Here is a 106,116-nt window from a genome sequence, read left to right on the forward strand (position 1 = left end):
GACAACAATCACAATCAAAAAATCATGATCAAAGTAGTACAGTACACACTCTTGAGTTCTCAAACCACCACCACACACCCAAACCCGAACCAGAGAAGAAACCCCAGCGGCCTGAGCGGCAGCAAGAAAGAAATTTACACTACATTGCGAATGAATGCAACCGACCTCCACAGAATCCCTACAATTCCAGTACCTCTACGGCGTGTCGAAATCCACTATTTGGGAATCTACTTGCGCGAAAATTGCTCATGATTTAACGAAAATTCGTGTTTTTGGGCGTGTCAACAGGGTTTTTGGAGCGAAATGCATGATTCCAGGACTATGCAAACGCGATTTCATGCATGAAAAACGATATTTCGAGCAAGATTCTTCAGAAACTTGCACTCAAAACCATATTTCGTGACTTATTACATGAGCCCAGCAGTAAAGAGATGGCTCAGAACGGTAGAGCTCTCTATGTAGCGATACTGAGAAATCAAAAACAAGAAAACAGAAGTACAGCAAGCGTGAAGTAACGAATACCGAGAAGCTCCACTTATACAAAAGGCTTCAACTATGCAAAAAGCTTCAACAGCCTTCTTTCGAAGACCATTGAAGCTTTTGTTATGCAACTATTGCGCGCATCACTTCTTCAGCAATGGGGCAACCTGCTCCTCGAATGCGGTCAGTGCCGTATCGATGACGTTGTGCATGTCGTAGTACTTGTACGTACCCAGGCGACCACCGAACACAGTCTTTGGTTCAGCTGCTGCCTTTTCGGCGTACTTTGCGTACAGAGCCTTGTCCTCTTCCGTGTTGATTGGGTAGTAAGGCTCATCGTCACGCGTTGCGAAGCGCGAGTACTCTTCCCAAACCACAGTGCGGTTAGGGTTCTGCTGCTCACGACGCTCAGGGTTGAAGTTCTTGAACTCGATTGCACGCGTGTAAGGAACCTCTGCATCAGAGAAGTTCATCACTGGGCAGCCGAAGTGATCGCCCTCGTCGTAACGCACTTCCTTGAAGTCGACCGTACGCCACTTCAGATCGCCAAGATCGTAATCGAAGTAACGATCGATTGGGCCCGTGTACACCACAGGAACGCCTGCAGCCTGCAGAGCCTTCTTGTTGAATGGCTGGGACTCATCGAAGAAGTCGGTGTTCAGGCTCACGGAAATACGTGGGTCATCAATCATGCGCTCGAACCAAGCCGTGTAACCATCAACAGGCAGACCTTCCCAGGTGTCCTTGAAGTAACGGTTGTCGTAGTTGAAGCGCACTGGCAGACGCTTAATAATCGAAGCAGGCAGCTCGCTTGGATCGGTCTGCCACTGCTTTGCCGTGTAGTTCTTAATGAATGCCTCGTACAGAGGGCGGCCAATCAGCGAAATGCCCTTGTCGTTGAGGTTCTGAGGATCCTTGCCTGCGAGCTCGCCTGCCTGCTCCTCAATCAGAGCCTTTGCCTCAGCTGGCGTGTAGTGAGCACGGAAGAACTGGTTAATCGTGCCAAGGTTCGTAGGCAGTGGGTAAACCTCACCGTCGTGCGTTGCGTAGACGCGGTGCACGTAATCGGTGAACTTCGTGAAGCGGTTCACGTAATCCCACACGCGCTTGTTCGACGTATGGAACAGGTGTGCACCATACTTATGAATTTCTGCGCCAGTCTCCTCATCCATATAGGAGTAAGCGTTACCACCAATGTGGTCACGAATATCAATAATCTGCACATTCACGCCATAGTGTTCAACAGCCTGCTGTGCAACGGTTAATCCGAACAGACCGGCGCCCACGATCACGAGATCTGGGTACTGCGTCTCCTGCGCCATTGTTCGTTTCCTTTCTGGTGCGGTTCTCGTGCGGTTTAGCTGCAAAATTCCTCGAGCATTTACCGCTACTGGTTTTCAGTGTAGACCTGTGCCACGTCGCTTACAGCGGACCAGTGAAAGAACCACAGAAATCAATACAACAAATAATTCCTTCGTAAAGGTACGAAATCGGCTCAACAGAACGCAAGGAAAACTGTAAATCAACACAAAATAATCGCTCACCAGCGTGAGTAGTGGTACGGGCGGCGACAGCGAGACACTCAGCGCTTACAGAACATGCGCAAGTCTTGCTCGCGGCGCACACGGACCTTGTTCTACGATGGAATGCTGTGAATAAATCGTCTGTTTCTGTACGTCAAACCGCTTCAGCTGATCAAACTGCTCAGGCTGACCACGCACTTCCCCAGTTCTGCTTACTGATGTCTGTGTACGCGGGCAATTCTGTGACTGAGCTCAGGCGCGCTGTGGAGTCGGGCACGATTGAGCAGCAGCTGCCGCCTACGCAGGTTGTTATTGTGCGCGACGGTCCTGTTGGCGCTGATCTGCAGCAGTTCCTTGATTTACTGCCAGAAACACTGGAGCTCTGGTTCACTGGTTCGCGCGCTCCTGAACTGACGATTGTGCCGCTTGCTCAGAACGGCGGGCTCGCTCATGCTCTAAATCAGGGACTTCAGGCCTGCAAATATGACGTTGTGGCGCGTGCTGATGCCGACGATATTTCATTGCCAGATCGTTTTTCGACGATGATTCCTCACTTTGCGCCAGATCGACCACATATTGATGCGCTGGGTTCCGCTATTCAGGAGTTCACCAACGAAACGTTGGGTACCGACGCTGAGCGCGCGGGTCAGATCCGTCTGCTGCCGGCTGGCGGTAAGGAACTTGAGAAGTTTGCGCGTATGCAGTCGCCGCTGCATCATCCAAGCGTTGTGTTCCGCCGATCGAGTGTGCTGAAAGCTGGCGGGTATCCTGAGCATTCGGGCCGTTTCGAGGATTATTTGCTGTGGTCTCGCATGCTGCTGCAGCACTGTGTTATTGAGAATCTTCCGGACGTGCTCGTGCTGTATCAGGCCGACGAGAACGCTTATAAGCGCCGCGGTGGTCGCGATATGTTCCACGACGAGTGGCGTTTGCAGTGCACGTTCCGCAAGGAGCACTTCACAACGTTCGCTCAGTTCGTGCGCAATGTTGCGGTTCGTGTGGGCTACCGACTCGTGCCAACATCGTGGCGTGAGAAGGCGTATCATCTGCTCGTTCGTCTGCGCAACGGTTCCGTTGCCGACGCGAAGACCGCCGACAATTCAGGCGCAACGGCTGGTTCATCGTCGTCCGCTCAGTCGGTCGTGCGTTCCGCTTCGAGTTCTTCTGATTTCCGTGGTGCTTCGGATCAGGCACAGCAGCAAGCTGCTGCTACTCCATCGGCCAACGAAACTCGTACGGCAACTGCTCGCAAGGTAAATGAGGACGTGCAAACCTATACACAGCAAATTCCTGTGCTGCATTTGGATAAATCCATTGGTGTGGAACGCATTGATGACGATATTCCAAACTTGCCATCGCACGAACTCTGAAAAAGTACGAAATCAGTAAGTACGAACCCTGAAAAGTACGAACTCTACATAAGTACGAACTCTAAAGTAAGCACAAACTAAAAAGGCCACGACTTCTCAACAACAAGTGGTGTTCTAAAAACAATGTGGTGTGCTACATAGCAATGTTGCTTGTGGCACACCACATATCAAATACAGCAGTGAGGTCAGTCAAGTACTGACTTGACCGCAGCTTCAATCATTGGTTCATTGATGAAGATCTGCTCATTCGTTGCTGGCTTCGTATGCCAGCCTTCGTTCCAACCCTCGCGGAAGTACTTGAGCAGTGCAGCGCGGTTATCGCTGCGTGCAATCGTCAAAACCCAACGACGCACAGTCTTCAAAAGAAGCTCTACGTACTCTTCTACATAAAAATCGCGAGCGCGCAGGCGCAACATCCAGATCTTATTGCGCACTTCGTTAACGAATCGTGCACCTGGATCAGCATCGGACGAGCCGAATACCTTCGTACGATGCTCCACAACGCTATTTGGCACGTAGTAGCCAATACCACGCTTGAGCAGAGCCGAGGTGAATTCAAAGTCATCGTTCCACAAGAAGTATGCCGATTCTGGCAGCCTCTTCAAACCTGCAATGGCGCCCATATTGATCAGGCAAGAGACAAACGAGAGCGAGCGCACCTGATATGCGTTGGCAGAACCCTGCAGGAAGCGTACGCCCTTGCGCACAAACGTACGCAGACGTGGCTTATTCATCAGATGTTCGCGACCATCAATCCAAATTGCCTTGGAACCGAGCACAGTTGGCAGTACACCGTTTTCATCAACGTTGGTTTGAACTGTAGCCAGCAACTGTTCGAGTGCGGTACGCGTTGGAATGGTGTCATCATCCATAACCCAAACGTACTGAATCGTATTTGGCTTGTAATAGTGCTGCATGGCGAGCGCAATACCTGCGCAGAAACCACCGGCACCGCCATAGTTGTTGTGCAGCTGAATAACGTGTGCATGCAATGGATGTGTTTTTGCTACACGTACTGCGTGATCAGTACTGGCGTTATCGACTACGATGACGTGGTCTGGTCGCCTCGTCTGGCGTTGAATACCAGTTAAGCAATCGCGCAGCAAGCGCTCTCGGTTATAGGACACGACAATCGCAGTGACTTCAATGTGCATGACTCTGATTATGCCTTTGCGTGCAGATAGTTGGAATAACAATTACAGAATAGTTGCATGCTGTTATGCACTGCTTTAGTGCACAGCACATCCAGTGATGCGGTACAGCACTGCATCACCTTGACGATCTACTTCGTGCAAATATGGGCTCGACTTGGCATCGAATGAACTCATACCTTCGAACACTTGATGCTGCGGATCGTTTTGGACATATGGCTTACCCATATCGAGATACCAATACAGATCATGCTCATTCAACGTGGTGCACACCTGTGGATCGGTTGCAATGTTTTGCATATTCGAAGCAATATACGTATGTGGCTCATCCCACAACATATTGAGATGTGCATAATACGGTTCGCGATCACCTACTGCGAGCGCGAATCCACTACCGTTCCATGGATCGGAAACAATAACTTCGCCTTGTGGCACGTCCTGTGACAGACGCTTCAGCAGCAAATACTTATCTTCGGTCAGCATGGCATGGGTTTGATCGTTTGAAGCAAATGCTGCAGTCTGGCCAACGGCTTGTGCCATGGCATTGGCTTGTGGGCTGAACAGCACGCATACTGTAGTCACAATCAGCAGCATGGTGCGAGGTAAATGAGCCATGATCTGACGTGAACGTGGTGCTGTGTGCTCTGAAACTTGAGTCAGCATGCGGTTATGCCACCAGTTGCAGAAGGCCAGTGTGCCAATGCAGATCAGTGTGATGGCAACAATGCCCCAGGAAGCGAATGGGCGTCGCTGGTCCTTGTACCACAGTGCAGTAACGACCTTGGCCCAATCAGCATGGGTACCTGCACAAGCCATAACAATAAAGCTCAGTAATGCATAGGAGCCCAGCCACAACGTCATATTGCGACGCAGTACTGAATGCTTTCGTGGCAATGCATAGGCTGCAATAACTGCGAGCACAAGCAGCGCAACCATAATCCAGTCAACTGGCATGCGAACCGCTCGAGAATCAATAGGCGTTCCCGACAGTGCACGCCACAGTGCAGAACCTAAGGTATCGGTTGGCATTGCTTGACCACCGTTGAGGTGATCACTAATTGGCCTCGTGTTATTACGCAAGTACATATGGCAGAACACAGCAACGCCTGCTGCAAATACTGCAATAACCAGAGTGAAGAAAGCAGCTACTGCAATATGCAAGGCACGTGCACCACGGCGACGCTTGAGTTCAGCACCTGCCTTTACCAGCCACCAGATCAACAGTGGAATCATCAGCAAGATGTAGCTCATAATGACGCGGAAGTGACCTGCACTGACGGCGAGGATGCCAACGAGGATCCAAGCAATACCAGTAATGCATGGACCTGCTCCCCTATTCCAGTCACGCGTTGCCCATTGCCACGTAGCGGCAATTAGTACTGGCATCACTGTTTGTGCGGCAAACATGGAATAGAGTGTGCCCCAATCCAGCAGTAGGAATGGGAAGCCGCCGGCAACAGCAACAAGTGCTGGAGCCATAAAGTTCGTCACCATATGGTTACCGCAAATAGTGCGCACCATATAGAGCATCGAAATTGGGTACACAAGCGCTGCACAAATTAGCCAAGCACCCATTAATGCTGCAGGGGCGGTTATTGCTGGATCAATAAGTTTGCCTAATGCTGCAAATTGCTGGAATGCAATTGGATAGGTTTCGCGTACTGGTGGCAATGCATGTAACGCATCTGCATTACCTGTTTGTGCAATATATGCAACAAGGTTCGTATGGAAAATAGAGTCATAATTCTGCATGATCTGGTCAGGCGAAGGAACTGCATGAATTAATCGTCCTGAAATACTCGCGGCAGCGAGCAGCACGCCGAATACAGAAGCGGATGCAGCTAACGTGCGGCGCTGGCCTGATGGTTGAGCGCGGAAGCAAGCCCACGAGCGGTGTATGAGCAAACGAACCGCGGCAACAACAACGGCAACTACAAGCGAGCTCAAGCCATAAGCGAGCCATCCCCAACGCACGTGCAGGCGGGCGCACACCAAGCCGCTGGCCGTGGCAATAATAAACGAAATCAGTGGCGCCCAAGCGAATACCGCCAGTACATTGACGCGGCCGTGTGAGCGTTGGGTTGCACGTGCTGCTCCGGCAAGCCAAGCAATTAGAGCACCTGGCACATATAGAGCCGCCACCATAGCCACAATTGGCCACAGTACCGATTCCCACGAAGCGAGCTGCATGCGAAATCCTTTCCAACACTGCAAAAATATCTGGGTTGAACGAGCCCGTTCCCCTGCCACAACACTGTAAATGAAATACTCACAATGCGGTAGGAATTGCGGTCTTATGGCTCAACAGTCATTCATTTAGATTACATTTATTTGTTGATTCTCAGTGATGTACGTGGGTATATCTTGTGCAAATTCGTGCAGAGATCACGCCAGCGCATCGCGTAGGTGAGTACAACGAACAAGACGAGGAGCAATTCATCATGGTTGATACCGATAGGTTTCAGTTCCCACCAATAGACGATGATGCTCCGCAGACTCCGCAAAGTAATTCAGCGGGAACAGTAGATATGGTCAATAGCCAAACTGCTGATAACGCAAAGAGTGACTCGGTCAATATGTCAGCCGATACGTCGGTTGAAACTTCTACCAATACCTCAGATAACACTTCAACTACTGCTTCATCTAACCAAGCAGCTCATAAAATTGCAGAAGAGAAACACTCCGGACATCGCATGCAAAATAATCATGGAGCTCATCAGGGCAAGAAAAAATATTTCCACATTGCAACACCGGAATGGTGGACTAAGTTTAAAGAGTCGAAGTTCTACAGCATCTGGGAAAAGCGTATTAAATTCTCATATGGCGCTTATGCTGTGGTGTTCTTCCTTGTGCTGTCGCAGATGGATGCATTGCAGCAGTGGGGTACGGCGCTTGACCAATCTTACGATCCTCACTCGGATTTGTCGCTCTGGCAGCAAATTTTCGAATCAACCTATACTTATCTATCTTCAGTTGCAGGATGGCTGAATGGCTTTGCACTGGCACTGATTTATTTAGTGCTGCTGTTCATCATTAACCGATTCTGGATTGCAACTGGCGTTTTCGTTACGTTGATGACGGTATTTGGCATCGCCAATAAAATTAAAATCAGCCTTCGTAATGAGCCAATTATTCCGTCCGACTTTATGTTCCTCTCTGGTGGACAGGGCGAGAGCATTACTTCATTTATTTCTGGCGATCTTGAAGCACTTGTTCATGCTGCAGTAGCGTATGTTATCTGGTTCTTCATTATTTGCATTGCTCTGCAGTTCATTGATAAGCGCCGTGCATTTATTTACTGCTCATGGCGCCATCCATTGCGTAATGTCAAGAACATCGTAGGAACAGCTTCGCGCATTCTTGCCGCAATTCTGAGCGTTGTATTCTTGCTCAATTACTCTTTCGGCGTTGCCAATACTGAATCTGGTACATATGAGTTCCTGACTGAGAACTTTGGTTACGCGCCAAAGCCTTGGAATACGTACGAGGATGCTCAGGCCAATGGCACTATCACTACATTCTTGAGCCTGACCAAGATTCGTGCCATGGAAAAGCCTAACCAGTACAACAAGCAGGCGATGCAGGCCATAGCCAAGAAGTACCAGCAGCAGGCTGATCAAATTAATGCAGAACGTTCTACGAAGCTCACGGATAATACAGTTATCGCAGTGCTTTCGGAATCGTTCTCTGACCCAACGCGAGTGCCTGGCATCTCGTTCTCCGAAGATCCAATACCATTCATTCGTGATCTGAAGAACAACACCACGAGCGGTCTGATGCTCTCGAGCGGCTACGGTGGCGGTACCGCAAATCTCGAGTTCCAGGAGCTTTCTGGCTTGAGCATGGCTCTGTTCGATCCAAGCTTGCTTTCGCCTTATCAGCAGCTGATTCCTAAACTACCTGGACTGTATACGTTCAACCAGGCATGGAACCAAGCTTGCGGTAGCAAGGATTGCTCGGTGGCATTCCATCCATACCAGAAGAACTTCTATCTGCGTGATTCGAACTATAAGAAGTTTGGCTTCTCTAAGTTCGAAACGCTTGATACTGATCCTGCAGTAACGCATCAGGACAAGCTCGAGAAGAGCATCTATGTCAGTGATGCCGCTGCCTATGCCAATGTGCTTGATGAAGTGCGTTCGAACGATCGTAACCAGTTCGTCCAGCTCATTACGATGCAGAATCACACGCCTTATACCACGCAATATGATCCAGGTACCAATCAGTTCGTCGGTGCTAATACTTCACCAGATCTGGATGAGCATGAGCGTAAGGCCATTAGCGCCTATGCCAAGGGCCTGAACTATACCGATCAGGAAACGCAACAGTTCCTGTCACAACTTGATGCTGTTGATAAGCCAATTACGGTTATCTTCTATGGCGACCACCTGCCTGGCCTGTATAGCACAGCTCATAAGGATCCAAACAACGAGCTTGCACTGCATGAAACCGATTACTTCATTTGGTCGAATGCAAAGTCGCGCGAGCTCAATCCACATCTCAACGATCAAATGAATCAGTACTCTGCGTCGAACTACTTCCTGGCGCAGTCGGCTACGCATTTGAACGCTAAGGTTTCTCCATATTTGGCGCTGCTCACGCAAACGCATGAGGCAATTCCTGCAATGGCTCGAATCACGCCAACCAATGGCACTTGGGCTCCGGGTGACACCGTGACCGTTGTTGATCATGAAGGCAAGCTGATTCCAGAAAACCAGTTGAATGATCATGCTAAGGAGCTCTTGCACGACTACATGCTGATTCAATACGACATGACCGTTGGCGACCACTATCTTGACGATATGAAGTTCACGGCAATGCCACAGTAATCGCCAAATGAATTTGGTTTACTGATCAGTGGCCACAACAGCACGGCTGCTTCTTGAGAAGCTTCTCTGGAGCAACAAACCGTACTGTTGTGGCCACTTGCTTTTGTGCGCTAACCGTGCAGTTTGCTTTTCTGACATCATTGCTGCGACATATACTGCAACCATGCCGAAAGCAAAGCACTCAGCGCAGCATCAGGCTGTTGCTCATCAGAATGTTTCTTCACCAGACCCTTCATACGAGGTCGTTAACCGCGTAGTCTTCCCTATTCGCGACGAAGACTTGACGATGCCGCTGTATTGCATCGAATGGACGCGTCCGCATCTGACCGATGCTGTTATGGATGCTCGCATTAATATGCAGTCCGTTGATTTTGCCCATATGAACAGCACACAGCTGCAGCATCTCATTGATGAGAGCGTTTCCTCACGTGATGCTCGTTCATCGAGCGATGTGTTCCATGTCGACAGCCGTACGGCTCTGACCGTTCACGCTGGCAAGCACGTTTCGCTGTGCACGTTCTTTAACGCATTCCCTGCTGGTTACTGGCGTCGTTGGACGCGCATCAGCAGCGTTCGTTTCACGGCTCAAGTGCAAGGTCAGGGTGCGCTGACGCTGTTCCGTTCAACGGGTCGCGGCCTCTTCTCCCCTGTTGAGACCGTTCCAGTCGACAGCGCTACGCCAACTACAGTCACTGTTGATTTCGATATGCACGGTCTTATGGACGGCGGCTACTTCTGGTTCGACGCCAAGGCCAGCGACGACTCCTCGCTGCAGGTGCAGGACGCCGCTTGGAGCGTTCCACTCGCTGAACGTCGTGTGAAGGAGCAGACTACTCTTTCGATCGCTATCACTACGTTCAACCGTGCTCCTTACTGCATGAATCAGCTGAAGACTATTTCTGCTGAACCACCACTGCGAGCTCGTCTCGACACTATCTATTGCACGGACCAAGGCACGGACCTCGTTCAGAATCAGCCTGATTTTGATGCCGTAGCTAAGGAACTGGGTGATCAACTCACTTATATTCGTCAAGGCAATATGGGCGGCTCTGGCGGCTTCTCTCGTGGTATGTACGAGACGCTGAAGGCTGGCAAGAGCTCTTACACGCTGCTGCTTGATGATGATGCTATTAGTGAGCCAGAAGCAATTCTGCGTGCTGTGCAGTTTGCTGATTACTGCGTGAAGCCAACGATTGTGGGCGGCGGCATGCTGCACCTCGATAACCGTACGGTGCTGTATACGCAGGGTGAGCGTTTCACGCGTCATAACATTTGGATGGCACCTTCGGGCGGCTTGGCATATAACCACGATTTCGCAGTATTCCCATTGCGTGATTCACCAGAACGCCATCGTCGCATTGATTCCGACTTCAATGGTTGGTGGATGTGCCTGATTCCTACGGCTATTATGCAGGAAATTGGCTTGAGCCTGCCAATCTTCATTAAGTTCGACGATACCGAGTACTGCCTGCGCGCTTTGGAGCACGGTTATCACACCGTGTGCCTGCCAGGTGTGGCTGTATGGCATCAGGCATGGCACGATAAGGATCCTTCTCGTACGTGGGAAGAGTACTTCTTCCAGCGTAACCGTTGGATCTGCGCTTTGCTGCATTCGCCAAAGCCAAGCTTGCGCTTCATGTACGAGATGCTGTACGGCGATGTCAATGTTGGCCTGAAGTTCGTGTACTCAGCATTCAAGCTGCGCCACATGGGATTGCGCGATATTATGCGTGGCCCACAGTATATTGTCGATTCCATGCCGGGCAAGCTGGCCGAGGTTCGTAAGGCTCGTGAAGGCTTTGCTGATACGACGATGTACACCGATCGCAATGAGTTGCCAGCACCAAAGCGCGAATATGTTGCACAGCAGACGCCGCAGAGTCCTGCAGTGATTAAGAAGCAGGGTTTGAAGGCTATTGCCAAGGCATTAATTTCTCGCGGTGATGGCACGCACGATACTGAGCCGGATATTGCTATTGATGCTAAGGACGCTATTTGGCGTGCATTCACTGGCATTAACTCGGCTATTGTGACGTCACCTGATGGCTCGAGCATTGCTTGGTGCCGCCGCGATAGCAAGGAATTCCGTAAGCAAGTCAAGCGCGGTTTGCTGCTGTCGAGTGAGCTGCTCAAGCGTTGGGAACACCTGTCCGAGCAGTACCGCAGCTACAACATGGCTGGCGTAGATGTGTGGAAGCGCATTTTTGAAGGCCAGTGAGTACATTGATGCGCTGCGATTGGATCATCCCTCAGCAAGCACAACAGTATGTGTGCAGCTGATGTGATGTAGACCAACGAACAACAACGAAATAAGGCTGATGACAGTAATGTCATCAGCCTTATTTTTTGCGTGCTATGAGTTGGACGTTAGGTAATGCTGATCAGTACGCTATGTGGCACAGATACTGCAGCATGTAATCCACTCACATACCCATCAGACCAGTAGTACGGTTCAGGAATGCACCCATATCTTGACGATTCACCGTAGCCGTTGGCTGATAGGAGCCGTCCGAGAATCCGTGGGCAATACCCACCGATGCACACCACCAAATTTCCTTAGCGTGTGGTGTTGATTCGTTGACATCCTTGAAGCGCACCTTATCTTGTGCCGATGGTTCGTACTTTGGTGAACCAGCAAGGCGGTACAGGAAGGCTGCCATATCCTGACGAATAATTGCCGATGATGGCAGGAACTTGCCATCTGCATAGCCTGTGGTAATGCCCTTTGCGGCAAGCCACCAAATTTCATTGGCAAATGGCGTGCTGCCATTGACATCAGTGAAGCGATTACGCTGAGCATTCGTTGGCGTGAAGTTAGGCGAACGCAGCGATCGGTACATGAATGCAGCCATATCCTGACGAATCACATTGCTCGTTCCGCGATACGACTTGTCTGGGTAACCCTTCGTAATGCCCTTCTTCACGATCCATTCAATATCGTAGAAATGAGGCGTTGTACGCGAGTTCACATCGCTGAACAGTAAGCGATCAAATGCGCTTGCATCAACTGGGCCGTTAATACCCCACACCGTGCCGATATCGGTGTACTGCCATCCGCGAGCGCCGTTGTATGACGTTCTCGAGAAGTCGTAGTCGAAGTTCCTATTGTATTGTGCAACCCATCCGGCTTTGCTCCTAATCGTAGGATCATTGAGCGCGGTTTCCAGGTATGACTTGTAGCTATATACCTGCACATTCGTGTAGCCGCGGGCTGCCATCGTATCGAAGAACGTATCAACAATTGGCTTGTATTGACGCGGTGTTGATGGGCACGTGTGTCCCGTCCACTCCCAACGCTCTAAGTCGTAGAAAATTGGCAGCATGTTGTCGTTCACGCCATATCGCTGCAACATATTTGCTAATGAATTAGCTTCATTCCTTGCAAAGTTGGCATCGTATGCGTAGCTGTACAGATATACGCCGTATGGCATGCCAATGCTGCGAACGCCTTTAAGATTCTCAATAAATCGTTTATCGAGATTGTTGCTGCCATAACCAATACGCAGAATGGCGCCGTCTACACCAGAACGTGCAACATTGTTCCAATTGATGTAGCTCTGATGTTCAGAAACATCGATAACCTTCATGGCATCATTGGAGAACACGGTGCCATTAACCATGCGCACTACACGACGACCATTTTGGTCCTCCCAATTTGGACGATCTGTAAATGCACGTGATGTTGCATCCTCGCTTCGCGTCGATTCCGCATCATCCTCGGTAGGACCACTCCACATATGTGTTGGGTTAGGTGGCGTATCAGCATCAACTGGAACAGCAACCTGTGATTGATCACTGGTTTCTTCAGCAATTGCTTGAGGTACGTTCACCGCAGTCAGCATGGTCAAAGCCAATGCTGAGGCTAGCACCTTTCCTGCACGCAATGCCCATGCATGTGCAGAACTGTGCAAAGCACGTGTAGTGTTCGTCATTTGAGTCCCATCTTTTTGATGATTGTGCTATCTCACTCAACGAGTAAAGAGGGACTCATCGTATCAATATCCATTTCGTGCAGCTATGCTGCTACGAATTTCATTACGATATTTATACCAGTTGCCAAAGTAGACGAAGGTTAGTTCAGGCATTGGAAATAGTAAGCTGCCCATAAGTATTGGAGTCTCCAACGCTTATGGGCAGCTTCTGTATTATGCTCACCGCGGTACTGCTCTGGTGACACCATCCAGTATGATCTGCCCGCATTTGTACTCAATGCAAGCAAATAGCGATGATGACCAGATATTACTAGCGTTCAGCAGTACGATGCAGGAATGCAGCCATATCCTGACGAATAACCGTATTCATTGGACGGAACGTACCATCCCTAAACCCTGTAGTAATCCTGTTTGCTACAAGCCACCATATTTCCTTTGCATGTGGCGTCTGCTCATTAACATCACGGAATCGCTGCTTATCTGGTTCTGATGGAACATACTGAGGAGAACCAGCAGCACGGTAGAGGAATGCAGCCATATCCTGACGAATAACCGTATCCGTTGGACGGAACGTACCATCACCGAAGCCTGTGGTGATTTTGTTTGCTGCAAGCCACCATATTTCCTTTGCATGTGGCGTCTCTTCATTAACATCACTAAATCGCTGCTTATCTTCTTCAGTTGGAACATAATCCGGAGAACCAGCAACGCGATAGAGGAATGCAGCCATATCTTGGCGAACTATGCTCAATTCGCCGCCAAATGAGCCATCATCGAAACCGTTGATAATATGCTTCTTCTTAGCCCAATCGATGTCGTAGAAATGAGGCGTTGTACGTGAATTCACATCAGTGAAAATCATACGGTCGAATGCGCTTACATCTACTGAGCCGTTAATACCCCACACTGAGCCCGTCGAAGTGTACTGCCATCCATGAGCACCGTTATATTCTGTTGCTGAAAAATCGTATGCTAAAACCGAATCGTAATGAGCAATCCAACCAGCACGATTTTTAATCGAAGGATCATTTAACCGAGTATCAAAATAGTCGGTATAGCTATACACCTGCACATTCGGATACCCACGAGCCTCCATAGTTTCAGTAAAAGCATTAACAATAGCTACATACTCTTCTGTTGTAGTTGGAGCAGGGAAATCTGGCCATTTATACTCTTCTAAATCGTAATAAATTGGCAGCAAATTGTCAGTGACGCCATACTCCTGCAACATATTGGCTAATGACTCAGCCTCATTTTTGGCGAATTCTGCATCATATGCATAGCTGTAGTGATATATGCCATAAGGAAGGTTAACGCTACGCACGCCTTCCAAATTCAACACGAAGCAGTAATCAAGATTGTCAACGCCAAAGCCGATGCGCAGAATAGCGCCATCTACATCAGAGTTCTTGACTTTGTTCCAGTCGATTATTTGTTGATGCTCAGAAACATCAATAATCTTCATAGCATCATTCGAGAAGATTTCGCCATTGCCCATACGCACTGTGCGATAGCCATCTTCCCAGTCTGGTCGATTAGCAGATTCAGGTACTGCAGCATCGTCACTATTCGTAAGCTGTGCAGTTTCTTCGACAGCACCACGCTCCCACATATGCTTTGGATTTGGTGGGGCATTATCTCTGTCAACAGTCGCTGATCTTGGTTTTTTACATCTCTCAACGGGATCTAGCTCGCCATCCGCGGAGAATGCTTGTGGAATACATAAGGTTGCTAGCATAGCGAACGCTAGCAATGGAGTAAGCGTTAAAACGAATACCTTTGCTATACATGAACCCCCTCTATGAGCAAAGGCACGTATCCGCTCAAAGTTAACCATTCAAACCCCTCTTCATTTGTTGATAGTGCTCTACTATTTTCCAAACAAAGGGGGGTTTGTTATATCAAAATCCATATAGTGAGGAAACGTTATTACGGATCTCATCACGATACTTATATCGCATCTGAAGATCCGCAAAACCAGGGCCTGGTTCTGGCACGCTTTGAGCACCAATGGCAATTGGAGTCCATCGAGATCCCATGCGCAGCACAGCATTATGTTTCACGTCATAATAGCCAGGCTTTACCACAACATAGGAGCCGCTAGCGCCTGCTGCTGCGGCAAGAAGATGAGGATGATACCTCGTAGAGAACCAGCGCTGACCAGCTCGCGCAGGGAAACCATCTTCGAGGAGCAGCTGCATTGGGAACAGCACCGGCTGCCATCCGGCTTCTTGAACAGCTGCTAGGACTGGGCCCACCTCATATGGCACGCATTCCACAACACCAACGCGTGTATTTGGCTCCACTTGCCATGCACGCAGCGTGTGCACCATGGTTTCAATAACTTGCTGTGGATTTTCAGTCAGATCATGCTGCACGCAGACCATTACATCTGGCAAATCGGCCGACTGGTTATACACACCATCAAGACCATTCACGAAGCAATCATCCGGAGCCAGCTTGGCCTTAGTATGTTGTGGATCAAGTGCATCAAGGCTTGATGCATCTCGGCACGAGAATGCATGTACAGCATCAAGAACTTGACTCAAGAATGCTGAATCTTTCTCATGCACTGGCATAAGGCCCGTACCAGAAACAACTGCTGGAATACCGTGTTGTTCTGCCCATAAAGGAGCAGCCAAGCGAGCCAAATTTGCTGGCCACATGCTGTTGAGGAAGCCACCACCAATAACATGCATGCCACGAACTTGGCGCTGAATCAGACGAATACCCGCTGCAACGCGAGCTGCGTTACCCTCATTATCTAAAGAATCTAAAATGTGCTGCGCAATAGGGCCCACTGGTTCCTGTGGCAGATCAGGCGATTTATCAACATGCACATTTTCCACGCTTAAGCGCGCAACGGTATTCACCACAGTGACATGTGGATGCTCGTTATAGAGCAATGCAGCAGCAGATCCAGCATTCATGCAATCCATAATGACTGGCACTTCTGGATGCAATTGAGCGAGATATCGCAACCATTCTCGAGCAATAAGCTCGTCACCATAATTTGGGAATCCAGCCTCAGCAATTAAATAATAGGCTTTTGCATCACGCTGCTGTCGTTCAAGTGAATCAACAAGACGACGAGTACTGCGCAAATTTTCAACAAGTTCATTATTGCTGCGCTGCAACTCTTGCATGCGATTTCGTAAATCTGCAATCTGACCATATACTGCGCGCCTCGTTGCGGGCATACGATCACCGAGAACTTTGCGAACGTCCATCGCGTTTGTCCTTCCACTCACTCAGCACCATCTATCGTATCGAGTGACTCGATATTAGTACAAATTCGTAAGTAAACAAGCATCCCCGGTAGCAGACGCTGCCGAGGATGCACAACTCACCAATTGCTGTTTAGTTCTTCAGCTGGTTCTTACGATGCATGCGATAAATCAAGAACAGCGCCAGTGCGAAGCCCACGCAGGCAACACCCAAATCGATATACAGCGTGTGCTGGAAACCCTCTGCATATGCATCAGCCTTCGAAACACCAGCATGCATTAAACGCAACGAATCAGACGACAGCATACCGACGAACAATGCCGAAGCAATAGAAGTTACGACCTGCACGAACGTCGAATGAATCGATGCTGCATGCGAACCCAGCTTTGGTGGCACAATCTGCAGAATACGAGACTTCATTGGTGCAAACACAAAGCCAACGCCGAAGTAGGTAACAGCGCAGCAGATCAGGAACACTGGAACACTACGAATTGGTGCAGCAAATACCAAACCAATCAAGCCAGCAATAATGCACAGCAAGCCGCCAGGAACCAGTGGCCAAATACCAAACTTGTCTTCAATATGACCAGCCAAGAATGACGAACCTGCATACATCAGAATTGGCACAACCAAGCAGCAACCTGCAATAAATGGCGTGAATCCTGCTGTACCTTCCAGATACAGAGGAGCAAGCAGGCTCATGAACAGTGAGCTCATAAAGCCGATCAAAGAAACTGCTTCACCCATATCAAATTCTGCATGCTTCAATGGCTCAATATGCAGTAATGGATGTGCAATGTGCAGCTGACGATAGAAGAAGAAGGCTAATACAGCAGTACCAATGGCCATGAAAATAACGCCAGGCCACACAGTCTTCGTCACAATGTTAAGGCCATGCATGAAGGCAAACAGACCAAGGAAACCGCTGATCACACTCAGTGCATCAATAGGTCGGTTCGCACGTTGTTCGATGTCATACAGTGTGAATGGTCCAATAACAATCAGAAGAATAGATAAAACCAGTGGAACTAAGAACATACTGCGCAAGCTGACGTACGTAATCAGCACACCGGTAATAATTGGGGAAATGGCGAGACCCACGCCAATAATGCCGCTATTAATAGCGAGCAGCGTGGCCTTTTTGCCGGCAGGAGCGATGAGCAAGATTGCGGCCGAAACGACTGGGAAGAACAGACCAGTCGTGAGTGCCTGCAGAAAACGTGCGGCCAGCAGTAAGCCGAAATTGACGGCAAACAAACCGAGCAGCGAACCCACTGCCGAAATAATAAAGCCGGCCATCATAACGCGGCGCAAACCGAAACGGGCAAGAATTGCGGCGCCAGACATAATAACGGTGCCAGCAATAATGGAGAAGCCGAGCACAGTCCAGTTAGCATCAGCAAGTTCCACGTGGAACTGTTCAGCCGTAGCATCAAGTGCGATATTCATCATCGACTGATCAATACTGGCCAACGTATTGGCGAGCAGCAAGACAATTAATAAAACAGTTGATGAGCGACGAGTGCGCGAGCTTTTCGTCGCCACTGTACTTGATGTCTGTGCCATTCAGCCTCCCAGCATTCAAAATAACCTCGTTGCATCGTATAGTCCGAATGCTGGGGAAAAGCTGAATTCATGCGGTCAGCTATATCTGACAAGCTACCTAACTAGCAAGTTGTCTAACGCTTCCCTACTACTTCGATACTGTTGTGTTCCTACTGAGCAGGTGACGCACGCCATGCTCAGCCAAATTGGTCAGCGTGCTTAAACCGTATGCAGCTACTGGCAGCAGCAAAATAAAGAATGGCAAGGCGTACACGCTTTTTGCTTCCCACAGCACATAGCACAGGAATCCGCCAATAAAGCCGGCGCTCAACGTGGTCGTTATAAAAATATCGTTGACAATGAGCTGCGTTACTTGCTGCTGCATTGATTGCTGTTGCGTTACTTGCTGCTGCTCGTGGTCGAGCGAGTCGAATGAGTCAAGTGAGCTGAACGAACGATGTGATGAACGGCGCAGCAAGCGGTACACAAGTGCAATAACGCCAATAAAGGCAGCAACATATACCAAGCTTTGGAAGGCATTAAGATACGCAAACATCGGCGAACCAGCGCGAGTTTGTACTAAGCCCGCAACACTACCCGTTAAATCTGAGGCAGAATGGCCAAGCCCTGAATAATAGAACGACTCAAATGTTGGATCAGACCATTCACTCATTAATTTGAGATTAAAGAATTCCAAGGCCTCGTGCGGATTTGCTTTCATCTGGCCTACACGCGTTGTAAGCCACTGCTGAATCAACTCCTGCTGCTTGGCATAGTCACCATGCGCGGCATCAGAAGTGTGCAGCGCCAGACCAGTCCACCAGCCAGCACGGTCTGGATACTTTGGATTGACTTGCAGACCCAACATAATCCACGAGCTCATTGGCATACCCTTGCCATAGGTATAACCCGTAACTCGTTCTACATAGGCCAATGGCAGCAGCGACGAAAGCTTATATGCTACAGCACCAAAGCCAAGCGAAACCGGAATCTGCCAATAACGCGTGCTGACCAGAGCAGCCAAAATAATGGCAATGCATGCGGCGAACAGCACAATAACGTATGTGGACTTAAACATCAGGCCCATAGCGCAGATAATGAAGCCTACACACATCAGGCCAGCCGAGCCCCAAGCCTGATGGACGCTCAACGAGCGCAGAATAACGCAAATACCAGCCAGTACAAGTGCAAAGCCGACCATATTCGTATAGACGAATGCACTAATGCATACCAGTGGGAAGAATCCAACAATCAGCAGCGTCAGTGTGGCAGTTGCCTTGCTGCCTTGCACAAACTGGCTCGTCAAATACCACAGGCAAGCCACGAGCAGTACGCCAAATACAGCATTGGCAAATTGAATACCGAGTACATTATTGGCGCCAAAAATGCGGAATATCAACATGAACCACAGAGCTGGACCGCTTTGGAATGGGTAATGATGCAAATAACGATTTGAGCTTGGCACACCGTTACGGCAATAGGTCATCGGATCTTTACGCGTGCACGCATCAGGAGCGAACCACAAGGCTTGCTCGTGACTTGATGGGTTATCAACTACATGATTCAAACCATCAGCAACAGCCATCAGGCTACGCGAATCGTTATAGCCATAGTCAGTCGAGCTCAGCGACACAATCCAAATCATCTGAGCCACAAAAACGTAGATCAGCAAGGCCGCGCACACAATGCGTCTTGGAGCTCGGCGCAATAGCGGCGTCACTGCAATCGCAAGCAGTGCGAGTCCAAGCACGCCAAGAATAAAAGCAAAGGTTGGCACGGCTTGGTGAATCGTGAATCGTTCCGAAAAACCAATGAATTGCATCGTGCTACCAAAAGAAATCCACACCAGAAAACCAGTGAGTATAAATTGAATAGCTAATGCAATTATGAGCAAAACTCTCGGGAGCTTTGAATTCCACCAATGCAAAACAGTTGCTGTTTGCTTCGATGAAATTGCCATAGATGGTCCTTCTCTCAATGGATAGCTCCTGGTTGTAAGCACATTGCCCAATGCATATTGCTCAGTGCAAATTGCGCAATGTATATTGCTCAATGCAAATCGTGAATTGCTCATTGCTAATTACTGATTGCTAATTGTTCAAGTCTATGCAATCCCAGAGATGAGCCCATCTGGCTTTCACCCCGTAATGAATACGCGAAAAAATTGCATTTTTATTTTTGTTGTTCTGAATTTCTTTTAAGCTATGAAGCGGTAACACATAGGAGGAAAACCTCATGAGTAGACATGCCAGTGCCGCACATTCGCAGCAGACGCGTACCAAACGGAAATGGCCATGGATTGTTTTGGCCGTAGTAGCAGTTGTTCTTGCACTTGCTATTTGGCTCGGCGTACTTGCTATGCAAGTATTCCGTGAATCAAAGCAGGTACAGCAGCATGAGCAAAAGGCCATGTCGCTCGTTACGAGTTTTACCCACGCCGACAATATGTCTTCAATCGCGAAATTGTCGGACCAGCTGCCTCAGGTTCAGCAAGAAACTCAGGCTGCTGAGCAAATTGCACATGGTTCGAGCTGGAATACGCTTGCCCATGTGCCATGGATTGGCGGCGATATTCAGGCCGTTCAGGGTATGACTTCCACGCTGAACTCGTTAATGAGTCAGTCGGTACCTGATCTTGTTCATGCCGTTACTACGTTGAGCGATGCGCATCTTGCAAATAACGGCAATCAAATTAACCTGCAGCCAATTCTCGAAGCACAGCCAGCTATTGAAAAGGCGAATACCTCGTTCCAGGAGCAGGTGCAGCAGTATAACGAGCTGCCAACGCCTCATATTGAAAAAATTCGCAGTGTCTATGACGAAGGCCACGAGAAGATCAACACTATTGGCACCACAGTGAACCGTTTGGCCAGTACATTCAAGATTCTGCCAGATATGCTTGGCGCCGATGGCCCACAGACGTATGCCATTGTGGCTATGACGCAATCAGAAATGCGTTCAAGCGCTGGTCTGGTTGGCTCGGTTGGTCAACTCAATACCGATAACGGCACGATCAAAATTGATGATTTCCGTCCTAATGTGCAGCTTGGCCCGTATCACGCAGCGCAGCACACCGATGACGAATGGCGCATTTTCAATACGGAAAGCCCATTGCACATGTCATTAGATGTTCGCGATATTGGTGCGTTCCCAGATACGAAGCGCGTTGCTGAAAGCGTTGCCGATTTCTGGCATAACGACTGGCATGACCAGAACACGAAGCTCGACGGCGTTATTGTGGTCGATCCTGTGTTCCTGCAGATGATTATTAACGTTACGGGCCCTATTACGTTGCACGATGGAACGGTCCTCAACGGTTCTAATACTGCTGAGTTCCTGCTCAACAAGGCTTATATCAACTACCCACTCGATCAAACCGATGAGCTGTTCTCTCAGGTTGCCGAGCAAAGCATTGACCAAATGTTTGGCACGATTGACATGGCCAAGCTTATGCAAGTAGGTAATGTGCTGGGTCAGGCCGCTTCCGAACGTCACTTCTCGATGTACTCGTTCAACGCCGATGTTGAGAAGACAATTAAGGCCGCAGGCTTTACTGCTTCTACGCCAGACAGCGAGCAGAACCCTACGGTTGGCGTCTACTTCAACGAGCAGAACCCATCGAAGATCGGCTGGTATCTGGATCGTTCGTCGAAGATTACGAGCAAGCAGTGCAATGCCGACGGCTCCCAGAGTTACCACGTGGAATACACGATCCATAACACACTCACTGAGGATGAGCTCGCCCCGCTGCCCGCTTACGTCGCCGGTGTGACGCGTAGTTGGAAGAACCGCGGTCAAGGTCTTGAGCTCACGGCCATTTATCCGCCAAAGGGCGGCAGCATCAGCGATCTGACGATTACTGGTGGCAATCACACCGACATCAAGCAGGAAAAGATGAACGGTAAGCAGCTCTACACTTCTGTTATCAGTGTTATGCCTGGCGAAACGGCCACCATTTCGTTTGATGTACAGACGTCACCTCAGGCCAAGAGCCAGCTGAAAATTGATCAGACGCCACTCAATAAGCCGGGATCTGGCACGGACGTTGATATCTCATCCTGCAAGACAAAGTAAGTGCCAATCTCACGTTCTGTGAGTCTTCAGGGTGCCGCCGCTTTCGAGCGTGCGGCGCCCTTTTTTATTATTATTTCCGCGAAATTTCACGTACCACTACTACCCCACCATAGGCTTTTTCATTCGTATCGGGGGTATAGCAACACTAGAGGTTTCCCGATATATTACATAGAATGAACATAACTACGCCCTATTACATAGGGGGTAAGTCAAAGACGACTGTAAAGCAACAACATCAATCCCAAGAAGCACACGAGAAAAAGGAGATCTCATGCATGCCTCATGGAAAAAACGTCTGATTGGTGCGCTTACTGCACTCGCTGCTTCGGTTTTGATCGTAGCCAGCCCAATCACAGCTGCTCAGGCTGATGGCGTTGACTCGAATACCACTGAGGAAACGTACCCAGACGTTATGCTCGGCGTATTCACGAATAGCGAGCGAGACCACACTGATAATTTCTACGCTTCATATGACGGTGTGCGTTTCCATAAAATTAGTCACGCATTCCGTGATCTGTTCCCAAACGATGAAACAAGGAATTGGGCTGAAGGCTCGGGCTCTGAAGAACATCCGGTGCCAATGGAGAACGTCCCTTGGGAACGCAAATATAAGCTCTGGCCGTTTAACTGCCCTAGCATTATTTGGCACAACGGCTACTTCTGGATGCTGGCCAATGAATCGAATGGCGGCGATAACGGTAAGCTCAGGCTCGTCCTTTCCTTCTCCAAGGACTTGGTGCACTGGGCTGATCAGAAGCCAATTCATGTCAATGTGCCAAATCTGAAATATGGCAATGGCGAGAAAACCCGATTCGATGCTGTAGCAGCGGATTGGTCGGTTATGCCGAATGGCAAGATCGCCGTTGTTGTTTCTATGGGCAAGTACGGTGCATGGCACGGTCAGGCCGAAAAAGATACGATGGCACCATATCTCGTTACTTTCGATCAGCTCTCGAATAGTACCGATCCTGCTTGGAACCCAATGGAAAACGATAAAGTCTACTATGAGGTTTCTGACGCACAGCTCATTAATTTGCCTGGTGACTACAACTACACGCACAACAACCGTATTGACGGTTCGTGGTATTTCGAAGGTGACAACGCCTATCTATCGATTAAGCGTAAGGGCGTAACGAACGAAATCTTCTCAACCGATAAGAACCTCAGTGATGTCGGCAATGTGAAGGCATGGAAGACCGTGAACTCGAATGTGCTCACGGGTTACGAGGCACCATCGTTAACGAAGTTCAATGGCCGTTATTACATGTTCACCGATGAGTTGGCCACATGGACGCCAGATGATCATGTGCGCAAGCCATATATGCGCACTGGTACGCATGTACAAATTGGTACTTCGATGACGAGCTTCAGTGGTCCAAAGCGCGTTCAGGCAACGGATTCAAGTGGCAAGAGCTACACGGTTGCACAGATGAATAACGACAAGGGCGATGGTCCACGTCACGGCACCGTTATTACGGTCACCGATCCAGCAGCCAAGAAGATTATTTGGGAACAGTATCACGCAAGCGGTTGGAAGGATTCACAGAAGATGTTCCACTTCTGGGATCTGAAGTTCACGAATAATGAATCACACGAAGATGATGTGGAATGGCTCGGTGCAACGGGCATTACCACTGGCTTCCCTGATGGTTCCTTCGGCGGTCTGAGGACGATTATTCGTCAGGATATGGCAGCCTTCCTGTATCGTCTGGCAGGCAAGCCAGCCTTCGATGCACAGAACGCTCCTAACCCATTCTCTGATGTCGTTAAGGGAAAGACGCCTCATTGGGAATCTATTCTGTGGCTCGCTTCAACTGGTATTTCAACTGGTTGGGATATTACCGATGACGAAGGCAAGGTAATTCGTAAGGAATTCAGGCCAACTGTCAATGTGGTTCGCCAGGACATGGCCGCATTCCTGCATAGGCTCGCCGATTACGAGCAGGCGGATCCAGAACTCAGTGATCCAATTGATTTCCGCGATGTTATTACTGATGGCCCAGAAGAGCAGCGCACGCCTCATGCTGAGCATATTGTGTGGCTGTCTCGTACTGGCGTCACCAAGGGCTGGAAGGTCGGCGATCAATACGAATATCGTGGCTCATCGAATGTGATGCGTCAGGATATGGCGGCCTTCCTGCATCGCATGTCCGATAACGTGCTGTATCCAGCATCCGATGAATTGGCTCGATAACGAAACAATATAGTGCCAGATCATAAACGCTAATCTGGCTACACCGGAGGGGTAGTATTTGTGAATACTGCCCCTCTTTTTATTTACAAAATGCGTGGATTATCATATGTTTTTATTGATTTCATATTCCGAGGTAATGATGCCTCAACATCTACATATCACATAAATAACCCACGCATCAAAGGTATGGTTATGAAACAACATAAAGCAAGTAAGCTCATTGGTGCTACTACGCTTGTTATGAGCATGGTTGTTGCCCTATTCCCGCAACTAGCCAATGCCGCAACTCTGGAAGAAACTTCCGAAGTGTATAAAACACTTTCCTCATTACGCGTTGTTTCTGGTTCGGATCCAGCAGGATACACCTATAGCCGTGATGCCTTTAAATGGAATGCCATCGACTTAGATAGCAATGGCTGCAGAACTCGTGACGATATTCTGCATCGAGATCTCGATAATATCAATGTTGATGCAAAAGATGCCTGCATTGTAAAAAGTGGTACATTGGATGACCCTTATACAGGTAAAACAATTGCTTTTACTCGAGGTCAATCCACATCAGCAGCGGTACAAATTGACCATATTGTTGCACTCAAGGATGCGTGGCGTACTGGCGCTTATGCTTGGCCTGATTCGAAAAAACATGCCTATGCAAATGATCCATTTGTATTAGCTGCCGTAGATGGCCCAGCCAATCAGCAAAAGAGCGATCAAGCAGCAAGTACATGGATTCCTAGCAATTACATCGCACAATGCCCATATGTTGCCTCGCAAATTGCTATTAAGCAAAAATACGATCTGGGCGTCACGGCTAATGAAAAGCAGTCCATGCTCAACGTACTGAATTCATGCAATTTCAATGTGCAATTACCTGAGGATTCGCCAGAAACAAGTTTGGTTCGACTCGTGCAGGGCGATAGTGGCAATAAACCACTGACTGAAGATGAAATGTATGCGCAGCAATATCCAGGTTTTGCATTCGGAGCATATACCGCAGTTGCAAATAATGGAGAAAAGCGAGTATTCCGCGGCACCGAATCGGTCAAACGCCAAGACATGGCAGCATTCCTCTACCGTTGGGCAGGCTCCCCCACATTCACACTCACAGCAGCAGATAAGCAGATGTTCATCGATGTGAATGAGTCCACACCGCATGCAGAAGCAATTTGGTGGCTAGCCAAAAATGGTATCTCTGAAGGCTGGTATACAGATCGCGGACGAGTATTCCGCGGCACTGAATCAGTTAAACGCCAAGACATGGCTGCATTTATGCGTAGGCTTGCCAGTGTGCATGGCCCAGCTCGTACAAAATCATTGCAATTTGCTGATGTGCATGCGAATACGCCTCATGCATCAGATATTCGTTGGCTTGCCGAAACAGGAGTAAGCGAAGGATGGCTTGAACACGGCCAGCGCTATTTCAAGGGAATGGTTTCTGTTAAACGTCAGGACATGGCTGCTTTCCTGCAACGTCTGGCAACATATCGCGGACCAAATGTAAATACCAACGCATGGGTTCGTTCCATGTTCCAAGATGTTTCCAACACCACCGCACATGTTGATTCCATTTATTGGCTTGCACTCACTGGTATTAGCGTTGGTTGGCCATATGTTGCACCAGAACCTGAAGTGTATTACAAGAATTGCGCAGCGGTACGCGCTGCTGGTAAAGCGCCACTGTACCGTGGCCAGCCTGGATACGGCCCACATCTCGACCGTGATGGCGATGGCATAGCCTGCGAATGATGGTACGCACTGGTCACAGGCAACCCACCAAAAACTACGTATAACTCGTAGTCACGTAGTAATAAAGCCCAGATGAGTCAATACTCATCTGGGCTTTATTACTTGCCTAGTGTTTTTCAGGCCTGTGCTTCTTGCACTGCCTGCTGGAATGCTGCACGCTGCTCAGCAGCACCAGATTCAGCCTCTTCACGCGTGATTTCCGTGAACTTAATGGCGCGATCGCTCAGCAATGCATAGCTGTTTGGATTTGCCTTATCACGAATCGAGAACGTGCATGCGTTGTCGTCAAGAGCCACACCAACAGCATCGGTCATCTTTGGATTACCTGGCGTTGGCGTACGCAGCGACGTAATCAGGCGGAACTCACCATTGTTAAACACATTCAATGGGATCTCGAAGTACACGGTCTGATGACCATGCTTGTCCATCTTGAACTTACGAGGACCCGAATCGTAGGTAATACCGCCACGACGAATATCGTGCATTGCAATGGCCAAGTAGAAGTCACCTGGCTCATCGAACTGGTATTCCACAGCGAAGCGGAACGTATCGGAACTCTTCAAAATCAATGGAGAGACGCCATAGGTACGCAGAATTGGGCAACGTTTGTTCAGGCCATTCGGGAATGCCTCAGGGTTCGTAGCAAGTTCCTCACTACGCTCCGACTCTTCCTTACGAATAGCTTCCAAGTTAGCCAGCGAGTACTGCTCAGCAACCATCATTGGGTCACCAATCGAAGCAACTTCGCCTTCCTGAATGAACACAGCGCGCGTGCAGTAACGCTTTACTGCGCCCATATCGTGCGTCACCAAAATAACGGTCTTCGTAGGGTCCTTACGAATATTCGTAAAGAAGTCATCGCACTTACGCTGGAATGCCTCATCACCAACGGCCAGCACCTCATCGAGTACAAGGATGTCGCCCTGGGCCTTAATAGCCACCGAGAAGGCCAGACGAACCTGCATACCACTCGAGTAGTTCTTGAGCTTCTGGTCCATGAAGTCCTCGAGCTCTGCGAACTTGACAATATCGTCATACATATCGTCAACTTCTTCGCGCGAGAAGCCCAGCAGTGCACCGTTCAGGTACACGTTCTCACGGCCCGTCAGTTCAGGGTTGAAGCCCACGCCAAGCTCAATAAATGGCACGAGCTTACCCTTGACGTCAACCGATCCCGAGTTTGGATAGTAAATCTGCGAGATGATTTTCAGCAGCGTCGACTTACCGCCGCCGTTACGTCCAACGATGCCAAAGAACTCACCCTGGTGCACTTGGAACGAAACGTCCTTGAGCACAGTCTGCTCACGGTAGCCCTTAATTCCCTTGGTCCAGTTAATAAAGGCCTGCTTGAGTCCCGTAGCCTGCTCAGTTGGGAGCTTGAAGAACTTCTCAACGTGGTTCACGTCGAGGACTACTGGGCGCTCCATATAGTTATTAATGTTGACTACGTCAGTAGCCTGCGTAGCTTCGCTCATCGATGCCTCACTCATTACATCACCTCCGCGAACTTACGGCTGTTCCTACGGAACACATACACACCAAGCCATGCCAGAATAATGGTCAGGGCAACTGGAATGAGCTTGATCCACCAAGCACCGAAGCTATTCCAAATCGTTGGCTGTGTTTCTGGTGCGAGCAGATTATGACGAATATCCTGAATTGCCTGTGCAAATGGATTCAGCAGCTCGAACCTTGCCAGTTCGGCGTAAATGCCACCCTTGTTAATGACGTAGTTCAGTGGGTAAATAATTGGCATGCCGTAGAAGATAACCTGCTGCAGCACTTCCCAAATATGAGCAATATCGCGGAAGTACACATACATCGTGCTCAGTAGCAATGCCAGTGCCAGTGCCGTCACATAGAGCTGCAACACATTGAGTGGTACCCACAGAACTTCCCACGTGAAATGAACGTGGTTAAAGAATGCGAAAATCAGCACCACAATGAAGTTGATACCAAAGCTAATCATCGAGCCAATCGATGCCGAAACAACAACAATATAGTTCGGGAAATGCACCTTACGCAGCAAATCGCCGCGGTCCACAATAGCCCTCAAACCAATGCCGACAGTTTCGGTTACCATCTGCCAGCTCGTAATACCCATCAGCAGCACGACTGGGTACGTTGGCGTACCATCGGTCATGCGCAGGAACTTGCCGAACACCACATACATAACGGCGAACAGCATCAAAGGCTTCAGCACGGACCATGCCATGCCGAGGAACGAACCCTGGTATCGCAGCTTAAAGTCAGTTTTTACCAGTCCGCGCAGCACGGTCATACCGTACCCGTAACGAGCTCGGAGCTTAGATGACAACGTGGCCATGGGAACTCCCTACCTCTCTTCCAATTTGGATACGTCTTCTGCTTCTGTGGTTTCCACTCGAGTCGTGGTTGTTCCACCATGAATAAAAGGCGCAGCAACAATAAGTAATGAGCAGAAGGCCAGTGGCCAACTATAGCGGTACTGGTGCATAGGACCCACCAGCAGCGTTGCCATAGTAATAACGTACGGCAGCAAAATTAATAGATTACGATAGCGCTTCAACGCGAAGCACATCAGCACAGCAAGAACAGGCAGCCACAGCGAGTACAAGCCTTCAGTCATCAACAAACCAATAACTGGAAGACCAGCAAGCGACTGGTACAGCTGCACGCCATAACGCTGTGGAACAGACCGTTCATGATCCTGATACTGCGGCATGATCATCGTGCCGCCCTTATCGTCCCAGCCCCAGCGCACGAAGAAGCCTTCATCGTAGTAAGGCGACATCAGGAATGACTGGAACTGCGAAGGAGTCGAGGCCAAAGCAGTGTCAGGGTATTCCAAAGCGGCCTTAGCCCAAGCCAGCATGAAGTCCTTCGTCTGCTGCTTTGGAGCATTACGGTCGAAGCAATCCTTGGCACCATCACTTGTGCTTGTCGTAAATGCATGCTTCAGCTCTTCTGGCGAGCAAGAGTACGTGTTCTGCAAAGTATTGCGCGTTTGCTCATCAAGCGAGTTGCCATCGCGCAAAAGCACAGCAGCACCCTGCTGCAGTGGCACTGCAATCATCTCTTGAGGACCACCTGGGGCAATACGCAGTGCAGGATACGCCACCTTTGGAATAGCCATCGAGACGGCCAGAATAACGACCATCATGAGGCCCGTGATAATACGGCGACGCATAAAGATAAGCAGCACAAACAGCGTAGCCAGAATAACGTACATACCAATTTTCTTGGTAAGTCCGCACATAATTGCCAAAGCAACCAGACCAATGCACAGCCAAATACCAACTGGCTTACGCTTCGTGGCACGGCGTACGTACTCAACGAGCAGCACACACCACACCATGAAGAACGGCATGAACGTCATGTCCTTAACAATGACCATGGCATGACGGCCAAAAATAGGAGTAAGGCCAACAAACAGTGTGGCAATAACGCCGAACTTCCAGCTCATGCCGGCACGACCGCACAAATACGAAATAACAATGCCGAATGCAATGGCCAGCACAATCGACTGCAAGAAAGCCAGAGTCCACAGGCCCAGTCCTTCATTGCCAATCGAAACGCCCCAAGCATCAAATGCACCAAACAGCAAAGTGGTAAGCCATGGATGGTGATCACTTAATGCATACTGCGCTGGCAAATACTGGCGAGACGATGGATCCCAAGCATGGCCAGTGCGGTACCAAACCAGCTGAGCAACCGTATCAGGGCCAATATTGGCCGGGCTCAGCATAACAATCCATGGAATCCAGCAGACAAGAATAATGCCGGCAATAATCAGCACCGTGCCAAAGTGCATGCGCATAAACCATGGTTGTGCAAACTTCAGTGCACGCCACCAAGCAGCACCTAATGTTTTTGGCTTGGCCTCGTAGCGAGGCGTAGCATCAGTACGCTGTGCCAGCTTACGAATAGTAAACGCAAAAACCCAGCTCAGTACGCATGACATATACAGCGCCAAGGCAATCCAGCGCACGCCGTTATATACGAGGTACGAGAACCAATGGCCGACGTATCCTTCAGCGAACGTTGCACCATCAACAGGAGCGCCAGAGCCTGCGGCCATAATGGACCATGACAGTACGATGCCGCCAATTGCAGCAAGAATGCGCAAACGGCGCGAAGATTGCAGCCATGCCTGAGCGACTTTATAGAACGTATAGACGAGCAGTACGCCAAGCACTGTTACAGCAACAGCGCCAGAATTACGTACTGCAGCCCAGCCATCAGTAAAAGCTGTTAAGGCGCTTGGTGCAATACCAGCCACCGAATAATACGGCGATAACAGCGTAAAGACTGATCCAAAGCCAATAACAACGGCAAGAATTGACAACCAGAGCGGATGCTTCAATTCGCGAGGTCGATCAATTTCTTGGGCTAATTCTGCGGCCATTTCGGCATGCTTTATATGCTCCGTACCAGATTGACCGACAGGCGCGCAGGCCGCGTTCGTCATAGCAGAAATCAACTCCTTGTATACAACAAATCAGTGCTGAGCAGCACTCTCGGGAGCTGATTCACCTGACTTATTGAGGTCGGAAGCTCCTGTAACACCGTACGTAGAATCAACAGTCGAAAGGAAAATATTGGATTCGAATGCGAAACGTTCACGCGAATGGTGAGCTGTGACCTGCAGAATAAGGCCAGTAAACCAAGAAATAATGCCGAACAGCATCAGCATAGTGGCGCCGATCAGCGTTGGGAACCTCTGCACCTGGCCGGTCTGCCAGAACAGAATGCAGACCCACAGAGCCAGACCCAGACCAGCGAGACCCATAATCAAGCCGAGGCCGCCGAAGAATGGCACAGGACGGTTCTGGTAGTTGAGGCGGAATATCAAACGCAGCACCTTGAAACCATCCGAGAACGTGGACAGCTTCGATTCACTGCCGGCAGGGCGGTCGCGGTACTGTACAGGAACCTCAGTCACGCGCATCTTGTGATCAAGAGCGTGAATCGTCATCTCAGTTTCGATTTCGAAACCATCGGAAAGCACGGCATACGACTTAGCGAACAGGCGGTTGAATGCACGGTAGCCTGTCATAACGTCGCGAATGTCGGCGTGGAAAGCTTTGCTAATCGAGAAGCGCACCAAGCGGTTACCCGTGTTATGGAATGGGCGCTTATTCTCAGTGAAATACGTCGAAGACAGGCGGTCGCCAACGACCATATCCCAGCCTTCATCAAGCGTGCTCAGCAGCTTATGAACGTCCTCTGCAGGGTACGTATCATCGCCATCGACGAGCACATAACGGTCTACATCAATATCGCGCAGCATACGGCGCAACACATTACCCTTGCCACGTTCCGGGGAGAAACGAACAATGGCGCCTGCTGCTGCAGCCTCAGCAGACGTACGATCCGTACTGCGGTTGTCGTACACATAAATCTTTGCTTCTGGCAGCTCGCGGCGGAAATCCTCCACAACCTTGCGAATCGTGACTTCCTCATTCAAGCACGGAATCAACACGGCGGTCGTAGGACTCGTTGTCATTAGGGCATTCTCCTCGGAACTTAACGTAAGTGTTATAAATGCGTTGATGCCAATACAACGATTGGCATCAACGCAACTCATAGGGCTGAGCTAGGCTCAGTTCATCTTCAGATAGTGCTTCCAGTACTCAACGCTCGTCAGTTCTGCACGGGCATCGCGGTACTCAGCACGCAAGCGCTCAATGTTGTGCTTGTAGTACTTCAGATCGCGCTGGTAACGCTTCATAATGGCCTCGTAGCGCTGAACATCCTTCGTGCGGATTGCGCCCTTGCGGTTGTACCAATCAATAACCACGAGCTTGTTCTTGCCGCGGATGGCACCTGCAGGGTACACCCAGCCAAGCAGTGGAATAACTGCGTAGCCTTCGCCGCGCGTCTTCATGAAGCGCTGGCCGTTATCGGTCAGGTAATCGTTGACGCGCTGGGACAGCGAACGTGGCTTATCGCCATCAATGAGCTGACGATCGATCTGCTCAAGATCGAAGCCTGCGAGCTCTGGATCCTCAGCAGCCTGCTTCTGCAGCTCTTCGAAGCTCACAAGCTGTTCCTTGTTCTTATTTGCAGCCATGAAGCTCTTCTCAGCCTGACCCATAGCCATGATGAAGCGTGGGCCCTTGAGGAAGTCTTCGAATGCGTCGAGGCACAGCTCAGCGTTGTCGTAGCCGAACTTCTTGAGCTCGAGGCGCACGTTCCTGTGCAGCTCGCTCATGAAGTCGGACTCTGGTGCGAAGCCAGTCGTTGCCTGAGCAATCATCGTGTTACGAGTCGTCTGGTAACGCTCCACTGCAGCGTTGTAGCGCTCGTGGAAGCTCATGTGCCACACGCACAGGCTGTTCATCGTGATGAACTCGGTGTTGCAGCGCCAGCCGAACTCAGCGTCGTCGCAACGCACGAAGAATGGCAGAGGCAGACCGTTCTTTTCAATAACGGAAATTGGAATGCAGCAGTACCACCATGCTGCGTAACGCTGCTCCTGCATGAAGCTTGGCACACGGAACAGTTCGTTGAAGATAATGTCTTCGAACTTCGTCAGACGCAGACCTGGCTTGCAAGGAGCGAACGTGCCTTCCTTGGTCATGAAGCCGGTGTCTTCCCACTGATCCTCGCCGATCTCGTAGTTGAGCATTGCGCCCGAGATCATTGCCGAGCGGTGCTCTGGCTTGAGGATGCGCAGCAGGTTGTAGGTACGCTTAATCGACTCAGGAGACACAGCCACGTCATCATCCATAAGCAGGATGTGCGTTGCCTTTGGCTTCTGCTCCATTGCGGTGATCATTCCGCGCGTGAAGCCGCCTGCGCCACCAACGTTGTCATTAGGAACAACGGTGATGCGGTCGCTGCTCAGTGCCTCGACATCGAGCGTACGGCCGTTATCCATCACATACATGTGGAAGTGCTTAGCGATATCGTCGTTGGATTCAACGATGTGCGTGCGCACGAGGTCGATGTTGCGCTCAATGAAGCTTTCCTTCTTGAACGTCGTCGTCGACAGCACGAGCTCAACATCGGTTGGCTCTTCTGCAAGCTCAAGCTCGTAGTAGCTGTTGCGCAGCTCCATGCGGCCTTCAGCAGCAATCTGGAAGCCAACGAGCACCATGTCATCGTTAATCGTCAGTGGAAGATCAATCGTCTGCCACTCTTCGCTTGCCTCAAGGTGACGAGCCGTATCCGTCATTGGGATTGGCTTTGCAGCAAACGTATCACCCATCGTCTGCTGCACCATGCAAGCAGCGCCCTTGAGCTCAAGGTGCAGCTTGAATGCAGTTGCGCTCGTGTAATGGCGAAGCTTCATCACCGACAGGCTGTTGAAATACGTCGTGAAATCGTACAGGCCCTTGTCAAACAGAACCCAAGTGCCTTCAGTTTCTGCAGGGGTTACAGGCTGATCGGCCTTCACATACAGTGAAGGGTAGCTGACCGAGCGGGGATTTGTCTCGAGCAGCACATTGGCAAACTTCATCGAAGGCATAGTTTGGTTCCTTAATCCAATAGATATTGGTGTATTTGCTGCAAGTCATCATAGTCATACCAATAGAGAGCCAGCGCATAAAGCGTAAATCATCGTCGAATCTTCGCAAAATATGGTCAAATCACCCACAATTACGCAGTACCTGATATGGGAATCGAGGCAAGGTATTCTCACCCATTGAGGAGCCTGTTCGTTTTATTGCTACCCGAACAATTATCTCCTTATTCATAGTTATATTGGACTTGATTTATTCATCAAGCATTCTGGGTCAGGATAAGAAACTTGAATACGACCGAAGATGAGCAAACTGCACCAGCAGAGCTCAAAGCGCCACCTTTTTTAGTTATTGTTGTGCCTTGCTATAACGAGCAAGAAGTACTTCCCCAAAGCTCTGCAGTGCTGTGCAACAAAGTTGAATCGCTGATCGCAGCACATCAAATTGCCGATAAAAGCTGCATTATGTTCGTTGACGATGGTTCTAAGGATCGAACCTGGTCAATTATTACTGAGCTCCATCACCAGAATGCTGCTATTTTCCATGGCGTAAAACTCGCTCATAACAAGGGTCACCAGAACGCACTGCTGGCTGGTATGACGCATGCCTACGACGTTGGCGCTGATGCCATTGTGTCGCTTGATGCTGATTTACAAGACGATCCGAATGCAATTGACACGATGATCGAGGATTACCGTCAGGGTGCCGAAATCGTCTATGGCGTTCGCGATAACCGCGATAGCGATACTGCATTTAAGCGCGGTACGGCCGTGATGTTCTATAAAGTTATGACCGCATTGGGTACGGAAACTATTCCAAACCATGCGGATTATCGCTTAATGAGCCGCAAGGCCTTAACTGCCCTACTGCAGTATCGAGAAGAAAATCTGTTCTTGCGTGGCATTGTGCCATCGCTTGGTTTCCCTTCTGATAAAGCCTATTACAAGCGCGGAGTACGTCAGGCTGGTGAATCGAAGTATCCGCTACACAAGATGGTCTCGTTTGCTGTAGAAGGTATTACTTCGTTCTCTACGAAACCGCTGCAAATTATTACGGGTCTTGGCATCGGCTCAATCATTATTGGCATTGGCATGCTGATTTACACGATTATTTCTGTGCATCAAGGTAATGCCGTGGCTGGTTGGGGCTCGGTGATGTGTTCGCTGTGGTTCTTAGGCGGCGTTATTTTGCTCGCACTGGCGGTTATTGGCGAGTACATTGCCAAGATTTACACCGAAGTGAAGCATCGCCCGCGCTTCATTATTGAAACGACTATCTGAGCATCAGATACCGCACGAAGACAAAGAACAAACCAATATCAAAACAGCGAGGTTTGTGGCTTACGTTTGGTAGCCACAAACCTCGCTGCATTTTGTTTATCAGAGCACAGCAGAAATCAAATTACTGCTGCACAACTGGACGCTGCAATTTCGTAAGTTGAATAACGTGATCTGCAGCCTGGGCCACAGCCGGCGAATGCGTGACGAGAATAACGCAACGGTTCTGCTCGTGCGCAAGCTGACGGAAAATATTGACGATGTCGGCCTGCGTTGACGGGTCGAGATTACCCGTCGGCTCGTCGGCAAGAATAATGTGCGGATCGTAACTGAGCGCACGTGCGATGGCCACTCGCTGCTGCTCACCACCAGACAGATGTAGAATGCGCTGCTTGGCATACTCAACCGGCAGGTGCACCTGCTGCAGCAGCCGCGCAATAATGTCAGACTTTGGCTCGCTGAACTCGCGGCCCGAGGCATCCATCGACAGTTCAATATTCTCAGCCACGGTCAGCGACGGCAGCAAATTGAAACTCTGGAAAATAACGCCAATATCCTGGCTGCGGTAATCGTATCGATTGATTTCGGCAAGGCTTTTGCCTTCATACTCAACCGCACCCTGTGTTGGCGTCGTGAGACCACTAATCAGCGATAACAATGTTGTTTTACCTGCACCAGAAGGTCCTGTTATTGCGTACATTTTGCCTGGTTCAAACGCCATCGAAACGTCATTGAGCACGTTGCGCCCACCTTTGGTGTAGCTGTAGCTCACGTGATCGAGCGCCAGCACAGGCTGTTGGGTTTCCTGCTGCTGAGTTTCTTGAGTCATGTTGTACTCCTAAAAATCTGAAATGTCATCGGTTCGCAAGTTGTCATTGGTATTGGTAGCAACCGCTTTATGAGCGGTCTGCAAGAATCTGCAGCGGCTCGTAACGCATCACAAATACAGCGGCTACGAGCGCGGCAACAAGTGTGAGTGCAAGCCCGATCAGCATCATGATGCCGATAACCTTCAAATTCACAGTTGCATTCACGTCCGCAACGTAATTGGCCATGCGATTCATGCCACGCTTTTCATTTGGGACATCTGGAGCACTCGAATTTGCCGTTGGTGAATCCGACCCACGCTGCTCGTCATTCTGTTCTCCCGAAGCGCTGTCTGGGCCGCCGCCAGGACCGCCGCCTGGCTGCATCATGTCACGTCCGAATTGCTCACGCTGGCTCTGTGCTTGCGTTTGCTGCTGCGTGATCTGACTCGAGAGCATCTCATTCGACACTGGCTTGCACACTGCAGCTCCAATTCCCGTGCCCACAATCAGTCCCAGCATCGTTACGATGAGCAGCTCAGTCGTAAATTGAGCGGCCACCTTACCTTTGCGCACGCCAATTGCCGTCAGGACTCCGATTTCATACTTGCGTTCGCGAATGTTGAAGATAGTGAGAACAACGATGATTACTGCACCCACTGCCAATACGACAATCAGCAACGTTTTCGCGAACTTCGCTAAGTTGTTCAGCGGCACGAGGCTCTGCTCATACTGATCCACGTCGGCAGACTGCACCGTATAGCCTTCTGGCAGTTGGCTTGCGATGCTGTTGCAGAATTCGTCGTAAGCGGCTTTATCAGCAAAAACATAAGTGAATTGCAGTTGCGATGCTGCAGTTTTCACTTCGTTGCCCGAACTCGTTTCGGTCGTCACTGTATTGTCGCTTGCCAAACCGAGTGCGTTTACCGTTGCAGTAGATGTGTAAATGGCGTTATCTGGATCTGATGCGGTAGAACGCATTGGACCGCCAAAGCTCTGCGAATCGGTGGTGTTCTTGTAGATGCCAAGCACCTTGAACTTATAGGTCTTTGCAGAATCTGTTGCGTTGGCAACGGTGATGGTGTCACCCACTTTGACGTTATTGAACGTAGCGAGATTTTCGCTAATAATCACGTCATTATCGTCTGAACTCGTGTAGTTGAATGCTTTGCCATCAACCATGGTGAACGCACCATTTTGTGCGGCTGCCAGCGCCTGATCAGATGAGAAGCCAACAAGTGAAAAATCACCATTCACCATGTTGCCTAGGCCGCCATTACCACCACCAGGTATAGCGCCATCTGGTCCTCCGTTACGCTCAGCACCTGCTGTAGCGTCTGAATTCGAATTTGATGAGGCCTCTCCCATGGCATTCGAAGACGAAGTTTCGACTGGCTGGAAATTATCTGTTTTTTCTAAAGCAGCCGTTTCGGTGTAATAGCTTGACGATACTGCTGCATCGTTGGCATATTGCTCGTAATCTTCCAAAGTAATCTGGTTCGATTCGAGCGCATTGCGCATTGCATCAAAATCTGGCTTGGAATCACTACCCGATTCATTGGTACTCGGTGGTTCCATCTTCTTCATCATGGATCCACGATCCATAGCGATTTGAGCAGTAATGGTCGTATTAGCTAAACCATCTGCTCGTGCTCGCTGTGCAGCTTGCAGAATTGCTAAGCCCACGGTAGCTGCGATGGCAATAATGGCCACAATAATTATGATCAAAATATTGCGGCCCTTATTACGCGTTACATTACGTGCCGCGTTCTTCAAGACGAACATGGGGTATTTCCTCGCATTCGTGATGGCCCTTATAGGCGTTTTCGGATGATGGGTCACGAATGTACGGGGGTAAGCTCCAAAGCTCCGTGAGCTTTCAATGGCTATGGACTTTTAAATTGATGAAAATAAGCTGAATATCGTGTGATGCTCCTGTAAGTACCGCACAGCAGCATCACTAATATTCAGCATTCACATATTCAGTGCGCCGTTGCTAGTGCCCAGCGCTTGACGTCAATACCGTGAATAACTTTGGTTGATGCCTTCACTACAAGGCCTACGCACAGTGCTGCAGCAACCGTACCTTCACGTACACCAGCAGGAGCACCCAGGCACAGCAGTGAGCTAGCAAGAGCCAATGCCACGCATGTGGAATCAAAAACAATTTTGACATTGCCAAACTTATGGCCCATAACTTCAGCCAATGTAGCGACCATGCCCTCGCCTGCATTCAAAATCAAATCTGCACGTACTTCGAATGCAATACCAACACCACAGGCAATAATGCCAAGAATGCACAGCACCCAACGCATGAAATAGCTAGAAGGCGTTCCGAATGGAAGAATCCAATCGAAGAAATCGATAAAAACACCCATTGACGTAGCCATAATCAACTGCGCCCAATGATTCCAACGCGTATTACGACGAAGAATCAGCACCTGGATCAGCACATAACTGACATTCAAAATAATCGTCATTGTGCCAACAGAAGGGCCCAAAATGCAGCTCAATGCATAAGGCAGACTGGAAATTGGCGATGTACCCAAATCACCTTTAATTGACAACGAGACACCCAACGCCATGAGTGCCATGCCAAAGAACATAACAAACGTGCGAACAGGAATATGCGCATGCCAAGCACGTGCAGCAAGCTTCGTGATGGCGTGATGATGATGGTGCGTTGGAGAAATATGGGGCATATGTACGGTGCTCGTAATGAACTCCTTGAATTGCGATGAAGCTAAACAGAAATAAGAAAAATAAACAACACAAACTAGCGGACGCAGCTGAAAAGTCAGTCGAGTTCGTCTTGAGAAGCGTCATCAAGAGACGAACTGACGCGAGTGAGCAAATCAATAAGCTGCTCAATCTGACGTGAAGTCAAGGTCTTTCGGATCGGCTCAACAGCTTCAGTAAAAATTGGCGTAAGCTGAGACTCTTTGTCGCGTCCAGACGGCGTTAACGAAACCAAAATCGCGCGACTATCTTCAGGACTTCGGCGACGCTGAATCAAACCTTGAGATTCCATACGCTTAAGAATGCTGCCAATCGTGGCCTTCCGAATCAAACATGCGCGAGCAATACTCGTTTGATCAGATTCGCCATGCTCAGCAAGATAACTCAGGATTTTGGGCTGCCCAGGAGTCAAACCGAGATCGCTAATACGCTCATCAACTCGACGACGCACAATCAGATGCGTCTTCATCAGCAAATAATGAATGCGATCCATGAATCTTCTTCTCTCAATTAGTAAGCATGCTCACTATAAGGAATCTTACTATTTTGATAGGATAAAGTCACACGGCGCTTCGCATACAAGATGCGAAAAAGTGCTCTCAATACAGTGCTCTGCATACGGAATTTCTATTGGTTTTTCCGCCTCTAACGTCGAAATCTCGCATACTCCGACTGAGTAGAAATGTCCAACAATACACCAGAATCGTTGAAAAGAAGCCGTTTTCAGATAAACAAAAACCCTTTCTGAATTTCTCCAGAAAGGGTTACCGGCGGAGGATGCGAGATTCGAACTCGCGAGGCTGTTACACCAACACGCTTTCCAAGCGTGCGCCATAGGCCACTAGGCGAATCCTCCATTTGTTTTCACCCACATAATGGGCTCAACTCGAGTAAAACTACCACACATCAAATCATTAAGCAAATCGCAATACTTGGCGTGTCGCAGTAACCCGCTTTCACCACTTCCCTTGCAGGTTAGTGGCGACCGTGCTTTGCGAAGCGCTAGTTGGAACTGCATTAAGATCAGCCGATGCGCGCGTTTGCGATGGCTGATTATCGCTCTGAGGCGTGGCCGTATGTGCTCGAGCAGAGCCGCTATGGCCAGAAGCTCTACCGCTTCGAGCACCACCAGTTGCTGGCGCATTCGTCGATGTAATTTCTACAGTTGCCTCTCGCTTTGGGCAATCATTAAATACGCCACAGCTCAGTGACACGCAAATTGCGGCCACAATAAGCACAGCAAGTGCAACAACAACTTTTCCAATCCAAGGCTTGTGCTTGGCAACCTGTGCGCCCTGCGCGCGTCCAGACTTGTTAGACGTAGGCGCGCTCATATTCGGCGGAAAGTTATGTTCCGGCGAGTTCATGGCAAACGCTCCTTCAATACCTTTGGCTCGATCAACAAGCCAGACATTGATGGAATGCTGGCCTGTCCCCTATGATCGGGAATCCGTTTTTGTTTGTGTAACGTTTTTGATGAATCCGAAGGTACTGTTCAACCCTTGCCATTCCATGAGAATTAACCTAAGACTTTCCTGATAGTCAGCAAGCATTCGCTGAGCATCCTCACAATATTGTGTGAGTACTGCTCCATTCATCCCCTGAAATTTCGCCGTTTTATTGGTTTGAGCTGACTATCAGGAAACTCATTGCTTATGGGCGAAAATCTCTACAGTCGCTCACTCGGGCCTCCAGCGCATCCAAATGACTATCCAGATCATGCACCATCAGTGCGCGTGCAGCTTTTCGTGCTTGAGCAGGATCAGCAATGCGGGCCAGCAGTACTGCAGCCATATTGTCCGCCATTTGCATCATCCAGTAATCCCAAACTTCTCGCTGTTGCACACTTTCGCCAAGACTCTGCACTTCTTGCATTTCACACCGAACAACCATCGAAATTGGCAATGAGAAGAACCCTGCATGCTCAACGAGTTCGCAATGTTCAGTAATCCAGGCCACTGCATTTTCAAATCGCTCACGATCGCGATGTTCAAATGCCTCGCGCATCATTTCCGCATGGAACGAACCGACTAAGGAGCCCGCAAGATCATTGAGATACACGGGATTCTGCCATGCCGGCAGTTTCGGCGGCTCAAGTTCGTCTCGAATTAAGTTCAGTATGTGGTCCACTGTTGGCGTCTGCTGATTCCACAGCATTCGGTAGGCCTCAATTACGTGCCGTGCATCAAATAAATATCGTCGATCTGCGAGCCACATTTCTTTGAGCCACTGCTGTTTGCGCTCGTTAGTTTCTTCAAGTCGTTCTTGTATTTTGAATTTCTCATATAGCTGCTGATCCTCATCAAGCTGCATTTGCAAATCACATGCGTAATCAAGATCTGCTTCGGTACGTAGCACTTGCATATAGTCGAGCGCCTCACGATGATGAAGCTGCGGCGCTTCACCAAGGAACGCTTCAGAACGGGACGAGTCGCGCAACATTGGTCGACCAATATCGTGGTGTAGTAATAACGCTGATGCCATATCGACACTGCGCGCATCATTCACACCCCAGGTCAGGCAACAGTAGGCAGCTATACGATACGTTTCATCGGCATAGTCTTGCATCATGGTGTGCAACAGATCAGCTTTGCCATAGCGTTCTATACCTGTTCCATACAGCCATTGCACTACACGGCGTCCTGTTATTGGACCGAGAATTGGCATATCCTCAGTTGGCTGTTGCATCATTTTTGCAACTTCAGCATCGTTAATCAGTACATAGAGCCATGTGCATACGCCATACTGTGTGGTCCATCGCAAAATACGCTGCAAGAAGTTACGGCAGTATTCCAATAATCGAGGATCAGCACAGGCAGCTGCCCAATCGAGCATGCGCGTCCAGTGAGGGCTACCTAATGTATGGAATGCCAAACGATGCAGCTCTTCGTTGACATATTCATCATTGGCAACAAGTGTTTCAAAGGCTCGGGCCGTAAGCTTTTTAGGTTTCTTATGATCACTAGCCAACTGTTCAAAGCACTGGATTAAGTCCCCAAGTGCAGTAATAAATTCCGTATCGAGCATTTGATATGGCACAGGCGCGTGCGAAGGCTCTGCAATGGCATGCGTATTGAGTTGGGTCCACGATTGACTATTCATTGACGCGTTCATTGCGTCACCTCCTTGACGATTTCTGGCATTGGTTGTTCTGCGAGCGCTGCTGCTTCTTGCATAATGGCGGTATCGGCTTCTGGCAGCTGTTCGAGCATGGCGTCAAATGTTGGTACATCGCTGCGCATCAGTTGTTGTGCAAGTTCTCGAGTCCATTCGGTATCGGGTAAACGCATGAGGACTATGCAAGCTTGGTCGAAGAGGAGTTCTCGATATTGCTCACACATGGCATTGCGGAATTCCAGCCTGGTGCTGTCGTTAAATGTGAGCATGGTTTGGTAGCGGTGAATGAGCAGACTTGCTGTTCCTGCAAGACCAAGCTGGCTTACTGCATCGATACGCATTTGCAGCAGATGGATATATTCGTCGAATTCTCGCTGGTGATGGTTGTCGAATGCGCGAATAAGTCGGGCGCCAACGCTGGGACCAAGTAGCGCGCAGGCCATTTCTTCGAGATGCACAACGTTATGCCACAGTGGTTTATCTGGCCGTATATTGCGTTCTTCTAATGCCAGGAGCACGTCGCCAGCATCATCCATGAACGTATCCCAAAGTTCTTGTAGTGCTGTTATGAATTGACGCCCATCGTCCACATACCGTAATGAGGCATAGGCAATATGATCGGCAACATCTTGTGATGAGTTTTGCCTAGCTAAATCATTGGCAACGGCATCGTTATGCCGATGGGCATAGTCAAGATCTGCCTCAATATGCAACGATGCAATATATTGCACAATGCGTTGGTATCGCCCATCGGGATTGGCATATTTACCGACTCGCGTATCCTGACGCATCATCGCGAGGCCAATATTGGGATGCGTCATAAGCTCTATTGCTATATCGCGATGCAGTTTGTTGTATTCATGCGCACTATCAGGCTGTTCTATACCCCAAGTTGTGAATATATAGGTGCCTAAGCGATGACATTCATCGGCATATCGCCAAAGATCTTCTTGCAGTGCGTCGCTCTGGTCATAGCCTTGTTCCGTTTCATTGTGGAATCGACTCAATATGCGCTGCATGCTCATTGGTCGCATAATCGGCATATCCACACTCGGTTTCTTGAGCATGCAGGCAATATTGGCGTCATTAATAAGACCATATAGCCAGGAACACAGGCCTCTACTGCTCACAACCATTGATATTCTCGTTAGCCATCTACGTACAAGTGCAATAAGATTGCGATCTCGTGTCAACGTTGCTAACACAATAGTGTCAACCCAATGGGTGGAGCCAAATACGGTAAAACTCAGTGCAAGCAATTCATCATCTATGAGTCCTGTTGCTCGCAGTATTTGCATATCGAAGCCCCATGCTTCTTGATATCCAGTGACTGCAGCAACACCATCAAATGGTGCTACCGAGTTCACAGGGACCTGACCCATATGCATACGTTCAAGTTCTTGCAAGAGTCGCATGGCTTGGTATTGCACTGATGCACCACCTGCAGCTGCAGCGTCATCGTCTACTGATGTTTCATCAACATCCATAGCCATTTGCTCACGCAACACTATTTCAAATCGCTTTTGTAGCTCATCCACATGAGCCGTAAAAGCTTGCACTCCTGTGTGCTTCATAGCTTCCTCTTCTCTTCGTAACAGATCACACCGCTTATCTCGCGCCTCTCCTCTTCGCGAGTTGTTGCAATCTGCTCTCTAGCATCTGTTCAGATGTGAGGATCACTATGCCAAGCTCAATACGATTCGTCGAATGGATCCTTCGCTCATTCTGGATAAGTGCAAAACGTTATCCACATTCCTTGTGGATATATCAGGTTCATGTCCACATCATGCGAATTTTCGGCTAATTTTCAGTTTGCGTCGCAAGATTAAAACCAGTGACTCAGGTGGTGACTGTTTTCATTCGCAGCGCCACCCTGCAGATAGGACTACAGTTACGGGCAGAACAGGCCACCCGTAAACTCAAGGAAAGGCAACCATGTTCGCATTGAAGAATGCGTGGGCAGCATTAATGAGGCATAAGCTGCGCACGGTATTGATAATGCTCGTTAGCGCGCTGACGATGTTCGGCACTGTAGTATGCGCGGCAATCGTTCATCAGGCTGACTATATGAATGGCGAAGGTTATAACAGGCAGCAGCCATATGCTCAACTGCAAATGAAACCTTCACTGCTCAAGACACGCACTTCTGATAACAGCGATTGGACCAAGCATTACGTCAGCTGGGATCAGTACACGAAGTTGGCAACCGAGCTCAATAGCAAGAACATTCAGTTCAACTACACGGTGCTGGAATCAGTTCCTGTGCAGTCTACTAAGTCACTGAAGCCAATTACGTCTGATGCCACGAGTGATGTCAGCCAGGACAAAACTGGTGGCGACTTCACACTGCAGAGCCTGTTCACTGAAGAAGCCTTGTCGGTGAATCCTTGGGGTCACTACGAAATCGTTAAAGGCAAGAATATTGATCTGACGCAGAACGCTCAGCTCAGCTCCGCAATTATTTCGGAAGATCTTGCCAAGAAGAACAACCTGAAGGTTGGCGATAAGTTCTCCATTGGCACTGCAACTGATGCCAATAAGACGCATGAATACACGATCGCCGGTCTCTATAAGTACACTGGCGCTCCTCTTGATTCGACAATTCAGGCTGACGGTTCTAAGGCAAAGTTCGCTAAGGACGACCGTAACAACGTGATTTATATTTCGGCGTACACGTTGTCCGCCGATGGTTTTGATGTACCTGAAGGCAAGGGCTGGGCTAAGCCATACGTTGACATTGTCTTTATGTTCAACTCCCCTGCTGAGTATGACGAATTCAAGAAGATTGTGGCAAAGAGTGATCTTGGTAAGGATTACTCCGTCACGTCATACACATTGGATCGTTATGCCGAATCGCATAAGGGTCTCGATAATATCCGCCAGAACATGCTGATTGTCATGATTTGCACACTGAGCATCGGCGGCGCACTGTTGCTACTACTCGTGCTGCTGGGCTGCGTGCCACGTCGCGACGAAATTGGTAACGCCATGATTATGGGCGTGAACAAGATTCGCCTTGGCTTCCAGTTCATGATCGAGGTCTTCATTCCAATGATTGTGGGTGCCCTGATCGGCTGGCTCATTGGCATTAACACAGCTAACCCAATTGGCAACTCCGTAAGTGGCACGAATCTTATGGACATTAGCGGCACAGTTAAGGGCGATGCAGCTTGGATCGGCGCACTTGCAGTGCTGCTCTTCATGATTATTGCTGCAGTCCGCGTGGCACTGTTCCCGAAGATGTCACTTTTCGCCAACCCATACTCACCAAGCCCAAACAGCATTGAACGCGATGAACTGCCAGAATCGCATGACGGCAAGGAGCAAGCATGAGCGAGCGTACTGAAAACGAAGCAAAGCAGGCTGACCAGATGCAGGATCAGCAGGACCAGACCGTCGAAGCCACAGTCGAAAACGAGGATTTGCCAGAGAGCATTCCGTTTACTATCGATTTCGAAGACGACGGTGAAGTAGCTACTGACGAATCCACAGAAGTTCAATCTGTTGATGTTCCAGATGATGCTGCAGCAAACAATGCACGTCGTACGGAAGAAATGCTGGCACTGGGTAATACCGAGCCGGCGAACACCAACGAAACGGTGGAGCCAACCGAGCGTATTAGTGCGCGACTGAATCATGAGCTCGACGAGACGCGTGAAGTCGCTGAAAATGCAGTGTTCCGCGCCAACGTCACGTACGCGTTCAAGAACGTGACCGTGACGTCGCACAACCGTGATCTGCTGCATAATGTGTCGTTCGGCTGCGATGCTGGCACGAGCACGGCCATTTTGGTACATGCTGATGAGCCTGATCGTCGTATGGCGCTGCTCGCTACGATGGCGGGCCTGCTCTACCCGACTGAGGGTTCGGTTGTGGTGCGTAGTAAGAATCTGGCTGAGCTCGATAGCCAGGAGACGCGCGGTCATCGTCTGGGCTTGATGATGCAGCAGTTCATGCTGCGCATGGATTTTGATGCCGTGCAGAACTTGGTGTATGCCATGGATGCATCGTCTCGCACGTTCCTGAAGCCTAAGCCAGTGCTTGCTGCTGATCTGCTTAAGGAGCTTGGTTTGGACGAAGACAAGCTACACGTCAAGGTCAGTGAGCTCGACGTCGTTGAACAGCATCGTGTGGCTCTGGGTCGCGCAATTGCCTGCGATCCTGACGTAATTATTGCTGACGAACCTACGGCTACGCTCGACGACAGCGATGCCGAGGAATTCCTGCAGCTGCTCAAGGCACAGACGAAGTCTCAGAACAAGCAGCGCGCCATCATTGTGGTGACCAGCGATGCCAATGTTGCCGCTCAAATTGGCAACATTATTGAGCTCGACTAAGTTTTGAGCTCGACTCAGTTATCGCCTCACGCCTCTTGAGTTCAAAAAAGCGACCGTCGCGGAAATAACTCTGCGACGGTCGCTTTTCTATGCTCTGCAAATCTGTTGATCTGCAGTTTCGCACTACTCACAGTTACGTAGTGCTTGCAGTACCTCGTGTATGCAGGTGCGTTTCACGTGCGTTTGGAACGCCCGTTACTTAATTTGCATATGGTATTTCTCAGCTAACGCTGGGATGTCTGGCTCACCGTACTGGCGTACAAGTTCGAGCCAACGCTGCTCGTTCTGTTCGCCGAATCGTGCGGCCTTCTTGGCGTACGATTCTGCGGTCAGGAAGCGTGGCGGCACCGACTTGCTGTTGTATTTATCGGCCACCATCACGACTTCTTGTTCGAGGTTCATCGGCACGTAGTCGTCTACTGGAATCGGCAGGTGCTGCCTTTCCACGTCTTCTTTAGTCAGGCCCACTCCCGTATGGTTGCGCGCATATTCAGCGATTGATTCATCAAAACCAGCGTCAAGTAGCAGTTGATAGCCAATAATGCCGTGCCTCACGTAATTAGGGCCATCAAATGTCAATGGTTCACCATTGCTGCCATCGTTGAGTACGAGCTTATAGACGCCAATATCGTGTACAAGTGCGCCGAGCACTGGCATGCGCGTATCCAAATAGCGTGGTGGGATCATACCGCCCGTCACGCCATCGGTTGCTGGCACTTTGAATGCGTTGGGTTGTGCGTCATAGTCTCCAGTGCGTTCCACGGCATCCGAAGGCAATGTGCAGCGACGCATAAATAAAGCATTCTGACGATGCACCAGCTGACGCGTGATTTCGGCGATAATACGGCAGTGCGTATAAATCAAGTCGAACGCGGCTTGAGAAGGTGCCAAATCGCGGTGCAGCTGCTCAATTTCTTCTAACGTAGGAATCTTGCCTGTCATACGCACCATCCTAAGCCTCAGCACGCTTTAAGCGAGGAGGACGAACCGTTGACAAGAACAGCGGCTGCACTTCAATAAGTGGGTTGTACGGAGCCAAGCCGAACCACTTCACTGGCGAACCAGCAACGTGGCGGATGGCGTACTTCATCTCAAGCGACCAAGCGCCACGCGTCGAAACCTTCGACTCAGGCATCAAAGCCTTGTGAATCAGCACGTACTTAATTGGGCCAATATCAGGATCCGAATCCACCTTCGGGTACACCGACTTCTGCATTGGCAGATCACCCGACTTAATTAAGTCATGCATAATCTGGTGAATGTAGGCAGGAACCGACTGCTGTACCTTAAAGCCGAGCTTCAAACGCACGCGATACATGTAATCGGTGCCGAAGTTCTCAACCTGGTATTCACGCGTATACGGATCATCTGCAGTTTCCACTGAAACAGCCCACCATGCGCGGGCGCGCTTTGGATGGTCAGCGAAAATCGAGAAGAACACATCAGTATCAATGCGCTTCATATCCATATCGCTCGTCAAGTAGACGATGTTGTCGGCGAAATATGGAATCGAATCGTCGTCGTGCAAGCGCTGCAGCACTGGTAAGCAGTCTTCTGGACGCATATGACGACGCTGCGCACGTTCGAGCCTTGTACCCTCGTTCCACACGTACATAATGCCTAGGATGACGATCATGAGCACCATCGTGAACCAACCACCATGCAGGAACTTGGCCATCGACGAGATGAAGAACATGACCATAATCGATGGGAACAGAATGGCAAACAGCACAGCAGCAATATGCATGCGGATATGCCACAGATAGACGGTCACAAGGATGGACGTCATAATCATTGTGATCGTCAGTGCCAGACCATAGGCCGAAGCAATGTGCTCCGAATCCTTGAACAGCAGCATGACGCCAATGGTGGCGACGCACAGCACCGTGTTAATAACAGGAATATAAATCTGGCCACGCGTACGAGCTGGGTAGCGCACTTGCAGATGTGGCATCCAGTTAAGGCGCGTAGCTTCAGACACAATCGTGAATGCACCAGAAATCAGAGCCTGCGAAGCAATAATGCCGGCGGCCACTGCAAGGAACACGGCAATAAAGCGCATATTCGGGTGCATCATTTCGAAGAATGGATTTGGCACAGTCGTCACATACGAAGGGTTCTCTTCGTTGTGAATCATCCAAGCGCCTTGGCCGAAATAGCACAGCACGAGGCACAGGTTGACGAATGGCCACGTCGCATAAATATTGCCACGGCCCACATGGCCCATATCGGAATACAGTGCCTCAGCACCAGTAATAGCCAGGAACACCGTACCCATTAATGCAATACCAGCATGGTTTTGACCGCTGAACAGGAACTTGACGCCATAGACAGGGTTCAGTGCGCGCAGCACGCTCCAGTCATTAGCCAAGTTCAAAGCACCCTGAATACCAATAAACAGGAACCAAACGAGCACTACGGAGCCGAAGACTTTACCAATGCGTTCTACACCGCGCGACTGCACTGAGAACAGTACGAGCAGCACAATGATGGTGATCATTGGCGTCAGTTCTTTATTCTCGGCAAAGATTGTTTCAAACGCTGGAAGCGTGCGCAAACCTTCAACTGCTGAGGAAATTGACATTGCTGGCGTCAGCACCGAATCAGCAAGGAAGGCTGAGCCGCCAATCATAGCTGGAACAAGCAGCCAAGCGCCATATTTGCGCAGCAGCGAGTACAGAGCGAAAATACCGCCCTCACCCTTGTTATCGACGCGCATGCAGATCAGCACGTATTCGATTGTGGTGATCAGTGTGATCGTCCAGAAGATCAGCGACATCATGCCAATAACCGAGTCATGCGTAGCTTGGTGCAAGCCACCTTGGCCGGCTAAGAACGTTTGGCACACATAGAGTGGCGACGTACCAATATCGCCATAGACGACACCAAGCGCGATCAGAGCCATTGCGGCCGTAACCTTGGTGCGACCGTTCATACGTGGTTTCTGCGAACCATTGGAATCGGCACTGGTATCGGTACCAGCACCAGCAGCGGAGTTCGTGGTCGAACCAGCTGTTGCAGTGTTCTGTACCGAGTTCATACGCTTTGCGGAGTTACGCATTTCACGACGTTCTTCGCTGGTCATCGACCGATACGAGACGCGGGGTGCATTGGTGTAACGGACAGCCTGCGTAAGCAGTGCCTCACAACCTCCCGCCTGTGACGGTTGCGACATTATCTTCCTTTCAACAGCGAGATAAACCCACCGAATATAAAGCAGACGGAAACATTAGGACGTTTGGTAGACCTTTGCAAATCGCCTATGCTTCTAGCAACGTTGTCGAGTCCTTGGATCTCGGCAACGAATGGCATCATACTGCGCTTTGCAGGTCTGTCGAGCAAATATCGCACCTATTGGGCAATTTTGAACTTTATGCGTATTGCTCAATAGTGTTCGGTCTGCCATAGAAGGCGTTAAATGCCATATACCTCACGTGTTGTTGCACGTGTTCCACGTGCAACATCGGCTACTGGAATATCCAGATGCTGGGCAAGAGCCTGAAGCGTATATGGGATCATATATGGAGCATTAGTGCGTCCGCGATACGGCATAGGAGTCAAATATGGGGCATCGGTTTCTACCATGACGTGGTTCAGACCCACAATGCGAGCCGATTCACGAATAGCATCGTTGCCCTTATAGCTACTGGCACCGCTCATGCTCAGGTACCAGCCCTGTTCACGAGCAATTTGGGCCATTTCCGTATCGCCAGAATAGCTATGGAACACGGTGCGCTCTGGCGAACCATCAGCAAGCAACGTTTCAATAACTTCGCGATGTGCATCGCGATCATGGATCTGCAGAGCGATACCCAGCTCTTTTGCGAGCGCAATATGATCACGGAAGGCTTGGCGCTGTAGTTCTGCTGCTCCTTCGCCAGTACGGAACAGATCCATACCGGTTTCACCAATGGCCACCACTTGGTCTGGGAATGCACGCGCAATACGTTCTACTTCTGCCATAGCTTCATCAAATGGCACATCATGCCATGGCTTATAGCGCACTGGAAGGCCATCTGGGCCAGGAACGCCTCGATGACCGTGCAGTACTGATTCATTCGGGTGAATAGCAATTGCTGCATGCACTTGATCTGGATGATCAATAGCCATATTGACTGCGGTCATCAGATTTGGCAGCTCACAGCCACAATCAATCACGCCTTCAACACCAACAGCAGCAGCCTGAGCCAGAAGCTCATCCACGCTATACACGGGAACTTCTGGCTGACCCTTGCTGACGGCTTCGTGACTCATTGCGCGGCTAAATGGCACCACCGAAGCCACATGTGTGTGGTTGTCAATGACATGAGCATCAGCAGGCAAACTTTCTGGTGCCGGTGCCCAACTACGATCTCTATGCTTTTTAGCCAAGACCGTTCACCTTCATTCTGTTATGTTCAGTATTGTTTATTCGTCTGTGTCATACACCACTTTAAACACACGTGCACTCGGACGATCCCATGCTGCTGCAGTTATGCGCACCGTGGTACCGTCAACGCGTTCCACTTTCCATGGCTTGGCTTCAGGCGCATAGCGCTGATGATGCGCAGGATCTGGGAACACCTGTTCCAGATGTGCATTTTCGCGCACATCTAAATACATTGATTCCGCACCATACCTACGCCAGATAGTCACGTAATCGTAGGTATGTCCTGTTTCAATACGCTCTGCCAGTTCTGGATCTGTTGTTTTCGCAATATTGAGATCATGGTGCAAACCAGAAACAAGCCATGCACCATTGAAATCTGGTAATTCATAGGGGTACCAAGGCACCATATTGTGCTGATCTTCGAGCACGGTGCGATGCAAGCCAACGGCTTCACGTACGAGTTCCATATGCAGATCACCAAGCTGATCCAAGAAGCCCGTTAAATGCATACGTGACAGAATGCCAGTAGCCAGCACAAATACCGCTGCTTCGTCGTCCATATCTGGCTTGACGTTGATCCAGTGACCTTGCTGTTCTGGCAAGACCGTCAGTCCAGACGCGGCGGCAATGCTGGCATAAATCTCAGGGTCGCATTGATCAGAAGTCGACTGCATATCAAGACGCGACAGCATGGCGTAATCAGCGCGCATTGCTCCCGAACTGCTGCTCTCAATAATGACGTCAGGGTGACGGACACGAATTAAATCAATCCAGTCGAGCACAGCGCGGCAATGCTCGAGCAGAGCCTGGCCCACGGAATCGGAGCCCTCGTCGGGGCCTGAGCCCGGCATCGTGTTGTAGTCGAACTTGAAATAACGCACATCAAAGTCGTGAATCAAACGCTCAATAACAGCCGTAGCATGCGCACGCGCAACTGGCGAGCGGAAATCGAGATGGTAGCGGCTACGATCACCCACACGCTCCCCGTGGCGGCAAATGAACGCGGAATCAGGCAGCTCAACAGCGGCCGCCGAATGCACGCCCACAATTTCTGGCTCAATCCACAGGCCGACTTGCATACCGTTGGCCTGAATCAAATGCGTAACGCCAGCCATACGCAGCTCGCCGAAACGATTCGACGATGGCAGCCAATCGCCAACTGTGCTCCACCAGCCCAGATCATCGCTGTCATACCAGCCGGCGTCAATGCAGAACACATCAGCACCAGCGGCTGCAGCACCATCAATAAGCGGCACTTCTTTGTTCAATCGAGGATCGCCGTTAACCGTATCCAGATAATCGTTGTACACCACGAGCTGCTGCTCACGCTTGTAGTCATCCAAGCGGCCACAAAACTCAGCCTGAGCATGACGCAGTGCGCGGCGATGCATCGTCATTTCAGCAACCGCCGCACGCCAATCGCCTTTACAAATCGTGAAGCTTACGGGCACGGTGCGGAAAATATTGGATTCATCGAGCATCGTATACCACGCGTGATCGTGGCATTCTGGGCCGTACGCACTAACGCGCAAGCCCGGCGCATCTTCACCAATAGACCATTCCCAAGCGCCATTCGTTTCGATCTGCCACATAAAGGAGAACGGAATCTCATCCTGCGTTGGATCAAAAGCTTCAATAATGCCGGTTGGCAAATACTCGCCTGTTGACCACGTTGAGGTACTCGAGCGCGCAAAACGAGCCGAACCCATGCCAGGATTGGCGCGATAATTACGATCTTTGAGCGTTGTAGATCGCAGCGGCGTGCAGCGCCAATCATTTTCCAATGCCCACGAGCTGTCGCCGTAATAGACTTGCACGTCATCAACATTGACGCCTGTTGCGGCAAGCGGCAGCGTGATATTCATCGATGACAATGCCTCAAGCGGATACTTCGAGTTCGCATGAGCGAGCGTATACGTGCGCACCGCACTCAAGCCCTCAGCCATTTGGAATACAGAAACTACGATCGGAATATCTTCGAGTTCGTCTTTCTGCACAATAACTAATGTGGCTGGCTGATCTGGATGACGCTCGTCATCGTTGTCATGCCATTTGCAATCTTTACGGAACTGCCCCGGCGCGAACGCATAAGCGCCCGAGAAACGCAGCTTTCGACCTGCTGCCGATACTGCCAGCTTCAGACGGCTATCAGCGCCCGAATCGCGCGATGAACGCATAACCACAATCGGCTGAGGATCTGGCTCACCCATTGGCATATTGGGATCAATCGCATCTTCTGGCGACATGAGATCGAGACGTTCATCGTAATCAACGTCGCTCGTATGCGGCGAGCTATAAACCAAGCCGTCTGCAGAGCCATAGACTGCACCGTCGCCGTCATCGTCCTCATCATCGTCATACGAATCAGCAGTCGGTTCCATGCGACCAAACGTGCCGACCTCGCGACGATCTAAATCTTTACCAGATACGGCCGCATGGCTCACTACTCCGGACGGCGCCGATTCAGTAATAAGATCGGCCGCGTCAGCCATGCCTCGACCTGAAAGCCCCAGCAGGCGCACTGGACCATCGTCCGTCGTCTGGAACGTCATTGAAACAATGCCATTGCCCCACGTGAAACGTCCGTAGCAATCGGGCTCCAGCCTCGTGCAGCCATGCTCCACCGACGCGATAATCGCATCAATTTCGTTTCGCCCGTCCCAGCATGCTGCGCCCGGCACTGCCGTGTAATCGTCATGCAGCAAGCCCAAAGCCGGTGGATTATCCACAGGACCTTGCGAGTCGTGGCGATCCCTCTCACCGCTTGTTGGTTCGTTCTGTTGCATATGAATACGCCTCTTACGTTGCTCCGTCGCTTACCGCTACTCCGTCATTGACCGTTCTCCGCGCTTGCTTCCGCTCCATTGCTTGTGGAATCTCTTTAGCCATGTTGATAACCACTGTTATTGGCATTGTACGAGTTTCCGCGCGGCTTCTTGCTCGAGTTCACGAGTGAAACAGTTACATCTACTTTTTCATACCCCTTTGAGTACCCCCGTTTCAGTTTCGTAAGTCAATAGCAACAGTGATTATATGTATTTTTCAAAAATGTCCACTGTGTGGTCTCACCATGAACACCTAAACCGTGCGTACAACGCTGTACGGTTGCTTGGTTCAGTGCACTGCTATCGCTGGTTGTGAGGCTTAATTATGGCCTCTTGCATGACTTTTCACTGGACTTAATACTTATTGCTACAGCATCCGCTTTGATGCTCGTTCTCACACTCATCCTGACACTCGTTCTCACACTCATCACAGCATCCGCTATAGCAAAGGTGGCGGTAAGCACTAATGACTTACCACCACCTTGTCTTGATTGAGCCTCGTATTGGCTCATGCTGTTGAGTTATCTGCGCATATGTGTTGTTTCACGTGTATGCACAAACTCATTGCTGTGCTGCATCCGATGTTTGTTGAGCAGCACGAGCAGCCTTCTTAGCCTCGCGCTCCTTGGCAGCAAGAGCCTTCTCCTCAGCCTTGACGCTCTCAATGAAAGCGAAGTGCTGCTTTGCTGGCTGCCAACCCTTGTTGACGACCTTGACCTGCCAGATCCATGCAGCGGCGAACAGAATGATTGCGAAGATAATCGTGCCAATAGCGCCTGGCATGACGCCGATGTTGACGATGCGGCCAACAATCGAGCCGTACCAGCAGAAGTCACCGTCACCGAACGTCGAGTTGGAGACGCCGTAAGCACCCATAACGCCCATCAGCGAAGCTGGCAGGAACGTAATCAGCATGCCGTTGACGAAACCGCCAACCACAGCACCGCGGCGACCGCCCGTTGCGTTACCGAAGACGCCGGCACCGCCACCATCGAAGAAGTGAGGCACCATGCCTGGCAGAATCAGGGCAATACCCCAGATTGGGCCGAGCCACAGAGCGATAATGCCCAGTGCCACGAGGCCGCCAGCGAACGACGAGAGGAAGCCGATCAGCGATGCGTTTGGAGCGTATGGGAAGACGATTGGAATATCGAGAGCTGGCTTTGCACCTGGAACGACCTTCTGAGCAATGCCCTGGAATGCTGGCACGAGCTCACCGAGGATCAGACGCACACCGTAGAGAATGATGCTGACGCCGATGCCGAACTGCAGTGCCTGAGCGAATGCAGCCATCACATATGCGCCATAGTCAGTTGGCGCGCTAGCGAAAATAGCGAACAGCTCTTCTGCTGGGGTCACGAAAATAGCCCAGACAGCGAAGATCAGGTACAGCACAACCATGAGCAGCGTTGTGGAGACCATCGAGTCACGCAGGAAGCTCAGCGACTTAGGGAAGTTGATGTCTTCAGTGGACTTCGACTTCTTGCCGACTGCGCAACCAATAGCGCCCGAAGCAGCGTAACCAATGGAGTTGAAGTGGCCAACCGAGATCTTGTCGGAGCCCGTAACGCGGTTCGTGAATGGCTGCGTGAATGCAGGCATTGCCACCATAACCACAGCCATCAGCAGTGCGCCAACAATAATGACCAGCAGCTGGTTGCTTGCGCCGAAGCCGACCGAGAGCACAAGTGCGAGCATCATTGACATGAACACCATGTGGTGACCCGTCAGGAAGATGTACTTCAGTGGCGTGAACCTTGCGATGAGCAGCATGATGATGAAGCTCAGCACGATGATATAAGCACTCTGTGCACCGAACTGCTCAGCAGCCTGTGCCGTAATAACCTCGTTCGTTGGCACAACGCCCTGAGCACCGGTTGCCTTGTAGACGAGAGTGCCGAACGGATCAAGTGATGCCGTAACCACGTTTGCACCAGCACCCAGAATCAGGTAGCCCATAGCGGCTTTCAGTGCGCCGGACACAATTTGGCCGACAGGACGCTTCAATGCAATCAAGCCTACGGCCGCGATAATGCCAATCAGATATGCAGGAACATTAAGAATCTGTTGGCTTATGAAATTAAGAATTGCAACAAGAACATCCATCGTGTTCTTCTTTCTCCCTAAGGGCCAATGCGAGTATCCCCTTTGCCTCGCATTGGCGATTACCTATTTAATCGGCCAACTTCGTCATTGAAATGGCCTTACCCCTTATGCTTAGGCGTAGTCTTCCAGAGCGTCCTTGATTTCATCGATATCCATGAAATTCGTAATAGGAACAATTGGAGTGCTTGTGCCCTCGAGCTCTGAAACGAGCTCTTCACTTGTCAGCACGAGATCATTCATATTGGCTTGACCCTTAGCGCTACCTGCATCAGAAGTGGTGACGTTCACATCCATACCCAGATCGGCAGCAGCCTGTTCCACATTCATCTTGAGCAGTACCGAAGTGCCAATACCCATACCGCAGACGCAAAGAATATCCATGGTTTTCTCCTTTTTCTTTGTAGTTGTTTGTTGGTGTTGAAATCTCTGAATGCTCAGGATTCAAGAATTGATCGAATTTCGGCTGGTGTCTGTGCCGCTGCAAGCCGCGCCGTTTTTGCAGGATCCATCAGTGCTTTTGCAATTGCCGACATAATTTCAAGATGTTCATTCTCATCGCGGCCAGCAAGACCAATAACGAGTGACACTGGATCATTTGCTTTGCTACCAAATTCCACAGGAGTAGAGAGGCGAACCCAGCTCAAGCCAGTGTGTAAAACCGCGTCAGAAGGGCGTGCATGAGCCAAAGCGAGTCCTGGCGTAATAACCATATAAGGACCGAGCTTTTCAACAGTTTCAATCATCTGAGTGGTGTACTCATCTGTGGTAAAACCTGCATCTACCAACTCGTTACCAGCAAGTGTGATTGCTTCACGCCAATCTTGTGCTGCAACATCTAGCGCAAATGCAGTATCAGGTAAGAAATTACTGAAATCAGCCATGTCACCCCTTGATTAGGCGGCACCGTTACCGCGATGTGGTGTGCCGCACCATTGCGGCACGTATTGCACGCTACCGTAAGAGCGTTCGAATGCGCAAGATTATTTTGGTAAAACCTTTTACTAAAGAGTGAAAATTTTGTGAATGCCAGCGAGAACTACGAAGCCTCCCGAAATGTTGAAGCCGTAAATTCGGCATAAAAAATGGCGGTAAGTCTTAGAAACTTACCGCCACTTTTACAGCAATTGTTGCGTTAACGCACTAGTACTTATTCTTTTGCAGCCTTAGCAGCAGCACGTGCTGCCTTCTTAGCTTCACGCTCCTTAGCTGCAGCAGCCTTTTCTTCAGCCTTCACACTCTCAATGAATGCGAAATGCTCCTTAGCTGGCTGCCAGCCCTTATCAACAACCTTGACCTGCCAAATCCATGCAGCAATGAAGATGATAATGGCGAAAATAATCGAGCCAATTGCGCCTGGCGTTACGCCGAGGTTGACGATACGGCCGATAACCGAGCCGTACCAGCAGAAGTCACCATCGCCGAACGTCGAGTTGGAGACACCGTATTCGCCCATAACGCCCATCAGCGAAGCTGGCAGGAACGTAATCAGCATGCCGTTCACAAATGCACCGACTACAGCACCGCGACGGCCACCCGTTGCGTTACCGAAGACGCCAGCACCGCCACCATCGAAGAAGTGAGGCACCATACCAGGCAGAATCAGAGCCATACCCCAAACAGGGCCGAGCCACAGAGCAATAACACCAAGGGCGACCAGACCGCCGACGAACGACGAAAGGAAGCCAATCAGCGATGCGTTTGGACCATAAGGGAACACGATTGGAATATCGAGAGCTGGCTTAGCGCCTGGAACAACCTTCTGAGCAATACCCTGGAATGCAGGGACGAGCTCACCGAGGATCAAGCGAACGCCGTAAAGGATGATGCTGACGCCAATGCCGAACTGCAGTGCCTGAGCGAATGCAGCCATAATGTATGCGCCGTAATCAGTTGGAGCACTTGCAAAGACCTTGAACAGCTCCTGAGCTGGGGTAACGAAAATAGCCCAAATAGCGAAGATCAGGTACAGCACAACCATGAGCAGCGTCGTAGAAACCATGGAATCGCGCAGGAAGCTCAGCGACTTAGGGAAGTCAATATCCTCAGTCGACTTCGACTTCTTACCGACTGCGCAGCCAAGTGCACCAGAGACGGCATAGCCCAGCGAGTTGAAGTGGCCAACCGAGATCTTGTCAGAACCAGTAATGCGGTTCGTGAATGGCTGCGTAAATGCAGGCATAGCCACCATCATGACTGCCATCAGCAGTGCGCCGACGATAACAACCAGAACCTGATTCTTTGCGCCAAAGCCAACAGACAGTACGAGTGCGAGCATCATCGACATGAACACCATGTGGTGACCAGTCAAGAAGATGTACTTCAGTGGCGTGAACCTTGCGATGAGCAGCATAATAATGAAGCTCAGCACGATGATATAAGCGCTCTGCGCACCAAACTGTGCAGCAGCCTGTGCCGTAATAACCTCGTTCGTTGGCACAACACCCTGAGCACCGGTTGCCTTGTAAACCAAGGTACCGAATGGTGCAAGTGATGCCGTAACCACGTTTGCACCAGCACCCAGAATCAGGTAGCCCATTGCTGCCTTCAAAGCGCCAGAAATCACTTGGCCAGCCGAGCGCTTCAGCGCAATCAGACCGATTGCCGCAATAATGCCAATCAGATATGCAGGAACATTAAGAATCTGTTGGCTAATAAAGTTCAGGATTGTTACAAGAACATTCATTGTTCTTCTTCTCCCCCATTGTTCTGATGCAAGTGCCTCTCTGAGCTCACATCAGATTGAATTATGTTGTTGTACGGCCGGCTCGACAGTGAGCCGACCGTAATCGTGTGATCAGGCGTGCTCTTCGAGGGCTGCCTTAATCTCATCCATATCCATGAAGTTCGTGATGGCGACGACTGGCGTGCTCGTGCCCTCGAGCTCTGGAGCAAGTTCCTCACTCGTCAGCACCAGATCGTTCATGTTTGCCGTGCCCTTAGCGCTACCTGCATCCGAGGTCGTGACGTTTACATCCATACCCAGATCAGCAGCAGCCTGTTCCACGTTCATCTTCAGCAGCACAGAAGTACCAATGCCCATACCGCAAACGCAAAGAATATCCATAGTGATTTCCTCCTTTTTCAATTGCCTAAGGTTGTGAATCACCTCAGGTTGTGAATTACCTCAGGTTGTGAATTACCTCAGGTTGTGAATTACCCCAGGTTGTAAATTGCCCCAGGTTGTGAATTACCTCAGGACTCGAGAATGGCGCGAATTTCAGCTGGCGACTGCGCTGCCGCAAGCTGTGCCGTCTTCTTCTGGTCCATTAATGCCTTAGCAATTGCCGACATGACCTCAAGGTGCTCGTTCTCATCACGGCCAGCAAGACCAATAACGAGCGACACTGGATCATTAGCCTTGTTGCCGAACTCAACAGGCGTAGCAAGTCGAACCCAGCTGAGTCCCGTGTGCAGCACTGCATCCGAAGGACGCGAATGTGCGAGTGCAAGTCCTGGCGTAATAACCATGTAAGGGCCAAGCTTTTCAACGGTTTCAATCATTTGATTGGTGTAATCGTCGGTTGTGAATCCTGCATCCACAAGACCCTTACCTGCAAGCTTGATTGCTTCGCGCCAGTCCTTTGCCTCAACATCGAGTGCGAACGCACTATCAGGCAAGAATGTACTGAAATCGGCCATACTCTATACCCTCTCTAGCGGCAACTTCGCCGCAATGCATCATGCTGCATCATCACAGCATGTATCGGTCGTCAGTGTAACGCCGACAGTTACTGCAACCTTGTAAAACAGTGAAGGTTTTTACCACTAGCAGAATGCTAATCAGTACCAATTCCCTTACTTAAATACCGAATTATCGCCATATTGTTTAGCACTTAAAACAAGAGCTATGCCACTTTATTTATCCATTATTTCTGTATATATCGGTTAAATACAGCCCGTTATTTAAAAAATGCGTTAATTCGAAAACAGAATTTCCTAAATGAAATAAAATCCATCTAATTCAAGTATTCAGATTTTGAGTTTGTTGCAGTACTTTCCCTAAACCAGTACACGCTTCCACACCTCATCGAACTCTTAAAAAACTTGGTTCAGTCACATTTCATTGATTCCATGTCAAGCAATATCGAACATGTTCGATGTGATTTACGTCATCTTGTGGTTTGTATCAAGGTAAGGAAGACTTGTGTATAAGAAAAGAGAAAGCCGACGGTGAGAAGCCGTCGGCTGAGAGAGAAGAGAGAAGAAGGGTTCAGTTATGGGGTTCTTTCAAGAACCTCGCCAGCAGGTTTGATTGCTGACAGTTATTATGAAACCGCGAAACCCTGAAAAGAACAATATCCTCAACTGGGAAAACGCTGTATTTACTCAAAATAAACACATAATGCCAAAAATCTGGCAAATAAATTAGTCATCGAGGGGCTCAAATCCCCTATTTTCCAACGAAAAAGGGTGTCTAGCTCGAGACTAGACACCCTAACAATCTTCACCAGCTATGCTGCTGTGACTATGCGGCCAGCAAAATAATGCTTATTTTGCCTGCTCAGCAGCCAAACGCTCAGCCTCTGCCTTCTTACGAGCAGCCATCTGCTCAGCGAAAGCATCGAGCTCTTCTTGCACAACCTCAGGTGGGATCTTAGCGAAAATTGGCTTTGGCTTAGCAACTGCTGCGCCAACCTCAACAGTTTCGCGTGCCCATGGGTGCACATTCTCGCCCAGCACGTAGTCTCCAGTAATAATTGGATAACTGAAGGAAGGATCATCGAGATCGGTGACCTCTTCAATGTGCGGCATTGGGGAGAACGTACCCTTGCCACCCAAAGCTTCCCAAACCTTCTGAGAAGAGTGAGGCAGGAACGGAGCGAGCAAGTGGTTTGCATCCGAAACAGCCTGAGCGGCGACGTGCAGCACGGTACCGAGGCGAGCTGGGTTGTCCTTAATCTTCCAAGGCTCGGTAGCCGAGATGTACTTATTAATGTCGCCCACCAAACGCATAGCTTCGAGCAGAGCGTTCTTCTGGTGGTGACGGTCGAGCAGGTCACCAACCGTGTTGAACATCTCAAGAGCTTCGTCGAGCAGTGCATGATCCTGTTCAGTCATTTCCGACTCGTCAAGAGCTGGAATCTCACCAAAGTTCTTGTGAATCAAGTTAGCCACACGGTTCACAAGGTTGCCCCAAGACGAAGCAAGCTCCTCGTTGTTGTGACGCACGAACTCGCTCCACGTAAAGTCAGCATCGGAGTTCTCTGGGCCAGCCACCGAAATGTAGTAACGCACAGCGTCCACTGGGTAACGAGCCAGCAGATCCTTGACGTAAATCACGATGCCGCGAGAAGAGCTGAACTTCTTGCCTTCCATCGTCATGAACTCAGAAGCCACAACCTGCTCAGGCATGTTCAGCTCACCGAACTCACCTGGCTTGCCGCCCTTCGAGCCCTTGCCGTTATAAGCGAGGATTTCAGAAGGCCAGATCTGCGAGTGGAACGTGATGTTGTCCTTGCCAAGGAAGTAGTAGCCTGGCGTCTTTGGATCGTTCCACCAATCGCGCCACAGCTCAGGCTGACCCTTACGGCGAGCCCATTCGATCGAAGCCGACAGGTAGCCGATAACAGCGTCGAACCACACGTACAGACGCTTGTTAGGGTTGTCAATCCAGCCTGGCACTGGGATCGGGATGCCCCAGTCAATATCACGCGTAATGGCACGTGGCTTGACTTCCTTGAACAGACCGACCGAGAAGTTAATAACAGCCGTACGCCAATCCTTGCGCGTCTTCAGCCATGCCAAGTTAGCTTCAGCAAGTGCTGGAAGATCGAGGAAGTAGTGCTCGGACTCCTGGAAAATAGGAGTTTCGCCATTAATCTTCGAAACTGGGTTAATCAGCTCATCTGGATCGAGCTCGTTACCACAGTTATCACACTGATCACCGCGAGCGCCCTGAGCGTGGCAGATTGGGCATTCGCCCTCAATGTAGCGATCTGGCAGCGTACGACCCGTCGATGGCGAGATTGCAACCTTCTGCGTGCCCTTGTAGATGTAACCGTTTTCGAGGCACTGGCGGAACATTTCCTGCACCACGTGCTCGTGGTTCTTCGTCGTCGTGCGCGTGAACAGGTCGTAGCTCAGACCCAAATTGCACAAATCATTGACGATCACACGGTTGTAGCGGTTCGCAAGTTCTTGCGGTGTAATGCCTTCCTTGTCTGCTTCCACAAGGATTGGAGTGCCGTGCTCGTCCGTGCCCGAGACCATGAGCACGTCATTACCCTTCATACGTTCATAACGTGCGTATACGTCTGATGGCACGCCAAATCCAGCCACGTGACCAACGTGACGGGGACCGTTTGCATACGGCCATGCAACATTCACCATAATATGACTCATAAGCCCGATTATCAGAGTCAGCCGAGACACCGCAAGCGTTCACATGTCCTCTGAACAATTTCCTCTCATTCGATTAGTTCGTTGTGCAAACGTTGTTAGTTTTTTGATTAATTTATGTGGCTGTGCAGTTGCAGTTATGCACTGCCATAAGTGGTCCGTTTGTTTTACGTTGGTCGTCTTTTACGATTCCGAAGCTATGAATAGTTTGTACGACGAAAGATTGAAACTCAGCCGCGCCTCACATCCCGATCGCAATACCCGCACTGTTCGCGGTACTCATGCCGCTCATATCAAAGAAGAACTTGCCCAAACTGCTCTCAATAGCGCATCGCTTGCAGGGCTCAATGAGTATGACACTGCAGGACATGGCACTCCAGTAGCCATTGCAGAAGGAAGCAACACAAGAAGAGATGGCACAGAAGGAACAGGCACAGGAAGAGCTAGTACCGGGAAGGCAGGCACAGGAAAAGCTGGTGCCAAGCGTAAAACTCAGTCCAAGCAGACGCAGCAGCAACAAACGCAGAAACAGAAGTCCGCACCAAGCCGTCGCCGCAGTCACGCAGGTACTCGACCAATAGGTAGACCTGATCAAGCAGCGCAGCCGGCTGATAGTCGCAGTAGGTATCGCGGGCCGACGCTTGATAATCCATTAATTCACTGCGACGACTTGCCAGGTAGATTAAGTCATGAACACTTAGTTCGAGCTGGCGTACTGCAACCGATTGATGAGTATCACTCATTTTTAGTGGCCTCAACGAATTCACTCTATGGTCGTGCTCGACTGCTCAAAAGTATTATGCCAACAGAAACGATTGCTTGTGCAACTACTGCTGCATGGGTTTGGATTGGCGGCGACTTCCCTGATTCCTTTGATGTGGTTTCGTCAGCACATTATCGAAAAACAATTTATGACCGACCTGTCCGACCATTTGCGCGTGCAGTTAGACCAGAACATATTTCAGAAGTTGGTTCTATTGCAATTACGTCACCAGTACGCACTGCTTGTGATTTGGCTATGTTGCCTGCTGATGAGTTCTTTACTACCGGACTTGATGAAGTAACGCGCAAAATCATGACTATCTATGGCGTAACCAATGAAGAATGCCTAGCTGTTTTGCATGAATTGAAGTTCTTGCCTAATACCCAACAAGCCGAGCGAGTATTTGCGTTCTTTGGCGTTCCTGCGCAGTCCGATTTATGGGATGCAGGAGCATATGAAGACTTTATTCAAGATTATGAGGCGTAAATGCTGCTCTCTAGGAATGCTTCGCAGAACAACCGTAAGCATAAGCGCTTGTGTTGGCGCAGACACCGTGCATCGCGGCGATTGCATAGCCAACGCACTCTTGGCTTGGCGAAGCAGCAGCCATCTCAATCCCATTCGCCTCTGGATGGCGAGCGCAATACTCCTCCTCCAGCACCAATTCGATTAACACCTTTACTGGCTGTCGATGAATCCACTCCTGCTGAGTTGTTATGGCATATTGCTCGTACTGCACCAGAACTGAGGAAATGGCTTATTGCTAATCCTGCTGCTGATGCAGAACTATTGGAATATGTGTCACAGGCTGGAGGACCAGGGGTAAAGCAGGCTTTTGAGATTTTGTTCGCTTCTATGGATGACGCCGTTGCGCAACGAAAGCAACAACGGCGTCATAAGCCTCATACAGAGGACTCATTCCGATTCAGTTTTTGAGAGCAAGCACTGCTGAATACACCTGCTTACGGTTTACAAGCGAACCATCTGGCATTGGGTGTTCGGCAATAACCGTAGCAATGGCGTCTTTAATGCGTACACCATCGGCATCAGCACGCTGTTGTGCCAGCTCAGCCAGTTGTTCAATGCTCAGTGCTGCAGAAGGACCGTTAAGTTCGGCGGCAGCAACCTCTTCATCGCTAGCACCTGCAATAACGAGCACCATCTCGCCATGAGGTGGTTCGTCAATAACGCTTTGACGGACTTCAGCAATGGTGCCGCGACGGATCTGCTCATAATCCTTCGTTAATTCGCGGCACAGTGCCATCGGTCGATCTGGGCCGAGTACTTCAAGCAGATCATCCATAGAATCAGCAATACGGTGCAGCGTCTCGTAGAACACAATGGTGCGGCGCTCCACACGCAGTTCACGCAAATGCTGCAAACGCTCGGAATGCTTGCGAGGCAAGAAGCCTTCATAGCAGAAACGATCGGTTGGCAGACCAGACAGTGCAAGTGCATCAAGCACTGCAGAAGGGCCAGGAGCACAAGTCACTGGCAGTCCGCGTTCAATAGCGCGACGCACAATGGCCAAACCTGGATCATTAATCGTTGGCATACCTGCATCAGAGACCACAACAACCGTTGCGCCCTGCTCTACTTCATCAAGCAGACCATCAGCCTTGCCACGTTCATTGTGATCGTGATTGGCTACTACACGACCAGAAACATGAATGCCAAGACGGTTGGCGAGCGCATACAGACGTCGCGTATCTTCAGCTGCCACAATGTCAGCTTGTTCGAGCAGCGTTACCAACCTTCGTGATGCATCAGCGGTATTGCCGATTGGCGTCGCTGCAAGGACCACAGTGCCTTCTGGCACAATTGGTGCCGCATGCACATGCTTCGTTGGTTGTTCTTCTGCTTGCTCATTGCGCACTGTTTCCATAGTTTTAAACATACCAACGGCTCCATGCATTATTGCCGTCTTCCACTGCTCCGTAGTGTCAAAGCGGTATCCAGAATTTCTCACACATAGCTCAGTTGTAGGTATTGCGGTTGCAAGTAGCGCAGTTACGAGTAGCGTTATCCATATCCCTTTGAGTTACGCGTAACTCAGTGATGCCTACTGCAAATACGCTCATGCATAACGTTGCATGGCGATGCAAGCAGTATTGCATCATGCACAGGACTGTTATTTCAGGAGAGCTGAAGTACGTAGAGAGGACCATGCATGAACGCTGTTGAGCCAGATCAGACGAATACAGAATCACCGCAGCGTTCCCAAGAACCTCAAGAACCTCAAGAATCTCTAGAATCCCAAGAATCTCTGGAATCCCAGCCTGCAGCACCTCGTACTTCACCTGCTTCGGCACGTTATATTGCGCGCCATAGCAAGCGCCAGAATCGGTATCGCGCGTTGCACCAGAATCTTGAGCAGAGGACACATCCTTTTGGCTTGTCATCAAAGGCGTGGAATTGGGTATTGACGCTGCTTGTAGCAGTACTCGCAGGATTCTTACGATTCTTCCGTCTTGATCAGCCTCGTGCAGTGGTTTTTGACGAAACCTATTACGTTAAAGATGCTTGGACGATGCTCAACACTGGTGTTGAGCGCAATTGGCCTGATGAAGTAGTGAGCAATGGCCAAGTTATGCCAGTAAACGATGCCTTTGCTGCGGGAGACACCAATCATTGGCTTGCTACGGCCGAATACGTTGTGCACCCACCTATGGGTAAATGGTTCATTGCTTGGGGTTTGAAGCTGTTCGGTGGGGCGTCGAATCCGATGGCATGGAGGGCATCTGTTGCTATAGCAGGAATAATTGGCGTCATTTTGCTGACCAGAGCGACGTTGCGGCTGTTTCAGAACTCGAGCGTGGCTGTAATGGCCGGACTGCTCATGGCCATGGACGGCGTGGGCATTGTACTGAGCCGAACGGGACTGCTTGACAACTTTATTATGGTGCTCGCGCTCGGAGCGTTCCTGCTGTTACTAATTCACCGCGACCAAGCGCGCGCCAAACTTGAGCGAGCGTTCGAGCGTGACTCTCAACTGCATAACGCGAGCTGGACACCGGCTTGGCAGTCGCGTCGTGCGCAACAGCAAGGGAAACCGGCACGTATGCTACTCAACGCACGCGGGCCGATTGTTGCGTTTTCGTGGGCGCGCGTGGGCGATGTTGTGCTGCTCGGCCTTGCAACTGGCGTGAAGTGGTCGGGCACTTACTTATTCGCTGTATTCTGCGTGATTAGTGTGTGCTGGGATGCATGGAATCGTCGAGAAGTGGGATACCGGCCGTGGTTTAGGTTCGGCCTGCTGCGCGGCGGCATTCTGTCGGCCGTATATATGGTGCCACTGTACGGGCTCACGTATCTGCTCGACTGGATTACATGGTTTACGCACTCCGACTCGTATATGCACGACTGGGCGCTCAGCCATCCACATGAGGGCGCATTGTGGCTGCCCAATACATTGCGCTCGTTTGTGGCGTATCACCAGCAGATGTGGACGTTCCATACGACCTTGGATGCGCCGCATGATTACAAGGCCAATCCGCTGACATGGCCATTGCAGATTCGTCCAACAAGTTTCTATTGGGAGAAGCTTTCGGATCATCCAGGCATGTGCTCACTCTCACCGCAATCACAGTGTGTAGCTGCTGTGACTTCGCTTGGTAATCCGCTGATTTGGTGGACTGGCTCGTTGTGTGCTGTGATTGCTATTGGCATTGCTATTGCAAAGCACGGTGACTGGCGTATCTGGGCTGTTATGGCTGGCTTCTTAGGCGGTTGGCTGCCATGGGCGCAGTATCTGAATCGTACGACGTTTACGTTCTACTCGGTTGTGCTGCTGCCTTGGATGGTATTAGCAATTGCTTATGTTGCTAACGAGCTGCGTAAGGCCTGCTCGCGCGGTACATGGCTGGCGATTTGGTGGGCCGTTATTGGCGTTGCTTTTGCGATTTCGCTGTTCTTCTACCCTATTTGGACTGCAATGCCTGTGCCATATTGGTTCTGGCGTGCGCATATGTGGTTGGGTTCATGGATCTAAGAGCAGATCTAGGGATGATCTAAGGAAGTTCTATGGTTCTGCTAGGTCATCTGAATTCATGCGGTTGCTTTGTCTGACTATTCCATGTGACTGGTAGGCTTCCAGAAGGTAGCATTCTTGCCTACTCGCAGATTTACGCGTTGGCGGCTTCTGGTTCGCGGGAACGCCAAAAAGCGGATTATTCGGTTTAGAAGAGATAAGAAATTTAGAAGGACGTCATGCAGTTCATCAGTTTTATTGCCAATCTGCTCAAGGACCCGCGCGGTGCGATTGCGGGTTGGATCGCTATGGGCATGGGTCCTACGTTGGGCTTTATCTTCCTCATTATCTTTATTGAAACTGGCGTAGTGTTCTTCCCATTCCTGCCAGGCGACTCGCTGCTGTTTGCTGCTGGTTTCTTTGCGGCTCCTGATGCCGTAACTGGTGAATCAGCATTGCCATTGATGCTGCTATTGCCTGTGGTGTGGTGCGCTCCAATTATTGGTGATCAGTGCAATTACTTCATTGGTCACTTCTTCGGCCGCAAGATTATTGAATCGGGCAAGGTGAAAGCTATGACGCCTGAGCGTCTTGCGAAGACTGAGGGCATGATTGAGAAGTGGGGTCCTCTGGCTGTGTTCCTGGGCCGCTTCTTCCCATTCATTCGTACGTTTATGCCATTCATCTCGGGTATTTCCGGTATGCGCTGGGCTCGCTTCACACCATTCTCCATGCTGGGTGGCTTCATCTGGTCGTCGCTGTTCACGCTGCTTGGATACTTCTTCGGCGGTATTCCTGCTGTTCAGGAACATTTCGAATTGGTGATTGTGGCCATTCTGGTGCTCTCGCTGATTCCAACGATTGTGGGCCTTATTAAGGCAAAGTTCGGCGGTGAGAAGCCAGCTGCTGAAAACGATGAGATTTCAAGCAACTCCATTACCGAAGCTCTTGAAAATCAGCTCGATGAATCCGTTGATCTGATGAACGATGCTGAGAAGCTTTCGGAGGAACGCTAATTCGCTGTTTGTAGTGTGAAGCACCGAGTCGCAATATGTACTGCGGCTCGGTGCTTTTGCTTTATATTTGTACCTTTGTTGCGATGTGCTGCTTCCTCTGCTCATGCTCATGCACATGTTTTACCTTGCATCAGCAGTGTCTGAGAAGTTCGGCACACTGCTATCGCAGTTGGCACGGAGAAGCGTGTGTTTGGAAACTGCAGAATTGGCGGAATAGAGCGGATTACTGCTGCTGCAAGCACACGGTTACGGCATTGTTGCCCGTAACCGTGTGCATAGAAGAATCATTCTCGTGCTGATTTCACACTGATACGAGGCAAATCACAGTAAGCGTGTGTACTACATGTTTTAGATCGCTGTAATTCCAACGATTTTCTATGATTCTGGCACACGGTATGCAACACGAAACAGCATAGCAGTGTGATGAATTTTGGAGACTTCCTCTTATGCAGGTTTACGGTCTCAAACTCAACACACGGATGCCAGTTTTGTAATCAGCCTGTGCACGTTTTAATACTCCTCAAAAATGAGTTATTCACATAAGCTCTAGTCCATACTCCACAAGTTCTTAGCAAATGGATCGAGATCCGCAATACCCCATATGTTCTGCTTCCACATACTTACTCACATAAGTTCTTTGTGGATAAACGCATCTGCGATTTCATCACACCGTGGAAATGCAACATTTACATCGCTCTTGAAGACCATCGCTATTTCAATGGTTATGGATGATTTGAGGCATTGCCTAATGGTTCAACTTAAGTCACTATCCCCAAAGTTTTCCACAGCCAGAATTATTTCAATAGATTGCTTATTCGAACATGACGTAAAGGATCTTCATACACAATTAGGTTATCCACATACAAAGCAATGCTTGGCTGCATTCCAGTTTTGCAACCAAGCATTGCTGCATCGATGAGGATGAAAACCTTCAAAATAAAGGGATTTGAACACCTTCTTACTCAACGTATCTGCTGTATCGACTCAGCTATTCCATATCGACTCAGTTTGTCATATTGATTCAGTCATCTTTTATCGATATGGATAGCGTAAAAGCAGAATTTGAATCATCAGAACCGTCGTAGGTCCATGAGGCTTCAAACTCATCCCACTCCCCTGTTTGCACGCCGTTAAAGGCATTGGTTTGAAGAATCCGATGCTTTACCGAAGACGGCATATCCGTTGCAGAAGCAACGCAGTACATAGCATCCTGTGCTTTATACTTGCCCGCTTCGAGATATAGCGAGGATCCATCCTCACCAAGCCTCGTTTTCCATCCAAAACCGCCTTGGCATGATTCATGCGCATCTTTCAACACTTTTTCACTGCGAGAAGGCCCAAATGAGAACGACGATGGTCCAGCAACACGAGTGATAGCAAACATCGCAATTGCACCCAGTAAGAATGCGCCTATCAGTGACAGCACAAACACATACATATGCAAATGCACTACAGCATGCTGCTTCGGCGCAGCACTCGGACCCGCAACTGGTTGCATTATTGGTTGCTGCGTCATTGACTGCTGCGACATCGGCTGCTGAACCAATGGCTGCTGAGCCAGCGGTTGCGGCATCGTTGGTGGTTGTGACGCTACCTGTTGAGGAGCAGCACCTGTTGTAGGTGATTGCATTGGCTGCTGGAATAGTGCAGAAGCTGCACCAGTTGGAATCTGAGTTGTTTCAGGCGTTATGTCCGGTACAGAAGGCTGTTCTTCTGGTCCAGGAACCATATTGTTTTCCATCGTTGTTCTCCTTCAGTACTGCTCTGTAATGAAGAGGTTTCATGTAGATGCACAGACATTGGGCACACCGTCGAGTAGAGTGTTGCGAGTTGTCCCGCGCAGCGGAACAACAATCCAAGGGGCTGTAGCTCAGTTGGTAGAGCGCTTCGTTCGCATCGAAGAGGTCGTGGTTTCAATTACCATCAGCTCCACGGGGCCAGTGCATTCATTCCACCGCACTGGCCCTTTTTCTATTGCAGTTTCTTTAGCATTTGCAGCACGAAACTAGGAACTTTTTACTTTCTGAGCAGGTCATCAAGTCTGTGCATAAACGCTGCCATATCTTGACGAACAACATCGTTCATGCCACGGAACTCAGTCCTGCCGTTTTCCACCCAACCCGTTGAGATTCCTGAACCAGCGAGCCAAATAATCTCGTCATAATGCGGGGTGCTCTTATTCACATCATCGAAGATATTGCGCGCCGTTACGCCGCCCGACTTACCTGCTTTATCAGCAATTCTCTTTAGGAAAGCAGCCATATCTTGGCGCTTAATATTCGACATAGGTCTGAATTCGAATCCACCCTGTTTAGAAGGCCAACCGACAGAAATGCCTGAATGCGAAAGCCAAAGAATATCTTCGGCATGCGGCGTGGCAGGCGTTACATCATTGAAGGCTTTCCAATCTTCTTCAGATGGCTGCCATGTTGCAGCGTCGCCAATATTTTCATATACGGCAAGACGACGTAGGAATGCAGCCATATCCTGGCGGTATACCGGAGTCATTCCCTCATATCTATACGTTCCATCCCCATTCGAATAACCATTAGCCAGTCCTGCATCTGCCATCCATTGCACATGATCTGCGTGAGGCGTGCCCTCAGTATTTGCATCGCGTTGAACAACATCGGTGAAAACAAGTCGATCCCAGTGCGCATACAATGTCAGATTTCCTGCCACCGGCTTCGTGAAGTCGTACTTCTCGCCAGCAGTTTTCTGAGTAAACCAACCGGCAAAAATACGACCAATTCTTGTCGGATCCTTTGGTGCAGCAACGGTCTTGTTGTATTCGACGGATTGTGGCTTGACTAATGAACCACCATTGGAATCAAACGTTACCGTGTAGGTATTAATCGTCCAATGTGCATACAGCATCAGATCCGCAGTTACTGGTTGAGCAAAGTCATATTGTGCTCCACCAGACATTGCGGTAAACCAGCCAACAAACGTATATCCTGTACGAACTGGAGCCTTCGGAACAGCAACTGTCTTCTGATACTCAACTGTTTGAGCACTTACTGCAGAGCCACCATTGGAATCAAATGTCACTACATATTGATTTGGCGTCCAATGGGCAAACAGATTCAAGTCACTCGTAATTGGCTTCGAGAAGTCGTACTTCATGCCACCAGTACGTGCAGTAAACCAACCAGCAAACGTATAACCAGTACGCGTTGGAGACTTTGGAGCAGTAACAGTCTTGCCATGGTCAACAGTCTTCGAATTAACGGCCGAGCCGCCATTCGAATCAAACTTGACTGTATAGGTATTAATCGTCCAATGTGCATATAGCGTTAGATCACCTGTTATCGGAGTCGAGAAATCGAACTTGGTACCGCCATTTGCAGCGGTAAACCAACCAGCAAACGTATAGCCGAAATGCGTTGGACTTTGCGGAGCAGCTACTGTACTGCCGCTCGTAACAGTTTGGTTTGCAACAGTGGTTCCGCCATTGGAATCAAACGTCACTACAAATGTTTCAACGGACCATTGTGCATACAACGTCATATCCGTATACACCAGTTCCGAGAAATCATAGAGTTTATTACTATTCACAGCAGTTGACCAGCCAACAAATACATAGCCTTTTCGAGTTGGTTGCGTTGGTACTTTTACTTTTGCGCCATGTTGCACTGATTGCGTTTCAACAGCACTACCACCATTCGAGTCGAACGTTACTGTGTAGAACTTCGATTCCCAATGGGCATACAGCGTCAAATCACTGGTAACTGGCGTTGAGAAGAAATCAAACTTCTTGCCGCCAGCTTTGGCAGTGAACCAACCTTGGAAAATATAGCCATACCGCGTAGGCGTTGCCGGAGGTGTAGCCGTCTTGCCATGCGCAACAGTTTGCGATGCAACTGGTGATCCGTAGACGGAATCGAACGTTACCGTATAACTCTTTTGCGTCCACCGCGCATACAACGTGAGATTCTTTGTTACGGCTTGTGAGAAATCATATTGAGATCCACCCAACTTAGATGTGAACCAGCCGACGAATGTGTACCCTACTCGCTGCGGAGCCTTTGGCATTGTTGCTTTGCTGCCAGCAGCCACAACCTGAGCATCCACAGATGAACCACCATTCGAGTTGAATGTCACGGTGAACGTCTGACTATTCCACTGTGCATACAGCGTGACATCCTGCGAACCGAACGTGAACTGGTCTCCTGGCTGATATGTTTGGCCAGATCCGTCCGCACGAGTGTTCCAACCAATGAAGGCCTGTCCTGAATTCTCAAAACTATTTGATGGCAGCGTGATTTGCTGGCCAACCCCGCCTTGTATCGGCGCAATAGAGCCAGAATTTGCACCATTGCCGTCAAAGAACAACTGCACAGGAACGACCTGAATTTCCGTAGATACAGACTGATTTTGCGCGGTTACCGTGATAGTTGTTGTGCCTGCAGATTTGCCTGTGATTACGCCAGATTGATCGACCTCGGCCACTGCAGTATTTGATGATTTCCAATGTCCAGCAGCAAGCTGATAACGGCCATTCATATAGTTCAGCTTGACTGTTGGCTGTTGCGTGGTGCCTTGCAGTATTTGTGCATTCGGCACAGTCATAGTCAGACCTTCAGCAAGCTTGGTGTCATTAACTTTTACTGAAAAATCGAACGTTCCTCTGAGATTCGTAGGATTCTTAGAACTACCGCTGTCATAGAGCCTGCTTTCGCCAGACCAGGATGTGCCATAACGATATGCTGAGGCTCCAGCGAAACCGTAAAACTTATTTTCCGGATCTACCAGATTGGTGTAATGACCTGTTTGATCATGTGGCTCGTCAGCGAGCTCTTTCACGTAATCCTCTTTTTCGCTGGCCCAGCCATCTATTGCGGCTTCCATTGAGCGATATCCCCAAGCCAAAATCTCGCCCTGAGACTGTACACCATTGGCTCTTGCACTAAAGCAGAGTTCTCCGTTTGGGCGCGTGTGAGCAATTGAGTAATCATATGCTTCAATCGCACGTTGCAAAGCAATAAGTTCAAGATCATATGACCACTGAGGATTTAAATACACACTTTCTGGAATATTGCGTTCTACCAAATACTCGCGAATTGGTAATTGATCGCCCTTGTACTCGAACGTAATACGCGTATCATTCAGTGCATCTTGGCGCCATTTAACTACTGTTTGCAATGCGACTGCATATACCGCTTGCTGATCTATTGCTTGAGTTGTGGTTGCTACGGTGCCAGAGGATCCGAGTTCCACTCCCGTAGTAAGACCCAAATTGGTATCTACATCAGCGGATGCAACTTGCGGTGACACCTGTGATCTGTTCTGAGATCCGCTCTGTGATCCGCTCTGAGCCTGAGTTTGAGGTTCTGCAGGAGATTGAGTTTCGAGTGCAGGTTCAGTTTCGAATGCAGGTTCGGTTTTTAAATATGCATCTTGTGGATAAGATCCCGCAGCTTCCGAATAATTAGACACTTGATTTGCGGATGCTGATGGTATTCCTACAACAAACATCGAAAGTGCCACTACAAGAGCTGCCCAACATCTTAATTTCTTCATAGTCTCCCCTTTGCCAAACGTCAATGAGTGAGCGGAAGAAATAAGATATTGTCGCGTCATTGCGAATTGATGATTATTGAAATTGCTGTACCCATCACAACTTCCAGACTCAACCTCATTGTTTTCTGTCAGCGTAATCTATTATTACAGAATCATCACATTCACATGAGCCAGCATCAATAGATATCCACGATGAGATCTCACCAACAGAACTTTCTATTAATTATGGTTGTCATTTCAAAATCATAAGAAGGACAAAACCACTAGAGAATACTGCTCTTTACGCCAACGATTTGAATGATAAACACAAATATTTTGCTACTTACACACCTTAAATTCATCTCACCATTCAGACGCCTTTTACGAGCTTTATACATCGTTGGTAAAAGTGAATATACGAACAAGAACTTCTTTGTTCGTCGCGTTCAGATGGATCGCCACTGAAACGTTTTGAAAAATGAGAAGAAAAATAACATTAAGGGGTATCTAATGATTATTGCATGCATTGAATCGCTTGTGCGTATTGTAATGCCAATTGCATTCGCCACTATCGCAATTATCGGCACCGCAATTACTAGCCGTAAGTACAGCGTTCTGCTCGCAGAATCCTCGAAGAACACTATGGATCTGCATGATTATGAGTGGCAGTACTACTCCATGGAAAACTGAGATACAAAAACCGAAATAGCAAAATTAGCAAGAATAATTCATAACTGAATTACTGACATAGAACTGAATTCACAGTCTATAGCCACCCGATAAGGCCAAGGTCAAGGCCAAAGCCAGCGCTAACGCTAACGCCAACACCAGCGCGCTTAACGCTAATTCCAATTCATATTGAGGTCGTTATGTTTTCTGTTACCTTTATGGAACTCATTGAGATGCTTTCAGTAGTTGTTGTAACTTCTGTTGCAGTAACTGCTGCTGTTCTCATAGCACCGCTTTCTCGCGAAGCTCTGGCTTTGCTAAGAAAACTCAGTGCTTACACCCGTGCTCACGCCCCAATTCTTGAGACCGAGTAACACGAAGCCTTACAACAGGCCTTACAACAGCCTTACAACGTGCGCAGACGCTGTTGAACAAACTGTTCAAGCAGCTCAGGAGTCACGTCACTATAGCCGTTAATCGAAGCAAACTGCGGACCTTGTGACGTATCAAGCTGCATAGTAGCCGTCTGCGCAATCGTTGTGGCACCACTCTTCGAGGCGGACGTCAAACCACTCATCGAATCTTCAATTGCCACACACTGTGCCATCTGATTTTCAGCAACACCAAGCTTATGAGCAGCAAGCAAATATGGTGCAGGACTTGGCTTCTTTTCCACATCATCATCGCCACAAACATAGGTCACGAATGCACCTTGTGGTGCTTGTTTAATCAGATTTTCAGCCATATCTCGCGTAGAGGTAGTGACCAAAACATTTGGCACATTAGCGTCGCGCAGCTGTTCCAACGTCTGCTGAACGCCATCAATCCAAGGAATGCGCTTAATTTCTGCCTTATAGACGTAATCGATCATGCGTCGACCAATTTCATTGGCATCAAGTTTGCAACCAAGCTCAATCATGCGCGAAGCCACAACAGGAATTGGCGTACCCGAGCCTTCCCAGGCCAGCTTCTTATCCCAATATCCACCATGTTCACGTGCAATGGTGAGCTCAGAATCATGCCAATATGGTTCCGAATCAATCAGTGTGCCATCCATGTCCCAAAACACAGCATTGAGTAATTCCACGGATGAGCACCTCCAGCGATCAGCGGCTATGCGAAGCCAGGCAGAAATCAAAATAAATTAAGCAAAATCAAGCGTACAACGCAGTAAGGCCACGGTTCGGGACGGCCGAACCGCGGCCATATGATTTGATGAACCATGAACTGCCAAAACTCAAGCAGTGGAATCACTATATTCCAGAAGACTCTCAGAAAGCCACCAGCAATCGTTTGCAATCCATAACAACGTCTCATAGAAAGAGACGCAAGCGAACCTCAATATGGAAGAAGTGCCGGAGGGTAGAAAGCAGCACAGAACCGCAAAACAGGAAAGCACCCAAATATGGAAGTAGGGTCACGGTTAAGCACCCCAAACCATGACCCTACTTTGATGAACCTGTAACGATATAAGAGTTATCAATCTGTTTCTGCAATGGCCCGCAAAAACTTCAGAAAGCTTTGAAAAACCGCGCTCAGCTCTTCAGCACGAGATCTTCTTCAGCTTCAGCAGCTGCCTTCTGTGCAGCTTGCTTCCAGCGCGAAATGCAACGTTCCACGCGCTTGTAGCCGATAATCTTTGGGTCCAAACCTGCCTCGCGGAAAATCTCTGCTGGCGATTCACCCGCGTTATATCGACGCATGCAGTCGTCTCGGAAAGCCGACGAGTAAGAAATACGCGTTTGTGTAACCGAATCAACAGCCTTCAGCGACCACAAATACTTGCGAGTCTTCGCATTAAATGCTCCGCCTGCCATAATGAACCTTCTTGCTTGAAAAGAATAATTTCTGAACGGGGTCTCTCTCCACCCTTGTTGACGTCTTCTATCGTAAATCTTTCGGGGGTGTTGTTCCTACGGTAAAACTGTCGTTTTAGGCTTGCAAACTCAAGCTGACTGTTTTATACTATGCGCTTAATAATGTGCTATTTACATGTAACACTGCATGTTCCAAGCTATTTTGCCCAATAAAAACAGCAAAATTCCCCGTTTTCTGCTCGATTATCACGAGAGCTCAAACTAGACATCTTGCTTTATGAATACTACCTATACAAATAGGCATAAATTTCGGGGGCATGCGCGCGGCTTGCGTACACATACCCCCGTTAATTTACGGTATTTTTAAATTTTTATTACTGCTTCTACGGCGTACCTGCTCGAGCTCTACTCAGTGCTGTGCCGACCATAACACCATCGATTGCGAATGACTCACTTGAGTCTCCTCAATCTGGTCGTGCTGATCACGCTTCGACGGAGCACTGGTAATTTGTCGCGTCTCACGACGCAACACATTGCGCCAATCACGCAGACGGTGCGAACGCTTCACTTCAACAATGTCGCCATCCGCATTGGCCGTGAACACACTTGAGGTACCCATCTGCTGCAGGCGCTCAATCTGGCGGCGCAGCTGACGATTCTCTTCTTCCAGTTCAAGAATGCGCTGCACGCCAGTTAAGTTAATGCCTTCATCCTGACTCAAATGTTGCGACTGAATCAGTCGATCCACATGACGCAACGAATAGCGGCGTGCGCCACCTTGTGTGCGGTCTGGCACCACAATGCCGAGTCGATCGTACTGACGCAGCGTTTGCGGATGAATATCAGCAAGCTTGCCAACTGCACCCACAGTAAACACCGGCAGATCAACATCGAATCCAGCATTGGCAGCACCATCGAGCGATGCGCGGCCGCGCGTTAACGCCACCGCGCACATCTCATAGAGCTTGCGCATATGCCTTGGCATTTTTGCCATGGCACTCACCGCTTCTGCTGCTCAGCAAGTTCGTCAAGGAATTTCTCGCCACTTGCCTTATCGAATGCCTTAGCAGCATCCTTCATAGCACCGTTGACGCGGTCTGGCACATGAATAGCAATACGGGCAACCAGATCGCCCTTCTTGCGTGGGCTTTGCACACCCTTGCCATGCACACGTACTTCGTCGCCGCTCGAAGTTCCTGCAGGAACCTTAACCGTTGTTGGTTCACCGTCGAAGTCAAGCACTTCGATCTTGGCGCCCGTTACGGCCTGGCCAACCGAAATTGGCAGCGTCATAACAAGGTCGGAGCCTTCCATTGTGAACTTGTCATCTGGCGTGACCGTAATCTGCAGATACAGATCGCCGTTCTTGCCGCCGTTCTTACCTGCATGACCCTTGCCAGCCAAACGAATCTTCTGGCCGTTCTTCACACCAGCTGGCACACGAGTCTTGAACTTCTTGCCACCAGCGCTTAACGAAACCGTGGCACCCTTCACTGCCTGGCGGAACGTCAACGTGATCTTCGAGTTCAGATCCGTACCATCTTCAGGAACCTGCGTAGGACGACGGCCCTGGAATGCGCCGCCATCGTAGTCGTAATCGTCGTAGTAACCGTGCGATCCGCCGCGGCTGCCACCAAACATGCTGCCGAAAATGTCATTCAGATTCGAAGCATCGAAGCCGCCGCCGTTACCGCCGGTCTGGAAGCGAATATGCGAGCCTCCTGGGCCGCCTGCACCGCCACCGAACATACCGCCGAACATGTCTGCAAAGTCGTTTGCATTAAAGCCTGCGCCACCAGCGCCGCCAGTGAAGCGTGCGCCGCCTGCACCGAATTGGCGAATTGCGTCATAGCGCTGACGCGATTCCTTGTCCTTAAGCACGTCGTATGCCTCAGAGATGTCCTTGAACTTCTCTTCAGCTTCCTTCGTCTTATTGATATCAGGATGATACTTACGAGCGAGCTTGCGGTATGCCTTCGTGATGTCGCTGTCAGAGGCGTCCTTGGAGACACCGAGGATCTTATAGAAATCCTTGTTGAGCCACTCATTCTCAGCCATCCGTGCCCCCTTTCGTGGTTGATGGTGAAGTTATGTTTTGTTCTTTTCGTACAAAGTCTGAAATGAAAACCGGCTGCGAACCGTATTGTTCGCGGTCCGCAGCCGGTTTCTCCTGATCTGAGCTCAAGGCTCGTTATTCTGTCTCAAGCTCGGATCAACAGTTTGTTGTGTGCGCGTTCGTCAGGCTTCTGGCGATGCCACCACAACTCGTGCCGGGCGCACGACGCGATCGCCAATGCGGTATCCAGCTTCTACGACTGTGTCCACAGTCGGCTTTTCAGCACTTGGGTCTGGCTTGTGAAGAATGGCATCGTGACGCGTTGGATCGAAATCCTCGCCCTTAATACCGAACTTCTCAACGCCAAACTTTTCAAACGTGCGATCGATCTTCGCCGACACAGCCTGGAACGATTCGTCCATTTCGCTGTGCTCGCGAATGCGATCGACGTCATCGAGAGCCGGCAGCAGCGCCGTCAGGACATCGATGATGCCCTGCTGACGTGCGCGGTCCATGTCCTTGCGCGTACGGTTGCGGTAGTTAATAAACTCCGCGCGCTCACGCTGCAGCGCCTCAAGATACTCCGCGGCTTCCTTCTTGGCCTGGCCGAGCGGCGTTAACGTCGACTCCTCGCCATCCTTGCCAGCGTCAGCCGACTGATCAGCCTGTTCAGACTGCTCAGTTTCGGCTGGCTTGGCTTCGTCAGCCTTGGATGATTCCTGTGGTGCCTGCGTAGCGTCTGCGTCCGCAGCAGGCGTGGTGGAGGCGTCCTGTCCGTCCAGCTCGCTGGCATCAGGCAGGTCGTTCAGGTAATCGTCCTTGTTGAACTCGGACATCACTTGTTGTCCTTGTCGTCATCATCCACAACTTCGGCGTCGACCACGTCGTCGTCGGAGCCAGCAGCCGATGCATTAGCATCGCCCTGAGCACCGGCAGCAGCACCTGCAGCACCTTCCTGTGCGTACAGTGCCTGACCGATCTTCTGAGCCGAGGTCATGAGCTCTTCCTGAGCGGACTTGATCTTCTCAATATCCTCGCCCTTAAGAGCTTCCTTCAGAGCGTTCACCTTGTCGGTGACCTCAGTTGCGAGTTCGTCAGAGAGCTTGTCCTTGTTGTCGTTGACGAGCTTCTCGGTCTGGTATGCGAAGCTTTCGGCCTGGTTGCGGGTCTCAGCATCCTCACGGCGCTTCTTATCGTCAGCTTCGTGAGCCTCTGCATCGCGAACCATGCGGTCGATCTCGTCCTTAGGCAGAGCCGAGCCACCCGTGATCGTCATCGACTGCTCCTTGCCAGTGCCCTTATCCTTTGCGGACACGTGCACAATGCCGTTTGCGTCGATGTCGAACGTGACCTCGATCTGAGGAATACCACGTGGAGCTGGAGCAATGCCGGTCAGCTCGAACGTGCCCAGTGGCTTGTTGTCGCGAGCGAACTCACGCTCACCCTGGTAGACCTGGATCAGCACGGAGGACTGGTTGTCTTCTGCAGTCGAGAAGATCTCCGAACGCTTTGCAGGAATTGCAGTGTTGCGATCGATGAGCTTCGTCATGATGCCACCCTTGGTCTCAATACCGAGGGACAGTGGCGTCACGTCGATGAGCAGAACGTCCTTGCGGTCGCCCTTGATAACGCCGGACTGCACAGCAGCACCAACAGCCACAACCTCATCTGGGTTGACGGACTGGTTTGGCTCCTTGCCGCCGTCGAGTTCCTTCACGAGGTCCTTAACAGCTGGCATACGAGTCGAACCACCGACGAGCACGACGTGATCGATCTGGGAGACCGAAACGCCTGCATCAGCAAGCACGTTGTTGAATGGTGCGCGGCAACGGTTCAGCAGATCCGAAGTCATTTCCTCGAAGTGAGCACGCGTCAGCGTCTCGTCGAGGTGCACTGGCGTGCCGTCAGGGGTCATTGCCAGGTACTGCATCGAGATCGTCGTGCTCATGGAGGAGCTCAGCTCCTTCTTAGCCTGCTCAGCAGCTTCCTTCAGACGCTGCAGAGCGATCTTATCCTTAGCAAGATCAACGCCGTACTTGTTCTTGACCTCAGTCACGAGCCAATCGATGATCTTCTGATCCCAGTCATCGCCACCGAGGTGGTTATCACCGCTCGTTGCCTGAACCTGGATCGTCGAGAAGCCATCGTCATCCTTGCCGATCTCCAGCAGGGACACATCGAAGGTGCCACCACCAAGATCGAAGACGAGGATGCGCTCATCTTCCTTGCCCTTCTCAAGGCCGTAAGCCAGTGCAGCAGCAGTTGGCTCGTTGATGATACGCAGCACGTTGAGGCCTGCGATCGTACCAGCATCCTTCGTTGCCTGACGCTGTGCGTCGTTGAAGTATGCAGGAACCGTAATAACAGCGTCGGTCACTGGCTCACCGAGGTAAGCTTCAGCGTCGCGCTTGAGCTTCATAAGAATCTGAGCGGAAATCTCCTGTGGAGTCCACTTCTTGCCGTCGATGTCGACGGTCCAATCGGTGCCCATGTGGCGCTTAACCGAGCTGATCGTGCGATCCACGTTGGTCACAGCCTGGCGCTTTGCCACTTCGCCGACGAGAATTTCGCCGGACTTGCTGAATGCCACGACCGATGGCGTGGTGCGAGCACCTTCAGCGTTCACGATGACGGTTGGTTCGCCGCCTTCAAGCGTTGCGATGCAGGAGTTGGTAGTACCCAAATCAATACCGACTGCGCGTCCCATAATGTTCTCCTTCTGGTTGACGAATACTTGCGTAAGTTTTAGTCCATGAATCAGAAGGTCAATCAGTGAACTACCATCGCTGGCATCCAGAGGTCCTTCTCGGTCCATCCAAAACTTGAGCCTATATCACTCAACTTAGCGTTTCCTGAGTTTATTCCCAAAACTCGAAAAGAATTTTGGGGGCCTGTGAAATGTCCACGCCACCACTCCCCCTACATCGCAACTCATCCCTTCTGCCGTAATACATTTCGTCTCATTTCGAATGCTAACGTTCGCACCCAGTTGCAGAAGTCAGTACGATGGATGTGATTTATCGTGTTGATTTTTTCAAACTTGAGGAGGTGACTTCAATGGAAAAAAGAGCAGGAATTCGCGATGTTGCAAGGGCTGCGGGGGTTTCTATCTCCACTGTGTCTCGAGTCTTTTCGCATCCAGAAATTGTTTCTGAAACAACTCGAAAACGAGTACTTGAAATCGCTGATAAGTACGACTTTAAAATTACGCGTACTGGAACCATGCTGAAGTCAGGCCATACGTTCCGAGCAGCGTTGCTTATGAACGAATCGATTACCAGCTGGTTTAATACTCAGGTTTTTGCTGGCCTTGATTCAATTTTGCATGATAAAGGCTATGACATCTCACTGTTCCAGCACATCGACTCTGCAGAAAGCCGTGAACGCTTCTTTACAAATTTGCCAGTGCTGCGCAATGTAGATATGGTGTTCGTTGCCTCGTTCGCTGTTGAACCAGAAGAAGCCGAACAGCTACGCCGCACACACGTGCCAATTGTTGGCATTAATGTGCCACAATCCACATGCTTTGATGCCACCATTAGCATCGACGACGAAGGCGGCATGGAACGTGCTACCCAGCATCTGATTCGCCTTGGTCATCGTCATATTGTGTATACCTGCTCGCAGCCAGCACCAACTATTGATTCCTCAATTGATGCTCGCGAGCGCGGTTTTATTAAAGCTTGTAAGAATGCCGAAAAGTCGATTCCAGATCTGAAGTGGAATGTGCTGCGTGTGCCTCGTGGTCAGCAGTTTGCTGATTTTGCGTTAGCAGCAGTGCTTGCCGAAGAAGAGTTCCCAGATGCTATCTGCTGCCAGATGGATATGATGGCGCTGCCGCTCATGATGAAGCTGCAGCATTTTGGTCATCAAACACCACGCGATTACTCGATTATTGGCTTCGATGATGCACCATATGCCGATACGTTTGGTTTGACCACAATGCACCAGGACCCATATGAAATGGGTGCACAGGCCGCACGCTTCGCTTTGCAGCTCATTAATGAAGAACCAATTGAGGATCCATTCCGCACCGTTGAGCCATCGCTTATTCTGCGTTCTACTGATGAGCGCCAGCGCTTAGCAAAGAAGCAGCAATAAGACGCTCCCCTGCACATCAAGCGGCTTGACTGTTTCAAGAAGTCGGCTGTTTTTGGAACGTGGCTGTTGTTGGAACGTGGCTGTTCTGGAGACTGCCCTATTTCAGGAATCAAGTCTCTTCAGGAGTCTGAGCTTCAAAAAGAAAAAGACCGTATGAGTATTTCCACTCATACGGTCTTTTGCGTTCATACGGACTTTTCCGTGTATTACATCACGTAGTAGCTAGCTCACATGCTGGTGCCGCTCGCGAGGCAGCCAATTCCTAGCAGCGCTGGATACAGCAGGTAGAACACCCACTTCGTCCACTTGTGCTTCATGCCTTCTTTGCCGTTACGGTAGTGCAGCAGTGCAACACCAATTGCTGGCGTTACGAAGAATGTCGCACCGATTAGGCCTGCGGACAGCATCATCGTATTTTCGCGTCCATCGAGGTAGTAGAAGATGAGCACGAAGATCAGCGTCAGAATACCCAAGTTCAGATTGAGCTCTTCGCTCATAACGCCAACGCGCAGGAAGAACTCCCACAGACCACCGAACATCACAATCAGAATCGAAATTGGGATCTGGATGGAGCGGCTAAACAGTCGCAACCAATCCAGCATGCTCATAACGATTAATGCAATCAGCAAGCCCCAAACTGGGTTCTGTGAAGCGAACCAGAACGGATTGCCATCAGAAGCTATGTAGTTATACGGAATCTCGCAGATCACTGCCAACAAGAAGATGCGCAAGCCATAGAGCCATGCATTACGCGTGTGCTGGTATCCCGTGTACAGCAACCATGCGTAAATTGGCACGGCAATCCACGACACGATATTCGAAATAGCACAGACATTCAGGCTCACAACATTTTCAGCCGAAGGTGCACCAAAAATAACTTGGAACACGGTAAGGCTGCAAACATTCAGCGCCATGAAAATGCCGGCAATAACCTTCAGAGTAAAACGAGAGAACCCTCGTCTCGGTCGCTTTTTACGTTCTTGTCGCGAATACTCAAATTGGTTTGCCACGCTATTCCTCTCTACCTTTGCGCGTCAGAAGTCCTGCAGAACTGCCCGTTTACTAGGCTTATGTATTTCAACGTCGTGCAACTCGAATTCATTCCAGCACAACCGTTTTCATTACTGAATAACCGTTTTTCATGCCTGCACAGACTCATCTTTGCGTGTTCGCTTAGTCCATCCTCCACAGACGGAACGAGCGAGCCGGCAGCACGAATGTACGTCCCTGCCTGCCTTGTCCGGAAGTCTCACACGAAATTTCGTGCTGATTCTCCACAGTTGAGTCCAGCAAGCACGTCCACTCTGGTGCTTCTTCTCGCCTCGACAACTTACGAGAGCCGCTCATAATATCTTCATCATCAGCACCCAGCTGCACCATGTGTTCATAGTTATCTGGGTTCGCGAGCGCAAGGCAGTTTCCGAATCGGTAAGCCAAGTGATTGCCGTCCGTTTGCACGGCTTCGTGCGCCAAGCTGAACCATTCTGGCATGTCCTTGCGCAGTTCAATCAGTCGCTTGTAGTAGTCGGTTAGGTGCTGCATTCGTTGCGCTCGAGTCCAGTCCATTTGGTTGACCTTCTTACCCGAGTCAAATGAATTATGATTTCCGTATTTCGTCTTAGCTATTTCTTCGCCCGCAAGCATGAACGGTATGCCTGCCGCGGTCCAGATAAGGCCAGCGGCTATCTTATTAGCCTCGAGCACACGCTGCTGCGCTTCGCTTGGCTCAACCTCGTATAGCGCAGTCAGATCACTGATCTGCTCGCCATACATGCTGATGCACAGTTTGTCCCACAACGTGTAATCATCATGCGCCGAAACGTATTGAATAATTTGACCGGCATAGCCTTCCCAAGTGTCTGGCGTACGCCATGCATCAACAGCAAAAGCCACGGCCTCTTTATGCCCTGCTGCATCACCATTTACGAAGCCCTGATTCATTACTTCAAATACATGGCCCTTAATGGCATCACGTGTGGTATCGCAGAAGTGGCCAATGCGTGGATCGAGCTTATCGAGACCTTCTTTATCAGCAAGCAACGTACCTTCAAGCGTGGCCGTGTCATCTGCACGCCATGGTTCGCCATACATAATGATGTCTCTGCCGCCAGGGAGTACATCCAGAGCAGCACGAATATCGTTCATCGTATCGGTATCGATTAGACCCATTAAGTCAAAGCGGAAGCCGTCCACGTGGTATTCACGAGCCCAGTAGGCAACGGATTCAACCATAAAACGACGGAACATGCGATGCTCAGTGAACATATCGTTGCCACAGCCCGAACCATTAGCAATGTCACCGCCTGGAAGACGGCGAATAAAGTAGCCCGGCACCGTACGCTCGAACCAGTTATCTTTGACGAACATGTGGTTGTAGACCACATCCATAATGACTTTGATACCAGCTGCATGCAGTGCTTGAATCATTTGCTTGCATTCAGTAATGCGTACAGCACCGTCATATGGATTAGTCGCATACGAGCCTTCTGGCACGTTGTAATTCACTGGGTCATAACCCCAGTTAAATCCATCGGGATCGGACTCATCAACTGAGCCGTAATCATAAAATGGCAGCAACTGCACAGCAGTTACGCCAAGTTCACGCAAGTACGCCATACAAGTTGGGAATCCATTGTCTTGATTATCCAGCGTTGTGTTATTGAGCGTAAATGCCAAATATTTGCCGCGCAGCTGCTCTGGAACGCCGCTATGAGGATCATTGCTAAATGAGCCAACATGTGCCTCCCAAACCATGGTTTTTTGCGTTGTGGTTTGTGGCCTCGTGTCCTCATCCCAACCTTGAGGATTCGTTTGGCTCAGATCAACAATCATGCTGCGACGACCATTAACGCCAGCAGCTCGTGCCCATGGATCTGCAGAACGTTGAATATTGTTGTTGTCCATGCGCAGCAGGAAGTCATAATACGTGCCATGCAGATTGGCATCGCTATGCCAAGTCCATGAGCCATCCTCTTGCCGCGTCATAGCAATCGAGTCGATGTGCTGGTCATCTTGTTCTTCAGCAGATCCATGCGAGAACAGGCGTAATTCCACAGACTTTGCTGTAGGAGCCCACAGTGCAACATCAGTACCTTGCTCGGTAACAACTGCTCCAAGTGGGCGATCAAGGCATAACGTATACGGTTCTGGCGTTTGCTTCAGTGAGAAGTTCACTGGGGCCTTCTGAGTATCTGCCATTGGTTTGCTTGGTCCTTTGTATTCATGCACCATAACGTGCAAAATTCGGCTAGCCACCTCATACATCAGTGACTAGCCGAATTCTATAGAAATTGCATAGAACCGTTCAATACAGACTTGTGAATCTCTATTGAACGGTTCCAAATTGTGTTAATCAGCATCAGCCCTTAACAGCGCCCGACATCGATTCGGTGTAGAAGCGTTGCATCACAATAAACAGAATTGCGATTGGGATCGAAATCATCACAGCACCAGCCGCGAATCGAGCGAACCAGTTATTGATGTATTCCCTTTGCAGCATCTGCCACAGACCCAGCGATGCTGTGAAGTTCGTCTGCGTACGGCAAATAACCTTTGCCATAACGAAGTCGAGCCATGGGGTCAGGAAGCCGATAATTGCCTGATATACGATCATTGGCTTGCAGACTGGAATGATGATCTTCGTGAACACCTGCCAACGCGTGCAGCCATCGAGCATTGCAGCTTCATCGAGCGATGTTGGAATCGTATCCATGAAGCCCTTCATGACATAGAAACCAGCACCCGAGCCCGCGCTATAGACAAGGATCAGTGCAAATAGTGTTGTACTACTATCAGTCAGGTTCATCGCCTTCAGAATGAAGTAGATTGCAACCACAGCCATAATGCCTGGGAACATGCCCAGCACCAGCACGAAGTTCATGAAGAACCTACGTCCACGGAAACGTAGACGGCTGATGCAGTATGCAACCGACAGCACGAAGAAGACAGAAATCACACATACGAAGCACGCAATAATGAGCGTGTTCATGAACATACGTGGGAAATCGAGAATGTTACGCTCGGTGAACAACTTAATGTAGTTGTCGAACGTGTATTCCGTTGGGAAGAACGTGCTCTGATATGGACCAGTCTTCTTATTGAAGCTCTCAAGGAACACCCAAACGACTGGCAGCAGCCAAATAATAGACAGAACGCCTAGCAGAATGTAGACGAGTACATCGCCGAAAATACGGCGCTTACGCTGGTCCTGCAGGAAACTCTGCGACTCTGGAACAGCGACATCACTGTGCTTGCTCACCTGAAGCCCTCCTCATTCTTGTACGAACCACTGCTGCGGTAGGTAATCAGCGAGACGATAGCGAGGACGATGAACGTCAAAATACCGATAACTGCGCCGAGGTTGTAATCGTTCTTATCCACCGTGAGCTTGTACAGCCACGTAATCAACAGATCAGTCTTACCTGCCGAGGCATCCGTCGGCGTTGGGTCACCCTTAGTCAGCAGGAAGATAACGTTGAAGTTGTTGACGTTACCGGTGAACGTCGTGATCAGATATGGGGTAAGCACGAAGAAGATGTATGGCATCGTAATCTTCGTGAACGTCTGCCACCAATTCGCACCATCAATACGTGCAGCTTCGTAGAGATCCACAGGAATGTTCTGCAGAATACCAGTCACCTGCATAATCGTGTAAGGAATACCAACCCACAGGTTGACAATAATGACGGTGACACGAGCCCAAGTTGCATCTGTCAAGAATGGCAGCGAAGTCTCAATCAGACCCCAGTTCTTCAGCAGACGGTTAATTGCACCATCAGGCTGCAGCATCTGGCTCATAACCAGCAGCGACACGAACTGAGGAACTGCAATCGACATCGAGAAGATTGCACGCCACACATTCTTACCGCGCGTTGTACGGCGGTTCAGAATCATGGCCAAGAATAAGCCAAAGAAGAAGTTCAGGAAGGTTGCGAAGAACGCCCAAACCAGCGTCCAACTCAGAACCGACAGGAACAGCTTGCCATTAACAGTGCTACTTGAGTTGAAGAAGACTTCTTTGAAGGCAGCAAAGCCATCCCAGTCGAACAACACCAAGTGGTTGTGGTCGTAGTTCGTGAATGCCATCGAGATCATGAAGATCAGTGGCAGCACCGTGAAGGTCAGAATACCAAGAATTGGCAAGAACATCAGCGTTGCCGAAGCACGCTGGTTCAGTAATGCCTTCAGATCATCAACGAGCGTTGAGGCATGTCCCTCAGTCTTAGCTTCACACTGAGCCTTGTATGCCGAGCGAATCGACATAACCCACCAGGCAACGAAGACAAGGCAAATTGCAATCGTAGCCACACCGTAGAGCAGCAGAACAACCGAATTGTCACCAGCCTCAAAATGCAAGAAACCGTCGGCGTCTTTGACTTGTACTTGCTCACGATCGCCCAGCGAAGGCAACATACTCAGATTGTATGCGCCTGAGAAAATCATGAACAGGATGAACAGCACTTCACCGGCAAACAGCAGCAGACCCTTAACAATCTGCTTGCGCATTATGTTGCCGAGGCCGAACACCAGAATGGATAGTTTGGTCCAGACATCACCCTTAGTCAAGGCATTCTTGAGCGTATACGGTGATGGCGGGATGTAATCCGCTCCCAATCTGCGAGCCTTTCGAGCTGCGCGAGGGGAAAGCGTGGTGGCACTCATGGATACCTAACCGCCTCTCTGCTTTTTTTAAAAAAACTTTTTATCGCGTTAGAAAAGCTCAGGGACTGCGCCGTAGGCCGCCTCCCGAGTAGTACTCGTCACTGAGATGTCTTACGCAAAAGTGAAAAATTCGGATGTACTTCCGAGATGAAGGTTGTAAGAGGTCCCAACTCTTAAAAGGCCTTTACCGTCAAAAGACGGAGCATCGAAATTCTCCTAGCGATGCTCCGTCTCATTTGACTTACTACCAGTCATATTGCACGGTAGCTTGCTGACTTCTGCAGCGGAAGCTTGCTTGGTCAGCTGGGCTTAATCACTTCTGGAACGTAGAAATGCCCTTGAGAACCTGGTTCTCCCATTCCTGAGTCTTCTGCTCAGCGTTATCTGCGTTCACCTGCTTGTTGACAATTGCCTTGCCAAGGGACTCGGTTGGTGTCCACCATTCGTTCATAGCAGCAATGGTTGGCTGCAGAATGGAGGTGTTCTTCAGCGTATCAAGCTGTGCCTGAGCTGCTGGATCTTCAGCGATGCCAGACAGATCTGCCAGGCTCTTGTCAGAAGGAATAATCTGGCGCTTCTCCCAGTGCAGCTTCTGTGCTTCAGCGGAGCCCATGAAGCCTGCGAACAGAGCAGCAGCCTTAGTGTTCTTCGAGTTAGGGTTGTAAGCAGCAGCCTTCGAGCCCGAGAAGGACCTCATCTGCATGGTCTTGCCATTTGCAGTGAAGGTTGGCAGCTGAGCTGCAGCATAGTTGTCGCCCAGAGCTTCCTTCACGTCCTTTGCATCCCAAGAACCCGAGAAGTATGCGTCAACGCTACCCGAGGTCATTGCAGCCAGACCGGAGCCATCAGCATCATTCGTAAAGTTAGGGTTGTTAGCAACATCGACGAGGTACTTCGTGATATCTGCAGAGTTAGGGCCGAACTTGATACCGGCCTTCACATCGAGGCCATCCTTACCGAAGAGCTCAAGACCATCACCTGCGTAGAATGCAGGCATGTACCAAGAGTTGCTCAACTGGAAGGCAACCTTGCCCTTTTCAAGCATCGTGTTGAAGCTCTTCACATCATCAGCAGAGAACTTCGACTTGTTGTAGTACATAAACCAAGTGTTACCGGTGTATGGAACGCCGTACAGCTTGCCGTCAGTACCCTTGACCGAGTTGATCATGTCTGTATCGTTCTGTTCCTTGACCTGAGAAGCCAGAACATCTGGCAGCTCACCAATGGCCTTAAGGTCAATCAGCGTACCAAGCTGATCATTTGCGAACATGTACACATCTGCAGCAGCGGAAGGATCGGTCTTCACCTGCTTCGCAGCATCAGCCTCCGAAACCACATCGTTCTTCCAAGTGATGTTGTACTCAGGGTGCTTCTTCTGGAAAGCATCCTGAACGGCCTTCAGCCAGTTACCCTGGTCTTCTGCCTGATCTTCTGCTGGCGTCCACACGCTCAGCGTCACATCTTCCTTGGAACCGGAATTACTAGAACCGGAGTTATCCGAACCACAAGCTGCGAGAGGGAGCAGCATTGCAGCTGCTGCTACGAAGCCAAGCGACTTCTTCCAATTGATCATCATCGATCACCTTTCGTATTCTCTATCATTTCCGCAGTCACACCCCCTTTATTCTTCGTTCAATGACATCTCAGAAGAACCATGGGGGGATAACTGTGTGGAACACAGTATCATAATTGCAAACGTATTCAAGTGTGCATATTCCAATCTCGGACACATACCCCCGATCGGGCCATATGCCAGTAAATACGCCGTTTATCTCTAGTTCATAAGGAGTTCACTTTGACCCCTTCTGCAAACCCTGTAAAAGCCCCTAAAAATGCATGGTTAGACAAGGCCGTTTTCTATCAGATCTACCCTTCCAGCTTCGCGGATTCGAACGGTGATGGCATCGGTGATATCGCCGGTATTACATCGAAACTGGGCTATCTCAAGGAACTTGGTGTAACCGGTATTTGGCTGAATCCCGTGTACGATTCCCCCTTCCGAGATGGAGGATATGACGTCCGAAACTACGAACAAGTAGCGCAACGTTTCGGCACAAATGACGATTTGCTGAAACTGTTTCAATATTCTCACAAATTGGGCATCCGAATCCTGCTCGACCTAGTTCCTGGGCATACGAGTGACGAGCATGAATGGTTCCTCGACAGCAAACGTGAGCATCCAGATCAGTATGCCGATCGATACATCTGGACCGACGATTGGATTTCTGGTGGCGACGGTCTGCCATTTATTGCTGGTGAGGCCGATCGCAACGGCGCTTATATTACGAACTTCTTCTCGTTCCAGCCTGCGTTGAACTATGGCTTCGGCGAGCGCCGCCGTTCATGGCAACATGAGCCGCTGCAGGGTGCTGCGCTGCAAACAGCTCAGGCGCTCGTGGATATTATTCGATTCTGGCTTGAACTCGGTGCCGATGGCTTCCGCGTTGATATGGCTGATTCGCTCGTCAAATTCGATGATGCTGGCGAGATTCCTAAGCAGCAGACGCGTCGCGTATGGCAGTGGGTCTTTGAGCGCGTGCGCAATGACTTCCCTGATGCTATGTTTGTTTCTGAATGGGGTCGTCCTGACGAATCCCTCGATGCCGGATTCGATATGGACTTCTATTTGGACTGGCGCTGGGACGGTATTCCAAATGGCTACAACATGTTGCTGCGCAATACCTCTACCCCACTTGAGCACAGTAATGATGCCAGCTATTTCAATGCCGATAGTGGCACTGGTATTGCGCCATTTATTGCCGAATATGAACCTCGCTTACATGCGGCGCAGCAGCATGGTGGTCTGTTTAATTTCTTGACGTGTAATCACGACACGATGCGCGTGCGCCCAAGGTTGTCGAATTTGGAAGTACGACTGGCCTTTGCAACGCTGCTTTCACTGCCAGGTGCGCCGTTTATCTACTATGGCGACGAAATCGGCATGAATTATCGTCCACTTCCTACGAAGGAAGGCGGTTATGTGCGCACTGGTACGCGTACGCCAATGCAGTGGGATAGTTCAGCAAATGCAGGTTTCTCTACTGCAGCAGCTGACCAGCTCTATCTGCCAGTTGATCCTGATCCACAGGCCAATACAGTTGAGCAGCAAATGGCTGACGCTAATTCTATGTGGCATATGATGCAAACGCTGATTGCACTCAAGCAGTCACATGCTGCGTTGGGATCTTATGCACAATATCGAACGCTCTTTGCTTCCGATACAATGCGTTCTTATGTGTTCGAGCGCGAGGCCAATGGTGAGCGCATGCTAATTGCTGTGAATCCATCGCGAAGTGAAGAGACGATTGAGCTCAACACTAAGCTGCCATCCGACTGGGCAACCGCTACCCCGCTTTATCAGATCAACGACGTACAAACGGGTCAGGCCAATAATGAGCAAACGCAACAGGGTTCGCTCACGCTCGGCCCGCAGAGCTTTGCTCTGTTCACGCTCTAACGCCTAGCAACCAGATAGCAATCAACTAGCAGCTAGCCAGCAGCCAGCAGCCAGCTAGCACCAGTTAGCACCAGTTAGCACACGAGTTCGCGTTCAGTGCTGTGAATGTACTCCAGCACAGCCGCATAATCAGCGCCTTCAACGGCCAATGCAGCAAGATCGCGGGCTCGTGGTGCATCTGGGTCACCGTCCGTATGCAAATAGACGGCATCATAGCCAGCTCGAACAGCGCCCTCAATATCGCACATCACATTGTTGCCAACCATAAGCACGCGATCTGGGCTCACGTGGTTACGTTCAGCGACGGTGGCGAACAGCGCTGCCGATGGCTTGCGCATATTTTCTTCGCTCGAGATCGTCACATCATCGAATTCGTTCAGTAATCCGAGTTCACGCATTTCTGGCACGGTATAGCACGTCTGTGCATTGCTCAGCAGCACCACGCGATATCCCTCTTTACGCAGCGTCCGCAGCAATTCAATAGCGCCTGGATACACATCAATAAGCGTCGTTGCTCCTTGACGGAATGCCCATGCACAGCGCTCTGCTTCATCATCATCGGGATCGAACCACAGCGAAGTAAAGAGTCCGCGGAATGTATCGAGTAGTTCTGGTTCATATTCAGGATCACGGTCCATATGCGCGGCATCATCGGCGAAGCACGCATCATATTCATGACGTAATTCTTCATTGTTGTGATATCTTGCGCCGTATCGATCGAGCTCTTCGCGTAATGCATTCCACGCTTCTTCGCGGTTCTCATCGGTCACGTTGTACATCAGCGTGCCATATAAGTCGAATGCAATCACATCGTAGCGTCTCTCAACTGCCATAGTTAGCGCCTCCCAGAACCCCTTTGTCTCAACCCCCACCATACATTGAGCACCCCCTAAAAATGCCCATTTTCTCTATGATTACTACACCCCCGAGCTTTTTTCTACAGAGTGTTCACGTTTTCTTCACTTAGTTCATTCTGTGTATTTTTCTTTTTGATTATTTTTCGCTATGCAAACGTTGCGCATACATTGCAAATAACTGCCACACGTGCTGGAACAGAAATAAATAAAAATCAAGGTAAATTGATGTTTAATCACGTTGCAAACGATGGCAGTGCGCGCTATTGTTTAAAACACATAAACAAAGAAACGCAACTGCCTTGATCATGGTGCGAAGCTGCGTTCCTGCAGCGTAGAAAGTGAGCAGTTTCTGCTGACTTTCGCAACCATTTCCGCGACGTCTCGAAGATGACTCGCACGGAAGTACACAAGGTGGACGTGTTTGTCCGTAAAAAGCAGCTCATCCATCATTTTTTGAGGAGGCAATGATGCCAAACGAACCACAGACTGACCAGTCACAGCGCACTGAAAGTGCCGAGCGTCTCGCACGCCCGCTGATTCAGCTCGCTAATCTGTGGGGTATTTCTACGTCCTATATTGATCAGGTCGGCACATACGTTGAAATTGCTGACGATTCGCTCGTTACTGTGCTCGGCGCCCTCGGCGTTGATGCCACTAGCGACGAGCTCATTGACGCGGCACTCGATCGCAAGCGCGCTGATCTGCACAAGCAGCTCGTTCAGCCAACTATTGTGAAGTTCACTGGCGTTGAGAACCCAGTCGAAGTTCGCGTTCCAGCTGGCGCTACGCCAACCGTCTCGATTTCACTCGAGCAGGGCGGTCAGGGTGCAGCTGATCTGGCTACGCTTGAATTTGCTGCCAATGACGATGACGTTGACGTGTACACGTTGACAATTAGCGATGAGCTGCCTGAGGGCTACCACCACCTCAAGGTCTCTGATGGTTCCAATGAAGCTGAGTCGACGGTGCTGCGCGCTGCAGCAAGCATTCCGCTGCCTCCATCCATGGATCGTCAGCGTTGGGGCTGGATGACGCAGATGTACTCGGTGCGTGGCGCTGATTCGTGGGGCGTTGGCGATTACGGCGATCTCAAGCGCTTGGCCGCTGATGCTGCTGCAAAGTCGGGTGCCGACTTCATGCTGATCAACCCAATTCACGCTTCGGCTCCTATTACGCCACTTGAGCCTTCGCCATACCTGCCAGAATCGCGTCGCTTCCTGAACGTGACCTACATCCGTCCGCAAGATATTGAGGAATACGTTGAGCTCGCTAATGAGCACACGGAGCAGGCACAGACCGTTGTTGGCGAAGTGCAGGCTCTGCACGCACGCGTGGCTGATGACAACCTGAGCCCAGATCCACTCAACATCAACGATGCTTGGGATGCGAAGCGCGAAGCACTGCAGATTATTTTCAACATCCCACGTTCAGCTGAGCGTCAGCAGCAGTTCGAAGACTTCAAGAAGCAGGCCGGCGAGGACCTCGAGGCATTCGCTCTGTGGAGCGTTGCTTTCGAAGTGTGGGGCGCTCCTTGGAACGCTGAGAACGATTGGTTCCACAAGTACACCAAGAGCTCGCCAGAGGTGCAGCAGCTCAAGGCGGAGCACCACGATCTGTTCGAGTTCGAGTGCTGGCTGCAGTGGATTGCAGCTGAGCAGGTTGGCGCTGCACAGCAGGCTGCTAAGGATAACGGTATGGCTCTGGGCCTGATGCAGGACATGGCCGTTGGCGTGCACACCTACAGCTCTGATGTGTGGTGGAGCCCTGAGCGCTTCGCTGTTGGTCAGGTCACCGTGGGCTGCCCTCCTGATTTCTACAACCAGCAGGGTCAGGATTGGGGCCAGCCTCCATTCAACCCGAACTACTTGGAGGCCACGGGCTACCAGGTGTACCGCGATATGGTGCACAACATGTTCTCGCGCGCAGGTGCAATTCGTATTGACCACGTGCTCGGTCTGTTCCACCTGTGGTGGATCCCAGCAGGCAAGGGCCCAATCGCTGGTGCTTATGTGCGATACAACCACGAAGCCATGCTCGCCGTGCTGACGATTGAGGCAAGCCGCGCTCAGGGCATGGTTATTGGCGAGGATTTGGGTACGGTTCCTGAGTTCGTGCGCACGGTGCTCTCGGCACACGGCGTGCTCGGCGCTGACGTTGAGTGGTTCGCTCGCGTCAACAACTCGGGTAACGCAGGCGATCCTTACATGCCACCTTCGGACTACCGTAAGTTCGCTCTGGCCTCGGTGACGACGCACGATCTGCCACCAACGGCTGGCTACCTCCTCTACGATCACGTGGCACTGCGCGATGAGCTGCACCTGCTCAACGATGTGGAAAGCTTCCGCAAGTCCGCTGAGGCTGAGCAGAAGGCCATGCTGGATCTGCTGACGTCCGGTGGCTGGCTGTCTGCTGAGGCTGCTGCCGATGTGCCAAACCACGTGCAGGAAGTTGTTGAGGCTATGCACCGCATGCTGAAGGCAACGCCTTCCCTGCTGCTGCAGGCCGCTCTGGTCGACGGCGTTGGCGAGCGCCGCACGCAGAACCAGCCAGGTACTTCCACTGAGTACACGAACTGGCGCGTTCCACTGTGTGGTCCAGACGGCAAGGTTGTGCCAACCGAGCAGGTCTTCGATCTGCCTCGCGTTCAGGCTCTGTCGGCCATTATGAACGCCTGATCAGCAACGTTGCGTTTGCTTGATTTTAAATAATTTAATTTCTCTCTAACCATCGCAAAGGGGTGCCGCTTCGGCGGCACCCCTTTGTGTTTTGCTGCACCATATCTTCCCCGTGCTTGCACCTAGCGCCTTTGTATGCACCCCCTGCCATCTGGCTGGCATAACGGCACTTAAACGCGGCTTAGCGTGCAGTTTCGCCGCATATCCGGGCAGAAGGCACAGATACTGCAATCCCGCGCATATAGGGCCATTTACGCACGGATTCTGCGCTGTGCAATGGTGTAAGCGCTACTGCGCAACCACAAAAGTGCAAATGAATAATAATCAAGTACAGCAAAACTGCAACGTCTTGAAAAAAGCCAAGTTCCAAGCAAAGTAAAAGGCCGCAGCGAGCGCTGCGGCCTGAGGAGAGAGGAGGGGTAAGAATGAGTGGGCTACTTCTTGAGGTAGCCGTGCTTGCGGAAGATGTATTCCTGAATTGGTACGTGAATCGAAAGCAGTGAGCCGTAACCGATTACGGCAAGCAGGAACAGGCCCTGCGGCACGTACAGGTACGAAACGATGATCAGCGCAACGTAGGCCAAATCAACGGCGATCATGGCGAGCGTGGCCACAATGTAGCTAACGCCGAACACGTAGGAGTTAATCAGCGTACGGGACACCGTGTTCTCAAAGCGAGCCTGCAGTGCCCAGACCCACTCGAAACCGATGAGCCAAACAATCGTGAACGCGATTTTTGGCACCATAAGCTCAGGAATTCGTATAAGCCACAGATACGCTACGAGCGCGCCCATCAGGCCGAATACAACCCACAACATTGTGGATTTAATGAAGTTCTGCTTGAACGACTTGAAATAGCGACGGACCCAGTGGCCTTCGGCGTTGAGCATGCGTCGCGTTGTCTCCTGGCCTGCTGCGAGCGAGGCACCAATCGTAATAATTGGAAGGCTCGTCAACACCATCAGCATGTTGATAATAATTGCATCGACGCAATTGCTCCAACCCTGCATGAATCGGGAGTCGGGAGACAAGAAGTTCATGAGTCACCTTCCGGGGGTTCGTATAGCTTGTGCGAGCTACGTTACTCACACGTTATGGCTTTCGTTTTGACTGTATTGACTTGTACTTAATGAAACAGGCGGGAAGAACGAATCCTTCCCGCCTGTGGAAATGATCGAGAGATCAAATCTTATGTCGCATCAGCCCTTGACTGCGCCAGCCATAACACCCTTGACGATGTACTTCTGGCAGATCAAGTAGAAGACCACGATTGGGAGGATTGCGAGCACGAGGCAAGCCATCATTGCGCCCATATCGACGGAGCCGTAGCCACCCTTGAGGTACTGCACAGCAACCGAGATCGTCTTGTACTTGTTCAGATCAAGAGTCAGGTATGGCAGCAGGTAGTCGTTCCAGATCCACATGGCCTGAAGAATTGCGACCGAGATAATCGATGGCTTCATGATTGGCACAACGACCTGGAAGAACGTACGTGGAACCGATGCACCATCGAGCATTGCCGACTCTTCGAGCGACTGTGGGATGCCCTTGACGACGCCAGTGAAGATGAACACAGCCAGACCAGCACCGAAGCCCAAGTAAATAATGCAAAGGCCCCATGGAGTGTTCAAACCGAGGCGGTCGGTCAGCCAGGACAGCGTGAACATGAGCATCTGGAATGGGACGATCATGTTGAACAGGAACAGCGTGTACAGCGTCTTAGCTGCCCAGTTGTCAACGCGGACGATCCACCAAGCGCACATCGAGGTGCACAGCAGGATCAAGCAGACCGAGCCGACGGTGATCAGCAGCGTCCAGCAGAAGCTAGCGAAGAAGTTCGTAACTTCAATACCGCGAATGTAGTTATCGAATCCAGCGAACGTATCACCGTTTGGGAAGGCGAATGCGTTATCGCTGATGTATGCCTTCTTCTTAAACGAGTTGATAAGAACCAGGAACAGTGGGAAGACCCACGCCAGGGACAGCGCTGAGAAGAACAGCGTCCATAGCGCTCCGCGCTTTGGCTTTTCAAAGTTGCTCATGCCTCAACCTCCTTGGACGTAGTGAGCTTGTTCTGGATCAATGCAACGACTGCCACGAGGATGAAGAACAGCACTGCCTTTGCCTGGCCAACGCCCTCGAAGCCCGTACGGCCGTAGAACGTGTTCGTGATGTTCAGAGCCAGGCCTTCTGTCATCTTGCTTGGCATACCTGCGGTCAGTGCAAGGTTCTGATCGTAGAGCTTGAAGCCGTTGGTCACGGTCAGGAACGAGCAGACCGTAATCGAAGGCATCATAAGTGGGATGATGACGCGGAACATCGTCTGGCGGCTGTTTGCACCATCGACGGATGCTGCCTCAAGAACATCGGTAGGCAGGGACTGCATACCTGCGATGTAGATGATCATCATGTAACCGATTTGCTGCCAGCAGACCAGTATGACGAGGCCCCAGAAACCATACTTCGGGTCATATGTCAACGACTTCGACCAGTGAGCCAGGACACCGTTGAGCAGCAGCAGCCAGATGTAGCCGAGGATGATGCCGCCGATGAGGTTTGGCAGGAAGAATACAGAGCGGAACAGGTTGGCGCCACGGATTGCCTTCGTAAGCATGTAAGCAACTGCGAATGCGACCACATTAATTACGATCGTCGTCACAATCGTCAGTGCCGTGGAGAACCACAGCGAGTGAAGGAACACAGGATCCTTCAGTGCTTTTGCGTAGTTTGCAAAGCCCACGAAACGAGTCTTTTCAACCGTCGTGAACTTGCAGAAGCTTAGATACACGCCATAGATAAATGGAACGATAAAGCCAATGATGAATGCGATGAATGTCGGAAGAACAAACAACGCCCACCATTTGCGTATCGCCTTGCCAGCCATGCTGATCATTGGTAGGCCTACTTTCTTGGGGATCTCACTCCATCCCACGTCGTCGTGTTACTGGAGTAATTGCAGTTACGGTCTTGGTTTCGCTGCCGGTTGCATTGCGATCTGCACAGAGTAGACAATCGACCCCTCGGACTAAGTCCGTAGTTTCTTGTGCGTCTTGTAGTGATCTCTCCTATGTCAACACAAGAGCGAAACTGCCGAGCTTAGGATTTGTCTACTTACTGTGATGCGCAGGCTGCTCTGCCGCGACCTCTGTATGCAAGAATAGCGATGACTTGCAAAAATGTCAAACGTTTGCAGTGAACAACTTTGAACTTCTTGGACAAGGCGTAGAAACCTTGAAAACATTGATGTATAATGACTGAAAACACACCGTTTTTGCAGCAATGTAGCTGAAATGAAAACGTTTGTGCAAACAGAACCATCACAAACGTTTGCATTTATGCAAAACTTGGTACTAACTCATCCTTCAACGAAGAAGAAAAGGTGGACTCACCCCATGAACACGAGCATTCAAGATGTGGCAAGGGCCGCCCAGGTTTCCATTTCCACGGTCTCGAGGTCGTTCACGCGTCCGGAGCTTGTGTCCAAAGCAACGCGTGAAAAAGTGTTGAAAGTTGCCGAACAGCTCAACTTCTCTACCTCACGTTCTGCTGCGGCATTGAAAACTGGTCGCTCGCTGCGCATCGCACTCTTGATGAGCGATCACCTGCATCGCTGGTTCAGCTCCTCAGTTATTGAGGGTTTGAATCAGGTATTTCACCCAGCTGGATACGATATTTCGATTTTCCAAGTCTCGAGTGTGGAAGAACGCCGCGAATTCTTTGACATGTTGCCCGTGCGCCGCAATGCCGATGCCGTAATCGTTACTTCGTTCGACATCGATACGGCTGAAGTACGCGAACTCATGTCTATTGGCGTACCAGTGCTCGGTATTAACTCGGTACTTCCTCAGGAACGTGGCTTTACTGCTGCAATCAATATTGACGATATTCAGGGTTCAATTCTGGCCGCCCGTCACTTAATTGCACTAGGCCACCGCAATATCGCTTATGTGCGTGCGTCACGCGATGTTTCGCTGCATTTCAGTGTTGCGCAGCGTTTTGATTCGTTTATGGAGTGCTGCAGCCGCTCGGGCATCAGTCCTACGGTGATCACGGCTCAAGAAGGTCCGAACAGAATCAGTGACGTCGTTACTGAACTGCTCAGTCTTGAGCAACTTCCTACTGCAATCGCCTGCCAGGAAGATGACGTCGCCATTCCGCTCATGTTCCAGTTAATGCGCAGCGGGTTCTCCATTCCCGGCGATTTCTCCATTATTGGCTATGACAACAGCACGTTTGCTCATGATTTAGGTCTCACCACCATTGCTCAGGATCCTGAGCACATGGCTGCACAGGCCGCGCGTATGACGCTCGGTCTTATTGAAGGCATTAAACCAGAAGAAATGTTTGTGACCGAACCAGCTCATTTAATTGTTCGTTCCAGCACGGGCCCTGTGCCGCAAGGCGAATAATTTGCTCATATAAACAATGAAGTGCGCCGAAGATAATTCGGCGCACTTTTTATTATGCCTATGGCTTGCCTAAGCTCGGCAATTATGCCCATTATTTCTTGCCGCTACTTCCCTATTGTTAGGTCTTGTTTCGTTAAGCCTCGTTGCATCCCTCAATACGCTCCGTACAGCAGTTACTGCGGTTGAAGCGCCAGCGATGCAGGAACAGAAATCAGCATAAATAACAAAACAGAATGAATAAACAGAACAGTATAGGAGAGCCGAACAGAATAAGAGAATAGAACAGCAGCAGAAGTCGGGCTCAGAAAAAGGAAAGGCCGCAACCAGAGGCTGCGGCCTAGAGAGAAATTGAAAGGGAGGCGGCCAGCTTAACCGCCAAGTCTTTTCTTGATGAAACCAGGTGGCTGGGAGGAGAATCCCAGCCACCTCAGGAGTTTCTATTTAGTTATCGACGAGAAATTGATGATCAGTGCGTTGCGTCGTACTCAGTTGCCCAGTTGTCGACGAATGCCTTCTGAACAGCATCCCAGTTACCGGTGCCCTGAGCGTAAGCAAGCATTGCAGAGCCGAGCTGGTTCTTCCACTCCTCCGATGGCATCATCGTGAAGTTCCAGGTGACCTGAGTCTTACCGGAGTTGGAATCCTCAACAGCTTCCTCAACGAGTGGGTTGTCGGACTTGACCTTGTCGAACGTCTTGAATGGCGTCGTGAAGCCCATGTCCTCAGACAGAGCCTTGATGCCCGTGTCCGAAGTGATGACCCAGTTCAGGAAGTCCTTCGAAGCCTTCTGATCAGCCTCAGAAGCGTCGGAGTTGATGCACAGGTAGTTCTCGGAACCCGTTGCCAGGCCTTCCTTTGCATCGTCAACGCCTGCGTAGATTGGCAGCATGCCGACCTGATCTGGCTTCATGCCAGCCTTCTCCAGATCGCTCCATGCCCAAGTACCGTTCTGGTAGAAGGCTGCCTTGCCGAGTGCGAACTCAGAGTTTGCATCGTCGCCAGTCTTCGAGCTCAGAGCCGTACGATCCGTCGTGGAATCAGTGATGTACATATCGAAGATGTTCTTGAAGTTCTTCAGGTACGTACCCTTGATCGTTGCAGGCTGTTCCTTGACGTTATCCTTCAGGAACTCGTAGTACAGAGGGATGTTTGCCAGGTGGGTCTTGAAGCGCCAATCGGAGCTGGAGTCGAAGCCAGCCGAGGTGAATGCACCCTCAATGCCGAGCTCAGCCTTGTGAGCCTGCATATCGTCAGCAACTTCCTTGAGCTTATCGAACGAGTTGATCTCGTCAGCGCTCTTCACCTTTGCATCTGGAAGCTCAGTGTACTTCTTCAGCAGATCCTTGTTGTAGATGATGCCGTAGGTCTCCATGACGTATGGAATTGCCTCGACCTTGTCGCCATCCTTGAGGGCGATGCTTGGATCCTTGAGCTGCTTGTACATCTCAGTGTCGGAAAGGTCAGCCGTGTTGTCCTTCCACGTTGCCAAACCCACAGGGCCGTTGACCTGGAAGATCGTTGGAGGGTTGCTCTTTGCCAGCTCGGACTTCAGGGTCTGCTCGTACGTACCCGATGCAGCGGTCTGAACCTTAACCTGAACGCCAGTTTCCTCGGTGTACTTCTTTGCCAGTGCGACCCACTGGTCAGCAGCTTCAGGCTTGAAGTTCAGGAAGAAGACGCTACCCTTTGCGTCGCTGGATCCCGAGTTACCGCATGCAGCAAGTCCCGTAAGTCCCATTGCAGCAATAGCAGCAATACCAATAGCTTTTTTCCATGTGCGATTCATCTTTGAACCTTTCCAGAGGTGTTCGTGTCTTTGAGACGCTCCGCGCCGTTTGCGGAGGGGAAGAAGTTTCTCTCCAGACTTCTTTTCCTTGGCTTTATTATGCACCAGTTCAATGCAAAATGCAAACGTAAGCAGCAAAAACAGCGATTATTTTGAAAATTCTTCGGCAGCCAGTTTTGAAATCCCTAGAAATCAAGCCATTTTCGCGGTTTATTAGTTTTGCAAGCGTTTGCCAAATATTCACATTTTTTAATTTCTGCTAGTAAAAATAATTTTTCTTATTAATAGTTTTCTATACCACTGTTGGTCTGAGACCGTTACGTATTTCGCCGATTTTGCCCATTCTTCGGAATTATTGCTCTCGTTTGCAAAAAAGTGCATAGAATCAGAACGCAGAGCACAAGGCAATGGGCATACTCAGTTCCAAGTGACGCACACGCAAGGGTGCGAAGCCATCACGACGTACGAGGCACCTCTACACCAGTGCAGAACAACATACCGGAAAAGAAAACAGGAGCAACGGTAATGACGCAGAACAACACCTTCGACGATTGGTGGAAGCAGGCTGTTGTATATCAGGTGTATCCACGCAGCTTTAAAGATATGAATGGTGATGGCTTAGGTGACATTGCTGGTGTCACTGATCGTATGCCTTATTTACAGGCATTAGGTATTGATGCTATTTGGCTCTCACCGTTCTATCCATCCGAACTTGCCGATGGTGGTTATGACGTTATTGATTACCGCAATATTGATCCACGCTTAGGTACGCTTGACGATTTCGATGCCATGATTGATGCTGCACATCATGCTGGCATTAAGGTCATTGTCGATATTGTGCCAAACCACACGTCAGATCATCATGAATGGTTTGAAGCAGCACTTGCTGCTGGTCGTGGTTCTGCAGAACGAGATCGCTATATCTTCCGTGAGGGCCGCGGTGAGCATGGTGAGCTGCCTCCTAATGATTGGCAGTCCTTGTTCGGCGAATCAGCATGGCAGCAGGTTGAAGATGGCCAGTGGTACCTGCACTTGTTCACCAAGGAACAGCCAGATCTGAACTGGGATAACCCAGATGTCCACGAAGAATTTAAGAAGACGCTGCGCTTCTGGTCTGATCGTGGTGTTGACGGATTCCGTATTGATGTGGCACATGGTTTGGCAAAGAATCTTGATGCGGCACCTCTTGAGGTGCTCGGCGCACAGTACCCAGTGCAGCAAATTGAAAATGCTGACGGCAATCACCCACTCTGGGATCGCCCTGAAGTCCACAAGATTTATCGCGAATGGAACGAAGTGTTCCGCGAGTATGAGCCACATCGTTTTGCTGTTGCTGAGGCTTGGGTTGTTCCAGAACATCAGTATCTCTACTCGCGCGAAGACGAGCTTGGCCAGGTCTTCAACTTTGAGTTCTCTGGAGCGCAATGGACTGCTGCTGATTTCCGCAAGGCTATTACAGAAGGTCTTCGTGCCGCTGATGAGTCAGGTTCTACGACGACTTGGGTGATGAGCAATCACGATATGCCTCGTCATGCAACGCGTTATGGATTGCCGACCGTACCAGCCAACACCGTTAATCAGCTCGTTTCTGATTGGCTGCTGCGCAATGGCACTACTTATATTGAGGACCGTGAGCTCGGCAACCGCCGTTCACGTGCTGCAATTCTGATGGAGCTCGGCCTACCTGGTTCTGTCTATGTGTATCAGGGCGAAGAGCTCGGTCTACCAGAAGTGGCCACAATCCCATGGGACCGTCTTGAAGATCCTGTTGCCTTTAATACGAATCATGGCACTGCCGAAAAGGGCCGCGATGGTTGCCGTGTTCCGCTGCCTTGGAATTCAACTGATATGCCACAGCCAGCTGAGTGGAGTGATGAATTTGGTGAAGGCACGACCGGTACGTTCGGTTTCTCCCCTGCACATGCGGATGCTCCACATCTGCCTCAGCCATTGTGGTTCAAGCAGTTCTGTGCCGATATCGAGTCTGAAGACGATAGCTCGATGCTGAATCTGTACCGTCGTGCACTGGCTCTGCGTCAGTCATTGCTAACGTCCACACACAGCCTTGATTTCACGTGGAACAATGACGACTATAGCGACCAGGTCATTGCCTACTCTCGCCCAATTGCCGATGAATCAGGTGATCGCTTCGCTTGCTTTATCAACTTTGGCAAGGAATCCATCACATTGCCGAACGGAGAAATTCTGCTGAAGTCGTCTCCATTTATGGGTTACGAACTGCCAACTGACACGGCAGTGTGGATGCGCGTCTGAGCAGCAACCGCTCGAGAAAGTTACAATACCGCAATACTACAGATTGAGCCGATGAGTCATCCCCTGACTTATCGGCTCATTTTTGTAGGTGATAAAGAATGCATGCGCTCAGCGTTCGTCTGATCATACTAGATCTGTGCACACGAAATATACAACCACGCAAAACATCTGCACACGCGAGATATCTGATCCTATGAAATATCTGATCATACGAGATATCTGACCACATGAGATATTTGATTACACGAGATACCTGACCACGCAAGAGACTTATTTCACGTGGTATTACTGGCATATCACATTATCTCGGATCGGTTTCACATGAAACCCGCGTCCGTCAGTTCCACATGAAACCTTTTATTCAGTTCCACGTGGAACGACCAGTACGAACGCAGAAGATTTTCAATTATTCAACGGCTACTGGCGCAACCGCAGTAATAAAAATTCAGAACAACTCAAATATTCCAGTGCTCGATAACCGGATCACCCTTGTAGAAACCGAGCTGGCAGAAATGAGCCGTGTCCAAACGCAAGTGACGTGCAAGCTGTGGCTGCTGACCGAGGAACTGCGTGGCCAGAATACGCAAGATATGAGCGTGAGCCACGAACAGTACGTTACGACCGGCGAGCATTGCAGGACGAGCGAGCTCAATAGCATGAGCCGCACGCTTCGCAGCGTCATCCAGCAGCTCTCCCTCACCGTTCACAATGTGCACCTGCGTACCGTCTGGCATCATTTCGTTACGCTCGCCACCCAAATGGATAGGCAAAGTCTGCGGACCGTCACTCCAGACATCCCAGTTCGAACCGAAATGACGCGACAGTTCAGCGCGCGTGCGTCCCTCAGCGCGACCGTAATCCCACTCAGCTAAGTCCGGAACAACCGTATGCTCCGGGAAACCTGCAAGATCAGCCGTGGTCTGTGCACGAACCAACGGACTCGTAAAAACATCACGTTCTTCAAATCCAGCAGGGAACATCTTTCTCAATCGCTCCCCCGCTGCTTCCGCCTGCGCACACCCCTCTTGCGTCAGCGTAATATCCGTGCGACCCGTGTATTGACCACTTTCGCTCCACACTGTCTGCCCATGTCGCAGCAGCACGAGCGAGCCCGGTGTCACCGTAGTACTTGCATCCATTAGCTTGTACTCCCCTTGTTTTTGATTATCAACCTCTTCTATCCTAAGTTGTTTATCCCCCTTACGCTGTTTAATTTCGAATTTTTTGTAACTCTTTTTTTATTTCTGTTTTTGCCTCTTCAGATTTTTGCTAGAGATTCTATCCGTTTCTATTTCAGCTCATACGATTTACGCAGTTTTGTGCCTAAACTAGTGAGCATGATGAAGCGCACGAAGCAAACCGAATCCGTTGATGCAGTTGATGCAATGGAAACAGCTGCGAACAAGGCAGCTGCTGAGGCATCCCACATGGATGACACCAAAGATGCCGTTATTGCGTCGTTGCACAAAGTCGATAAGAAGGTCAATGCACTGACGTCTGCACGTCGCAAAGACCCTGATACGTTAACCGATAAGCTCGTTAAGTCTGCAATTCCTTCGCTGACAGGCATGGTTGCTGGTCATGTGTTCCAGTCCATTTGGAATGCAGTGACGAATAAGCTGCACCCTGGCACTGAGGACGATGAGCAGGATCAGCGTAGGGGCTTGCTCGCAAGCCTCGTATTTGCAGCACTTTCGGCTGCATTTGTTGCTGTGATTACGCAGCTTTCTGATCGCGGTACGATTGCGACGATTCATAAGATCCAAAAGCGTCGCGCACGCAAGTAATTGCAGTGCACGCGAGTAATCACGGTGCACTGGAGCTAACAGTGCACAGTACTGAATAGTGCACAGTATCTAACTTTGGCGTTCTCCTTGTGAGGGCGCCTTTTTGTTTATCTGCTGATCAGTTTTGGCGGCGCTTTCGCAGTGCTTGTAGAGGCTTGTAGAGCACGGAGCTGCACGTTGTATGACATTGTGTTGATGACAGTCTGATCATTACCCATATGAGACGGTTACGGTACTGGGTTTTGGTTTATTCCAAGAAATATGCATTATTCGCTATAGGTGCAAGATGCCTGATTTTAAGCCGAATCGTCAGCTTCTCCGCCAATAATGAGCGTATGACACAAATTATTCATAACCCAACAGTCGATATGCTGTTGCAGCGTCGTTCTATTCGTGCTTTTGAACAGAACCCGATTGACGAAGATACTATCGCTACGCTCGAGCGCTGCGCTCAGCAGGCTCCATCCAGCCAGTACCTGAACGACTGGTCTGCAATTCGCGTGACCGATCCAGAGAAGCGTCAGAAGCTCGCTGAGATTGGCCACCAGAAGTACATCGGCACCGCTCCTCTGCTGTACATCTACGTTGTGGATGAGCACCGTAATGCTCAGATTGCACAGCGTAAGGGCATTGATCCTGAGTCTGATGAATTCACGCTGAAGGCAAGCTACCGCTTCTCCCAGGCACAGAACGATGCTGTGCTTGGTATGTCTGCAATGATGACTGCTGCTGAATCGCTTGGCCTCGGCAGTGTTGTGCTCGGCACGATCCTTAATGACATTCCACAGGTTATTGAACTGCTTGATCTGCCTAAGTACACGTATCCTGTGCTTGGTCTGGCTCTTGGTAAGCCAGCACAGCATCCTGAAATTAAGCCTCGTATGCCTCGTTACGTGCAGTTCATGGAGAACTCGTACTTCAACGAAGCTGATGTGACTGAAGAGCGTATGGCTGCATTTGATGAAGAAGTGCACACGTACTACGATCTGCGCAAGGGCGGCCGTCCAGAAGAGACGTTCAGTAAGCAGATTGCTCAGAAGGCTGTGGATACCGAGGTGCTCGATCGCGGTATTAAGCACGCTGAGGCTCAGGGCTTCCAGCTCGATCGCTGATAACGCCTAATACTGATAACGCTTAATAGCAGGTAATCAGTTACTCATCGAGTGTTGTACCTGATATAGATAAGGCCGGATACTCATCAAGAGGTTTCTCTCTTGTAAGTATCCGGCCTTTGCTATGTATTAGCCTGCTTACGGGTCTTGAAACATATGTTGCCAGCTATGCACGCAGCTTCGTATACCCGCAGTTTGGTATACATATGCTTTCGTGCTGACATGATTTGGTATACACATGGTTTCGTTATCACGTGCATTTCCAAACTCATGCTTTTAGTTGCATAACCATCTTTGCACGTGCAACATTACCTACGACGTGGCTTATAGCCTTTCTTACGCGAATGAGGCTTGCGCGTTCGTGATGATTCAGAATACATCCTGGCATTAGGATCATGATGCGTTAAATGCCATGTGCTGCAGAATTCACAGCGATATACCCAGAGCTCTACTCCACGCTCAATACGGCTCGTTTCTGCCGCTTGTAGCGCCGTGAGCTTGTTCTGATACATAATCTTGTTGGTAGGCTGGCAGCGCTTCGGTACGAAGTAATGCATAACCGCCTCCAGTGAATTATGATCTCAATAATTTTTGACCTGTAACTCTGTTGTAATTCGAGGTCTACCTATTTGGCTCTAGATATGTTTGAACCCCGATAACCGTTGTGGTTTCGGGGTTCAAACTTGAAAAGTTGTGTAGCGGCGGCGTGCTACTCTCCCACATCCTCTCGAATGCAGTACCATCGCCGTGCCAGGGCTTAGCTTCC

General features: G+C 50.1%; 74 protein-coding genes, 2 tRNA genes and 2 pseudogenes. 24 read left to right on the forward strand and 54 right to left on the reverse strand.

The window, feature by feature from the left end:
* On the forward strand, window positions 1-252 hold a 252-nt coding region (locus tag D2E26_RS07525; RefSeq protein WP_206432091.1), incomplete at its 5' end, for a hypothetical protein.
* Window positions 253-623: 371 nt separating this feature from the next.
* Here D2E26_RS07525 and glf read toward each other — a convergent pair.
* Window positions 624-1,802, reverse strand: coding sequence for a UDP-galactopyranose mutase (gene glf / locus D2E26_RS07045; protein ID WP_125964056.1), 1,179 nt, complete (start codon window positions 1,800-1,802; stop codon window positions 624-626).
* A 329-nt stretch (window positions 1,803-2,131) separates the two neighbouring features.
* On the opposite strand from glf, the gene D2E26_RS07050 reads away from it, so the two are divergent.
* On the forward strand, window positions 2,132-3,373 hold the full coding sequence (locus tag D2E26_RS07050; protein ID WP_338142130.1) for a glycosyltransferase: 1,242 nt from the start codon (window positions 2,132-2,134) through the stop codon (window positions 3,371-3,373).
* Window positions 3,374-3,558: 185 nt separating this feature from the next.
* Here D2E26_RS07050 and D2E26_RS07055 read toward each other — a convergent pair whose 3' ends face one another.
* Together D2E26_RS07055 and D2E26_RS07060 are read right to left on the reverse strand one after the other, a co-directional pair.
* The gene (locus D2E26_RS07055; protein WP_125964058.1) at window positions 3,559-4,527 is read right to left on the reverse strand and encodes a glycosyltransferase; all 969 of its coding nucleotides are present in this window, start codon (window positions 4,525-4,527) and stop codon (window positions 3,559-3,561) included.
* A 75-nt stretch (window positions 4,528-4,602) separates the two neighbouring features.
* Window positions 4,603-6,714 (reverse strand): DUF6541 family protein, encoded by a 2,112-nt coding sequence (locus D2E26_RS07060; RefSeq protein WP_125964060.1) that lies wholly within the window; start codon window positions 6,712-6,714, stop codon window positions 4,603-4,605.
* 176 nt (window positions 6,715-6,890) lie between these two features.
* Between D2E26_RS07060 and D2E26_RS07065 the strand changes: the two genes are divergently transcribed.
* Together D2E26_RS07065 and D2E26_RS07070 are read left to right on the forward strand one after the other, a co-directional pair.
* Window positions 6,891-9,353, forward strand: a complete 2,463-nt coding sequence (locus D2E26_RS07065) for an LTA synthase family protein (RefSeq protein ID WP_241218916.1) — start codon at window positions 6,891-6,893, stop codon at window positions 9,351-9,353.
* Window positions 9,354-9,516: 163 nt separating this feature from the next.
* Window positions 9,517-11,571: a glycosyltransferase gene (locus tag D2E26_RS07070; RefSeq protein ID WP_125964062.1), complete on the forward strand. Its 2,055-nt coding sequence runs from the start codon at window positions 9,517-9,519 to the stop codon at window positions 11,569-11,571.
* Window positions 11,572-11,776: 205 nt separating this feature from the next.
* Here D2E26_RS07070 and D2E26_RS07075 read toward each other — a convergent pair whose 3' ends face one another.
* The 5 genes from D2E26_RS07075 to D2E26_RS07095 form a co-directional block, all read right to left on the reverse strand.
* On the reverse strand, window positions 11,777-13,285 hold the full coding sequence (locus D2E26_RS07075; RefSeq protein ID WP_125964064.1) for an S-layer homology domain-containing protein: 1,509 nt from the start codon (window positions 13,283-13,285) through the stop codon (window positions 11,777-11,779).
* A 310-nt stretch (window positions 13,286-13,595) separates the two neighbouring features.
* Window positions 13,596-14,897, reverse strand: a complete 1,302-nt coding sequence (locus D2E26_RS07080) for a GH25 family lysozyme (RefSeq protein WP_164515909.1) — start codon at window positions 14,895-14,897, stop codon at window positions 13,596-13,598.
* A 289-nt stretch (window positions 14,898-15,186) separates the two neighbouring features.
* Complete coding sequence (locus tag D2E26_RS07085; protein ID WP_125964068.1) at window positions 15,187-16,515, reverse strand: polysaccharide pyruvyl transferase family protein; 1,329 nt, start codon at window positions 16,513-16,515, stop codon at window positions 15,187-15,189.
* 130 nt (window positions 16,516-16,645) lie between these two features.
* Complete coding sequence (locus D2E26_RS07090; protein WP_125964070.1) at window positions 16,646-18,079, reverse strand: MFS transporter; 1,434 nt, start codon at window positions 18,077-18,079, stop codon at window positions 16,646-16,648.
* Between the two features lie 127 nt (window positions 18,080-18,206).
* The gene (locus D2E26_RS07095; RefSeq protein ID WP_125964072.1) at window positions 18,207-19,880 is read right to left on the reverse strand and encodes a hypothetical protein; all 1,674 of its coding nucleotides are present in this window, start codon (window positions 19,878-19,880) and stop codon (window positions 18,207-18,209) included.
* A 413-nt stretch (window positions 19,881-20,293) separates the two neighbouring features.
* Between D2E26_RS07095 and D2E26_RS07100 the strand changes: the two genes are divergently transcribed.
* The 4 genes and pseudogenes from D2E26_RS07100 to D2E26_RS07575 form a co-directional block, all read left to right on the forward strand.
* Entirely contained in the window at window positions 20,294-22,132 is a 1,839-nt protein-coding gene (locus tag D2E26_RS07100) for a DUF4012 domain-containing protein (protein WP_125964074.1), read from the forward strand.
* Between the two features lie 271 nt (window positions 22,133-22,403).
* Complete coding sequence (locus D2E26_RS07105) at window positions 22,404-24,326, forward strand: S-layer homology domain-containing protein (RefSeq protein ID WP_125964076.1); 1,923 nt, start codon at window positions 22,404-22,406, stop codon at window positions 24,324-24,326.
* Window positions 24,327-24,572: 246 nt separating this feature from the next.
* Window positions 24,573-25,151 (forward strand): annotated as a pseudogene (locus tag D2E26_RS07570) (HNH endonuclease family protein); the annotation flags it as partial.
* Between the two features lie 801 nt (window positions 25,152-25,952).
* Window positions 25,953-26,072, forward strand: a pseudogene (locus tag D2E26_RS07575) (excalibur calcium-binding domain-containing protein); the annotation flags it as partial.
* A gap of 116 nt (window positions 26,073-26,188) precedes the next feature.
* Here D2E26_RS07575 and D2E26_RS07115 read toward each other — a convergent pair.
* From D2E26_RS07115 to D2E26_RS07135, 5 genes are all read right to left on the reverse strand, one after another.
* The gene (locus tag D2E26_RS07115; protein WP_125964078.1) at window positions 26,189-27,562 is read right to left on the reverse strand and encodes an ABC transporter ATP-binding protein; all 1,374 of its coding nucleotides are present in this window, start codon (window positions 27,560-27,562) and stop codon (window positions 26,189-26,191) included.
* A complete protein-coding gene (locus D2E26_RS07120) occupies window positions 27,562-28,398 on the reverse strand; it encodes an ABC transporter permease (RefSeq protein ID WP_125964080.1) in 837 nt (278 codons plus the stop codon). The genes D2E26_RS07115 and D2E26_RS07120 overlap by 1 nt, the downstream gene beginning before the upstream one ends.
* A gap of 9 nt (window positions 28,399-28,407) precedes the next feature.
* Window positions 28,408-30,522 (reverse strand): DUF6020 family protein, encoded by a 2,115-nt coding sequence (locus D2E26_RS07125; protein WP_125964082.1) that lies wholly within the window; start codon window positions 30,520-30,522, stop codon window positions 28,408-28,410.
* A gap of 30 nt (window positions 30,523-30,552) precedes the next feature.
* Complete coding sequence (locus D2E26_RS07130) at window positions 30,553-31,560, reverse strand: glycosyltransferase family 2 protein (RefSeq protein WP_125964083.1); 1,008 nt, start codon at window positions 31,558-31,560, stop codon at window positions 30,553-30,555.
* Window positions 31,561-31,656: 96 nt separating this feature from the next.
* Entirely contained in the window at window positions 31,657-33,528 is a 1,872-nt protein-coding gene (locus D2E26_RS07135; RefSeq protein ID WP_125964085.1) for a glycosyltransferase family protein, read from the reverse strand.
* A gap of 282 nt (window positions 33,529-33,810) precedes the next feature.
* Here D2E26_RS07135 and D2E26_RS07140 point away from each other — a divergent pair, with 282 nt between their 5' ends.
* Window positions 33,811-34,803, forward strand: coding sequence for a glycosyltransferase family 2 protein (locus D2E26_RS07140; protein ID WP_125964087.1), 993 nt, complete (start codon window positions 33,811-33,813; stop codon window positions 34,801-34,803).
* Window positions 34,804-34,924: 121 nt separating this feature from the next.
* Here D2E26_RS07140 and D2E26_RS07145 read toward each other — a convergent pair whose 3' ends face one another.
* The 8 genes from D2E26_RS07145 to D2E26_RS07180 form a co-directional block, all read right to left on the reverse strand.
* Window positions 34,925-35,629 (reverse strand): ABC transporter ATP-binding protein, encoded by a 705-nt coding sequence (locus D2E26_RS07145; RefSeq protein WP_125964089.1) that lies wholly within the window; start codon window positions 35,627-35,629, stop codon window positions 34,925-34,927.
* Between the two features lie 67 nt (window positions 35,630-35,696).
* Entirely contained in the window at window positions 35,697-37,391 is a 1,695-nt protein-coding gene (locus D2E26_RS07150) for an ABC transporter permease (protein ID WP_125964091.1), read from the reverse strand.
* Window positions 37,392-37,588: 197 nt separating this feature from the next.
* The gene (locus tag D2E26_RS07155; protein WP_206432092.1) at window positions 37,589-38,308 is read right to left on the reverse strand and encodes a YczE/YyaS/YitT family protein; all 720 of its coding nucleotides are present in this window, start codon (window positions 38,306-38,308) and stop codon (window positions 37,589-37,591) included.
* Window positions 38,309-38,403: 95 nt separating this feature from the next.
* Window positions 38,404-38,838 carry a MarR family winged helix-turn-helix transcriptional regulator gene (locus tag D2E26_RS07160; RefSeq protein ID WP_125964093.1) on the reverse strand — a complete coding sequence of 145 codons (435 nt, stop codon included), beginning with the start codon at window positions 38,836-38,838 and terminating at the stop codon, window positions 38,404-38,406.
* A gap of 278 nt (window positions 38,839-39,116) precedes the next feature.
* Window positions 39,117-39,201, reverse strand: a tRNA-Ser gene (locus D2E26_RS07165).
* Window positions 39,202-39,301: 100 nt separating this feature from the next.
* Entirely contained in the window at window positions 39,302-39,712 is a 411-nt protein-coding gene (locus D2E26_RS07170; RefSeq protein WP_125964095.1) for a hypothetical protein, read from the reverse strand.
* 286 nt (window positions 39,713-39,998) lie between these two features.
* Window positions 39,999-41,459 carry a hypothetical protein gene (locus D2E26_RS07175; RefSeq protein WP_125964097.1) on the reverse strand — a complete coding sequence of 487 codons (1,461 nt, stop codon included), beginning with the start codon at window positions 41,457-41,459 and terminating at the stop codon, window positions 39,999-40,001.
* Window positions 41,456-43,036, reverse strand: coding sequence for a hypothetical protein (locus D2E26_RS07180; RefSeq protein WP_125964099.1), 1,581 nt, complete (start codon window positions 43,034-43,036; stop codon window positions 41,456-41,458). Before D2E26_RS07180 ends, D2E26_RS07175 begins: the two co-directional genes overlap by 4 nt.
* A gap of 361 nt (window positions 43,037-43,397) precedes the next feature.
* On the opposite strand from D2E26_RS07180, the gene D2E26_RS07185 reads away from it, so the two are divergent.
* Together D2E26_RS07185 and D2E26_RS07190 are read left to right on the forward strand one after the other, a co-directional pair.
* Window positions 43,398-44,795 carry an ABC transporter permease gene (locus tag D2E26_RS07185; RefSeq protein WP_125964101.1) on the forward strand — a complete coding sequence of 466 codons (1,398 nt, stop codon included), beginning with the start codon at window positions 43,398-43,400 and terminating at the stop codon, window positions 44,793-44,795.
* The gene (locus tag D2E26_RS07190; protein WP_125964103.1) at window positions 44,792-45,799 is read left to right on the forward strand and encodes an ATP-binding cassette domain-containing protein; all 1,008 of its coding nucleotides are present in this window, start codon (window positions 44,792-44,794) and stop codon (window positions 45,797-45,799) included. Before D2E26_RS07185 ends, D2E26_RS07190 begins: the two co-directional genes overlap by 4 nt.
* A gap of 195 nt (window positions 45,800-45,994) precedes the next feature.
* Here the strand turns inward: D2E26_RS07190 and D2E26_RS07195 are convergent, their stop codons facing one another.
* From D2E26_RS07195 to metG, 11 genes are all read right to left on the reverse strand, one after another.
* Window positions 45,995-46,741 (reverse strand): HD domain-containing protein, encoded by a 747-nt coding sequence (locus D2E26_RS07195; protein ID WP_125964104.1) that lies wholly within the window; start codon window positions 46,739-46,741, stop codon window positions 45,995-45,997.
* A 10-nt stretch (window positions 46,742-46,751) separates the two neighbouring features.
* Window positions 46,752-48,974, reverse strand: a complete 2,223-nt coding sequence (locus tag D2E26_RS07200; protein WP_125964106.1) for a KUP/HAK/KT family potassium transporter — start codon at window positions 48,972-48,974, stop codon at window positions 46,752-46,754.
* Between the two features lie 239 nt (window positions 48,975-49,213).
* Window positions 49,214-50,170, reverse strand: coding sequence for a TatD family hydrolase (locus D2E26_RS07205; protein ID WP_125964108.1), 957 nt, complete (start codon window positions 50,168-50,170; stop codon window positions 49,214-49,216).
* A 36-nt stretch (window positions 50,171-50,206) separates the two neighbouring features.
* A complete protein-coding gene (locus tag D2E26_RS07210) occupies window positions 50,207-52,954 on the reverse strand; it encodes a glycoside hydrolase family 36 protein (protein ID WP_125964110.1) in 2,748 nt (915 codons plus the stop codon).
* A 600-nt stretch (window positions 52,955-53,554) separates the two neighbouring features.
* Entirely contained in the window at window positions 53,555-55,099 is a 1,545-nt protein-coding gene (locus tag D2E26_RS07215) for a PTS ascorbate transporter subunit IIC (protein WP_125964112.1), read from the reverse strand.
* A 111-nt stretch (window positions 55,100-55,210) separates the two neighbouring features.
* Window positions 55,211-55,480, reverse strand: coding sequence for a PTS sugar transporter subunit IIB (locus D2E26_RS07220; RefSeq protein WP_125964114.1), 270 nt, complete (start codon window positions 55,478-55,480; stop codon window positions 55,211-55,213).
* Window positions 55,481-55,533: 53 nt separating this feature from the next.
* Window positions 55,534-55,980, reverse strand: a complete 447-nt coding sequence (locus D2E26_RS07225) for a PTS sugar transporter subunit IIA (protein WP_125964115.1) — start codon at window positions 55,978-55,980, stop codon at window positions 55,534-55,536.
* A gap of 266 nt (window positions 55,981-56,246) precedes the next feature.
* The gene (locus tag D2E26_RS07230) at window positions 56,247-57,782 is read right to left on the reverse strand and encodes a PTS ascorbate transporter subunit IIC (RefSeq protein ID WP_125964116.1); all 1,536 of its coding nucleotides are present in this window, start codon (window positions 57,780-57,782) and stop codon (window positions 56,247-56,249) included.
* A 111-nt stretch (window positions 57,783-57,893) separates the two neighbouring features.
* Window positions 57,894-58,163: a PTS sugar transporter subunit IIB gene (locus D2E26_RS07235; RefSeq protein ID WP_125964117.1), complete on the reverse strand. Its 270-nt coding sequence runs from the start codon at window positions 58,161-58,163 to the stop codon at window positions 57,894-57,896.
* A gap of 128 nt (window positions 58,164-58,291) precedes the next feature.
* Complete coding sequence (locus D2E26_RS07240) at window positions 58,292-58,738, reverse strand: PTS sugar transporter subunit IIA (protein ID WP_125964119.1); 447 nt, start codon at window positions 58,736-58,738, stop codon at window positions 58,292-58,294.
* A gap of 849 nt (window positions 58,739-59,587) precedes the next feature.
* Complete coding sequence (gene metG, locus D2E26_RS07245) at window positions 59,588-61,441, reverse strand: methionine--tRNA ligase (protein WP_125964120.1); 1,854 nt, start codon at window positions 61,439-61,441, stop codon at window positions 59,588-59,590.
* A 43-nt stretch (window positions 61,442-61,484) separates the two neighbouring features.
* On the opposite strand from metG, the gene D2E26_RS07250 reads away from it, so the two are divergent.
* Both D2E26_RS07250 and D2E26_RS07255 read left to right on the forward strand, forming a co-directional pair.
* Window positions 61,485-62,687 carry a hypothetical protein gene (locus D2E26_RS07250; protein ID WP_125964122.1) on the forward strand — a complete coding sequence of 401 codons (1,203 nt, stop codon included), beginning with the start codon at window positions 61,485-61,487 and terminating at the stop codon, window positions 62,685-62,687.
* 105 nt (window positions 62,688-62,792) lie between these two features.
* Complete coding sequence (locus tag D2E26_RS07255; RefSeq protein ID WP_241218917.1) at window positions 62,793-63,137, forward strand: variant leucine-rich repeat-containing protein; 345 nt, start codon at window positions 62,793-62,795, stop codon at window positions 63,135-63,137.
* Here D2E26_RS07255 and rsmI read toward each other — a convergent pair.
* Together rsmI and D2E26_RS07265 are read right to left on the reverse strand one after the other, a co-directional pair.
* Complete coding sequence (rsmI, locus tag D2E26_RS07260) at window positions 63,127-64,098, reverse strand: 16S rRNA (cytidine(1402)-2'-O)-methyltransferase (protein WP_420897214.1); 972 nt, start codon at window positions 64,096-64,098, stop codon at window positions 63,127-63,129. The genes D2E26_RS07255 and rsmI overlap by 11 nt on opposite strands.
* A gap of 79 nt (window positions 64,099-64,177) precedes the next feature.
* Complete coding sequence (locus D2E26_RS07265) at window positions 64,178-64,603, reverse strand: hypothetical protein (protein WP_125964124.1); 426 nt, start codon at window positions 64,601-64,603, stop codon at window positions 64,178-64,180.
* A 20-nt stretch (window positions 64,604-64,623) separates the two neighbouring features.
* On the opposite strand from D2E26_RS07265, the gene D2E26_RS07270 reads away from it, so the two are divergent.
* Window positions 64,624-66,192, forward strand: a complete 1,569-nt coding sequence (locus D2E26_RS07270) for a dolichyl-phosphate-mannose--protein mannosyltransferase (protein ID WP_125964182.1) — start codon at window positions 64,624-64,626, stop codon at window positions 66,190-66,192.
* A 218-nt stretch (window positions 66,193-66,410) separates the two neighbouring features.
* Window positions 66,411-67,187: a DedA family protein gene (locus D2E26_RS07275; RefSeq protein ID WP_125964126.1), complete on the forward strand. Its 777-nt coding sequence runs from the start codon at window positions 66,411-66,413 to the stop codon at window positions 67,185-67,187.
* A gap of 1,021 nt (window positions 67,188-68,208) precedes the next feature.
* On the opposite strand, the gene D2E26_RS07280 is transcribed toward D2E26_RS07275, so the two are convergent.
* Window positions 68,209-68,928, reverse strand: a complete 720-nt coding sequence (locus D2E26_RS07280; RefSeq protein WP_125964128.1) for a hypothetical protein — start codon at window positions 68,926-68,928, stop codon at window positions 68,209-68,211.
* Window positions 68,929-69,046: 118 nt separating this feature from the next.
* Here D2E26_RS07280 and D2E26_RS07285 point away from each other — a divergent pair.
* Window positions 69,047-69,119 (forward strand) — tRNA-Ala (locus tag D2E26_RS07285).
* 84 nt (window positions 69,120-69,203) lie between these two features.
* Here the strand turns inward: D2E26_RS07285 and D2E26_RS07290 are convergent.
* Entirely contained in the window at window positions 69,204-72,710 is a 3,507-nt protein-coding gene (locus tag D2E26_RS07290) for an InlB B-repeat-containing protein (protein WP_164515911.1), read from the reverse strand.
* Window positions 72,711-73,199: 489 nt separating this feature from the next.
* Between D2E26_RS07290 and D2E26_RS07295 the strand changes: the two genes are divergently transcribed.
* Window positions 73,200-73,379 carry a hypothetical protein gene (locus D2E26_RS07295; protein WP_125964131.1) on the forward strand — a complete coding sequence of 60 codons (180 nt, stop codon included), beginning with the start codon at window positions 73,200-73,202 and terminating at the stop codon, window positions 73,377-73,379.
* Window positions 73,380-73,764: 385 nt separating this feature from the next.
* Here D2E26_RS07295 and D2E26_RS07300 read toward each other — a convergent pair whose 3' ends face one another.
* The 6 genes from D2E26_RS07300 to dnaK all read right to left on the reverse strand — a co-directional run bounded on the left by D2E26_RS07300 (window position 73,765) and on the right by dnaK (window position 79,938).
* Window positions 73,765-74,445, reverse strand: coding sequence for an HAD family hydrolase (locus D2E26_RS07300; protein WP_338142131.1), 681 nt, complete (start codon window positions 74,443-74,445; stop codon window positions 73,765-73,767).
* A gap of 448 nt (window positions 74,446-74,893) precedes the next feature.
* Window positions 74,894-75,175, reverse strand: coding sequence for a hypothetical protein (locus tag D2E26_RS07305; protein WP_125964133.1), 282 nt, complete (start codon window positions 75,173-75,175; stop codon window positions 74,894-74,896).
* Window positions 75,176-75,584: 409 nt separating this feature from the next.
* Window positions 75,585-76,169, reverse strand: a complete 585-nt coding sequence (locus D2E26_RS07310) for a heat shock protein transcriptional repressor HspR (RefSeq protein ID WP_125964135.1) — start codon at window positions 76,167-76,169, stop codon at window positions 75,585-75,587.
* Between the two features lie 5 nt (window positions 76,170-76,174).
* On the reverse strand, window positions 76,175-77,233 hold the full coding sequence (locus tag D2E26_RS07315; protein ID WP_125964137.1) for a DnaJ C-terminal domain-containing protein: 1,059 nt from the start codon (window positions 77,231-77,233) through the stop codon (window positions 76,175-76,177).
* 180 nt (window positions 77,234-77,413) lie between these two features.
* Complete coding sequence (grpE, locus tag D2E26_RS07320; RefSeq protein WP_125964139.1) at window positions 77,414-78,067, reverse strand: nucleotide exchange factor GrpE; 654 nt, start codon at window positions 78,065-78,067, stop codon at window positions 77,414-77,416.
* On the reverse strand, window positions 78,067-79,938 hold the full coding sequence (gene dnaK / locus D2E26_RS07325) for a molecular chaperone DnaK (RefSeq protein ID WP_125964141.1): 1,872 nt from the start codon (window positions 79,936-79,938) through the stop codon (window positions 78,067-78,069). The genes grpE and dnaK overlap by 1 nt, the downstream gene beginning before the upstream one ends.
* Before the next feature lie 350 nt (window positions 79,939-80,288).
* On the opposite strand from dnaK, the gene D2E26_RS07330 reads away from it, so the two are divergent.
* The gene (locus D2E26_RS07330) at window positions 80,289-81,332 is read left to right on the forward strand and encodes a LacI family DNA-binding transcriptional regulator (RefSeq protein WP_125964143.1); all 1,044 of its coding nucleotides are present in this window, start codon (window positions 80,289-80,291) and stop codon (window positions 81,330-81,332) included.
* A 227-nt stretch (window positions 81,333-81,559) separates the two neighbouring features.
* Here the strand turns inward: D2E26_RS07330 and D2E26_RS07335 are convergent, their stop codons facing one another.
* The 5 genes from D2E26_RS07335 to D2E26_RS07355 all read right to left on the reverse strand — a co-directional run bounded on the left by D2E26_RS07335 (window position 81,560) and on the right by D2E26_RS07355 (window position 88,569).
* On the reverse strand, window positions 81,560-82,342 hold the full coding sequence (locus tag D2E26_RS07335; RefSeq protein WP_125964145.1) for a TraX family protein: 783 nt from the start codon (window positions 82,340-82,342) through the stop codon (window positions 81,560-81,562).
* Window positions 82,343-82,505: 163 nt separating this feature from the next.
* Complete coding sequence (gene pulA / locus D2E26_RS07340; protein WP_125964147.1) at window positions 82,506-84,530, reverse strand: type I pullulanase; 2,025 nt, start codon at window positions 84,528-84,530, stop codon at window positions 82,506-82,508.
* A gap of 160 nt (window positions 84,531-84,690) precedes the next feature.
* Window positions 84,691-85,590 (reverse strand): sugar ABC transporter permease, encoded by a 900-nt coding sequence (locus D2E26_RS07345; RefSeq protein WP_125964149.1) that lies wholly within the window; start codon window positions 85,588-85,590, stop codon window positions 84,691-84,693.
* Complete coding sequence (locus tag D2E26_RS07350) at window positions 85,587-86,993, reverse strand: carbohydrate ABC transporter permease (protein ID WP_125964151.1); 1,407 nt, start codon at window positions 86,991-86,993, stop codon at window positions 85,587-85,589. Before D2E26_RS07350 ends, D2E26_RS07345 begins: the two co-directional genes overlap by 4 nt.
* Before the next feature lie 313 nt (window positions 86,994-87,306).
* Window positions 87,307-88,569, reverse strand: coding sequence for an extracellular solute-binding protein (locus D2E26_RS07355; RefSeq protein WP_125964153.1), 1,263 nt, complete (start codon window positions 88,567-88,569; stop codon window positions 87,307-87,309).
* A gap of 219 nt (window positions 88,570-88,788) precedes the next feature.
* On the opposite strand from D2E26_RS07355, the gene D2E26_RS07360 reads away from it, so the two are divergent.
* Entirely contained in the window at window positions 88,789-90,450 is a 1,662-nt protein-coding gene (locus D2E26_RS07360) for an alpha-amylase family glycosyl hydrolase (RefSeq protein ID WP_125964155.1), read from the forward strand.
* 74 nt (window positions 90,451-90,524) lie between these two features.
* Here D2E26_RS07360 and D2E26_RS07365 read toward each other — a convergent pair whose 3' ends face one another.
* Window positions 90,525-91,283: an HAD family hydrolase gene (locus tag D2E26_RS07365; protein WP_164515912.1), complete on the reverse strand. Its 759-nt coding sequence runs from the start codon at window positions 91,281-91,283 to the stop codon at window positions 90,525-90,527.
* A 491-nt stretch (window positions 91,284-91,774) separates the two neighbouring features.
* Here D2E26_RS07365 and malQ point away from each other — a divergent pair, with 491 nt between their 5' ends.
* Complete coding sequence (gene malQ / locus D2E26_RS07370) at window positions 91,775-93,982, forward strand: 4-alpha-glucanotransferase (protein WP_125964158.1); 2,208 nt, start codon at window positions 91,775-91,777, stop codon at window positions 93,980-93,982.
* A 434-nt stretch (window positions 93,983-94,416) separates the two neighbouring features.
* Here the strand turns inward: malQ and D2E26_RS07375 are convergent, their stop codons facing one another.
* From D2E26_RS07375 to D2E26_RS07385, 3 genes are all read right to left on the reverse strand, one after another.
* Window positions 94,417-95,022, reverse strand: a complete 606-nt coding sequence (locus D2E26_RS07375) for a DUF624 domain-containing protein (RefSeq protein WP_125964160.1) — start codon at window positions 95,020-95,022, stop codon at window positions 94,417-94,419.
* Window positions 95,023-95,181: 159 nt separating this feature from the next.
* On the reverse strand, window positions 95,182-96,024 hold the full coding sequence (locus D2E26_RS07380; protein WP_125964162.1) for a carbohydrate ABC transporter permease: 843 nt from the start codon (window positions 96,022-96,024) through the stop codon (window positions 95,182-95,184).
* A complete protein-coding gene (locus D2E26_RS07385; RefSeq protein ID WP_125964164.1) occupies window positions 96,021-96,875 on the reverse strand; it encodes a carbohydrate ABC transporter permease in 855 nt (284 codons plus the stop codon). The genes D2E26_RS07380 and D2E26_RS07385 overlap by 4 nt, the downstream gene beginning before the upstream one ends.
* Window positions 96,876-97,374: 499 nt before the next feature.
* Between D2E26_RS07385 and D2E26_RS07390 the strand changes: the two genes are divergently transcribed.
* On the forward strand, window positions 97,375-98,391 hold the full coding sequence (locus tag D2E26_RS07390) for a LacI family DNA-binding transcriptional regulator (protein WP_125964166.1): 1,017 nt from the start codon (window positions 97,375-97,377) through the stop codon (window positions 98,389-98,391).
* A 466-nt stretch (window positions 98,392-98,857) separates the two neighbouring features.
* On the opposite strand, the gene D2E26_RS07395 is transcribed toward D2E26_RS07390, so the two are convergent.
* The gene (locus D2E26_RS07395; RefSeq protein ID WP_125964167.1) at window positions 98,858-100,177 is read right to left on the reverse strand and encodes an ABC transporter substrate-binding protein; all 1,320 of its coding nucleotides are present in this window, start codon (window positions 100,175-100,177) and stop codon (window positions 98,858-98,860) included.
* Window positions 100,178-100,702: 525 nt separating this feature from the next.
* On the opposite strand from D2E26_RS07395, the gene D2E26_RS07400 reads away from it, so the two are divergent.
* Window positions 100,703-102,451: a glycoside hydrolase family 13 protein gene (locus D2E26_RS07400; protein ID WP_125964169.1), complete on the forward strand. Its 1,749-nt coding sequence runs from the start codon at window positions 100,703-100,705 to the stop codon at window positions 102,449-102,451.
* A gap of 455 nt (window positions 102,452-102,906) precedes the next feature.
* On the opposite strand, the gene D2E26_RS07405 is transcribed toward D2E26_RS07400, so the two are convergent.
* Window positions 102,907-103,590 (reverse strand): histidine phosphatase family protein, encoded by a 684-nt coding sequence (locus tag D2E26_RS07405; RefSeq protein WP_125964171.1) that lies wholly within the window; start codon window positions 103,588-103,590, stop codon window positions 102,907-102,909.
* 198 nt (window positions 103,591-103,788) lie between these two features.
* Between D2E26_RS07405 and D2E26_RS07410 the strand changes: the two genes are divergently transcribed.
* Together D2E26_RS07410 and D2E26_RS07415 are read left to right on the forward strand one after the other, a co-directional pair.
* Entirely contained in the window at window positions 103,789-104,238 is a 450-nt protein-coding gene (locus D2E26_RS07410) for a DUF4235 domain-containing protein (RefSeq protein ID WP_241218918.1), read from the forward strand.
* Between the two features lie 344 nt (window positions 104,239-104,582).
* Complete coding sequence (locus D2E26_RS07415) at window positions 104,583-105,350, forward strand: nitroreductase family protein (protein ID WP_125964188.1); 768 nt, start codon at window positions 104,583-104,585, stop codon at window positions 105,348-105,350.
* A 308-nt stretch (window positions 105,351-105,658) separates the two neighbouring features.
* On the opposite strand, the gene D2E26_RS07580 is transcribed toward D2E26_RS07415, so the two are convergent.
* Window positions 105,659-105,907: a hypothetical protein gene (locus D2E26_RS07580; RefSeq protein WP_125964173.1), complete on the reverse strand. Its 249-nt coding sequence runs from the start codon at window positions 105,905-105,907 to the stop codon at window positions 105,659-105,661.
* Window positions 105,908-106,116: the final 209 nt, after the last annotated feature.

Origin of the sequence: Bifidobacterium dolichotidis, from assembly GCF_003951975.1 — a bacterium.
Taxonomy (GTDB): Bacteria; Actinomycetota; Actinomycetes; order Actinomycetales; family Bifidobacteriaceae; genus Bifidobacterium; species Bifidobacterium dolichotidis.

Coding starts and splice junctions, on each gene's coding strand:
- glf (WP_125964056.1), bottom strand. CDS start 1,802: ATGGCGCAGGAGACGCAGTACCCAGATCTCGTGATCGTGGGCGCCGGT.
- D2E26_RS07055 (WP_125964058.1), bottom strand. CDS start 4,527: ATGCACATTGAAGTCACTGCGATTGTCGTGTCCTATAACCGAGAGCGC.
- D2E26_RS07060 (WP_125964060.1), bottom strand. CDS start 6,714: ATGCAGCTCGCTTCGTGGGAATCGGTACTGTGGCCAATTGTGGCTATG.
- D2E26_RS07070 (WP_125964062.1), top strand. CDS start 9,517: ATGCCGAAAGCAAAGCACTCAGCGCAGCATCAGGCTGTTGCTCATCAG.
- D2E26_RS07075 (WP_125964064.1), bottom strand. CDS start 13,285: ATGACGAACACTACACGTGCTTTGCACAGTTCTGCACATGCATGGGCA.
- D2E26_RS07080 (WP_164515909.1), bottom strand. CDS start 14,897: ATGTGGGAGCGTGGTGCTGTCGAAGAAACTGCACAGCTTACGAATAGT.
- D2E26_RS07085 (WP_125964068.1), bottom strand. CDS start 16,515: ATGGACGTTCGCAAAGTTCTCGGTGATCGTATGCCCGCAACGAGGCGC.
- D2E26_RS07090 (WP_125964070.1), bottom strand. CDS start 18,079: ATGGCACAGACATCAAGTACAGTGGCGACGAAAAGCTCGCGCACTCGT.
- D2E26_RS07095 (WP_125964072.1), bottom strand. CDS start 19,880: ATGCAATTCATTGGTTTTTCGGAACGATTCACGATTCACCAAGCCGTG.
- D2E26_RS07100 (WP_125964074.1), top strand. CDS start 20,294: ATGAGTAGACATGCCAGTGCCGCACATTCGCAGCAGACGCGTACCAAA.
- D2E26_RS07105 (WP_125964076.1), top strand. CDS start 22,404: ATGCATGCCTCATGGAAAAAACGTCTGATTGGTGCGCTTACTGCACTC.
- D2E26_RS07115 (WP_125964078.1), bottom strand. CDS start 27,562: ATGAGTGAGGCATCGATGAGCGAAGCTACGCAGGCTACTGACGTAGTC.
- D2E26_RS07120 (WP_125964080.1), bottom strand. CDS start 28,398: ATGGCCACGTTGTCATCTAAGCTCCGAGCTCGTTACGGGTACGGTATG.
- D2E26_RS07125 (WP_125964082.1), bottom strand. CDS start 30,522: ATGACGAACGCGGCCTGCGCGCCTGTCGGTCAATCTGGTACGGAGCAT.
- D2E26_RS07130 (WP_125964083.1), bottom strand. CDS start 31,560: ATGACAACGAGTCCTACGACCGCCGTGTTGATTCCGTGCTTGAATGAG.
- D2E26_RS07135 (WP_125964085.1), bottom strand. CDS start 33,528: ATGCCTTCGATGAAGTTTGCCAATGTGCTGCTCGAGACAAATCCCCGC.
- D2E26_RS07145 (WP_125964089.1), bottom strand. CDS start 35,629: ATGACTCAAGAAACTCAGCAGCAGGAAACCCAACAGCCTGTGCTGGCG.
- D2E26_RS07150 (WP_125964091.1), bottom strand. CDS start 37,391: ATGTTCGTCTTGAAGAACGCGGCACGTAATGTAACGCGTAATAAGGGC.
- D2E26_RS07155 (WP_206432092.1), bottom strand. CDS start 38,308: ATGCCCCATATTTCTCCAACGCACCATCATCATCACGCCATCACGAAG.
- D2E26_RS07160 (WP_125964093.1), bottom strand. CDS start 38,838: ATGGATCGCATTCATTATTTGCTGATGAAGACGCATCTGATTGTGCGT.
- D2E26_RS07170 (WP_125964095.1), bottom strand. CDS start 39,712: ATGAACTCGCCGGAACATAACTTTCCGCCGAATATGAGCGCGCCTACG.
- D2E26_RS07175 (WP_125964097.1), bottom strand. CDS start 41,459: ATGAACGCGTCAATGAATAGTCAATCGTGGACCCAACTCAATACGCAT.
- D2E26_RS07180 (WP_125964099.1), bottom strand. CDS start 43,036: ATGAAGCACACAGGAGTGCAAGCTTTTACGGCTCATGTGGATGAGCTA.
- D2E26_RS07185 (WP_125964101.1), top strand. CDS start 43,398: ATGTTCGCATTGAAGAATGCGTGGGCAGCATTAATGAGGCATAAGCTG.
- D2E26_RS07190 (WP_125964103.1), top strand. CDS start 44,792: ATGAGCGAGCGTACTGAAAACGAAGCAAAGCAGGCTGACCAGATGCAG.
- D2E26_RS07195 (WP_125964104.1), bottom strand. CDS start 46,741: ATGACAGGCAAGATTCCTACGTTAGAAGAAATTGAGCAGCTGCACCGC.
- D2E26_RS07200 (WP_125964106.1), bottom strand. CDS start 48,974: ATGTCGCAACCGTCACAGGCGGGAGGTTGTGAGGCACTGCTTACGCAG.
- D2E26_RS07210 (WP_125964110.1), bottom strand. CDS start 52,954: ATGCAACAGAACGAACCAACAAGCGGTGAGAGGGATCGCCACGACTCG.
- D2E26_RS07215 (WP_125964112.1), bottom strand. CDS start 55,099: ATGGATGTTCTTGTTGCAATTCTTAATTTCATAAGCCAACAGATTCTT.
- D2E26_RS07220 (WP_125964114.1), bottom strand. CDS start 55,480: ATGGATATTCTTTGCGTCTGCGGTATGGGTATTGGCACTTCGGTACTG.
- D2E26_RS07225 (WP_125964115.1), bottom strand. CDS start 55,980: ATGGCTGATTTCAGTAATTTCTTACCTGATACTGCATTTGCGCTAGAT.
- D2E26_RS07230 (WP_125964116.1), bottom strand. CDS start 57,782: ATGAATGTTCTTGTAACAATCCTGAACTTTATTAGCCAACAGATTCTT.
- D2E26_RS07235 (WP_125964117.1), bottom strand. CDS start 58,163: ATGGATATTCTTTGCGTTTGCGGTATGGGCATTGGTACTTCTGTGCTG.
- D2E26_RS07240 (WP_125964119.1), bottom strand. CDS start 58,738: ATGGCCGATTTCAGTACATTCTTGCCTGATAGTGCGTTCGCACTCGAT.
- metG (WP_125964120.1), bottom strand. CDS start 61,441: ATGAGTCATATTATGGTGAATGTTGCATGGCCGTATGCAAACGGTCCC.
- D2E26_RS07250 (WP_125964122.1), top strand. CDS start 61,485: ATGTCCTCTGAACAATTTCCTCTCATTCGATTAGTTCGTTGTGCAAAC.
- rsmI (WP_420897214.1), bottom strand. CDS start 64,098: ATGTTTAAAACTATGGAAACAGTGCGCAATGAGCAAGCAGAAGAACAA.
- D2E26_RS07265 (WP_125964124.1), bottom strand. CDS start 64,603: ATGACAAGCCAAAAGGATGTGTCCTCTGCTCAAGATTCTGGTGCAACG.
- D2E26_RS07275 (WP_125964126.1), top strand. CDS start 66,411: ATGCAGTTCATCAGTTTTATTGCCAATCTGCTCAAGGACCCGCGCGGT.
- D2E26_RS07280 (WP_125964128.1), bottom strand. CDS start 68,928: ATGGAAAACAATATGGTTCCTGGACCAGAAGAACAGCCTTCTGTACCG.
- D2E26_RS07290 (WP_164515911.1), bottom strand. CDS start 72,710: ATGAAGAAATTAAGATGTTGGGCAGCTCTTGTAGTGGCACTTTCGATG.
- D2E26_RS07295 (WP_125964131.1), top strand. CDS start 73,200: ATGATTATTGCATGCATTGAATCGCTTGTGCGTATTGTAATGCCAATT.
- D2E26_RS07305 (WP_125964133.1), bottom strand. CDS start 75,175: ATGGCAGGCGGAGCATTTAATGCGAAGACTCGCAAGTATTTGTGGTCG.
- D2E26_RS07310 (WP_125964135.1), bottom strand. CDS start 76,169: ATGGCAAAAATGCCAAGGCATATGCGCAAGCTCTATGAGATGTGCGCG.
- D2E26_RS07315 (WP_125964137.1), bottom strand. CDS start 77,233: ATGGCTGAGAATGAGTGGCTCAACAAGGATTTCTATAAGATCCTCGGT.
- grpE (WP_125964139.1), bottom strand. CDS start 78,067: ATGTCCGAGTTCAACAAGGACGATTACCTGAACGACCTGCCTGATGCC.
- dnaK (WP_125964141.1), bottom strand. CDS start 79,938: ATGGGACGCGCAGTCGGTATTGATTTGGGTACTACCAACTCCTGCATC.
- D2E26_RS07330 (WP_125964143.1), top strand. CDS start 80,289: ATGGAAAAAAGAGCAGGAATTCGCGATGTTGCAAGGGCTGCGGGGGTT.
- pulA (WP_125964147.1), bottom strand. CDS start 84,530: ATGGCAGATACTCAGAAGGCCCCAGTGAACTTCTCACTGAAGCAAACG.
- D2E26_RS07350 (WP_125964151.1), bottom strand. CDS start 86,993: ATGAGTGCCACCACGCTTTCCCCTCGCGCAGCTCGAAAGGCTCGCAGA.
- D2E26_RS07355 (WP_125964153.1), bottom strand. CDS start 88,569: ATGATGATCAATTGGAAGAAGTCGCTTGGCTTCGTAGCAGCAGCTGCA.
- D2E26_RS07365 (WP_164515912.1), bottom strand. CDS start 91,283: ATGGCAGTTGAGAGACGCTACGATGTGATTGCATTCGACTTATATGGC.
- malQ (WP_125964158.1), top strand. CDS start 91,775: ATGCCAAACGAACCACAGACTGACCAGTCACAGCGCACTGAAAGTGCC.
- D2E26_RS07375 (WP_125964160.1), bottom strand. CDS start 95,022: ATGAACTTCTTGTCTCCCGACTCCCGATTCATGCAGGGTTGGAGCAAT.
- D2E26_RS07380 (WP_125964162.1), bottom strand. CDS start 96,024: ATGAGCAACTTTGAAAAGCCAAAGCGCGGAGCGCTATGGACGCTGTTC.
- D2E26_RS07385 (WP_125964164.1), bottom strand. CDS start 96,875: ATGATCAGCATGGCTGGCAAGGCGATACGCAAATGGTGGGCGTTGTTT.
- D2E26_RS07390 (WP_125964166.1), top strand. CDS start 97,375: ATGAACACGAGCATTCAAGATGTGGCAAGGGCCGCCCAGGTTTCCATT.
- D2E26_RS07395 (WP_125964167.1), bottom strand. CDS start 100,177: ATGAATCGCACATGGAAAAAAGCTATTGGTATTGCTGCTATTGCTGCA.
- D2E26_RS07400 (WP_125964169.1), top strand. CDS start 100,703: ATGACGCAGAACAACACCTTCGACGATTGGTGGAAGCAGGCTGTTGTA.
- D2E26_RS07405 (WP_125964171.1), bottom strand. CDS start 103,590: ATGGATGCAAGTACTACGGTGACACCGGGCTCGCTCGTGCTGCTGCGA.
- D2E26_RS07410 (WP_241218918.1), top strand. CDS start 103,789: ATGATGAAGCGCACGAAGCAAACCGAATCCGTTGATGCAGTTGATGCA.
- D2E26_RS07580 (WP_125964173.1), bottom strand. CDS start 105,907: ATGCATTACTTCGTACCGAAGCGCTGCCAGCCTACCAACAAGATTATG.